Raw genomic sequence first — 112,342 nt, forward strand, 5'->3', positions numbered from 1 at the left:
TGGGCCGGCTGACGCAGACGGAGCAGGATCTGCGGCGGGTTCTGGAGGTCGAGCCGGACAATGCCCATGCCCTCAATGCCCTGGGTTACACCCTGGCCGACCGCACCGACCGTTATGGCGAGGCGCTGACTTATATTGAGAAGGCCCTGGCGCTGCGGCCCGAGGACCCGGCCATCCTCGACAGCATGGGCTGGGTGCAGTACCGGCTGGGCAACCTGGAGCAGGCCGAGGCCTATCTGCGCCGGGCGCTGGAGCAGGCCCAGGACGGGGAGATCGCCGCCCACCTGGGCGAGGTCCTGTGGCAGCAGGGCCGTCGTGACGAGGCCCGGGAGGTGTGGGAGGCTGCGCGGGAGGCAGGTGCCGACAACCCGGTGCTCGAGCGGACCATGCAGCGCTTCCTCCAGCCCTGATGCCGGTGTCCGCGCAAGCTGCCCTGCTCCGGTTCGCCGGCCTGGTGCTGGCGGTTGCGCTGACCGGCTGCAGCGGGCTCGCCACCCGCGAACCGGCCCGGGTCCCGGCTGCGGACACCTGGACCCTGGAGGGGCGCATCGCCCTGCGGCTGGAGGAAGAGGGCTGGCATGCCAGTGTCGTCTGGCGGCAGCGGCCCGGGAGTTACCGCCTGCGCCTGCAGGGGCCGCTCGGCCAGGGCGCGCTGGAACTCACCGGCAGTGCGGCGGGTGTGATCCTGGAGCGGGCCGACGGCCGTATCAGCCAGGCCCGCGATCCGGATATCCTGTTGTACCAGGAAACCGGCTGGCAGCTGCCGGTCAGCGGCCTGCGCTACTGGGTGCGCGGCCGGCCGGTGCCGGACATCAAGGCCCGCAGCCGCCATGACGACCAGGGACGGCTGGTCGAACTGCATCAGGCCGGCTGGGATATCCGCTATACCGATTTCTTCCAGACCGGCGCACTGCCGCGCCGGATCGAACTGGTCAATGGCGAGGTGCGGGTCAAGCTCATCATCGATCAGTGGCAGCGCCTGCCGGCCGCAGACGAGGCGGATGATGCGAGTTGAGTCCGGCTGGCCCGCGCCGGCCAAGCTCAACCTGTTCCTGCATATCACCGGCCGCCGGCCGGACGGCTACCATACCCTGCAGAGCCTGTTCCAGTTTCTGGATCACGGCGACCGGCTGGACTTCAGTGTCACCGAGGCTCCGGGCGTGCGGCTGCTCGCGCCGCTGCCAGGTGTGCCCCCGGATCGGGACCTGACCGTGCGCGCGGCCCGCCTGCTGCAGCAGCGGGCCGGCGTGAGCCGGGGGGTGGAGATCCGGCTGGACAAGCGGCTGCCGCTCGGCGGCGGCCTGGGCGGCGGCAGCTCTGATGCCGCCACCACCCTGGTCGTGCTGAACCGGCTGTGGGAAGCCGGGCTGGACGAGGACGAGCTGGCCGCCCTGGGGCTGGAGCTCGGCGCCGACGTGCCGGTGTTCGTGCGCGGCCGCGCCGCCTGGGCCGAAGGAGTAGGGGAGCGGCTCACCCCGGTCGAGGTGCCCGAGCCCTGGTACCTGGTGATCGTGCCCCCGGTCAGCGTCAGCACTGCCGCGGTGTTCCAGCATCCGGAATTGACACGGGATTCCCGCCCAATCACAATATCCGACTTTCTCGCGGGCCGGTCGCGCAATGACTGCGAGGCCATCGTGCGTCAGCTCTATCCCGAGATCGCCGCTGCGCTGGACTGGCTGAACGGCCGGACGCGGGCGCGTCTGACCGGGACCGGCGCCTGCGTGTTCGGTGCCTTCCGCGATCACGCAGCGGCACTGGCGGCGCAGCAGGCCCTGCCCGCCGGCTGGGAAGGCTTCATCGCCCGGGGCTGCAACCGCTCGCCGCTGCATGCCGCGCTGGCAGCGGACCGGATGTGAACCGTCGCTTTGCCATTGAACATTGGGGCGTCGCCAAGCGGTAAGGCACTGGTTTTTGGTATCAGCATGCGCAGGTTCGAATCCTGCCGCCCCAGCCAAACACATCACCGGTCAGCGGCCGAGCCGCTGGCCGTTTTTTAACCGGCCGCATCAATGAACCGGATGGTCACTGCAGACAACAGACGAGGTGGGATGGTGCCTGATGTCGACGGCCGCATGATGGTCTTCGCCGGCAATGCCAATCCGCAGCTGGCGCAGAACATCGTCAACCATCTGCGTATTCCGCTGGGCAAGGCGGTGGTGGGCCGGTTCAGCGACGGCGAGGTGATGGTCGAGATCATGGAGAACGTCCGCGGCAAGGACGTCTTCATCGTGCAGCCGACCTGCGAGCCGACCAACGACAACCTGATGGAACTGCTGGTCATGGTCGATGCGCTGCGCCGCTCCTCGGCCGCGCGCATCACCACCGTGATGCCCTATTTCGGCTACGCCCGCCAGGACCGGCGGCCGCGCTCGGCGCGGGTGCCGATCACCGCCAAGGTGGTGGCCGACATGATCTGCAAGGTCGGCGCCGACCGGGTGGTGACGGTGGACCTGCACGCCGACCAGATTCAGGGATTCTTCGATATCCCGGTGGACAATGTGTATGCCTCGCCGATCCTGCTCGGCGACATCTGGCGCAACAAGCACCCCGATCTGATGGTGGTGTCGCCGGACGTGGGCGGCGTGGTGCGCGCCCGGGCCCTGGCCAAGCGCCTGGACGACGCGGACCTGGCCATCATCGACAAGCGCCGTCCGCGCGCCAACGTCTCGCAGGTGATGCACATCATCGGTGACGTCGAGGGCCGCGACTGCGTGCTGGTTGATGACCTCGTCGACACCGCAGGCACCCTGTGCAAGGCGGCCGGCGCGCTCAAGGAGCACGGCGCCTCGCGGGTGGCCGCCTACTGCACCCACCCGGTGCTGTCGGGGCCGGCGATCAAGAACATCGAGGGCTCGCAGCTCGACGAGTTGGTGGTGACCGACACCATCCCGCTGCGCCCGGACGCGCAGAAGTGCTCGCGCATCCGCCAGCTCAGCATCGCCGAGATGCTGGGCGAGACGCTGCGGCGCATCAGCGAGGAAGAATCCGTCAGTTCGCTGTTCATGGACTGACGCCGGACAGGCCCGGCCTGTCCGTTACGGCCTCCCCTGGTCGCGGGGGAGCAAATGAACGCCGCCATGCGCGGCAACGGGAGTGCAACAACATGAGTATCTCATTCGAACTGGACGCCGAGCTGCGTTCCGACAAGGGGAAAGGTGCGAGCCGCCGCCTGCGTCGGGCCGGCAGACTGCCGGCGATTCTCTACGGTGGCAGCGAGTCGCCCATGCCGCTGACCCTGGACCACGACAAGGTGCTGCACAGCCTGGACTACGAGGCCTTCTACTCGCACATCCTCAAGGTCAAGGTCGACGGCAAGACCCACAGCTGTGTGCTGCGTGACCTGCAGCGCCACCCCTACAAGCCCACCCTGGTGCACGTGGACCTGCAGCGTGTCAGCGGCGATGACACCATCCACATGCTGATCCCGCTGCACATCGTCGGCCAGGAGGTCTCGCCGGGGCTGAAGGCCAGCGGTCTGCTGTCGCACGAGCTGACCGAGGTGGACATCACCTGCAAGGCGAAGGACCTGCCCGAGTACATCGAGGTGGACATCTCCGGGTTGAACCTGAACGAGACCATCCACCTCTCCGACCTGAAGCTGCCGGCCGGCGCCCAGGCCACCGAGCTGTTCAAGGGCGAGGAGCACGACCTGCCGGTGGTGACCATCCATCCGCGCAAGGGCGGCGGTGACGAGGAAGAGGTCGAAGGCGAGGCCGCTGAGGGTGAGGGCGAGGCCTGAGGCCGACCCCGCGGAGCCATACGCGTGTCCGCTGTCGCCCTCATCGTCGGGCTCGGGAATCCCGGTGCCAAGTACGACCAGACCCGGCATAACGCCGGGTTCTGGTTTCTGGACGGGCTGGCCCGGCGCTTTCACTGCACGCTGAATCCGGAGAATCGCTTCCAGGGCGAGGCCGGACGCTGCGACATCGACGGTGCCGACTGCCGGTTGCTCAAGCCGACCACCTTCATGAACCGCAGCGGCCAGTCGGTCGCCGCCCTGGCCGGTTTCTTCAAAATCCCGCCTGAGGCCATTCTGGTGGTGCACGACGAGCTGGACCTGGAACCGGGCACGGTGCGGCTCAAGCGTGGCGGCGGCCATGGCGGTCACAACGGCCTGCGTGATCTCATCGGTGCGCTTGGCAGCAGGGAGTTCCTGCGCCTGCGCGTGGGTATCGGCCATCCCGGGCATCGCGACGACGTGGTCAACTATGTGCTGAATAAACCCAGCAGTGATGACCGCATCGCCATCGATGCCGCCATCGAAAGCGCTCTGCTCGAGGTGCCGCGGATCGTCAACGGCGATCTCGAGGCGGCCATGAACGCGCTGCATCGTCGTCCTTCAGGCGGCGACGGCACTGCCATCAACGTGTGAAGTCACTCATATGGGAATCCAATGCGGTATCGTGGGCCTGCCCAATGTCGGCAAGTCCACCCTGTTCAATGCCCTGACCCAGGCCGGCATCCAGGCCGAGAACTATCCCTTCTGCACCATCGATCCCAACGTGGGCGTGGTGCCGGTGCCCGATCCGCGCCTGGATAAACTGGCCGAAATCGTCAAGCCGCAGCAGGTGCTGCCGGCGACGGTGGAGTTCGTCGACATCGCCGGCCTGGTGGCCGGCGCCTCGAAGGGCGAGGGCCTGGGCAACAAGTTCCTGGCCAACATCCGCGAGACCGACGCCATCGCCCATGTGGTGCGCTGTTTCGAGGACGAGAACGTCATCCATGTGGCCGGCCGCATCCACCCGCTGGAGGACATCGACACCATCAACACCGAACTGGCGTTGGCCGACATGGAAAGCGTGGACAAGGCGCTCACCCGCACCGCCAAGGTGGCCAAGAGCGGCGACAAGGAGGCGCGGGCGAAGCTGGAAGTGCTGGAGAAGGTCAAGGCGCATCTGGATGCAGGCCACCCGGTGCGCTCGCTGGAACTGACCGAGGACGAGCGTAAACAGCTGCGCGACCTGCACCTGCTCACCATCAAGCCCACCCTCTACATCGCCAACGTGGCCGAGGACGGGTTCGACAACAACCCGCACCTGGAAGCCGTGCGCGAACTGGCTGCAAAGGAAGGCGCCGAGGTGGTACCGGTGTGCGCCGCCATCGAGGCCGAACTGGTGGCCCTGGACGCCGAGGACCGGGCCGCCTTCCTGGACGAGCTGGGCCAGGACGAGCCGGGCCTGAACCGGGTCATCCGCGCCGCCTATAAGCTGCTGGGCCTGCAGACCTATTTCACCGCCGGGGTGAAGGAGGTCCGCGCCTGGACCATCCGCGTGGGCGACACCGCCCCACGGGCCGCCGCCGCCATCCACACCGACTTCGAGAAGGGCTTCATCCGCGCCGAGGTCACCGCCTACGACGACTTCATCGCCTGCAACGGCGAGCAGGGTGCCAAGGAGGCCGGCAAGCTGCGCCTGGAGGGCAAGGAGTATGTGGTAAAGGACGGCGACGTGATGCACTTCCGCTTCAACGTCTGAGACGGGCCCGGGAGTGGACATCCGCCCCGCAAACCCCTAGAATTCCGCCTCTTCCCGAATATGGCTACGTAGCTCAGCTGGTTAGAGCACATCACTCATAATGATGGGGTCCCCTGTTCGAATCAGGGCGTAGCCACCATATAATCATATAGTTACATCAAGCTAGGCAGTATCGGGATCCGCAAAATAAGCATAAAATAAGCGCGCTGGTCTGGGTTGCGCTACATGGTGAAGCATTGTGAAAATGCCCGTCTGTAGACCTGTCGCCATTCAAAAATCATGATCATCGCCGATAATCAACGATAACAAGTCTTGTTTTAGATGGGTCGAAAAGGGAAAAAGCAACCCCAGCCAAAAGTAACTTGGGCTCAAGCGTTTCGCGATATTGTGATAGCTGCAATGAATCGCGGCCAGTTGCTCCTTCTAATGGTGGTTGCGGTTGTCATTATTCCAGTGTGGAAAATGACGCCAGAGGAATCATCGAGGCTTGTGTTTGATGTCCTAGAGAATTTGAAAAACGGTAGTATCTTAGGATATATATTGTTCGTGAGTACGGTTTTAGGATGGTTTTTTCATGCTCGGGCGATGCGTCGAATTTATAGCAACGAATATAGGCGCATAGGCAAGGAAAAATCTGCTATTCAGAGCAAGGCGGCTGGTGCAAAGTTTAAATCGAGCGATAGATAAATTATGAGTTACTTCATACTTGTCCTAGCATTTCTTGCGATCCTCCATTTTATCTATGACGGTATTGTATTGCCGTCGATCAGGATGCATTTGAGAAATAAGTTGTTTGCATTGCGGGATGAGTTGCGCCAGATAAAAATATGCGATGAGGAATGCGATCCGCAAGTCTTTAATCTTCTTCATGATGGTATTAATAGGTTCTTAAACCGGCTGCATCGACTGACCATTGATAGGCAGGTTCAGTTTATGCGCGAATATGAGAATGATGACGAGCTTAGGTATGAGATAGATCAGCGTTGGAAGCTTGTCGAATCATGTGAGAATGAGGATGTAACAAGGATATTTGAAGAGGCAAACGACGTATTGAGGGTTGCTTATTTAGCAAATATGGGCGGATGGTTCTTTTACCTGATACCGATTGCGCTAATTGCGTTCTCTCTGAAGAAGCTCTCAAATGAAGCTAGAGAGATGTTTGTTATGCCAAATAGAGAGGTGGATCGACTGTGGCCTGATAGTAAGACCGCATAGCTTCGCGTCTATAGTCCCATGATTGGATTGTCATGTGATGTCTGATCTAGAAATATGTCCCTGCCCCGCAATGCGGGGCTTTTTTATGCCTTTTGTTTAGACCGTTGTTCAGAGGAGGGGGTATGGCGGATCCACATTGGACGAGTTATGTAGGAATGGCCGCTGGTGCCATTGGCGCGATAAGCGGCGTCATTGGTGGAATTTTGGGAATCGTTAGCTATCGCCGGATCAACAAGCTTAAGTCGCTCGACTTGCGCCTTGAGCTTCGTAAGGCTGTAAAGGACCTTTACCGCAAACACCGGGAGATATCAGAGCTTGTAGATTATGCGGATAGGTCGAGGGCGGCGGTAATGGCGGCGACCGGAAGAAGGAGTTCTGGATCAATGCAGATCTGGCAGGAAAACATAGAAAAAGATCTGCAGTATTTGGAAGGCGTGAAAGATGATTATCCCGCTGAGGAAGCAGATTTCACAGAGTTGTTGCCTGAAGAGCTAGAATCACAACTGATCGAAGTGCACGACAAAGAACAAAAGCTTGATGAATTGGCCAGTAACTATAAATCTGAAATTGCATTGGACGATGAAACTCGGAGAGATATTCGGAGGCGACACGGGGGTTGACGGGGTGCTGTCAGTAGCACTGATATCTATCTCGAATATGGTCGTTATAATACGCTCCTTTTGAAATGGCGTTCATCAAGCCTTGATAGACAGGCTCGGGGACTCCACAAAAATCATAAGTGTCGCCCTGTTCGAACGTGATTTTCATCCGACCTGATGCGTGATCATATCCAACGGCGCGGATCGCTGATGAGCTGACGGGTATCATATCCACTCTTTAACTCTCCCCGTGTTGTTCAAGACTAAATAAAGTGTACACAATCCTGCCCGCTAAAATCAGCCCCTGGCGGCGCTTCGCTTGATTCTGAATTACCGCCTTCATCTTACGCCAGAGCTGGTATGGGCCCAGGGGTGCCAGCTGCACGCCGCATGAGCGAATGCGCACGACCAGGCAGGCATGGCCTGCATCGTTGGGCTATCCGGCTGAATTCTGTATATTTCGGGCACTGCCCACGGATCGGAGGCCCTGCGATGTGCGGCCGCTTCGCCCGAACCACCCCGCCGGATCGCTTCGCCGAACTGGCCCAGGCCCGCTGCGAGCTGGAAGACCTGGCGCCGCGCTACAACATCCTGCCGGGACAGCCGGTGCTGGCCTGCCGGCTGGATCCCGCTGGGGCGCGGGAACTGGCACAGCTGCACTGGCCCTATATCCCGCCCTTCGAGCAACAGCCCAAGACCCGATATTCCACGATCAATGCCAAGGCGGAGACCCTGAGCACCAGCCGCCTGTGGCGCTTCCCGTTCCGCCACTTCCGCTGCCTGATCGCGGCGGATGGCTTCTATGAGCCCAGAGACACCGGAGAGAAGCGCAAGCCGCAGTATTACTTCCGCCGCCAGGATGGGCAGCCGTTCCTCATGGCGGGCCTGTGGGGCCACTGGGAGCCGCCAGAGGGCCAGGAAGGGCAAGGCTTCGATTCCTGCGCTATCGTCACCACAGAGCCCAACAGGCTGGTTGGGAAGATTCACCCGCGGATGCCGGCCATCCTGCCGGCAGAGGCATGGGGGCAATGGCTGGACACGGACGCAAAGCCTGAGCAGCTGCAGGGGCTGCTGCAGCCGGCCTCAGGAGAGGGATGGGAAGGCTACCCGGTGGGCTATTACACCCGGGAGGATTCGCCGAAAGTGATGCAACCTGTAGGCGTTTCTTCGACAGAGTGATATATCGCCGGAGTGGCCAGGCAAGCGCACTCGGGGTAATATTCCCTTCATAAGAACCAATAAGAAAAGAAGGAAATCCGCGAATGTCGACTGCCAAAGACAGGTTCGCTGCTGCCATTCAGATCCTTTCGGATGGTAAAGGGCCGCTCAGGTTGAAGCTGCATGACGCGTTTGTCTACCACCTTATGCATATCCACCGCACGGAACTTCCAGAGGGCTGCCATGAGCTCTTCGATCACGTCCACTCCCAAATGACATGCACCACCAGTGACAGGCATTCCCGTGATCTGGTGGCGGACTCCCTGATGGAGATGTCAGATCAGGAGACGGAAGAGGTAGCCGAGAAGATCAGAACTCTGCATTCAATCCTCCTTGGGCTGTAGCCCAGCGGAAGCAGGTCAGGCGTCTGACGATAGGATCCCGGCCATCGTCAGCTGCCCATGCAGCCAATACTGGCCGTTATTCAGCTGGCGGTAGTATTTCTCCACGGAGACATGCAGATCCTTGGCCTTCTGCTTCACGGTGCCGTGCCCGAGATAGTGCTTTACCACGACCTCCCGCACTTCTTCCGGGCATCGGCTGACGCTGCGCTCTATGGTTTCCTCCAGCGGGGCATCGTGGCTGTAGCTGTGATACTGGTTCCGGATCGCCGCGCCGGTAATGCCTTCATCCATGACCCGGCCCAGGGTGCTGCGGGCCGCATAGCCCAGGCCGCCATCGTCTCGGGCCGCGGCCCAGATGGCCCAGCGCTGCATGACCTGCTCAAGGTCGTGAAGGGGGTTGTCTGCCATAAGAATGCCCTAGCCGTTGCCCGGCTCAACCATAGCGGGGCGGGGTGGGATATGACAGCCCCGCCGCAGGGGCGGGGCAGGTGCAGGATGGAAACGCAGACTCAGGAGGCAGCGGGCGGCTGGCCTGTCGGCTTCACCAGCGACGCATGCACCTGATTACGGACCTGCCGGAACGCCTCGTCCCAAATCTCCTGGGTGTCCTCGCCCTCCCTCGGTCCGATGTCGATGCCGCGCAGGCTGTCCATGGCCTCAACCCCGATACCCAGCTTCTCCCGGAGTTGGTTAACGACCAGTCCGATCTGCATCATGTCCTCGAAGTCCGGGAGCTGGTCCTCATAGGTCTGTTCAACAATGCGGTGAATGATGCCGCAGGCGGTCGAGGTGTCCCATAAGACTTTCAGGACCGCCCGCAGGGCCTCTATATCTTCGTTTTCGATGCTCATGCTGCGCCCTCCTGATCCTCAACCTTGATGGCAGGACCTGAGTCGTTCATCCATGCCAGCCAATCCTTGTAGCATCCCTTATACGTCAGGTCCGGATCACGGTCAGGGCCGAGGATATTTAAGCCCGATAAGATCTCCAGCGCCACAGTTGCCGCATTGTTGCCCGCTTCTACAACCATGTCGCGGACCTCGAATTGCTCACCGATGGCGTCATCTGGTTCCTGTGCGGCCTGATACAGTGCCGCGTTCATCCGTGATACGGCCTCATGCAACGCCATCATGGCATGGTCACGGGATACGGTCTTGGTTTCTATTTCTGCGGTCATGCTGCATCCCTCCCTTCTATCATCCGATCAACGATCTTGCGCTCAATGGCGTCCATGTCCTGCACCAGCTCAGTAAGCAGGGACATGGGCTCTTTGGCCCATAGGATGGCGTCGCTTTCTCCGCCGTAGGCTTCATGTAGAAGCCAATTCATCCCGCTCATGGCCTCCATAGCCCGTTGCTTGATGCTCCTGACGTTGCCCAGGGCCTCACGCATTAGCTGCGGGTCGCCATCATCGAAGTTGTTGAATGCTGCGGATTGGCTGAGTAGCGCCTGGAAGGGGTTGCTCAGATCGCGCGGCGCGAGCGGTAGTCCTCGCAGCACGCGGTCAATTTCGTCTTTGTCGCTCATGGTGGTCTCCTTGTGTAACGATTGCTAGTCGAAGATAGCCCAGAATCGCAGCCAAGTGTGGCTATGATTAAGGGTGCCGGGCGCTAGCAACCGCACAAGGACGGCCCGCTCTTTCCCCCGAAGGGTCTTGTATAGAGGCCCACGAATGGGCTGGCCATTGTCTCCAATGGACACGGACGCCCGACATAACAGGGATTGCCCGGATTTCGGGCAAAAAGAAACCGCAAGTCTGTCGGGTGCGGCTTCCGCCTTGTGAAGGGTTGCTAGCCCCGTAAGGCTTAACCTACTCCCATTATCAGCGAAGTGTCAAGAATCAAGCCGGCCCGGGTCGGTCGCCTCCCGCTGCGCCAGCGCCAGCTGGCCCTGCCAGGACTGTAACAGCTCCTGCAGGGTGCTGATTGTCGTTTCGATTTTCCTGAACCGCTGAAATAGCCGCTCCATTTTCTCGGGCTGGTTGGCCGCCATGTCGAGCAGCTGCTGATGATCCATTTTGCCGATGGTGGAGACGGTTGTCAGATCATCCCCCAGGCTGTCTATCCCATCGGCCAGCTGCAGCAGCTTGTGCGAATCATGTGGCGTCATCCGTTTCTCCGCATGGCGCGCTGGATACTTCGTCCGACATCATTCCCGATCTGGGTTGCGCTGCGTCGATCCTTCTCAGAGGGGCTGCCGTAGATGGTAACGGGAACCGTGATCGAGGTGCCGCCGGAGAGCATGCGGTCAGTCTTGTCAGCCGGGATGATCTGAGAGCCCGTCGGCAGCTTGACCAGCTCGCCGCCGGCCTCATTGATGCGGGCGAAGCCGCCGGGGAAGTAGCTAGTGCCGCTGGCAAAGCCGGGGATGAAGTCGCTGAAGAAGCTACCGATGGCACTCCCGCCGCCACTGTCAAAGAACTCGCCCGCGGCATCGAAGATCTGCGCAGCGGCAGCCTCCGCGGCCATTCGCTGCATGGCATCGGCAAAGCCGCTGATCATGCCTTCCAGGCCATCATCAAAGGGCTTATACAGGAACTGTGCGAAGGAATCCTGCATATTCCGGGCGGCTTGCTCGGCAAACACTGAGAGCTGATCCAGCGCCTCCTTGCTTTCCCCTGTCTTGCCCTCAATGCCTTCCATCGCTTCAAAGGCCGCCTCGCTGTAGGTGTCCCAACTGATGAAGCCACCCTGCAGCAGGGTGTCCAGTTCGTTGAGCCTGACCTCAACCGACTCCATCGGGTTGACCATCTCGCGGGTGCGCTGGGCCGCCGCTTCCATGGTCGTTATCCACTGCTGATATTCCGCGTTCTGGGATTTGACAGCGGCCTCGGACGTGCGCAGCGCCTCCTGGAATTCCTTGTCTGCGGCCAGTACGGAGTCAGGTACAGCCGGAACACTCGGGCCGGAAGGGGTGTCACTGCCGCCGCCCGTGTCGCCACCTGTGCCGCCTCCAACGCCGCCGCTGCCGGTCGGCTTGCTTTCCTCCTCGTTGATGTCCCTGAGCACCGCCAGCCGCTCCATCAGCGCCTCACGCTGCTCCCGGTACAGATCCAGCTGCGCCTTGATCGGCGCCAGGGAAGCCTCCGGCGCATCCGCCTCCAGCAGGGCGAAGTAATCGCCCGCGAATTTGTTGATCTGGCGGTTAACGTCGTTCAGGTCTTCTTCCAGCCCGCTGATGTTGGTTCGATCGGCCAGGGGCTTGAGGGAGTCGAAGAATTCGCCGATGTTCTTCGCGGCCAGGCCGACGCCGGTCGCAAAGTCGGTCAGCAGCGGGGACAGGTTCACGATGGCATCGGCAAACTGCACGCTCAGGATCCGGGAGACCTTCGAGAATTCATCGCCGGTCTTGACTGCGTTCTGAATGACATCCTCGGACAGGACGACGCCGACATCCTTTGCCTCCTGGCGCAGCCGGTTGATGCCATCGATTCCCTGTTCCAAGAGCGGGACCAGCTTCGGGCCGAAGTCGTCGCCAAAGAGCTGCGCCGCCAGGGCCGCCCGCTGGGCGGTGGATTCCACCCCTTCGAGCCCGCGCACCACATCGTTAAAGATCACTTCCGTGCTGCGCAGGTTGCCCTCTGCGTCCCGTAGCTCGATGTTGAGCGACTCCAGCGCCTTGGCCGCGGGCCCGCCGCCCGAGTTGGCGAATTCACCGATGCGCCGGCCAAACCGCCGCAGGGAGTCATCCGCGCCCTGGAGTGACACGCCGGATTGTTCAGCCGCGAATCGGAATTCCTGCAGGAACTCCGCTCCGACCCCGGCGGCCTTGCTCGCCTTGTCGATCCCGTCTGCATAGGCCAGGGCATTGCGTGTAGCCGCTGCAACCGCGCCCACGGTGAACACTCCCAGAGCCGACTTCGCAGCCCGGGAGAAGTTGTCCAGGGATTTCTTCGCGCCACGCTCGAAGCCGGAAAGCTTCTGGTTGGCCTTGTCCAGCTCTTTGCGCAGCTGCGCGCTCTCAGCTTCCAGCTGTACGGAGATTTTTGAAAAATCGACTGCCATTCCTACCCCTCCACGTTAATCAGGCAGGCCAGCCCAGAACAGGACCGCGCCCACAACCAGAAAGGCCAGCGGCTCATGGACCAGCCAAAGACCATATCCGACTGTCCCCAGCCCGCAAGACATCGTGAGGGCGTTGATGTGTCGCAGCACCGCATTCATGACACGGCCTCCGCAAGCCGCAACCGGTTGCGGCGGTACTGATCGCCAGCGGGCGATACGCGCCGGGCCTTGCGCTGCCGCTTGCGTTCAGCCTCCTGGCGCTCGGCTTTTTGCTGTGCCTCGATGCGGTCCCGGACCCACTGCGGAGCAGAGCGCAGGGCTACGTTCGCGCCATCGGCTGTTGCCCGCTGCCGGGCGGTGATCGGATCGTGATGCATGGTGATGTGTCTCCTGTCGGTTGAGGGTTCCAGGGTGACGCGGCTGGTGGTGTAGGCCGGCTGCTTCGTGAGCATCAGGGTTATTTCCCGCAGCTCGGCTTCCAGAATTGTCCGGACATCCTCTCCCAGCCCGTGGTGCTTGCGTTCTTCGTAGTCCAGCGCCAGGAACCGGAAGGATGCGCCCGCAATGTCACCCCGGCGGATGGCCGTGATGATGGTGGGGTGCCGGGCCGTGGTCTTCTCATCCAGCCTGAACTGCAGACCCTCGGGGGATTCCCAGATCATCAGCCCACTGCGGGTGTTGCCCAGCTCGCGGTCATCGCAATGGTCAACGGTCAGCGGGATCGGGCGGCTGCCCAGGTGCTTTGCAAAACAGCCACGGCCCAGCACCTCACGCAGGGAGCGGCCCCGGAACGGCTGAGGGCTCTCCGTGAGCGTATGGAACGGGATCAGGCCCGTGATCTGCATCGGCTCAGCCCCAGCCGTCCGCGGCGGCCTTTTGGTCCTCAGGCTGATGGATGACCTTCTCATTGACCACCTTGCCGCCTTGGGCAATCTTGACCTCTCGCAGTCCGTTGGGGCCTGCAGCCAAGGCGGTGACGGTCGCCCCTTTGGGCATGTTGTCGTATTCACCAGCCCGCTTCGGACGGTCCGGGTAATCGCTCGGCTTGATGAAGCCTTCGCGCTCGGCATCCTGCAACAGGGCATGGATATGGGCGTCCGGGTCATCCCAGCGACCATACCGGCCCAGCATGGCCAGCTGCTGCTGGTGGAAGTAGAAACCGGCCTCCTGGATGCCTTCGATCATGTCGCGGACCTCGGCAAATGACTGGGACTGCTTCACGGCGGCATCGAGCGCCTTCCGCACTGCTGCGCGATAGGGTTTTTCCAGATCCGTATTCGCGGCTTCGGAGCTGGTGGTCTTGATCTGCTCCACGCGGTTCTGCTGCAGCCTGATAGACGCTTCAAGCACCTTGCGCCGCTCAATGGATTCATCCAGCTCGCGCCGAAGCCGCGTGACGGATACCGGGCCATCCTCGCCATCGAGCAGGGCCTCTGCCTTTGCCGTGATGGAATCCCCAGGCTTCTGGTTGTGGCCGATCTGCGCGGTGAGGTCGGTGATGGTCTGATTCACGGCTGCGAGCTGATGCTGCAGCCCGGCCAGTTTGTCCAGTGCTGCCTGGTATTCCGGATAATCTGAAATGCTCTTCATGTCTTCACCTCGGGTTGTGTCATGGTCCATTTGTACCGGCTTCCATGCCCGATGTGCGGAACAGGTTTCCGGGAGACTTTTTCCATTCCCGGTAATACCGCATCAGTGTTGTCTCGCTGTAGCCACGCCGACCGCCCACCTCGGCGGCTGCCATTTCAGGGCTTGCCCCGCACTCAATCTTTTGCGCCATATCTTGCAGGGCAGCTTCCCGCCGGCATTGGGTCCGATACTGCGTGAATGCGGATGGCCCGACATTGCCGGCCAGCTGCAGGGCCTCAAGGACGGCGCCGGCCAGGCGCCCGGGTTCCGGTTCGATCTCGAGCAGGGAACTGGCCGTCTCCGCCAGGTACTCCGCCAGCCAATCCGGCAGGACCGCGGGCCTGTCCTGCAGCACGATGCGCAGCGCCTCCCAGGCAGCGGCTGCATGGCCGGCCTCGAAACGGTGCTGCAGCTGTTCCAGTCGTGTCTGGCGGTCAGTCAATCCGGCTCCTGTTCACGCCTGCAATACCCTCTATACAAAACTCCCGCTGGCAAAAATCGAGATGCGCGGATGGTCGTGGGGCAAAAGGCTGTGAAGTTTGATGCCCCCTATGGGGAGTATTTGATTTTTGTGCCATTTTTGGTTGCTGTTCTCCGAAATTAGGCGGATTTAGCGTAAAAAGATTTCAGCGACGGTCGTAGTACAGAAGGCTGTATAGTTCTTGCCTCCCCTATCCCCCATCAGCATCACCCCATCCCTACCCCCTACGTTCCTTGTCAGTTCGCCCCGTGCGAACCCACACCCGGAACTCGGGACACTCCCGGCCTGAGGTGGCACATGCCTGATGCTGGGGACACCGGTCACAAGGGCAGCCCGCGGTGTAACGAAGCAGCCCCTGCTCAAGGTTCCTCGGCTCGTATGCGCCCTTGCCGTCGCTCATGCCGCCCGGCCTCCCGCCTGCCGCGTCGGGGCCTCCTGTGGCGGCTCAGGCTCAGACACTGCAACCGGCTGCACCGGCACCAGCCGGATCCCGGCCACCTCGTAAATGCGGGAGCGGGTCACGGGGTCCAGCCCCGCCACCAGGCGCAGTCCGCGCTGGCCGTCCGGCAATGCGTCCAGGCTGATGACCTCACCGGCTACCCCGCCAGCCTCGAGCAGTTCCCGGACTTGCTCGACTGGCAATCCTGTAGATTTCTCCCTGAACTCCCGACAGGCCCGCAGGCGTGCGCCGACCTTGGCCTGTCGGGTCTTGCACCAGCCGCGGACGCGTTGAGTGCATTGGCCGCAGGTGTTGTCATTCGCCATCTCGAGCTCTCCTGTAGTTGGTTTGCGCGCGCGCGCTCCCCCTATAACCCCCTGCCGAATACGACGCATTCGGCGCAGGGGCGCCTTGCGTCGGATTATTCGGGGCTGCGTCATATTCAATTGACGCATCTGACGCACTGCCAGCGCCCTTGTCCTGTGCGGGTTTCAGCTCAAGGGTTGCGGCGGTGTGCCGGTTTGCGCGTCGAATACTGCCCTCGCGTATCTCGCCAATTCGGCGCAGGGATTCGATATGACGCCAGAATCGGCGCCTGGCGGCCTTCCCGCGCAAGGTTTCAGGCAGGCTTTCAGTGGCGGATAGGACGTGGTGAGCGGTGCGCGGGCCTTGTGCCGCAGCGGGCACATAGTCGCCGGCTGCGGTGATCTCTCGAATGGCCGTCAGGATGCCCTGTTGTTCCTCCTGCTCCTGTTGCCGCCGGTCGAATTCGCTGCTGCTCTCGAGGTGGCCGGTGAACAGCTGGGCATTATCATCCCAGCCCAGGACGATGGATTGATCTGAGCGGCCCAGGTTGGCCTTCTGCAGGTCCAGGCGCAGCCGTCCAGTGCTTGCTGTGCCTTCGTCGGTGCGTTCGGTTTCGGGGTAGAGATACCAGCGAGCCCGCACTGAGTTGTGCCAGCCGGTCGAGCCCGAGTAGCCTTCCGAGTTGCCGCCGGCCTGTGCCGTGGGCTTGTTCACATGGGCAATCAGCAGGACCGCGCCCGTTGCCTCGGGGATCAGCGCCAGCAGGGCATTTACGAACTTCTTGACCTCGGACCGGCTGTTCTCATTGCCCCCGAAGGCATCAGCCACCCCATCCACGATAAGCAACTCTGCGCCAGTGGTGCGGATGCGTTCTCGCAATACGGCGTAGGCGTGAGTCGTGCAGAGCCCGGTAGATGGATTCGGCGCCATCAGCAGAGTGTCATGGCCGACCAGATCCAGGATGTCGAGTCGTTCGGATAATGCGGCCATGTCCCAGCCGTGATAGTCACAGATTCGCCGCAGCCGCCAGTGCAGGACGTTCTCGCGGTCCTCGCAGGACAGGTACAGCACCCGCCGCTGCTTCACCTCCAGCCCGCAGAATGGCTCTCCCAGCGCGCTGCAGGCGGCCAGGTGAAGGGCATTCGATGATTTGCTGACGCCGCCATGCCCCGCCAGGAGGGTGGCGTATCCGCAGGGCAGCCAATCCGGGATGATCATTGACGGCGGCGCCGGCTCTCGCGTTGCCATCTCGGACAGATCGAGGGCGGGTGGCCAGCTCGGGGCTTCGTCTGCGCCTTCTGGGGCGCCGGGTTCGATGTACTCCATGCCGGCCTGCATGGCATCGGCCAGAGGGCTACTCATGCGGCCTCCCTGGCGACATCGTTCCAGTCGCCCGACCTCGGGGGCAGCGCCACGGCCGCTTCTCGCCCTGCAGCTGCCCAGCGCCTCGCGCACGCTCGGGCGGCCTGTTCGCCTTTGCCATGCGGATCCCGGTCGGCGTACAGGGTCAGGGCTTCGATGCCCTCCAGGACAGGGAAGGCGGCCAGATGGCCGGCGTCGATGGCAGCCCAGATGGGCCGGTGAACACTCGCCACGCTGAGGGCGGTTTCGATCCCCTCGGCCAGGGCCAGGCCGTGCGTCACGGCTTCATCCGGCCACAGGCGAATGGCCCCGCCGGCTGTCTTGTGGCCGCGGGCCAGCAGACGGGGTGGGTCGAATATCTTGTTGCCGGCCGGACTGATCCAGGTCCGGTGCAGGGACAGGGGCTTGCCGTTCAGGGTGTCGGTGACCAGGGCCACCAGCGCCGGGGCGGCTTTCTTCTCCGCGGGGTGCCACAGATCGGGATGCCAGCGCAGATCCGCATCCATAGGTGGCAGCTCGCAGCAGCGGGCTTGCAGGTACCGGCCGGCGGTGCTGTTCCCGGTAATAGGCTGGGTTTCGCTCCAGATCCGGGCGGCCCATTCGTCCAGGCCCTCGCGGGGTGGTTCGATGTTCCGGGGCGGTGGGGGTGCTTGATGGCGTTCCTGGCCACGTGAGCTGCCGGTGGAGCCGCACCGATGGCAGAACCAGACGGCGCCGCCTTCCGGTTCCACGGTGACGGCTGCAGCGGTGTCACGGGGGCCTCGGTCACAGACCGGGCAGGCGGTGCGGTAGGTACCCGGGCGGCGGTTAAGGTATGGGGTCAGGTCCATCATGATCCACCTCGCAGTTGCTGGGGCGGATTGATTTTGCAGGGCAGGGGTGTAGTATTGATCGCGTCGCTCGATGAATTATTGTAAGCCCCCTGGCCCGCTGTCCTCACGACAGTGGGTCTTTTCATTCCTGATCTCCTTTCTGCTCCGGCTTCGTATAGCAGGTGCCCTGGATAGGGTCATGCCCCAGCGTGTTGCGCAGCGCCTCCCGGACCTTGGGGGCTGTATTCCTCGGATGCCTGGCAGTGTTAATGGCCGCCTGGCGCAGTTGTTCAGCAGTGGGCGCCTTCATGTGGCACCTATGCGGCGGTCGAAGAAGAGCGGGGCGGGGAGAGCTTTTCCTCAACCCATTCGTTGAGGTCTTCAACCGTGTAGACAGCGCGATTGCCGAAGCGCCGATAACGGGGGCCGCCGCCGGTTGTCGCCCATTTCTGAAGGGTGTTTCGGGATACAGGAAGGCCACGGTCAGTCAGGTATTGTGCTGACTGCTCGCGGGTCAAAAATCTGGATTCATTCATCGCTTAACCCTCAAATACTAGAGGGTCGCGGTAATCCGCTTACCCTCTACTCGTGTATGTCGAGGGTAATGGTAGGAAGGGCTTTTCTTGTCAGATAGGAAAAAACGAACGCTAATCAGCTTTGGATTTTTCCCTCCCTTGAATTTGCTCTTTGAGGGAGTTCCAGGAGTCCGGGTGTTGCTTTGCTTGCCTCAGCCAATATGAAACAGATTTCGGCTGTTTGCCCATGACCCTCATGCAATATGAGTATGCATTTCCAGCAAGTCCGGTTTCTGTTGTAGAAAACATATTTCGACGGCCCAGGTAATCTTCTAGCCATTTTGCGACCTGGAATTCCTGAGAGTATGCATTCTTGTCCAATTCAGGTAGCGACTTCGCAGCCTTTCTCACGCCGAGAGCAAATCGAGCCAATGCGTCTGCGTGATTTGTCTGAATGTCGTAGGCTTCTCGGATTGCAGGCATGCCCTCTAAGTCGCGTATTTTCTCCCCGATAACCTCATGCGCGCCTTTCCAGAGCGCGTAGCCTAGTGCAGGGTCGTCAATTAGCTTTATTTGCTCAACTAGAACATCCAGGCTGTTGGCTATGGCTTCAACACGTTCACGCCGTCGCTGGTGTTTCTCCCTGCTCAGGTTGCTGAATTCAGATAATCCCTCCAATGACCTGATGAATATATTAGCCTCATCCTCTGTCGCTGAGTTTGAGAATCCTGATTTAATGCAATGCTCGCTGAATTTGTTGATCAGCTGTTCGCGCTCCTGATCTGGGTCAGTCATCGTTATGCTTCCTCAGCGGAAGGATTTCGGCATGTTTCTTATCCTCCAATGCGCCGCTGATATGTGCTGCCGCCTTCTCCGCCAGTGCTGCGCGTCCATCTTGTGCCCAATGGATGTATTTCTGTGCTGTGGTGATTTGCCGGTGACCCAGCACGGTCATGATCTCGGCCGCCTGAGCCCCGTTCATTGCCATATAGGAAGCGAAGGAGTGCCGCAGCCCATGCAGGCCGATACCCTCCGGCAGTCCCGCTTCCTCGCGGATTTGCCGCCAGGGCTTGGATAAATTCAGCGGGCCTTTGCCGCTTCTGGGCGGGAACACATAGTCATCCGGCTCGCCTTCATCCTGCTTCGCGATGACGGCCTGAGCGGCCGCAGGCAGGCCGATGATGCGGGGCTTGTTGGTTTTCTTGCCGGTCTTATGTGCGCTCGGAGGCAGTGTCAGGATGCCGGTCTCCAGAGAGACGTGCTTCCACCTGAGCCCGGCAATCTCGCTGCGCCTGGCGCCCGTGAGGGCGATGACACGGATCGCATCGGCGACCTGTGGCCGTAGCCGTTTCTCGTTTTCCATCTGCTCGAGTGTCTTGAACAGAGCGGTGTACTGCTTGGGGTCTTTCAGAATGATGTCCCTATTGCCGTCGTGGCCGATCTCCACTGAGCTGGCCGGGTTGTCTGTGGCCTTGCCCTCCTTGATGGCCCAATTCAAGGCAGAGCGCAGTACCCGGATCGCCATACGGGCCGCACCTTCTCCGCCCTTGACGATGGCGCGACCACGAAAGCCTGTCTTTTCATCAATCGCGGTCTTGCCGTCCCTGATCGCTCCGAAAGCGCGCCGCACATCATCGGGGCGCAGCTGGTGGACGTACTTCTTGCCCAGGGTCGGCTTCAAGTGCCGCTTGATTCGGCTCTTGTCGAGGTCCTGCGTAGACTGTGCTTTGTCTGCGAATGCGGGGGAGTCGGTGTAGGCATCCAGCAGCTGGGCCAGGGTCATGGCTTTCCGTTCCGCCTGCTTGTCGGCCAGGGGATCTCCGCCATCCTCCACGGTGCGCCGATACTTCTTGGCCTTGTCCCGGGCCGCGGCTGCGGTGAATGTCTCGCTGCTGCGCCCGAGAGTAGCGCGCCGGGTCCGGCCTTGCGGGGTCCTGTACTGGTAGACGTAGGATTTTCTTCCGCTGGGATAGACCTGCAGGCCAAAGCCGGCGATTTCGCTATCCCATATGAATACCGACTTAGTGTTAGGCTCAGCTGCATCTACAACGCGCTTCGTGATCTTGGGCATGCACGGCTCTCTGGTGCTTGCTTACTTTTGCCGAAATAAGCGCAAAGTAAGCAGATTGAAGTAAAAACGAGTAAAAATCGGCTTGTCCGCTGTCCATGATGGTAAGCATAAGTAACTGTAGATACAAGGGGAAAGTAAGAACCGGAAGGATCGAGTAAGCAGGGGTAAAATGATGTGACCTGCACTCATAATGATGGGGTCCCCTGTTCGAATCAGGGCGTAGCCACCATTTTCGTTCACATTCTCTGCGCATTGGCGGCATAATCGCCGCCCATGTCCGTTCCGATCTATCTCGACTACAACGCCACCACCCCGGTTGCCCCCGAAGTGGCCGAGGCCATGCTGGCGTATCTGCGCGAGCATTTCGGAAATCCGTCCTCCGATCATGTCTATGGCCGGCGCGCGGCGGAGGCGGTCGATGAGGCCCGCGCAGCGGTCGCCGGTCTGATCGGCGCCCCGCCTGCTGCCCTGTTCTTCACCGGCTGTGCCACCGAGGCCAACAACCTGGCCCTGCGTGGCGTGGCGCGGGCACTGCGGGAACAGGGCCGGCACCTGATCATCTCGGCAGTGGAGCATCCCTCTGTGACCGGGCCGGCCGAGCGGCTGCGGGCCGACGGCTGGACGGTCACGGTGCTGCCGGTGGATGAATACGGGCGGGTCGATCCGGCGGCGCTCGAGGCGGCCTTGCGTTCGGATACCGTGCTGGTGTCGGTGATGCTGGCCAACAACGAGGTCGGCACCCTGCAGCCCGTCGCTGAACTGGCTGCGCTCACCCGGCCGCGCGGCATCCTGCTGCATACCGATGCCGCCCAGGCGGTGGGCAGGATCCCGGTGAACGTGGACGATCTGGGCGTGGACCTGCTGACCCTGGCCGGGCACAAGTTCTACGCCCCCAAAGGTGTGGGAGCGCTGTATGTGCGGCCCGGCACATCCATTGAGCCGCTGCTGGTCGGCGGCGGTCAGGAGCGGGGCCTGCGGCCCGGCACCGAGAATGTCCCCCACATCGTCGCCCTGGGCGCGGCGGCGCGGCTGGCCGCCGCGGGACTGGTTGCCGAGGCCGAACGGCTGCAGGGCCTGCGCGACCGGCTGCACGCCCGGCTGCAGGCAGCCATTGCGGGGCTGCGACTCAACGGCCATCCCGATCAGCGCCTGCCCAATACCCTCAATCTGTCCTTCCCGGACGTCACCGGCCGCGCCCTGCTGGATGCGGTCGCGGACAGTATTGCGGCCTCGGTGGGCTCGGCCTGCCATGAGGACAGCGATGCAGTGAGCGGTGTGCTGGCCGCGATGGGGCTGTCCCCGGCGCGGGCGCGGGGGGCGGTGCGCCTGTCCCTGGGGCGGTTCACGAGCGACGGCGATATCGACCGGGCGGCGAACGTGTTGCGGCAGGCGCATGCCAGGCTTTCCGCACGGGACTGATTTACCGGGCTGAGGCGTCTACCCTTTAATGAGGACCGCGATGCCCGTTTCTGAAGCGTTTCACGCATAGAGTTTCGTAGGATGGGTGAAGGCGCTTGCGCCGTAACCCATCACGTACCGGCCACGATGGGTTGCGCTTCGCTCCACCCATCCTGCGCATAACCTGAACTTATATATCCGGAAGACCGAACAAGGAGATGATGATGAGAATTCGCACCCTCTGGCGTACCGTCATCCTGGGCCTGATCGCGCTGGCATTCAGCCCGGCGCAGGCCGAGGAGGTCAAGCTGGAACACGACGGCCTGACGCTAAACGCCGAGCTGGAACTGGCGCCGGGAAGTGAGTTGGCCGACGGCGTGATCCTGATGACCCACGGCACCCTGGCCCATGCGCGCATGGGCATCATGCGCGGCCTGCAGAACGTGTTCAGGGAATACGGCTACAACACCCTGGCCATCAATCTGGGGCTGGGGATCGACGACCGTCACGGCATGTACGACTGCGCGCAGACCCACACCCACAGGCACACCGATGCCCTGGACGAGATCGGGCTCTGGCTGGACTGGCTGCGCGAGCAGGGCGCGGGCCGGGTCACCCTGCTGGGTCATTCGCGCGGCGGCAACCAGACGGCCTGGTACGCGGCCGAGCGCGACATGAGCGATGTGAATGCCGTGGTGCTGATCGCGCCGATGCTGTGGGACGAGGAATATGACCGCAAGGAATACAAGGACCGCTATGAAGTCGAGCTGCAGCCGCTGCTCGACCGGGCCCGGGGACTGGTCGAGGACGGCAAAAGCGGCACCCTGATGGAAAGCGTGGACTTCCTGTATTGCGAGAACACCACGGTCAGCGCCGGGGCCTTTCTCAGTTACTACGCCCCCGATCCGCGTCGCGACACGGCCCACCTGGTGCCGGAGATCGAGGCGCCGGTGCTGGTCATCGCCGGCACGGCGGATACGGTCGTTCCGGGCGTGGAAGAGGCCATGGCGCCGCTGGCCGAGGCGGACGGAATCAGCCTGACGGTGATCGAGGGCGCCGATCACATGTTCCGCGACCTCTACTGGTATGACGTGGCCGAGGCCGTCGAGGGTTTTCTGTCAGCGCAGGAGTAAAGCGTGCAGATCGGGCCGGCGCAGCCTGAGCCGGTGCTGTGCAAACACCGTCGTCCCCGCCTTCGCCGGGATGGCGGAGGAACGGAGGTCTGGTTCAGGAATGGCATCCGTTCTTCTGGAATGAATGTTCGGGTACCCATCGTGCCATGTGACTCCGTGGACAACCGACCTTCGGCATGACACTCGATCCAGCTGACTATGAAGCCTGGTATCACAGCCCGCGCGGACGCTGGATCGCCGGGCGCGAGGCCGCACTTCTGCTGCGGCTGCTGCGACCGCAATCCGGCGCCAGTCTGCTGGATGCGGGTTGCGGTACCGGGCACTTCAGCCGCCGCTTCGCCGCCGCCGGCCTGGCGGTCACCGGGGTGGATCCGGATCCGGCCATGCTCACCCAAGCACACGCACTTTCCACCGGCCTTGATCTGGATTATGTCCGGGCCGATGCCCGCGCCTTACCCTTCCCCGATGCCAGCTTCGATTACGCCGCTGCAGTGACCAGCCTGTGCTTCGTGCCGGAGCCGGTGCGGGTGCTGCGGGAACTGTGGCGGGTGAGTCGCCGCGGCCTGGTGCTGGGACTGCTCAACCGCCGCAGTCTGCTGTACCGTGGCAAACACGGCCGTGGGAGTTATCGCGGCGCCCGCTGGGATGACTGGCGACAGGTGCGACAGTGGCTGGCTGTGCTCGAGCCGGCCCCGGTGTGTGAGCGTCAGCGCACGGCAATCTTTTTCCCCGACGGGGGATTGCCGGCGCGGCTGGCCGAGGCGATGCTGCCCGGTATGCTGCCCTGGGGCGGATTCCTGGCCGTGCATATTGCCGGGCGGAAGGTGTAGGCTCAGGCGGGACGCAGCGCCCGCATGATGTGTCATCACGTCTGCGCCCTCTTGTCCGCCGTGGTTCATTTTTCCCTGACGGGGAGGAACTACATGGCTGAACCGCCGGCACCAGCCGGCGCATGATGTCCCTCAGCTGCGCCGACCTCACCTGTGGAAACGAACGGATCATGCGCATCATGACTGATACTCACAACTTCGATCCGCGTCCTCATCCGCGGGGGCTGCGCGCGCGCTTGCTTGTCCCGGTTGCCGCTTCCGTCAACTTGCACGGACAGCCCGGGCCGGTGTTGGTCGCATGAGCCGTTCAGTCCGGCTGAAAAGGGTCCTGCCGGCAGCCGGTGCGCTGGTCATTGGCGTCGCCTTCATCATCCTGATGGTGAACCTGAAACCGCCGCCGGCGCAGCAACCCGGTGACGATGCACTGCGCACAGTGCGGGTGATCGAGGCCGAGGCATTGCCCTACCGGGTCGAGGCGCGCGGCTTCGGCAGCGTCACACCGGCGCGCAGCTGGCGCGCCGTGGCCGCTGTCGGCGGACGGGTCATCTACCGTCACCCGGAACTGGAAAGCGGCAACCTCATCCAGGCCGGCACCCGGCTGCTGGAGATCGATCCCACCCGCTTCGAGCTGGCCGTCGCCGCGGCCGAGGCGGAGCTGGCCGGGATCGAAACCGAGATCCGCCAGCTGGAGCAGGAAAAGAAAAACACCGCGGACCTGCTGGCGCTGGAACGCCAGCGGCTGGAACTGGCCGAACAGGAACTGGACCGGGTCGAGCGGCTGGCCCGGACCGGCGCCCTGTCGCAGACCCGGCGTGACGAACAGGCCCGGGCCACGCTGGCGCAGCGCCAGGCCGTGCAGTCGCTGGACAACCGGCTGCGGCTGATCCCGAGTCAGCTCGATCACTTGCGCGCCCGTCGGGACGGCGCGCAAACCGCGCTTGCGCGGGCGCGGGAGGACCTGGCCGACACCCGCTTCACCGCCCCCTATGACATCCGCGTGCACCAGGTCGAGGTCGAGTTGCATCAGCAGGTGCGGGCAGGCGAGTTGCTGTTCGCCGCCGACGGCATCGAGACGGCCGAGGTGGTGGTGCAGGTGCCCATTCCTCAGCTGCGCCAGCTGCTGGGTGCCGCCCAGCTGCCGGCGGACCCGGTCGGGGTGGAACTGGCCGGTCGCCTGAACCTGGAGTCCATCGAGGCGCAGCTGCACCTCAGTGCCAATCCGCAGGTACGCTGGCCGGCCCGGGTCAGCCGTATCGCCAGTGGCATCGATCCCCGCACCCGCACCGTGCAGCTGGTGCTGAGCGTGGCCGATCCCTGGCGCAGCGCCCGCCCGCCGCAACAGCCGCCGCTGGTGCGCGGCATGTACGTGGAAGCGCTCATGTCGGCGCCGGCCGCCGAACCCCGCATCCTGGTACCGCTGGCGGCGGTGCACCAGGGTGAGGTCCATGTCGCCGATGCCGACGACCGGCTGCGCCGCCGCCCGGTCGAGCTGCTGCTCAGCCAGCGTGACCTGGCGGTCATCGCGACCGGCCTGGAGGCGGGCGAACGGGTCATTCTGGATGACCTGGCGCCGGCCATCGACGGCATGCGCCTGCGGGTCGAACCCGATCCCGGGGCGCAGCGGGCGCTGGCCGAACGGGCCGCCGGGGCGGCGCCGTGATCCGCTGGTTCGCCGGCCACCCCACGGCGGCCAATCTGCTGCTGATCCTGATCCTGGCCGTCGGGGTGCTGGCCGCCCCCACCCTGACCCGCGAGACCTTCCCCGATTACCTGCCGCCCGAGGTCAGTGTCACCATGGAGTACCGCGGCGCGGCCGCCGCCGATGTGGAGGAGGCCATCTGTCAGCGCCTGGGCGAGGCGCTGGCACGGGTGGAGTTCATGGACGAGTTCCGCTGCACCGCCCGCGACAACCTGGCCGAGGCCCTGGCGGCCATGGACCCGCGCGGGAATATGGGCCGCTTCCTCGATGACATCCGCACCGAGATCGAGGCCCTGACCGACCTGCCCGAACAGGCCGAGGCGCCGATCATCCGCGAGCTCTACCGCACCGACCTGGTCGCCGCCCTGGCCGTGGCCGGCGACATGCGCCTGCCGGACCTGGAGACCTACGCCGGGCAACTGGAGGGCCGGCTGCTGGCGCTGCCGGACGTGGTGGATGTGGTCACCCGCGGCCTGTCCCAGCGCCAGTGGCAGATCGAGGTCCCGCGCGACCGGCTGCGTCAGTACGGGCTGGGGGTGGAGGACATCGCCCGCGTCGTGCGCCGGCAGAATGTGGATCTGCCGCTGGGCACGCTGGAAACCGACGCGCGCGATATCCAGCTGCGCTTCGTCGACCAGCGCCGGCGGCCGCGCGAGCTGGCCGAACTGGTGGTGATCGCCGGGCCGGGAGGCGGCGAGCTGCGTCTGGGCGAGATCGCCACCATCACCGAGACCTATGAGCGGGCCGAGGAGCAGGTCCGCTTCAACGGTGAACGCGCCCTGGTGCTGGAGGTGCACAAGGCCCGGCACGCCGATGCCCTGGATGTCATGGACCGGCTGCGCGCCTTCGTCGCCGACGAACGTGCCCGGCGGGGCGAAGGCGTGCGCCTGACCCTGACCCAGGACATGACCTCCATCGTGCGTGACCGGCTGCAGATGCTGGTGGAGAACGGCATCCTCGGCCTGGTGCTGGTGGGGCTGGTGCTGAGCCTGTTCTTCCGCCCGCGGCTGGCGCTGTGGGCCCTGTTCGGGCTGCCGGCCGCCTTCGCCGGCGCCTTCGCGGTGATGGCGCTGACCGGCCTGTCGCTGAACATGATCACCCTGGTCGGGCTGCTGATGGCCATCGGCATCGTCATGGACGACGCCGTGGTCATCACCGACAACATCGCCCGCCACGCCGGCGAAGGGCGCACGCCGCTGGCGGCCGTGGTCGACGGCACGCGGGAGGTGCTGCCGGGGGTGCTGTCCTCCTTTCTCACCACCGCCGCGGTGTTCGTGCCGCTGTCCTTTCTCGCCGGCGAGCTCGGTTCGGTGCTGGAGGTGCTGCCGGTGGTGCTGATCGCCGCCCTGCTGGCCAGCCTGGTCGAGGCCTTCTGGATCCTGCCGCACCATCTCAAGGACGGGGTGGCGGCGCTGGCCGCGGGGCATGACTCGCGCCTGCGGGCGCGTTTCACCGCCGCCTTCGAGCGTTTCCGCGAGCGGGTCGGCCGGCTGGCCGACGGCGGTGTAAAGTACCGTTATGCCGTGCTGGCCGCCATGCTGGCCGTGCTGCTGGGCTCGGTCGGCTTCATCGCCGGCGGGCATGTGAAGATGGAGGCCATGCCGGAGATCGACGGCGATGTGCTGGAGGCCCGCATCCTCATGCCCCAGGGCACGCCGCTGGCGCGCACCGAGGCGGTGGTCGCGCGGGTGACGGCCGCGGCGGAATCGCTCAACGCGGAACTGTCACCGCAGCAGCCGGACGGCGCCGCGCTGGTCCGGGCGGTGCAGACCCGCTTCAGCCACAATCCCAGCGCCGGCGAGACCGGGCCGCATGTCGCCACCGTCATGCTGGACCTGCTGAGCGCCGAGAACCGCAGTACCGATCTGGATACCCTGAGCCGGCGCTGGCGCGAGGCCATCGGTGACATCCCCGGCCAGATCAGCCTGGTGATCCAGGAGCCGGGCTTCGGGCCGGCCGGCATCCCCATCGAGCTGCGGCTCTATGGCGAGGACCTCGACCGGCTCAAGCAGGCCGCCGACGAACTGGCGATCAAGCTGGCCGGTTACAGCGGCGTGTCCAACGTGCTCGATGACCTGCGTCCCGGCAAGCCGCAGCGCCGGCTGGTGCTGGCCGAGGGCGCGCTGCCGCTGGGGCTGACCGCGGCCGACGTGGCCGGGCAGCTGCGCACCGGCATCCTGGGCGAGATCGTCGACACGGTCCAGATCGGCGATCAGCACATCGAGATCCTGGTGCGCCAGAGCGGCGCGGAGCGCACCACGCTGGATTTCCTGCGTGACGCGGTGATCCTGGACGGGCAGGGCAACGCCGTGCCCCTGGGAGAGGTGGTCGAGATCCGGGAGACCCGCGACTGGGCCCAGATCACCCGCATCGACGGCCGGCGCGCGGTGACGGTCAGCGCCGATGTGGATGGTCGTCGGGCCAATGCCGATGCCATCGTCACCGACCTGAGCGAGCACTGGCTGCCGGAGCTGCTGGCCCGCCATCCCGGCGTGGAAGTCGGCATCGAGGGTCAGACCGCGCGTTCGCGTGAAACCGGCCAGTCCATCGCCCGCGGCCTGCTGCTCGGCCTGCTCGGGATCTTCCTGATCCTGTCGTTCCAGTTCCGCAGCTACCTCGAGCCGCTCATTGTCATGTTATCCATCCCGCTGGCCTTCATGGGCGCGATCTGGGGCCATGTGCTGATGGGCTACAACCTGTCCATGCCCTCGCTGGTCGGCGCCGCCTCGCTGGCCGGGATCGTGGTCAACAACGCCATCCTGATGGTCATGTTCATCAAGCAGTACCGCGCCGAGGGCATGGAGGTGCGCGCCGCCGCCGGTCAGGCCAGCCGCGAGCGCACCCGCGCCATCTTCATCACCTCCTCGACCACCATTGCCGGCCTGCTGCCGCTGCTGAGCGAGACCAGCACCCAGGCCACCGCCATCATCCCGCTGGTCATCGCGGTGGTGTTCGGACTGTTGGTCTCCACCGTGCTGATCCTGATCGCGCTGCCGGCACTCTATGTCATCCTCGACGATCTCGGCATCGCCCGCCCGCCCGCCGGGTAGGATGGGTGGAGCGCAGCGCAACCCATCGCCTCCTGACGACAATCAGGGCTCTTGCATGATCCGTGGATTCCGGACAAGGTAGCCGCCATGTACAACGTCGCCACCCGCGGTCCGTTCAAGGGCTTGAACCCCCGCGTCGCCCCTGTCGCCGTGGCCGGCGTGCTCTCGATCACCGGGCTCGCCGTCTATCGTCCGGCCGTGATCGAGCGCCTGGTGGTCGGCAGCCGCGATCAGCTGACCCCGCTGCTGGAATGGTACTACGTAGCCTTGATGGCCTATTTCCTGGCCATGGTCATCTGGCTCGGCACCGGCCGCTACAAGAACATCCGTCTGGGCCGAGACGATGAGGTGCCGGAGTTCACCACCCTGTCCTGGCTGGCCATGCTGTTCGCCGCCGGCATGGGTGTGGGTCTGCTGTTCTGGGCGGTGGCGGAACCGCTCAGCCACTACCGCGGCAACCCCTTTCTGAGCGGTGCCGACTCTTCCGCGGCCGCCGATCTGTCCATGGTGCTGACCTATTTCCACTGGGGCCTGAGCGCCTGGGGGGTGTTTGCCCTGCTGGCGCTGATCCTGGCCTACTTCGGCTACCGCAAGGGCCAGCCGCTGGCCCTGCGCTCGGCCCTGCATCCGCTGCTGGGCAAGCACACCCATGGCTGGGCGGGCGACCTGGTGGACCTGCTGGCCATACTCGCCACCGTGTTCGGCATCGTCACCACCCTGGGCCTGGGTATCAAGCAGCTCGAAACCGGGCTGGGGCTCATGCTCGGCTTCGATTACGGCGGGGCAGGGATGGAACTGTTCCTGACCGGCCTGCTGACGCTGGTGGCCATTATCTCGGTGATCACCGGCGTGCATGTCGGCATCCAGCGGGTCAGCCAGGCCAACCTGTGGCTCAGCCTCGCGCTGCTGCTGTTGCTGTTGATCTGGGGGCCGACCCACTATCTGCTGGCCCTGGTGGTGCAATCCACCGGCGGGTATCTGCAGAATCTGATGTCGTTGTCCTTCTACACCCATGCCAATCAGCCGGGCGACTGGCATCAGGTCTGGACCGTGTTCTACTGGGGCTGGTGGCTGGCCTGGGCGCCCTTCGTCGGCCTGTTCATCGCCCGCATTTCGCGTGGCCGCACCCTGCGCGAGTTCGTGATGGGCGTGCTGCTGGTGCCGACCCTGATCACCTTCGTCTGGCTCGGTCTGCTCGGCGGCACCGCCCTGCATGCCGAGACCAGCGGCCTGGCCGCGATCGCCGATATCGTGGCCGAGGACATCACCCGGGCCACCTTCGCCACCCTGGCGACGCTGGAACCGGCCGGCATCGCCCGGGCCGGCGGCATCCTGATCACCATCCTCATCGCGACCTACCTGGTCACTTCCGCCAACGCGGGCATCGTGGTCATCAATACGCTGCTGGCCCATGGCGCCATCGAGCACCGTCGGGGGCACCTGATCCTCTGGGGTCTGGCCATCGGCCTGGTTACCGCAGTGCTGCTGCTGGCGGGCGGGCTCGAGGTCCTGCAGGGCGCGGTGATCATGGCGGCGCTGCCCTTCTCGCTGGTGATGCTGGTGATGGTGGCCGGCCTGCTGCGCGGCCTGAAGGATGACCGCTATGCACCCCGCCCCGGCGAATACAGGATCCTGCCCGTCGAACCCTGGCAGGTGCCTGACCGCCTGCCGGAGGACTACGAGGTCGACGACGATGCCCCCCTGGCCGAGGAGAGCGATGCCATGGAGGCGGCAGGGCAGGGCAATCCTCACAAACCCTGAAAGGTTGTTGAAAAACTCACCGACGGATAATAACAGTCCCCTCTCCCCGCTTGCGGGGAGAGGGCCAGGGTGAGGGGGTATACAGCGCTTATCCCCTCTTGGCCCTCACCCCTTTCCCTCAAGGGAGGGGGGAAAGGGATGTTCAACAGCCGGCTAAGGCGCCGGCCTCCCGGCCCACCAGTCCGGCAGATCGGCAATGGAATCCAACACCGCCTCGGGCTGCACACCCAGTTCCAGATCCGCCGGCCGGAACTTGCCGGTGCGGACCTGGATGGCGGTCAGGCCGGCCTGCTGCGCGCCCTCGATGTCGCCGCGGATGTCGTCGCCGATCATGACGCAGTCCGCCGGCTGTATGCCGAGCATCGCACAGGCGGTCTGGAAGAAAGGCGCGGCCGGCTTGCCCAGCACCACCGGTTCCACACCCGCGGCATGACTGAGCGCGGCGACGAAGGCGCCGGCGTCCAACCGCAGGCCGTCGGCCGCCTGCCAGTAACGGGTCATCCCCAACGCGACCAGCGCCGGCTGCGGCGGCTGCATCAGCAGCCGGAAGGCGCGGTTGAGGGTGGCATAGTTCCACCCTTCGCCCAGATCGCCGACCACCACCGCCGCCGCCACCGGCGCATCCTCCGTAACGAGATCCAGTGACTCGAATTCCGACCGGGTGGCGTCAGGCACAAACAGCGCGACCGGTCCCTGAACATGCGCCTCCAGCCAGCGTACCGCCGCCACCGGCGGGGTGAGCAGCCTGTCGGCACCGATGTCGATGCCCATGCGCCCCAGCTTGTCCACCAGTGCCGAACGCGGGCGCGAGGTGGTGTTGGTGAGAAACAGGTGCGGGATGCCCTGCTCGCATACCCAGGCAAGGGTTTCGACGGCGCCCGTGACGGGCGTCTCGCCCTGATAGAGTACACCGTCGAGATCGAACAGCAGGCCCTGCCGTGCCTTGGTGTGCATCAGTTCCGGCCTTTCATTAACAAACGCGATAGGAAGAACATAGCCCCGGCTGTGCGTGGAATCCAGTGGGATTGTAGGTTGGGTGCAGCGCAGCGAAACCCAACACTTATCGACCGCAAATGCGAACCAGAATGGTGCATATAGCTGTCGGCTCATCCCAAGTCATGCTATGGTTGAGCCGTAGTGAAAATAATAAGCTGTGACAGGTGGATAAATTCGACCGCATCTACGAGCTGGACCGGATCCTCAAATCCCGACGATACCCAGTGTCGTTGAAGACACTGGTGGCCGAGTTGGAATGCTCGGAACCTACCGTCAAGCGCATCATCCGACACTTCCGTGAGCGCCTGGGCGCCCCCATCGACTATGACCCCGAACACCAGGGCTATTGCTACGCCCGCGACGAGACGCCCCGGTATGAGCTGCCCGGGCTCTGGTTCAACGCAGAAGAACTGCATGCGCTGCTGACCACCTATCATCTCCTGGGCGGCATCCAGGAAGGGCTGCTGGATGAATATATCCAGCCGCTGCGCGAGCGCTTGGAGCGGCTGCTGCGCGATGAACGCATCGGCGCAGACGAGATCGAGAAACGGGTGCGCATCCTGCCCCTGGCGACCCGCCAGACCGACCTGAAATCCTTCCGCCGGATCGCCGGTGCCCTGATGCAGCGCCGGCGCCTGCGCATGCTCTACCATGGCCGGGCGCGTGATGCGATCACCGAGCGCGTCGTCTCGCCCCAGCGGCTGGTCTACTACCGCGACAACTGGTACCTGGATGCCTGGTGCCATCTCCGTGAAGGCCCGCGCAGCTTCGCCGTCGACCGCATCCAGCCCGTCGAGGTGCTGGAGGAGGCGGCGCTGGAGCGGGACGAGGATGAACTGGACCGCCATTACGCCGCCGCCTATGGCATCTTCGCCGGTCCGGCGGACAAGCTCGCCCACCTTATGTTCAGCCAGACCGCCGCCAGATGGGTGGCCGATGAACACTGGCATCCCCGCCAGCAGGGCGAGGTGCTGTGGGACGGCCGGTATGAACTGAAGATCCCCTACAGCGAGCCCACCGAACTGATCATGGACATCCTCAAGTACGGCCCCGAGGTCGAGGTGCTGGGCCCGGAGGAACTGCGACACCAGGTGCAGGCGCAGCTGGAGGCGGCGCTGGCGAGGTATCAATAGAGGGGGCAGGCTCTGATCCTGGTACCTGGTACAAGATGGATAGGCAAAAATGGACCTTGCGGTCAGGCAACATCCTCGGTGTGGACGACCAGGCGCTTACCCAATGCATCCAAGGCGGCCTCAATCCGGGGAAGACGGGTGGCATGGCGGGGATCGAGCATGCGTCGCACCTCTTTTTCATCGCAACCCAGACGACGGGCCAGGCCCGATTTGGTCAGACCGGAATCCTGCAATGCGGCATACAGCGCTGCCTTGGCGGCCGTCTGTGCGGGGAGCGTGATCCGGTGGACCCGGCCTTTCACGGTCTGCGCAGGTTGTGGCAGCGGCATGCCTTCGGCAATGCGGGCCGCCACGGCTTCATCCAGGCAGTCGGTCGCCTCCTCCAGAAGGGTTTCGAGGTCCGGCGCATCCGTGAGGGCCTCCGGAAAGTCAGGGAAGCGTGCGAGCAGACGGCCGGCATCGTCTTCCGTCACCTGCATGGGATATGCGAATTGGAGTTGAGATCTGGCCATGGTTGATACGCTCAGTCGATGTTGTGCTTGTCGATGCCCAACTGCCGCAGTATCGCGTTCAGAAGACCGGGTCCGATTTCCTGCTTTCGGTCTTTCAATATCGTTCGCCGTGCTCCAGGGTAGAGTGTGACATGACTGCCTTTGCCGCGATGCGAAACCAGGCGCAGCCTTATTCCGCGTTCCTTCGCGTACCGCCTGAGTTTTCTGAGCAACTCGTTTCCGGTCATGATCCCGATCCTTGGGAATGGAAAGAGTATCGGACAATAATGTCCGAGCGTCAAGCCGAATGTCCGCACAGGACAGAGGGTTCGGTAGGGACTGAATTCAACGCAACGACACCGACATGCCGGAAATCCTGGGCCGTAAGTGGTTACAGGTAAGTATATTGATAGGGGTGGATCAGGTTTTGATCCTGTCTGGTGCTAGCCTGTAGCTGAGCTGGGTATTCAGGGGGGGTAGAATGCCCTATGAATTCGAACAAACAACTTCAACCAGGGAGTGACTGACGGCAGAGCAGCTTTCTTTTGAAGAAATTCAGCAAGCCGTTGCCGGCGATGCGGCAGCTTCCGGTGCCGCTGAAACGGATTCAATACCCTTTGTCGATGAGGGCAACACGCAATGATGGATTACCAAACGTGGTTCCGAACCGCCACCGCAGCGCAGGAACCATACTCTTACCAGCAGCGGCTGGCGCTGCAGCCATGGCCGGATCTGCTCGACGTGCCTACCGGCATGGGCAAGACGGCGGCAGTTGCGCTGGCATGGGTGTGGAAGCGCGGCTGGCGCGATGGCGGCCGCGCGCATGAGCCTGATCCGAACACCCCGCGCCGCCTGGTCTGGTGCCTGCCCATGCGTGTGCTGGTCGAACAGACGGCCGAAAATATCCGCGCGTGGCTGCGGCAACTCGGCATCCATGGCGAGGAAGCAGGGCAGGGCAGGGTCTCCGTGCATGTGCTGATGGGCGGCGAGAGCGATCTGAAGACCTGGGCCGAGTATCCGGAAGAGGACATGATCCTGATCGGCACGCAGGACATGCTGCTCTCGCGCGCGCTGATGCGCGGCTATGGAATGAGCCGCTACCAATGGCCAGTTCATTTCGCGTTGCTGCACAATGATTGCCTGTGGGTGTTCGACGAAGTGCAGTTGATGGGCGCCGGGCTGGCCACCTCGGCACAACTCGAAGCCTTTCGCCGTCGTTATCCGCTTGCGAAGGGCAGCCGAACCCTCTGGGTTTCCGCCACCGTCGATCGCGACTGGCTGGCGACCGTTGACATGCAGGCGCACATGGATTCGCTCGTCCGGCATACGATCGACGAGCAGGATCGCGAACAGGCGGGGGAGCGCATCCATGCCGTCAAACGTGTTGATCGGGCTGATGTCACCTTAACCAAGGAAGCGAACAACAAGGCAGGTTTACAAACCTATCTGGAAAATCTGTGCGATCAAGTGCTGTGGGCGCACGATCCGGCATCGCAGACGCTGGTCATTGTCAACCGCGTGGACCGTGCGCAGCAACTGTTCCGCCTGTTGCGTGAGAAACGCGGCGACAAAACAGATCTGCTGGTCCATGCGCGTTTCCGCGCTGCAGAGCGCGCCGAACAGGCCAATCAATTGCGCGGCAAGCGCGTGACCGACCGTATCGTCATCGCCACCCAGGCCATCGAGGCCGGCGTGGATATTTCCTCGAAAACCCTGGTGACTGAACTCGCCCCCTGGCCGTCACTGGTGCAGCGCTTCGGTCGCTGCAACCGCTACGGCGAGCATAATGCCGATGGCGCGCAGATTTTCTGGGTAGATGCTTCCGACGACGCCGATGCATCGCCTTACACGGCAGGGACTTTGGCGCAGGCACGCAGCAAGCTGGCCGAGCTCACCAGCGCCAGCCCGCAGGACCTTCCGCGAACTGATGAGACACGTCCACTCAGCGCCGTGCTGCGTCGCAAGGATCTGCTGGACCTGTTCAACACAGACCCGGACCTGTCCGGTTTCGACGTGGACGTGTCCGACTACATCCGCGACAGCGGTACGCCGGGCGTGCAGGTGTTCTGGCGCGATTTCAAGGACGATCCCAATCAATCCGGCCCGAACGGCAACCCCGAGGGTAGGCCAGCGCGCGCCGAAATCTGCCCGATTTCCATGGGCCAGGCCAAGGACATTCACAAACGTGGCGCCTGGTACTGGGACACCCTGGGCGACAAGACGCACAACGGCCAGTGGGTCCGTCTCGACCGTAATCCTCGCCCCGGCATGACATTGCTGTTGCGCGCTGCTGACGGCGGCTATGACGAAGCCATCGGTTTTGACGCCGCGCTCAAAAAGTCGCCGGTCCGGGTCGTAACGCCTGAGGTCCATTTGCTTGAGAACGCCTACGGCGAGGACTGGCGTTCGCAACAAGTCAAACCCGTGGCGCTATCCGAACACCTGGGCCATGTCGCCCGGCACGCTGCGGACTTGTGCGAAAAGGTGGGCGAGACAACGTACAGAATGCCGGTAGTCCGCGCCGGCCGCTGGCACGATCTTGGCAAGGCGCATACCGTTTTCGATGCCACCATGCATGCCTGCGACCAGGCCCCTGCGGGGTTTCTGGCCAAGTCGCCTTGCACCGCCAGACACAGCCGTAAATTCTTCCGTCATGAACTTGCCTCCATGCTCGGCTGGCTGGCCCAGCACGACGACGAGCCCGATGGCGATCTGATCGCCTATCTGATCGCCGCCCATCACGGCAAGGTCCGCATGAGCCTGCGCGCCATGCCCACCGAAGAGGCTGACGAAGGCGTCAAGCGTTTCGCTCGCGGCGTCTGGGAAGGCGACACCCTGCCGCCGCTGGATTTCGACGGCGAGTGCAGCGCCGAGACCACGCTGAAACTCGCCCTGATGGAAATCGGCGCGGGCGAACAAGGCCTCTCCTGGACTGAACGCACCTTGAAGCTGCTAGACGAGCACGGTCCCTTCCGGCTGGCCTGGCTGGAAACCCTGGTGCGCCTGGCCGACTGGCGCGCCTCGGCCGAGGAGCAGCAGCCATGAAGCTGGCCGCTTTCGAGGCCGTCGTCAGGGCGTTGAATGCGGCACAAGTGCGCTTCCTGGTGGCGGGTGGCCTTGCTGTCAATGCCCATGGTTATTTGCGTCTCACCATGGACATTGACCTGGTGATTGCCCTCGATGCTGACAGCATCGAACGGGCTTTTTCGGCTTTGGCCGAGATTGGCTATTGCCCCGCTGTGCCGATTGATGCCAAATCCTTTGCGCAGCCTGAAAACCGCAAGCGCTGGCAGGAAGAAAAAGGCATGAAAGTGCTCAACTTCTTCAGCGACAAGTTTCCAGCCACCTCGGTTGATGTTTTCATCCGCGAACCCTTCGACTTTGCCGAGGAATATGAAAGCGCATTGAAAGATCAGTTGCTGCCTGGCTTGGAAGTCCGCTTCGTTTCCATCCCCACCTTGATTCGCATGAAAGAAGCGGCAAACAGGCCGAAAGACATCGACGACATTCAGCATCTGCGCTGGATTCAACAAGACGAGGGCCGCGATGAGTGATGACGAAAGCATCGACTGGAGCAAGACCACCTGGGAAGGCAGTCGCCGTGAGCAACTGCGCCGCTGGCGCGCGCTCAGCCTGCACGAGCGCCTGCTCGCCGTCGAAGAAATGGCGGAACTTTCGCAGCGCTTGGCCGCGTTGCGTGAGCAGCGGCAATCCAGATTTGCCGATGAATTGCGCGAATCGCAGGCCGGCTACAAGGTGAAGTCCATGAACAACGAGATTGTATTGCACGGCTGCACGTCTACACCGCTGGCCAACTACCTCAAGGCCCTGGGCGTGCTGCGTCTGCTTTCAGCCAAATACCCGGACACGCGCGGTTTCTGGCGCGGCGAAGCGTTTGTGTTGCACACCGCCTTGGATCGCGCGGGGATTGAGCAATTCTTTCTGCATGATTATGAGCCGACGCCGATTATCTCGCCCTGGAGCGGCCGGGCCGGCTTTCTTGAGGGGGATGACGGGCAGGGCTCAAAGCGTAAGGGCGCCATCATCCTTGAGCGCATTGAGCATGCAGCCGGAAAGCGCTTCAAATTCTATCAACAGTTGGTTTCCACGATCCGCAACGTATCGGTGATTCAACAACTGGATCAGGCTCGCGCTGAGCGCAAACGCTTGGAGGTACTCAAAAAGGCAAAGAAGCTTGATCAGGCAGGCGCCGACCAACTGTCAGCGATTAAACGCCAGGAAGTCGAATTGAAAAGCGCGTTGTTGCGTGCGCTGCGCAATGAGCTCGACGATAGCGTTCTCCCATGGATCGACGCGTGCTTTGCACTGGCGGGAGACGATCGTACGCCCGGCCCGTTGCTGGGCTCTGGCGGCAACGAAGGAAGCATGGATTTTTCCATCAATCATGTCGGCTATCTGCTCGAACTGATCGACGAGAACACGGACGAGCCAACGCTTCTGGCGACACGGTTACTTGGCGACAGTTTGTTTGCTGAAATCTGCCCACGCGAATCCTCATCGAATATTGGATTTCTCGACACGCTCGCCACGGGCGGCGCAAACATGAGTACGGGCTTCGAAGGTGGTTCCAGTGGAAACATTTGGGACAGCGTGCTGGCCATGGAAGGCGCAATTCTGTTTGCTTCCCTTACGACCAAACGGCTCGAATCCACAGCATCTGGTCGTCCGAGCTTTCCGTTTGCCGTGTCGCCAAGCTTCGCAGGTGGCGGCAGCCTGGCCCCGAAAGAGAGCGCAAGGCCGGAGCTCTGGCTGCCGACGTGGGAGGGTGCGGCGACGCTCACAGAAGTTGCCGCCCTGCTTGCGGAAGGGCGCGTAACAAAAGGTAAAAGCACGGCACGCAGCGGCATCGATATGTTGCAAGCCATATCGGCTCTGGGTGCCGCGCGGGGCATCACTGCGTTCAACCGGTTTGGTTTTTATGAACGCCGCGGGCAGGGTTACTACGTGGTGACACACCTCGGTACGTTCGCTACGCCTAAAGTCGCCCATGACAATTGGATTATGACCGACCTGAATCGTCATGGTTGGCTCGATGCGTTTCGTAAATTTGCGCAGGACGACAAGACCGCCGGCCGCTATGGAATGCTGCGCAAACGCCTCGAAGATGCGTTGTTTGCCTTGGCAGGGAAAGCCCCGAATCGAATGCAGATGCAGTTCCTACTGATGCTACTCGGCGAGATCCAGTCCGTCTTGTCGAACAGCAGCAAGGCCAAGGAGTCGGTGCGTCCAATCCCGCGTCTTTCCAATCAATGGGTGCTGGCCGCCGACGATGACACACCCGCTTTCCGTATCGCCAAGGCGCTGGCGGGTCTGCGCGGCATCGGCGACAAACCTTTGCCGCTGCGCGCGCAACTCTTTCCGATGCAGCGTAAATACGATAAGTGGATGGCGCCGGAGGCCGGCGAGAAGGCGCGTGTGTACACCGGCCAGATGGGACGGTTGATCGATACGCTGCGTACGCTGCTCGAACGCCGGTTGTGGTTGGCGGAAAAACTGGATATGCCGGACAAGCCGCTGAGCAGTCCTGCCGGCGCCTCCTTGGATGACGTGGCTGCCTTCCTGCGTGACGACAGCATGGATGCGCGCATCGCCGCGCTGCTGCCCGGATTTTGTCTATGCGACATTCCGCAGGATACCGACCGATCGGCCGGTGATGGCTTGATCCACGCCGGCTTCGCATTACTCAAGCTCGCGCTGGCGCCGGATCGCACCCTGCGCAGTCTGGACTGGATGGGCGAAAATGATCATCTGCCGATCCCCACCGGCATGCTGGCGCAGCTTGCCGCCGGCAATCACGAAAACCGGGCTGTCAGGATGGCCTGTCAGCGACTGCGTTCGTCTGGACTGGCACCGATTTTCAGCCCTCATGCCATGCCCGAACTGCCGGGTATCGATCCTGCCCGGGCTGCCGCAGCCCTTTTGATTCCGTTGCGTTACGGCGCCATCGGGGCGCTTGCACGCAGCGTGTTGATAACCCCCGAAACCGAAACACAATCCGAATCCGCTTGATTGTAAAAATCCAAGGAGACCCTTATGAGCCTCGATCTTTCCGCCCTCGCCCATGCCCCGCGCCTGTTACTGCGCGCCAAACTCAAGCCGCTGCAGGGAACACGCTTTCAGCCCACCGGCTTTCCCGAAATCGGCGCCGCTCAATACGAAGGCCCTGACGGCACGCCCATGCTGCTGGTGGAATCGGCGCAGAGCATGGCCAATCGCATGGAAGCCGTTTGCTGGGACAAGGTGACCGATGACTGGATCGAGCCCCTTAAGGGACTTCCCGTCATCAAGGTCAAAGACAAGGACGGTAAGCCGCTGACCAACTCGGTGCTGGAGGCCCATCGCATCAACTCGCCATACATTCTGGTAGGGCAGGATAAGACCGTCTTTGACCGGCTCAAGAGCGAATTGGCCGATATGGAAGAGGGCATCGTCGACTTGCGTAAGCTGGCCAATGTGCTCTTGCGCCTGGATGTGAATGCTTTGTTGCATGGCGTCTTTTTGGCCAAAAAGGAGCTTGCAGGCGGTCGTCTGCGTCTGCCGCGCGCGCTATCGGCCTTCATCGAGGCGCGTGACAGCAAGGTCGCGGCCAGCGGCGGTGTAAAGAACGATTCCGTCAATCCGTCCGGCGACACCTCCAAGGGGTTCGGCAACGTTCCATTCGCCCGCGACGAATTCGTCTCGCCCGACATCAACGCCTTCTTCAACCTGGATCTCGCGCAGCTTCGGGGCTATGGCCTGCCGGAAACGGTATACCAACTGCTGGTTGCATTGGCGCTGTACAAGATTCGCGCCTGCCTTGAATACGGCCTGCGTCTGCGCACCGCCTGCGATCTGGAATGCGAGGGTGTTGAAATTCAGCGCCCGCAGGGCTTCGAATTGCCCGCTTTATCCGACCTGGAACAGGCGCTGCCCGGTCTCATTCAAGCCGCAAGCGGTGATGCTCAGTTCGAACAGACCACTGTCACCTACAGGAAATGACCCATGCTTGCGCTGTCCTTCACCTTTCCCGCCGGGCGCTACCACGCCACGCCGTGGGACCGGCATGTCAACGAAGGCGCCGTGGCCTGGCCACCGGAGCCCTGGCGCCTGCTGCGCGGCCTGATTGCCACCTGGCATCACAAGGTCAAGTGTTCGAGCAAACACAGCGACGCCACGCTAATGGCGCTGATCGAATCGCTGGCACAGGAGCTGCCGGAATATGCTCTCCCTGCGGCCAGCCACAGTCACACGCGTCATTACATGCCGCAGTTCGCCACCGGCAAGACCTCACTGATCTTTGATGCCTTTACCGCGGTCGGTTGCGACGACCCACTGATCATGGTCTGGCCTACGCTGGAATTACCGGATGATCAACGCGGTCTGCTGGACGAGTTGTTGGCGGTCATGGGCTACTTGGGCCGCGCCGAATCCTGGGTCGAAGCCCGGCGGGTGACCGAGATGCCCGAAACCAACTGCACACCCGGCACCCAGGCGCTCGACACGACAACGGGCGAGCTGCGCGGTGAAATCGTTACGCTTTATGCACCGCTCCCGCCGGAAGAATACAAAGCGCTTCGGCAAGGCTTTCTGCCCGATAAGAAAGCCGAAAAGAAACTCGGTAAAACCCTCCCCGACAACCTGCTCGATGCCTTGTCCATGGATACCGCCGACCTGCGCAAGCAAGGTTGGAATCAGCCGCCCGCCGCGCGCAAGGTCAGTTACCTGCGTCCTGTGGACGCGCTCAAGCCCCGGCCTGTCATTCACAAAGCCACCGCACTCTGCGCCACCACCGCCCGTTTCATCCTTATCGGAAAACCTCTGCCGCGCGTCGAAGACAGCCTGCGCATCGGTGAACTGATGCGCATGGCCGTGATGCATGCCTTCGGCAAGGACGCCGATGGCGGGCGTCGGGCGCCGCCCATATTCTCCGGGCATGATTTACCCAAAGACAACCGTCACCGTCATGCCTTTTACCTGCCCTGGGACAGCCATGGCGATGGCCGTCTGGATCGGCTGATCCTGCACGTGCCCGACGGGATGGATGCCGAGCAGCAGCGCGTTCTGGCGAAGCTGAACCGGCTGTGGAGCCGCGATGGGGGCCAATGGCGCCTGGTGCCGGAGGCGGTCGGCGGCATTGATGTGGGCGGTGTCCTGACGCAAAAAAGCACCGTCTGGCAATCGGTCACGCCCTATCTACACCCCTGGCATGTCAAAAAGCGATTTGGCATCGAGGATCAGCTTCGTCGCGAATGCCGTGAACGAGGGTTGCCTGAGCCCATCGGACTGGAACGGCTGGAACAGGTTAGGGTCGGTCCGCGACACAGTGGGCCCATGCGTTTTCATCGTTTCCGTTCCAAGCGTGGGCTGGAACAACCGGATCGTCAGGGCAGCTTCTGGCGCCTGACCTTCCCCGAACCCGTCGACGGGCCGCTGGCCTTGGGGTTTGCCTGCCATTTTGGTCTGGGGCTGTTCAAGCGCATTGATTGACAGTCCACAAGCTCTTTAACAATTCGGAACCCCACATCCGCCGCGCCCCGCCCAAGGCGCGGCGGCCTCATTGCGTATGGTCTCAGCCCATCCCCAGCATGGCCTGCAGGCTCGTTTCGAGGGCGGTCATTTCCTTTGCGGATAGCGCGGTCAACGGACCGCTCCCGAAGCGGCTCCGGTCCAGGGCGCGGGGCTGCTCCACCATGGCGTAGGCGTCCTTGAGCAGACGGTCGCGCGCGGCGATGCGGATGCGCAGGGGCTCGAACGCGGGGCGGAACTGCGTGGTCAGGGGAATGACGATCACGGTCGACAGGTCGCTGGCGAGCATGGCGTCGTTTGCATGACGATCACCGGGCGCAATTTCCCGGCCTCGGCGCCCTGATTGGGATTGAGCCTGGCGACCCAGACCTCGGCCCGGCGCATCAGCGCCACCAGGCTTCTCCGGTCTCCTCCGGCCAGGGGCCGCCCGCCGCGCGGCCTTCGGCTCTGTGGACGGCGTCATTGCCCGGGCCGACCGCCTGCTTGGCCATCTCCCGAGGCTACCCAGTCCGCGTGTGCAGCATCGAACCCACTAAAGCCCACATATCTGGTGCCGATTAATTACAGCTACCAGGAAAAGGGTTAGTGAGGTGCAGCAATGGACGATCAGCGCCAGGGAGAACTGCCCATGCCGTTCCCGGATCTGTCCGGGGACATGCCGCTGCTGCCGGCGCGCATGGTCAACGAATACAGCTACTGCCCGCGGCTGGCCTATCTGGAATGGGTGCAGGGCGAGTGGGCGGAGTCCGGCGACACCGTCGAGGGGCGCCATGTCCACCGGCGTGTGGACAAGCCGGGCGGCAAACTTCCGGAGCCGGGAGCGGGCAGCGAGGACGATCGTCTGCATGCCCGTTCCATCACCCTTTCCTCCAATCGCCTCGGGCTGATCGCGAAAATGGATCTGGTCGAGTCCGAGGGCGACAAGGTCACCCCGGTCGACTACAAGCGCGGCAAACGCCCCCACGTCAGCAAGGGGGCCTATGAGCCCGAGCGTGTCCAACTTTGCATACAGGCCATGATCCTCGAAGAGCACGGATATCGGTGCGATGAGGGGGTGTTGTACTTCGCCGGCTCGAAGGAGCGGGTGCGGGTGGTCTTCGACGAGGAACTGCGTGAGGCCACCATGGCGGCGGTGAATGGCCTGCGCTTCATCGCAGCAGGCGGGCAGATGCCTCCGCCGCTTGAAGACAGCCCGAAATGCCCGCGCTGCTCCCTGGTGGGCATCTGCCTGCCCGATGAAGTGAATTTTCTGCAGGCGGGCCGGATCGAGCCCCGTCCCATGGCCGTGGGACGAGATGAGGCGTTGCCGTTGTACGTGCAGTCCCACCGCGCCAAGGTCGCGAAGAAGGGCGAGACCCTGGAGGTCACGGTGGATGACACAAAGGCCGCGACGGCGCGCCTGCTCGATGTCTCCCAGCTGGTCCTGATGGGCAATGTCTATGTCACCACGCCCACGCTGCACGAACTGATGCGCCGGGAGATCCCCATCACCTGGCATTCCTACGGCGGCTGGTTTCTCGGGCATACGGTCGGCACGGGCCACAAGAATGTCGAGCTGCGTACCGCCCAGTACCAGGCCAGTTTCGACGAACGGGCCTGCCTGATGCTGGCGAAGGGCCTTGTGCGGGCAAAGATCCTGAACTGCAGGACACTGTTGAGGCGGAACTGGAGGGGGGATGGGCCGCCCGACGAGATTGTCTCCCTGCTCAAGCGCGACGCCGAGGCGGCCCAGAGGGCGAAGAGCCTGGATACACTGTTGGGCATCGAAGGCTCGGCCGCAGCCCGGTACTTCGGCGCCTTCTCGAATCTGATCAAGAAGAATGCCGATACGGAAAGCTTCAGCTTCGATTTCAATCGCAGGAACAGACGCCCCCCGACCGATCCGGTCAATGCCCTGTTGTCCTACGCCTACTCCCTTCTGACCCGGAGCTGGACGGTTGCATTGACGGCGGTCGGATTTGACCCCTACCGGGGGTTTTATCATCAACCCCGCTATGGCAGGCCCGCCCTGGCGCTGGACATGATGGAACCCTTCCGGCCGTTGCTGGCGGATTCGAGTGTGCTGACCGCCATCAACAACGCCGAGGTCAGGCCCAGTGATTTCATCTCGGCTGCCGGCAGCGTGGCGCTCACGAACGATGGACGAAAGCGATTCATTGCAGCATTCGAGCGCAGGCTGAGCCAGGAGATCACACACCCGTTGTTCGGCTACCGGGTGAGTTATCGTCGCCTGCTGGAAGTGCAGGCTCGGTTGCTCGGTCGACATCTTCTGGGCGAGCTTGCGGAATACCCGAATTTCCTGACGAGGTAGGCATGGACGAACGTCTGTACATCGTGACCTATGATATATCCGAACCCAAACGCTGGCGTGCCGTGTTCAAGCTCATGCACGGGTATGGGGAATGGCTGCAGCTGTCCGTGTTCCAGTGTCGGCTGAGCCGCCGCCGACATGCCGATCTGGTGTCCACACTTGACCAGATCATTCATCACGAGCAGGATCATGTATTGCTCATGGACCTCGGGCAGGTTGAATCTGTCTCGCCCCGGGTCATCAGCCTGGGCAAGGAGTTCAATCCCGTGGAACGGGAACCCATTATTGTCTGATCTTTTTGCCCGGCCAGCGCGAGCGCTGCTGTGGTGGCGAAATTCCCGGGGAGCGCTCGAAAGCCGTAATGTATTGATTGAAAAGGGTGATTTTGTGTTGCGGTTGTTTCCGCGTGTTGAGAAGGATCTGTTATGCTGTCTCAAGGCTTGAGCTCTCGAACATACCCATTACAGTCCGCATTATTGCTGGGCTGCAGCGGGGGCTGTTATCCACGGCATTTCGCCGTGGCCTCATTGAAGCAGCCAGGCGTGGCGCAGGATGTAGGTCCGGCCTGTGGTTATCCACGGCATTTCGCCGTGGCCTCATTGAAGCGATCCAGGAGATTTCACGTGGCCAAACAGACACTGACAGTTATCCACGGCATTTCGCCGTGGCCTCATTGAAGCACGAATGTTTCCGCGTCGCTAGTGGCGAAAAACAATGTAGTTATCCACGGCATTTCGCCGTGGCCTCATTGAAGCACCAAACAGGTGACGGGTATCACCTCGACCAGCGGCAGGTTATCCACGGCATTTCGCCGTGGCCTCATTGAAGCACAGCAGAATCAATCGCCCTCTCAAGATCGCCGTGCGTTATCCACGGCATTTCGCCGTGGCCTCATTGAAGCCAGTCCTTGGGCGTAATGCGCCGAGGTTGAGGTATTGTTATCCACGGCATTTCGCCGTGGCCTCATTGAAGCGACTCATGTCACTTTTTGCGACATTACATTTTTTGGTTATCCACGGCATTTCGCCGTGGCCTCATTGAAGCAACGGTCATTGCCATGATGTATTACTCCTTCTGCTTTGTTATCCACGGCATTTCGCCGTGGCCTCATTGAAGCTTAAGTTGCAGACTGAGTTCCATATTCAGATGAAGTAGTTATCCACGGCATTTCGCCGTGGCCTCATTGAAGCTAATTCGATTCCCGGCGCGCAATCGCGGACAGTAGACCGTTATCCACGGCATTTCGCCGTGGCCTCATTGAAGCATCGAGTCTCCGCGTTTCCCCGGCGGTATCCGCTATGTTATCCACGGCATTTCGCCGTGGCCTCATTGAAGCCCTCCAGGTGGTACTCGTTGGCGTAGTAGTCCACCAGTGTTATCCACGGCATTTCGCCGTGGCCTCATTGAAGCAACACGACGCAGAGATTATTGCCCACGACACGGGAAGTTATCCACGGCATTTCGCCGTGGCCTCATTGAAGCACATATGGCAGCACCGAAGGGAAACAAATTCTGGGAGTTATCCACGGCATTTCGCCGTGGCCTCATTGAAGCGGGTATCTGGAACGGACGCTGGGCATTGAGATCATCGTTATCCACGGCATTTCGCCGTGGCCTCATTGAAGCGACCTGCCACACGCGGCGGTAACGGATGGTGCGGTGGTTATCCACGGCATTTCGCCGTGGCCTCATTGAAGCTTCGTGGATGATGGTCATTCACACAACCCGTAGCTGGGTTATCCACGGCATTTCGCCGTGGCCTCATTGAAGCGAGCCGGACGCCCGCGAGACCTACGCCCTGATCACGTTATCCACGGCATTTCGCCGTGGCCTCATTGAAGCGATGTCCTGCGCGGTGCCCACGAACACCGGCTGGAGTTATCCACGGCATTTCGCCGTGGCCTCATTGAAGCGCGACTGGTGCGGCGAACATAAACCAAAGGGGCATGTTATCCACGGCATTTCGCCGTGGCCTCATTGAAGCTCGTCCACTTCCAGCTTCTGGCGCAGAGCGGCCAGAGTTATCCACGGCATTTCGCCGTGGCCTCATTGAAGCTGGTTGTCGCGGGCGTACTCATGCAGGCCGTAGAGCAGTTATCCACGGCATTTCGCCGTGGCCTCATTGAAGCGGGCCGTTCGGGTTGTGGGGGGTGATCCGGCGCGCCATGTTATCCACGGCATTTCGCCGTGGCCTCATTGAAGCGAAGTAAAGCGGGGTGCCGATGGCCCATTCAGGGACGTTATCCACGGCATTTCGCCGTGGCCTCATTGAAGCCAGGACACAGCGGGGACCACGCCTGTCACAGCGGACGTTATCCACGGCATTTCGCCGTGGCCTCATTGAAGCCGATGAGATGGTCAAGCGTTCCGGCGAGGCCGTCGCCGCGTTATCCACGGCATTTCGCCGTGGCCTCATTGAAGCGACTATGACCCGCGGGAGATTATCGGCACTGTCGTGTTATCCACGGCATTTCGCCGTGGCCTCATTGAAGCCAGTGCATTGCCATCGGCTGGTCGATCGTCACCGCTCGTTATCCACGGCATTTCGCCGTGGCCTCATTGAAGCACGGAGAGGTTCGCAAGCAAGAGCCGGGCTGCGCCGTGTTATCCACGGCATTTCGCCGTGGCCTCATTGAAGCTGATCGACTGACTGAATCGGCACCGTCGCGACGACGGTTATCCACGGCATTTCGCCGTGGCCTCATTGAAGCGGACTCGGACTGAGTCGGTGACGCGCAATCTGCGCATGTTATCCACGGCATTTCGCCGTGGCCTCATTGAAGCCCCGGTATTAAATATTCGTCCGCTGGCAAATGATACGTTATCCACGGCATTTCGCCGTGGCCTCATTGAAGCGATTACAAAGAGGCCCGCGAGCTGTGGGGCTGGAATGGTTATCCACGGCATTTCGCCGTGGCCTCATTGAAGCATCGTTGCCTACTTCGGCAACACGGCAGCCGAGACCGTTATCCACGGCATTTCGCCGTGGCCTCATTGAAGCGGGCAGATCGCTGATCTCAAAATCGCCGGTCGCGCTGTTATCCACGGCATTTCGCCGTGGCCTCATTGAAGCTCTCAATAGTGCTGTAACCGTTGGCGCAGCCCACTCGTTATCCACGGCATTTCGCCGTGGCCTCATTGAAGCATGCGGGTGTAGATGTCCTCCACGGCGGCGCGGTGGACGTTATCCACGGCATTTCGCCGTGGCCTCATTGAAGCCTGCAGGGCCTCGGTGGCGTCCTGGCTGAGCTCGATGGCCGTTATCCACGGCATTTCGCCGTGGCCTCATTGAAGCTATCGCGATGCGTTGTTGACTTTGCGCAATGGCTTGTTATCCACGGCATTTCGCCGTGGCCTCATTGAAGCTTATCATCGCCACGAAAAGGGAATGCGCCGTTACTGTTATCCACGGCATTTCGCCGTGGCCTCATTGAAGCAAGACGGCGGCACGTCAGGCCGGCATGGATCGCTCAAGTTATCCACGGCATTTCGCCGTGGCCTCATTGAAGCTTCGCCGGCTGCCACTCCTCCCCGCCCAGGGCCACACCGTTATCCACGGCATTTCGCCGTGGCCTCATTGAAGCCCGGTGCGGTGGATCAGGCGACAGCGGCGGTTGGCGGGTTATCCACGGCATTTCGCCGTGGCCTCATTGAAGCCCGCATCCAGGGACATTAGCGAATGTCTCTGACACCTGTTATCCACGGCATTTCGCCGTGGCCTCATTGAAGCGCCGGAAACAGCCACCTGGCCGGTGGTCAGGGCCTGGTTATCCACGGCATTTCGCCGTGGCCTCATTGAAGCTAGACGCACGCGCCTGGTGCCGGTGGGTTGCACTGCGTTATCCACGGCATTTCGCCGTGGCCTCATTGAAGCACCGGCAGGTTGGCCTGTGCGGTGTTCACGCCGTCGAGTTATCCACGGCATTTCGCCGTGGCCTCATTGAAGCTAGATGTCGGCATCGAACGACAGGATCAGCTCCGCGCGTTATCCACGGCATTTCGCCGTGGCCTCATTGAAGCGGTATGAATATACGGGTGACACTGGTTCAGTCCTTCGATGGTTGCTGGTTCGAAGCATTCTGCCGCAGCCGCTTCCACAGGGTGGTGCGCGACATGCCCAGGCGGCGGGCGGCCTCGGCCTTGTTGCCGCCGGTCTCGTGCAGGGTCTGCCGGATCAGTGTCCATTCGTCCTCGCCGTTCGCCGGGGTGCGGTAATAGCGGGTCAGCGGCGCTGCCCCGGGCGTGGGTGGCGGGGCGGTATCTTGATGCGCCGGGCCGGTGATGTCCGGCGGCAGGTGACGGGGCAGGATGCGCTCGCCGTCGCAGTGGACCAGGGCGTATTCGAGGGCGTTGGCCAGTTGGCGTACATTGCCCGGCCAGTCGCCGGCCTCCAGCTGCAGTATGGTGTCATGCGCCAGTTCCGGGGGAAGGCGGTTGTAGTTGCGCGCCACGTCCTCCAGCAGCCGGGTGGCGAGCATGGCGATGTCCTCGCGCCGCTCCCGCAGGGCCGGCACCTCCAGCGGCAGCACGCACAGCCGGTAATAGAGATCCTCGCGGAACTCACCGCGCCGCACCATGGCGGCGAGATCGCGGTGGGTGGCGGCGATCACGCGCACGTCGATCGGGCGGGCGTGGTTCTCGCCCAGGCGCACGATCTCGCGTTCCTGCAACACCCGCAGCAGCTTGACCTGAATGCTGGGGGGGATCTCGCCGATCTCGTCCAGCAGCAGGGTGCCGCCGTGGGCCGCCTCGAAGCGGCCGGCGCGCGCCGTGGCCGCACCGGTGAAGGCGCCGCGGGTGTGGCCGAACAGTTCCGCCTCAAGCAGGTTCTCCGGCAGGGCGGCGCAGTGCACGGCGATGTAGGGGCCGCTGCTGCGGGGCGAATTGTCGTGCAGGGCGCGGGCCACCAGTTCCTTGCCGGTGCCGGACTCACCCATGACCAGCACGGTGGCGTCGCTGGTGGCGGCGCGCAGGATCTTCTCGTACAGGGTCTGCATGGCCGGGCTGTGGCCGACGATGCCGCCCAGGCGCAGCCGTTCGCGTACCTCGCCTTCCAGTTCCACTTCACGCGAGCGGTCGCGCAGGATGATGGCGCTGTACAGGTCGGCCTGATTGGGCGGCAGCAGCAGCGACCACATGCGCAGATGCACCGCCAGGCCGTCCGGACGGCTCAGGCTGATGTCCTGCAGCTGGCGGGCGCTGGTCTGAGCCTGGCTCAGGGTGCAGTGGCCGCGTGCCTCGCAGGCGCGGGCGCAGGCGGTATCGGCGAAGATGCTAGGACAGGGCCGGCGCAGTACCTCGTCCCGATCCCGGCCGAGCAGCGCGCTGGCGGCCTCGTTGATGGCGACCACGCGGCGCTCGCGATCCAGGAACAGGACCCCTTCCTCCAGGCTGTCCAGGAACCGGCTCAGGGTATTCAGCGTGAACATGGGCGGAGATCCGGATGTTCAGAGTGAACGTCAAGCGTGGCGGGAGTGTGAACACATATTAACATTTATATAGAATACATGTTTTAAATTATCCTGTAAAGTCAATTGGTTGTTATCTGGCATGGTTCTGGCAAACAGGAGGCGCGCCGGGCATCCGCCTGGCGTGACTGTGTTCAACCGAATGACGGGGACTTCTATGTATCAGACGCTTGCCTGGCAGCTCAGCCTCATCCTCATGGGGGCGCTGCTCGTCGCCTTCCTGTTCGTGGCGCGGCGGGCGCGCGACCGCGCGGACGCGGACGCCCCCGTGGTCAGCCGCGCCTACCGCATCCGCGGGATCCTGTTCTGGGCCCTGCTGGTCGTGGTCACGCCGGTGATGCTCTACACCCTGCTCGACCTGCCCTATGCCAGCGCCGGGATCGACCGCCGGGAGTCCCAGGTCATCGAGGTGGTCGGCAAACAGTGGGCCTGGGATCTCAGTACGGATCGGGCCAGTGTCGGCACCCCGGTGGAATTCCGGGTCACCAGCGCCGACGTCAACCACGGCCTGGGCATCTATGACGCGGACATGCGCCTGGTCGCCCAGGTGATGGCCATGCCCGACTATACCAACACCCTGCGCCACACCTTCACCGAGCCCGGCACCTACAAGCTGCTGTGCCTGGAGTACTGCGGTCTGATCCATCACGACATGATCGCCGAGTTGAAGGTCATTGCCAGCGTTGCTGAAGAGGAGAACTCAGATGACTGATGTCGAAACCAGGGTTGCGCCGGATCCTGCGCGGCGTGCCTCTGTACCGGTACTGGCCTACCTGGTCACGGCCGGGGCGGTGGTGCTGCTGATGATGGCCTTCGGGCTGCTGATGCGCCTGGCGCAGGGCGGGCTGCTGCAGTTCGGGCCGGATACCTTCTACGAACTGCTCACCCTGCACGGCGCCGGCATGGTGGGCATCGCCGCGCTCGCCAGCGTGGCGGTGATGTGGCACTTCCTGGGCCAGTATGTGCGCCTGTCGCGCGGCATGTTCATCGCCAACCTGGCGCTGTTCCTGGTCGGGGTGGTGATGATCCTGGTCAGCGTGCTGGCCGGCGGCTTCGCCGGTGCCTGGACCTTCCTCTATCCGTTGCCGGCCCGGCCCATGGGGGTGTGGGAGACCCAGGCCGCGGCCCTGTTCGTGGGCGGGCTGCTGGTGATCGGCACCGGCTTCCTGCTGCTGTACCTGGAGGCGGCGCGCGCCATCCTCCGGCAATACGGCAACCTGGGCCGCGCGCTCGGCTGGCCGCAGCTGTTCGGCCGCGACGACGGCCGGGCGCCGCCGGTGGCGGTGGTGGCCAGCACCATGGTGCTGATCATCAACAGCATCGGCATCACCGTCGGCGCGGCCATCCTCGCCATGACCCTGATCAATCTCTATGTGCCGGGCTTCGACATCGATCCGTTGCTGGCCAAGAACATGACCTACTTCTTCGGCCATGTGTTCATCAACGCCACCATCTACATGGCGGTGATCGCCGTCTACGAGATTCTGCCGCGCCACACCGGGCGGCCGTGGAAGTCGAACAAGGTGGTGCTGGCGGCCTGGAATGCTTCGCTGATCATGGTGATGACCAATTATCCGCATCATCTGCTGATGGACTTCGCCATGCCGCAGTGGGCGCTGGTGGCCGGCCAGGTGATCTCCTATGCCAGCGGCCTGCCGGTGCTGGTGGTGACGGTGTTCGGCGCCCTCACCAATGTCTACCGCTCCGGCATCCGCTGGGATCTGACGTCCGGACTGCTGCTGCTGTCGATGTTCGGCTGGGGCGCGGGCGTGATCCCGGCGATTATCGACGCCACCGTGGTGATCAATCAAGTGATGCATAACACCATGTGGGTGCCGGGGCATTTCCATACCTATCTGCTGCTGGGCATGCTGCCCATGGTGTTGGGCTTCATGTATTTCCTGACCGGCGACAGGCAGACCGCCGCCGACCGCGGCCTGGACCGGATCGGTTTCTGGGTGTTTGCCGTGGCGGGGCTGGGTTTCGTGCTGGCCTTTCTGGCCGGCGGGCAGGCCGGTGCGCCGCGCCGCTATGCCGAACACCTGGCCCAGTGGCTGCCCTACGACCGCGCCGGTGCGTTGTTCGCCGCGCTGGTGCTGGCGGCCACCCTGGTGTTCGTCGGCCGGTTCCTGCTGCGCCTGGGCCAGGCCCGGACGGCATGAGGTGCAGCCTGCTCACGGCGCTGGCGGTGACGCTGCTCGGTGTCGCCGTCCTGGCCTGGGGCACGGACGGCTTCCGTGCCTTCACCGACGAGGGCGCGCGGCGCCTTGCCGTGCACACCAGCCCCCGGCCATTGCCTGCGGTGACGCTGCAGGATCAGACCGGCCGGCGCTTCAGTCTGGATGAGTTGCGCGGCCGGCTGCTGGCGGTGGAGTTCATCTATGTGAACTGTCCGAGCGTGTGCCGAGCCCTGGGGCAGGCCTTCCAGCGGGTGCGCGATGCCCTGCCGGCGTCCGTGCCGGGCCGGGAACTGATGCTGCTCAGCATCAGTTTCGATCCCGAGCGCGACCACCCGGCGCGGCTGGCCGATTATGCGGCACGCTACCATGCGGACGGCGAGGCCTGGCGGGTGGCGCGGGTCGAGGATCCGGACGAGTTGCAGGCACTGCTGCGCAGCTTCGGCATCGTGGTCATTCCCGACGGCTTCGGCGGCTTCGAGCACAATGCGGCCCTGCATCTGGTCGACCGCCGTGGACGACTGGTGCGGATCGAGGATCACGACCGGCCGCTGGCCTTCGTCGAGCGGGTGCGGGAATGGCTGTGAATCCGTTTTCGGGGCCGGGCCGCGGCTGGATGCTGGCGGCAGGGTACCTGCTGCTGGCCGCGCCGCCGCTGCGCGGCTGGCTGGAGGCGGGCATGGTCAGCCACATGCTGGTGCAGCTGCCCTTGCTGGTCGGCCTGGGTGCCGCGGCGGTCGCCTGGCTGCCGGCCGGCTGGCGGCGGCGTCTCGACGGCTGCAATGCTGCCGGCCTGCCGCTGACCCTGCTGGCGCTGTTCTCGGCGGCTTACTGGATGCTGCCGCGCTCGCTCGATGCCGCCCTCAATGCACCGCCGATGGAACTGGCCAAGTTCCTCAGTCTGCCGCTGCTGGTGGGGATGCCGTTGGCGCTGAGCTGGCGCCGGCTGCCGGCGATCGGCCGCGGCTTTCTGTGGAGCAACCTGATCAGCATGCTGGTGGTACTGGGCTGGCTCTACAGCGCCGCGCCGGTGCGGGTGTGCACCAATTACCTGGTGGATCAGCAGCAGCTGCTGGGGCGTAGTCTGCTGCTGCTGGCGCTGGGACTGGCGTCGTGGCTCGCCGGCCGGGTGCTGTTCGGCGCCGGCCCCGGTTGTGCGGTACAGCGGCCGCGGCCTGGCCGGCTCGGATGGTCGCGCTGAACCCTAAGCTTGCCGGGTGCGACGACGCAGGGTCGACAGCAGGGCCGGCAGGGCCAGCCCCAGCAGCCAGACGCTGCCGGGTTCCGGAATCTGGCTGGGCGGGATCGGGGCGGTGCCGATGCGGCCCTTGACGCGGGTGCTGGAGAAATCCTGCGCGAAGCTGCCGGTGAAGCTGGAGTTCTCCAGGGTCATGGCCACCCCGATGCCAAAACCGGCGAACTGGCCGGCAAGGCTGCCGCCGCTGACCTCGAACAGGAAGTCCATGACATCCACCGTGGCGGTCAGATTCTGAAAGCCGAACTCGCGGATCTCGCCGGCCAGCAACAGGCCGGAGTAATCGGGGCTGCCGTCGCCGTCGCTGTCGATCTCGCCGAACAGTTCGAAGTCGTTGCCGGCAATGCCGCCGGTGACGATGCCGCTGCTGTCCACGAAGAAGTCCATGCTCAGGGAGCGCGGTCCGCTGATACCGGTGAAGGGGCCCGGCAGCACGAATTGCACTGCCTGCGGATCGCCGGTGATGCCCAACCGGCCGCTGGCGACATCATAATCGAGTCCCTGGTTGAGCAGGCTGCCGAAGCGCAGCAGGGGGGCATCGGGATCGATGTCCAGCAGGGTGGCCTGAGCCGGTGCGAGCGTCAGTGCCAGCAGCAGGGCCGCGGCAGTGCGTCCGATACGAGTTTTCAGTTCCGTCACGGTTGTGCTCCTTGTCTTGTGTGCAGACTGAAAGTCCATTTTCAGTGCCGGCGTCGGGCGGCGGCGGCCAGGCCCAGCAGGCCGCTGCCGAACAGCCAGACGGCGGCCGGTACCGGCACGACGGCGGCGAAGGTGTCGTTGGACGTGCTGGCGGCAGTGAAATCGATGCCGAAGTCCCCGGTGAAGTCGCTGGTGTCAGTCACGATGATGATGCCGCCCAGCGCGCCGAAGTCGCCGGCCAGAGCGCCGCCGGTCACGTCGAACAGGAATTCGAATACGTCTTTGCTGCCTGCATCGGTGTAACCGAAGGCGGTGAGGCTGCCGCTGAGCTGGGTGACGCTGGACCCGTCCTGGATCTCCAGGCTGCCGGAGGTCAGGGTGCCGGTGCCGCTGTCCAGGCTGGCGGTCAATGAATAGGTCCAGTCATAGTACTGGGTCGAGGTGATGCCGTCGGAATAGGTGAACATGGCGAAGGTGGGCTGGTTCGCGCTAAGGCTGCCCGTGCCGGCGTCATAGCTGATGTTCAGATCCGAGGTCTGGATATCCGGGAACTGCTGCGTCAGGCCCAATGGGGCCGCGCTGACTGCGGAGGCATACAGCCAGGCCGTTCCCAGCGCGACGGCAACCCGTTTCATCCACCCTGATGTGGTTATAGTGTGCGGCATGGGCTCCCCCTCAAACTTTAATAATCGTTATCACGTCTGGCCTGTCGCCGGCCGGTGGGGGCGGGCAACAGCAGATCCGTCCCGGACGGGCCGGTAAACGGAGTAATCGCTGTTGAACAAGCAAGAGGTCTGCCAGGTGAAATTTTGTTCTGGATAAACAGAGATATATGATGTCGTCAGGCCGGCTCACGTGACATCGGCACGCTCGCGGGCAACAAAACGTAAGGTTTTCCATAAGCGGGTGAGATCCTGTCTCCTCCCCTTGTCTGAGTTTACGCTGTTTAAAATATGAAAAACAATAAATTGCGGTCTATGTGTCGGATCCTTCGGGTTCCGGCGGCAATGCCCCCGGTTCCCGGGCGCAGCCGCCGGCCATCCCGTATATTCGGTGTTACCGTCTGATTTAACGGCTGTTGTCACAAGATATGGAAGTTGATGTCGTGTAAAAATTGTTGACGTATGCGGCTCGACTCCGACGGCGGCGTCCCGGTGAACGCACTCACCCGGACCGGGTCCAAGAGGATATGGTTCCTATGCATGCCTGGTTGTGTTCCGTCATGGTTTCCCTGGCCGGCCTGTGCCTGGCCCCGGGCGCGGTCCAGGCGCAGGCGCCGGGGGAGGGGAATCGGCTGGCCGATGCGGCCAGCCCCTACCTGCAGCAGCACGCCGACAACCCGGTGGACTGGCATCCCTGGGGCGCGGCAGCGTTCGAGCGGGCCCGGCGCGAGGACAAATTCATCTTCCTGTCCGTGGGCTACTCGACCTGCCACTGGTGTCACGTGATGAATCGCGAGTCCTTCAGTGATCCGGCGATCGCGACGCTGCTCAATGACTATGCGGTCAGCGTTAAGGTCGACCGCGAAGAGCGCCCGGAGGTGGATGCCGTCTACATGACCGCCCTGCGCCAGATGACCGGACGCGGCGGCTGGCCCATGAACCTGCTGCTCACACCGGATCTCGACCCCTTCTTTGCTGCCGTATACCTGTCCCCGGTACAGCTGGCCGCCACCCTGAAGGAGGCGCGGAGCCGGTGGCGGGAGGACCGGCCCGCGATTGAGCGTCGCGCGGCCCGGATCATGGCGCGCGTCGCACAGGCCCATGCCCCTCCGGCTGAGGCGGCGGCACGGTTGCCGGACCAGGACGTGATCGCGCGCGCAGTGGCTGAACTGGAACAGGACTTCGATCCCTTCGACGGCGGCTTCGGTCCGCCGCCGCGTTTTCCGCTGCCGTCCAACCTGCAGTTGCTGCTGACCCATGCTGAGCGCAGCGGCGACGCCAGGGCCCGCGAGATGCTCCACGCCACTCTGGATGCCATGGCGCGCGGGGGGATTTTCGATCAGGTCGGCGGGGGCTTCCATCGCTATGCCGTCGATCCGCAGTGGCGCGTGCCGCACTTCGAGAAGATGCTCTACGACAATGCCCAGCTGCTGCAGGTCTATGCGCGTGCCTGGGCGCTGACCGGTGAGGCTGCCTACCGCCGGGTCGCCGAGGCCATCGTGGCCTGGGCGAGGCGGGAGATGACCGGCCCGGACGGGCTGTTCTATTCGGCGCAGGATGCCGAGGTGGCCGGGGAGGAGGGCGCGTCCTATGTCTGGTCCCGGGACCAGCTGCAGGCGATCCTGACCGAGGCGGAATATGCCCTGGCCGTTGCGGTCTGGGGGCTGGAGGGAGCGCCGGAACTCGATCATGGCCATGTGCTTCACTGGCCACGGGATTATGCGGCCACGGCCGAGGCCCTGGGATTGACGCCGACCCGGCTGCAGGCGCGGCTGGCGCCGGTCCGCGACAGGCTGCTCGCGGCCCGCCTGGAACGTCCGCAGCCGCATACCGATGACAAGGTCATCACGGCCTGGAACGGCCTGATGATCGAGGCGCTGGCGGATGCCGGCGCGGCGCTGGGGCGCAAGGACTATATCGACCAGGCGGCGGGTGCCGCCGATGCCCTGCTGCGGCAGCTGCGGGACGCCGACGGCCGTCTGCTGCATGTGGCCCGCGGCGGGGAAGCCCGGCTGCCGGCCTATCTCGATGACTATGCCGCCACCATTCTCGGACTGCTGGCGCTGGACCGGGTGCGCGACGAGGCGCGCTGGCGGCGTGCCGCCGGACAGTTGGGCGATGCGATGATCGCCGCGCTCTGGGATCCGGCCGGCGGCTTCCACTATGCCGATGCCGCCGTCGGGCACCTGGTCGTGCAGCCCAGGTCGCGTCGCGATGCCGCCCTGCCCGCACCCAACAGCCTGGCCGCGCGCGCCCTCGCCGGCCTGGCGCGACAGGTCGATGAGCGCTTCGGTGCCTATGCCGCCGCGACCCTGCGCGCCTTCACGCCCGTACTGGAGGAGGCGCCCACGGCCATGCCCCACATGCTCCGGGCGCTGGCCGAATACCGTGCGGCGGGGCTCGATGAGGGCGCAGCGCCGCCGGCGCAGGATTTCACGCCGCCGGACACGGCCGACCGGCTGCGGGTGGTGGCCCGGTCCGAGGCAGAGGATCCGCGCCGGCTGATCCTGACCCTGCAACTGGATCCCGGCTGGCACGTCAATGCCTCACCGGCCTCGCTGGAGTTCCTGATACCGACCCGGGTCAGCGCCCGCGCCGGCGGCCGCGAACTGGTACTGACGGCCGATTACCCCGCCGGCCGGCCGCTGGCGGCCGGCTTCGAACGGCCCATCCGGGTCTATGACGACGGCACGCGCATCCCACTGCGACTTGAGCGGGCCGCGCCGCCGGGGCTGGAGTTGAGCGTGCATGCCCAGGCCTGCAGCGACGCCGGACAGTGCCTGGCGCCGGCACGCATCCCGGTGCTGATCGAGACGGTCGGTGAGGCCCGCTGACGCTGCGACCTCGCAGTCGATTACAGCCGTCCGGGATGGCCCTGGCTGTCGGCGGCTTTGTCGTCATCCTGCTGGGCGCACACCCGCCGCCAGGCCGGATGCCGTGCCAGCCGTTGCAGTGCCTGCGCCAGCAGTTCCCGGCCCGGGTCGGTGCGGTGCCAGGTGGAGGCGCCGGAGGGATGCGGCAGCGGCAGCACGTCGGTGGGCCGTCCCTGCACCGAATGGTGGTGGATGGTGCCGATGACCTCGGTCAGTTTCCGGAACGGCATGAAGCGGCTGATGGCGAGCCGGCCGACCGGTATGATCAACTGCGGGCGCAGCAGGGTGAGTTCGGTTTCCAGCCAGGTACTGCAGTTGGCGATCTCCTCCGGGGCCGGCACCCGGTCGCCGCCCCGGGTCTTCTTGCCTGGAAAACAACGACACACCGCGGCCATGTAGACGCGCCGGCGGAAGGCTTCCTCTTCCAGGCCGATGCCGGCAAACCACTGGAACAGGGTCTTGCCTGCGGTCCAGGCGAAGGGACGGTGCAGATGGATCTCCTTGCCGCCGGGGGCCTGACCGATCAGCATGATGGGCGAGAGCACCGCGGTGCCGATGACCGGGGGTCCCTGCATGTCGGGGCAACGGCGGCAGCGGGCGAGCTGATGCTGGTGCTCGCGCAACTGGACGTGGCGGGTCTTCACAGCGACACGCCCGGAACAGGGGCCTGGTGCCGTAAGCTGCCGGGCTCGATGCAGAACAGGGGTGAAGACACCGCCATGCGCACTGGCATGTTGATAGCGCTCCTCGGGTTTCATCGGGGGAATGCCGGTCAGTATGCCCGATCCGGCGCGTGGGGCCAAAACCGATGATATCCGAACCGTCAACAGATATCCGGGCCGCAGCCGCCGCCGAGTTGCTGCAGCTGCGTCCGGCCCTGCGACGCGCCCGCCAGCGCCGGCTGTGGGTGTGCGCCGGTGCGCGGGACTGGTGTGTGGAGGCGGTTCGGCGCCTTGCCCATGCCTGGCGGCCCGAATCCATGTTATGGCTCGGTGAGGACGCGCCGGACGCTGGCGAGGCAGCGGCGCAGCGCGATTATCGCCGCTATCTGGGCGGCGAGTACGAACTGGTAGTGCTGGATGCCCATGCCGGCCTCGATGTGGACGCCCTGGCGGCGGTGGCCGGCACCCTGCACGGCGGTGGCCTGCTGGTGTTGCTCGCGCCGCCACTGGCCGATTGGCCGCGGCGGGCGGACGCGCAGTTCGCCCGCTTCGCCGCGCATGCAGCACAGCCGGAAGGGCATTTTCTCCTGCGTCTGACCGAGTGCCTGGACGATCCTGCCGTGGGGCTGCTGCAACAGGGCCATGGCTGGCGCCCGCCGCTGCCGCCAGCGCCGGCGGCGGCTGCAGCGGAATCCGCGGTTGCCCCTTCAGGACAGGCGGCGGCCGTCGCCGCAGTGCTGGCCCTGGCGCAGGCCCGGCATCGCCACCGGCCGCTGGTGCTGTCCGCCCCGCGCGGACGCGGCAAGTCGACCGCGCTCGGGCAGGCGGCCGCGCAGCTGCCGGCACAGCAGATCCTGGTCACGGCTCCGGGGCGGGCAAGCTGCGAGACCCTGCTGCGTCATGCCCGCGGCGCGGGCGGCCGGGTGCCGCCCTTTGTCCCGCCCGACGAACTGCTGCGCCGGCGTTCGGCCGCCGACCTGCTGCTGATCGACGAGGCCGCGGCCATTCCCCTGCCCTTGCTGGAGCAGCTGGTGCTGGGCTGGCCGCGGGTGGCACTGGCCACCACGGTGCAGGGATATGAAGGCACCGGGCGCGGGTTCGAGTTGAAGTTCTTCCCCCGGCTGGATCGCATCGCCCCGGGCTGGCAACTGCTGCGCCTGAGCGAGCCCATCCGCTGGGCCGCGGCCGACCCGCTGGAGCGGTGGCTGGCCCGTGCCCTGCTGCTGGAGGCCGAGCTGTTCCCGGAGGAGCGCCTTCCCGCACTGGTGCCGGAAGCCCTGGTATATGAATGTCTCGACCCCGGGCGGCTGGTCACCGACGAGGCGCTGCTCCGGCAGCTGTTCGGTCTGCTGGTCTCGGCCCACTATCGCACCCGGCCCTCGGACCTGCGCCAGTTGCTGGACATGCCGGCGTTGTCAGTCCATGTATTGCGCCAGGGTGAGGCGGTGCTTGCGGTTGCCCTGGCGATTCCCGAGGGGCCGCTGCCGATGGAATTGATACCCGCGATTCTCGCCGGCCGGCGGCGGGTGCGGGGCGAGTTGATCGCCCAGTCCCTGGTGGCGCATGCCGGCTGCGAAGCGGCGGGCCGACTGCGCGGTCTGCGCATCATGCGCATCGCCGTGCATCCCCGGCGCCAGGGCCGCGGCTTGGGCAGCCGGCTGTTGCGCGATCTGACGGCGCAGATGCAGGCACGGGGCGAGGCCGACTGGATCGGGGCGAGTTTCGGTCTGGACCGACCCTTGCTGGCTTTCTGGGAGGGCAACGGCTATGTGCCGGTGCGGGTAGGGCTGCGGCGTGAAGCCAGCAGCGGCCAGCATGCGCTCATCGTGCTGCAGGCACTGAACCGCAGCGCAGCAAGTCAGCTGAAACAGTTGCGGATTCGTTTTCATGCCCTGCTGCCCCTGCAGCTGGCCGATGGACTGCAGGCGCTGGAGCCGGAACTGGCCCGGGCGCTGCTGGCTGCAGCAGTGGGGCCGACCGATCCGGGGGCGGCATTGGAGCCGCAGGACTGGGCCGAACTGGCCGCCTTCGCCTGCGGCCGGCGTGGTTACGAGGTCAGCCTGGTGGCGATCCATCGGTTACTGCAGCAGTACGAGGCGGCCTGGAGGCATAGCGATGTCCTGGACCCCGGCGAACGCGCCTTCCTGATCGAAAAATGTCTCCAGCATCATCCCTGGTCGCAGCTGGCGCAGACACATCGGCTGGACGGGGCCGGGATGGCGCGCGCACGCATGCGCGAAATCCTCCATCGGCTGTTGCGTGCCGTTGCGCCGGATCGGCTCGAAGCCGAGTGTCGGCGTCAGTCTGCCTGAGCGACTGCATCCCTGATCCCGTCGCCCCACGGCACGCTGCGCATAATCTTTAGCCCACCTTCCCTGTTGTTTTCCCTGTTTGTGACTGATTCCTTCAGATCGTGCAGATCATGGCCGGTGCATCCGGAATAGTGTGAACTCATACCGTTTCATCGCTGCAGCATCCCGTTATGCTGCCGTCACTTGTTGTACTTGGCACCACTTTTTCTTTTTGATTTTTTTGAGTTGCAGATGATGATGAAACGGATTATTCCCGGCCCGTTTGCGGCCGCATGCCTTGTCGGCCTGACGGCCGCCCTGTCCACCCTCTCAGTCCATTCCCAGACCCCCCGCCAGGCGCAGTTCGCGCAGCTCGATTACGACGTCGTGTATGTGCGTTGTCCACGCGGCAAGGAGCCGGTGCGGATGCCGGACGGCAACGAATACGGCAACTGGAACGGGGTCAATGATATCTGGCTGTCGGCCTCCAACAACCTCTACCAGCAGCCGGGCTGCGATCTGGTGCTGCACCGTCATGACAAACCGCACGGCGATCCGGCGGCCGAACAGGTGCTGGTCGAGTGCGACGAGGATATCGCCAGCGGCCCCGTCTGCAGCGTGGCCGACCCGAACGTCTCCTTCGATGGCAGCCGCATCGTCTATACCAAGTTCGAGGACACCCGCAGCTTCATCACCGATCGCGGCTTCAACGGCAATGGCGGCTGGGGCGAGACCGACCATCTGCAGAGCGTGATGGAACTCTATCCCGACGGCGACGGCCCCATGGGCAAGTATGCCCATCGGCGCGGCATTCTGCTCGAGTCCTTCGACGCACCGGCCCATGTCTACATCTATGACCTGAAGACAGGCACCGAGCGCCGGGTCTCGCCGCCGGGCGGCAAGTTCGCCGGGCGCGCCCATCCCGGTCTGGACCCGGAGTGGGAGAGCCCCATCCCGGTCATGGACACCGGCCCCTTCTTCCTGCCCGATGGGCGTATCGGCTTCACCAGCAACCGCGCCAGCGGCTTCTACCAGTTCCAGCTGTTCGCCATGGATGTGAACGGCGACAACCTGGAATGGCTGGGCCATCGCGCCATGGGTCAGCAGCTGCACCCGGCCATGCTCAGCAACGGCAAGGTGGTCTATACCAGCCAGGACACCATGCTGCAGCGTTCCAACAACAACGACTATTCGCTGTTCACCATCAACCCCGACGGTTCGGATCCCTTCATCTTCGCCGGCAAGACCGATGCCACCCATTTCTCCTATCACTATGTCACCCAGCTGAGCGACGGCGACGCGGTGGTGACTCTGTACTACGACAACAACAACGGCGGCATGGGCTCGCTGCAGCGCTTCCCGGCCGATCCCGCGGGACCGGATTTCGAGCATCGCAACCATGATCCGGGTGTCTGGAAAAGCGGCAACCAGCTGCATCCCTTCGCCCGCCGCGGCGAATACCGACTCACCCCCGAGGCGCCGGCCGGCGACCAGGCCGCCGATCCCTATGTCGACAGCGGCGATTACTGGCGCCATCCGGGCGATGGCCGCACCGTGATGATGAACGGCAAGTTCACCCATCCCTCCGGCGCGCCGGACAACGGCCTGCTGACGACCTACACCATCGGCAGTTCCTCGACCATGGGCAAGTACTATGCCTCGCTGCAGGATACCCTGGCCCAGATCGGCAAGGATGCCGGCATCTGGCTGTTCCCGCTCGCGCCCAACGGCACCGATCCCATCGGGCATGTGACCGAGGACGGCCTGATCGTGGTGGATCACCCCGACTATCATGAAATCATGCCGCGCGCCGTGGTGCCCTACAGCCGCATTCACGGCAAGCCGCAACCCGACACCATCGCCCGCCATGACAACCTGGGCCTGGAGGATCCGCGGCTGCCCGCCGGCGTGCCCTGGGGCCTGACCGGCGCCTCGAGCCTGTATGACCGCGAGACCCGGGCGCTCAACGGCACCCCCTGGAACGCGAAGGACGGCGGCGGTTTCCATTCCGGTCGCACCTACCAGAACCTGCTGGTGCAGGGCGGAGAACTGGCGATCTTCGACAACGAAGAGATCGCCGGCATCCGGGTGAGCCTGCCGATTCCGCAGACCCCCAACGGCTTTTCCGGCAGTCGCGAGCAGTGGGCCGGCAAGGCGCAGAACCACCATCTGCGCATCCTGGGCGAGTTCCCGGTACGCAAGCCGGGGGTGACGGACGGCCAGGGCAATCCGGATACCAGCTTCATCGTCCGCATCCCGGCCGACACGCCGTTCCTGTTCCAGACCATCGACAAGCACGGCATGGCGCTGGACATCGAAACCGCCTCGCGCACGGTCGGTCGCGGCGAGCAGCAGCTGTGCGTCGGTTGTCATGTGCATACCCGCGACGGCCTGGACCCGGAACAGTCCTTCGCCAAACTGGATACCGGCGCGCCGTTCGGGGACTTCACCCGTCACAGCGCGCCGCTGTTCGCCGGCGTGGATGCGCAGGGCAGGGTCGAGGTGGCCGCCGCCGAGGCGGTCTATCCCGAACTGCCCGGCATCAGCGCGCGGCGCAGCCTGGGTGTGGACTGGGAGAACGGCATCGGCGAGATCATCCAGAGCCGCTGCGCCTCCTGTCACGCCGAGGGCAGAGCGGCACAGCAGTTGACAGGTCTGCGGCTGGACGGCGATATGCGCACCTACGATCTGCTCACCCGCAACGCCTATGTGCGCGAGGACGGCGTGAAGATCAATCACACCACCCGGCCCGGCGACGGCCTGACCGATCTGGATCAACCCGGCACCGACCGCATCACCCGGCATTACAGCTGCTGCACCGTGTCGCGCTGGCTGGCCATGAACAGCGCCCGCTCCAGCATGCTGATCTGGGCCCTGTACGGCGAGCGTCTGGACGGCCGCGATCCGGCCACCGGCCTGCCGCCGGTCAACAGCGGCGTGCCGGTCGATCCACAGGGGCGCGAGTTCCCCGAGATCTGGCCGAAGGTGAGCGAACATGCCGGCTATGTGGCCGACATGCCCGAGCGTGAGAAGCGACTGCTGGCACGCTGGGTGGACATGGGCGCGCCCCTGACCAATGTGCACGATGACCTGGTGCGGCCGGTACTCACCGTTACCCCGGTGCTGTCCGGCGGCTACATCAGCCAGGTGCTGGTGGGGGTCTGGGACGACTCGCCACTGGATTACGGTCGCTTCCGGGTGCTGGCCGATGGTATCGACATCACCCCGGCGGTCGACGGCCAGCCCGCCGTGATCCCGGTCAGTCTGCCAGTGGCGGTGAGCGAGGCCAACGCCGATGAGGTGCGGATCAGCTTCGAGATCTGGGATCGCCCCGATCGCAGCCTGAGCCTGGTACAGCCGGGCGTGCCGGCGGCCAACCGCACCCGCAAGAGCTACACCGGCCGCGGCCTGCTGCGTCTGGCCGGTGTGGATGTGAGCGCCACCGACCTGCCCGATGTGATTGACTCGGTCGATGACACCAATGCGGATGCCGGGCCCGAACCCATGCCTGAGCCGATCGATGATCCGGACCCGGACATCACTACGGATGACACTGATGCGGGCACGGTGGATACCACCCCCGATGATCCTGTCGTCGATGAACCGGTCGATGAGCCTGTGGACGAGCCGGTGCCGGAACCGGCCCCGGACGTGGATGTGGCCACCGTGGTCGAGACCGACAGCCCGGTGCTGGCCGCAGGCGGACGTACACAGCTGCGCTGGACCCTGATGAACCTGTCGCAGACGCCCGCCACCGGCATCGATGCCTACCTGCGCCTGGAGGGCGAACTGGCCGACGTCGCGCTCACCGAACCGGTTGCCGGCTGTGAGCGCCGGACCGACGGCCTGCGCTGTGCCCTGGACGGGCTGGCGGCGGGCGAGCGGCGCGGCATCACGCTCGAACTGACGGCCGCCGAGGCCGGCGAGATCGACGTACGCGCCGAACTGCTGGCCGCCGAACCGGACGGCATGCTGTCCAACAACCTGTTCGAGGATCGTCTGATGATCGAGCCCGCACAGGTGGATCTCCAGCTGCTCGCCCTGGACGCGCCGGCCGCCCTGGAACCGAACGAACCGGTCAGCTGGACGCTGGAGCTCGCCAACACCGGCAGCGATACCGCCCGCGGCGTGCAGCTCTCGGCCGTGACCGAGGCCCCGCTGAGTGTGGGCATGACCGCGGACGAAGTGGCCTGTACCCGCAGCGGCGATGAACTCGCGTGTCCGGTGCCCGACCTCGCGCCGGGCGAGCGTCTGACGGTGCGCGTCCTGACGGTCAGCGACAGCACGCCGACGGCCGCTGTCCGCATCGCGGTCAGCAGCGCGGGCAGGGAACCCACCCCCACCGACAACCAGTGGGAACGCAGCTACAGCGTCAATGACAAGGGCTTCGATCAGGCCAACCTGCCGGCCGCGGTCTGGACCGAAATCCCCGACAGCCGCCTGGCCGACGCCGTGGCCGGGGACGAATCCGAGGCCTATCTGCGCGCCCTGACCGAGGCCAGCAGCGGTGCGGCCTTCGATACCCGGCGCGGCCGGCTGCTGGTCTGGGGCGGCGGCGGCAACCGCTACGGCGGCAATGCCGTCTATGCCTTCGATACCCGCCGGCTGCAATGGCAGCAGGTGTCCGCGCGCAGCGAGTGGCAGGAGGGCGATCCGGAGACAGGCTACTACCGCGACGGCCTGCCCTGGGCGCGTTCGACCTATGACTCGCTGGAGTATGTTCCGGGCGAGGACGCGCTGTGCGCCTTCGGTGGCAAGGCCCTGTACCAGGCCACCCGCACCACCCTGCAGAACCTTGACTGTCTGCGGCTGGAGACCGGCGAGTGGTTCCGCCTCGAGGACGTGCCGGGCCGGATCAGCTACGGCGTGATGACGGCCTGGGATCCGGTCACAGAAAAGGTGTGGATGCACAGTGCCGGCGGCCGCGGCCACCTGCTGTCCTTCGATGCCGCCACTCGCCAGTGGGCCGGCCATGGCGACCGCAGCAGCGATCCCTGGGTCAGCCGCATGACCGGTGCCATCGATCCGAAGCGGCGCCTGTTCGTGGCCGTGGGGGGCGATGCCGGCGGCGCGCCCGGGGAAATCATGCTGTGGGACCTGGCCGCGGGCGAGACTGCCGCGCGCCGCGTGCAGACCACGGGTGATATCGCCGTCACCGCGGCCAAGAGCCCCGGCCTGGTCTACGATCCCGACCTGGACCGCCTGGTGGCCTGGATGGGCGGCACGGACCTGTACGCGCTGGATCTGGACAGCCGGGTCTGGCAGCGCATCGAGGCGGGGGTGGCGGCCGGCAGCAGCGGCCCGGGCGAGGCGCCCTCGGCCGGCACCTTCGGCCGCTTCCGCTACGTGCCGGACCAGCGGGCCTATGTGCTGGTCAATGCCGTGGACGAGAACGTCCATATCATCCGGCTGGCGGAATGACGGGCGGATTGCGGCTCAGAGTGTAGGATGGGTGGAGCGCAGCGCAACCCATCGCGACCCGGTCGTGTGATGGGTTACGGCGCAAGCGCCTCCACCCATCCTACGTGCCTGCGTTCACGCGCTGCTCGCCGCGCTCGATGTCCACCCTCGAGAGCAGCCAGACGCCGATGCCGAACAGCAGCAGCACGGAGACAATGCCCACACGCGGCGAGCCGGTGACCAGCACCACCGTCCCCATCAGCGTGTAGGATGGGTGGAGCGCAGCGCAACCCATCGCGACCCGGTCGTGTGATGGGTTACGGCGCAAGCGCCTCCACCCATCCTACGTGCCTGCGTTCACGCGCTGCTCGCCACGCTCGATGTCCACCCTCGAGAGCAGCCAGACGCCGATGCCGAACAGCAGCAGGACGGAGACAATGCCCACGCGCGGCGAGCCGGTAACCAGTACCACCGTCCCCATCAGCAGCGGCCCCAGTACGGCGGCGAACTTGCCCAGCATGTTGTAGAAACCGAACAGTTCCGCCGACTGCTGCAGCGGAATCAGGCGGGCGAACAGCGACCGGCTCAATGCCTGCACCCCGCCCTGGACCAGGCCCACGGCGGTGGCCAGCAGATAGAACTCCCACACCGCGCTCATGAAGGCGCCCCACAGGGTGATGAGCATGTACAGGCCCAGCGCCAGGTAGATGGCATTGCGGGTGCCCATCAGGCCGCCCAGGCGGCCGAACACCAGGGTGGCGGGAAAGCCGACGAACTGGGTGATCAGCAGGGCGGTGACCAGGCTGGTGTCGGGGAAGCCCAGCGACAGGCCGTAGTCCACCGCCATGCGGATGATGGTGCCCACGCCGTCTATGTAGAACCAGTAGGCGAGCAGGAAGATGAAGGCCTCCGGCAGGGCGCGGATCTCGCGCAGGGTGCGCACGAGTTGACGTCCGCCCCGGCTCAGGCTTGCGCCCCAGGTCGGCCGTGACGGCGGCTGCGGCTCATGCACCCACAGCAGCAGCGGCAGCGAGAATACCACCCACCAGACTGCCACCGAGAGGAAGGCGGCCCGCACGGCCGCATCGCGGTCGGCCAGGCCGAACCATTCCGGCTGCCAGGCCATGACCAGGTTGAGGCTGAACAGCAGGCCGCCGCCCAGGTAGCCCAGGGCGAAGCCCAGTGCCGAGACCCGGTCGCTGTCGCGCAGCGGGGCGATGTAGACCAGCAGGGCGTCATAGAAGAGGTTGCTGCCGGAGAAGCCGATCACCGCCAGGGCGTAGGTCAGCGCGGCCAGTTCCCAGTGTCCGGCCTGGATCCAGGCCAGCGCGCCGGTCATGAGAATACCCAGGGCGGCGAAGATCAGCAGCGCGCCCTTGCGGTACCCGAGCTGGTCGGCCATCGCGCCGATCAGGGGCGCGGCCAGCATCACCACCAGGCTGGCCAGCGAATTGGCCAGACCCAGGCGGAAGGTGCTCAGCGCGACCGGCTCGCCGGCGTTCCAGACCTGCTTGAAGAAGACCGGGAAGAAGCCGGCCATGACCGTGGTGGAGAAGGCGGAGTTGGCCCAGTCGTACAGGGCCCAGCCGTAGATGCCGCGCTGGTGGGAATGGGATGCCATCGGCCGCCGGTTCGAGGGGATGTGCCGCCGATCATACCCGCCGTCGGCGGTTGGTCAAAGGGATGTAGGTCGGGTTAGCCTGAAAGGCGTAACCCGACACATGCCGCGACATGTCGGGTTACGCTGCACTGACCCGACCTGCGGCCCTGCCTACCAGCTGATATAGCTGAAGCCCTGTTCCTGCAGCAGCATCAGGTCCGCCGCGCCGACCTCGACGTAGGTGGCGTAGCTTTCCATGTCGTCCATGGTCCATTCCAGGGACTTGAGGGTGTTGCCGCAGACATGAAACTCGACGTCATACATGGCCAGGCTTTCGGCCCGTTGGCGCAGTTCCTCCGGTACCGGCCGGCCGGGGTTCTTCGCCGCCAGATGCACGCCGGGACCGATCAGGGTGATCACGATCTTGATGTCATCGCCGAACTTGCGCAGCATGGCGCCGGCCGAGAACAGGATGTGATCCATGTAGTCCGGGTCGGCCTGGTTGAGTTGGTAGACCAGCTTGTGGCTGGGTTCGCCGAACAGGGAATCGGTCTGGGTCTCGCCCTCCTGAGCCAGGGCCGGGACGGTGGCTCCGAACAGGCACAGGGCGCAGAACGGCAGAACAAGAATACGGAACAGCTGTTTCATTGTGAATCTCCATCCGGGCGCTGGTCGGACTGGGGCGCCCTGTTGCCGGGTGTCGACCTGATCAATGCAGGATGCAGGCCAGCGGATCTGCAGGAAGTGGGATTCCCCGCCGCCCTGTTGGTTCCGCGGCGGGCAGGATATCATGTCCGATCCATATTGACCTGCGGCGCCCCTGAATCCCGCCGATACCTGCATGACGCATTACTGGCATGGCCGGTCTGCTGATACCTGTTTGCATGTCCGTTTCTGAGCTCAAACAACTCGAACAGCGCCTGGCCCGGTGCCTGCTGCGCGACAGACCGGCGTTGCACAAGCGGCTGGCCGGGCTGCGCCGGCGCCTGCGCAGCAACAAGCCCATCGATCGCGGCTTGAGCGCGGTGGCCGCCGAGATCTCGGCCTCCGAGCAGCGGCGTGAACAGCGCCGCCGCTCCCTGCCGCGGCCGGAGTATCCGCTGGAGCTGCCGGTGGTGGAGCATCGCGAGGCGATCGCTGCGGCCCTGACCGAACATCAGGTGGTGATCGTCTGCGGCGAGACCGGCTCCGGCAAGACCACCCAGCTGCCCAAGATCTGTCTGGAACTGGGCCGCGGCGTGGACGGCCTGATCGGTCACACCCAGCCGCGGCGCATCGCCGCGCGCAGCCTGGCCGCGCGCATCGCCGAGGAACTGCACACCGAGGTCGGCGCGCAGGTCGGCTTCAAGGTGCGGTTCAGCGACCGGGTCGGCGCGGATTCCCTGATCAAGGTGATGACCGACGGCATCCTGCTGGCCGAGACCCGGAGCGATCCGCAGCTGCTGGCCTACGATACCCTGATCATCGACGAGGCCCACGAGCGCTCGCTCAATGTCGATTTCCTGCTCGGCTACCTCAAGCGGCTGCTGCCGCAGCGGCCCGAACTGAAGGTGATCATCACCTCCGCCACCATCGACCCGGAACGCTTCAGCCGCCACTTCGACGACGCCCCCATCATCGAGGTCTCCGGCCGCACCTATCCGGTGGAGCTCCGCTACCGGCCGCTGCGGGGCGAGGACGAGGACAGCCGCGAACGCGATCGCGGAGAGGCCATCCTGGATGCCGTGGACGAGCTGGCGCGCGCCGGCCCCGGCGATATCCTGGTGTTCCTGCCGGGCGAGCGCGATATCCGCGACGCCGCCGAGCGGCTGCGTAAGCACCATCCGCCGCAGACCGAGATCCTGCCGCTGTACGGCCGGCTGTCGGTGCAGCAGCAGCAACAGGTGTTCCGGGCGCACAGCGGCCGGCGCATCGTGCTGGCCACCAACGTGGCCGAGACCTCGCTCACCGTGCCCGGCATCCGCTATGTGGTCGATACCGGGCTGGCGCGCATCAGCCGCTACAGCCATCGCACCAAGGTGCAGCGCCTGCCCATCGAGCCGGTCGCGCAGGCCTCGGCCGACCAGCGCGCCGGTCGCTGCGGCCGTGTCGCGCCCGGGATCTGCATCCGCCTCTACAGCGAGGAGGACTACGCCCAACGGCCCGTCTTCACCGATCCCGAGATCCGCCGCACCAGTCTCGCCAGCGTCATACTGCAGATGCTGCAGCTGGGGCTGGGGGATATCGAGGCCTTTCCCTTCATCGACCCCCCCGACCCGCGCTATGTCCGCGACGGCTTCCGGCTGCTGCATGAGCTGCAGGCCATCGATGACGACAGCCGCCTGACCGACATCGGACGCAAGCTGGCACGCCTGCCGCTGGACGTGCGCCTGGGCCGCATGCTGCTGGCCGGCCATGCAGAGGGCAGCCTGGAGGAGGTGCTGGTCATCGTCAGTGCGCTGACCGTGCCCGACCCCCGCCTGCGGCCGCTGGAGGCGCAGCAGGCCGCCGATGAGGCGCAGGCGGCGTTTCGCGACGAGCAGTCGGACTTCGTCGGTTTTCTCAAATTATGGCGCTTCTACCGCGAACAGGAACGGCACCTGACCCGACGCAAGCTGCAGCGCCTGTGCGAGCGCCACTACCTGTCCTGGGTGCGGCTGCGGGAATGGAAGGATATTCACGGTCAGTTGCTGGGGCTGGTCCGGGAGCTGGACCTGCAGTTCAATGCCGAGCCGGCCGAGCATGGCGCCATTCACCGGGCGCTGCTGAGCGGGCTGCTGGGCAACCTGGCCTTCAAGGGGGAAGGGCAGGAGTACACGGGCGCGCGCGGGATCAAGCTGCATATCTTTCCCGGCTCGGGCCTGTTCAGGAAGCCGCCCAAATGGATCATGGCGGCCGAACTGGTCGAGACCGGCCGCCAGTACGCCCGTACCGTGGCGCGCATCGAACCGCAGTGGGCCGAGCAGCTGGCGCCGCATCTGGTCAAGCGCAACTGGCGCGATGCCCACTGGGAGCAGAAGCGCGGCCGCGCCGTGGCCGACGAGCAGGTCAGTCTCTACGGCCTGGTGCTGGTGCCGGCGCGGCGGGTGGATTACAGCCGGGTCGACCCTCAGGCCGCGCGCGAGCTGTTCATCCGCGGCGCCCTGGTGCGCGGCGAGTACCGCACCCGGCTGGAATTTCATCAGCACAACCGGAGCCTGATCGAGGAGGTGGAGGAACTGGAGGCCAAATCGCGGCGCCAGGACATACTGATCGACGAGGCCGTGCTGTATGACTATTTCGATCGCCTGGTGCCGGCGGATGTCAGCAATGCCCCCGAGTTCGAGCGCTGGTACAAACGCGCCACGCCGGAACAGCAGCAGGCCTTCCATCTCAGCCGCGAAACCCTGATGCAGCACGCCGCCGGCCATATCACCGGCGAGGCCTTCCCGGCCCGGCTGGAACTGGGCGGGCTGAGTCTGGCGCTGCACTATCACTTCGAGCCCGGCCATGCCGAGGATGGGGTGACGCTGGAGATCCCGCTGGCGGCGTTGAACCAACTCAGCCCGGAACCCTTCGAGTGGCTGGTGCCCGGGCTGCTGGAGGAGAAGGCCACGGCCCTGATCCGTTCCCTGCCCAAGGCGCTGCGCAGGCACTTCGTGCCGGCGCCTGACTTCGCCCGCGCCTGTCTGCAGGCGCTATCCCCCGGAGAAGGATCGCTCACCGAACAGTTGGCCGCGCAGCTCAGGCGTATGACCGGCATCGAGGTCGGACCGGACGACTGGCGGCTGGAGCAGCTGCCGCTGCATCTGTTCATGAATTTCCGGGTGCTGGACGGCAAGGGCAAATGTCTGGCACAGGGCCGCGACCTGGCGGCGCTCAAGGCCGGGATCGGCGCCCGCGCTGAGCGCAGCTTCGCCGGTCTGCCTACGGCGGAATATGAACGTGCAGGGATCACGGAATGGGGCGTCGGCGATCTGCCCGAGTCCATCGAACTGGAGCGCGACGGCCTGCGCCTGCGCGGCTACCCGGCGCTGGTGGCGGAAGACGATGGCGTTGCGCTGCGACTGCTGGACAATCCGGAGCGGGCGCGCCGGGCGCACCGTGCCGGCACCCTGGCCCTGTTCTGCCGCCAGGCGGACAAGACCCGGCGCTATCTGGAGAAGAACCTGCCGCAGGCGAAGCAGCTGTGCCTGCACTATGCGCCGGTCGGTGACTGCGATTCGCTCAAGCGCGATATCATCCGCGCCGCGGCGGCCGAATGTCTGTTTGCAGAACAGGAGGAACTGCGCACGCAGCAGGATTACGCACGTGCGCGCCAGGCAGCCGAGGCGCGGCTGGTGGAGACCGCCAACCGGCTTGCCGGCGAGGTCGGTGCCGCCCTGGCGCGCCACCACGCCATCGCCCGCCGCCTCAAGGGCAATGTCGCTCCGCAGTGGCTGGCTGCGCTCAACGACATCCGTGACCAGTTGCAGTACCTTGTCTATCCGGGCTTTGTCGCCGCCACGCCGCGGGCGTGGCTGGGCGAACTGCCGCGCTATCTGCAGGCAGTCGAGCGCCGGCTGGACCGACTGGAGAGCAATCCCGGCCGGGACCGTCAGCTGGCCGCACAGGTCGCCCCGCATTGGGAGGCATGCAAGGCGCGGCTGCAGACACAGGGCCCGGCCAGCGATGCGCTGCAGCATTTCCGCTGGCTGGTTGAGGAGTTCCGGGTCTCGCTGTTCGCGCAGGAACTGGGCACGCGGGAGAGGGTTTCCGACCAGCGATTGCAGAAGGTGCGGCAGGCACTTTCATAGAACCCGGCAGTAAGTTTCATTGAAGCAATAACTTGTCGATTGGCTTGACAGTGTTGCCAGGCCTCCCCAAGCTCCTGATACACAGGAAGTGTGCGTCGTTTCGCAGCGACAGGACATGTCATCCCCTAGGCTGCGGGTCACCAATTCGAATAATGGAGGACGCACCATGAATCCCACCACTACGCATTTTCACCGAACCCTGTTGGCAGGCCTGGTCGCCGTCGGCCTGAGTGCCTGCGGCGGTGGCGGGGGCTCCGATTCCGGCGGGACCGGCAGCTTCAGCCTGTCCATCACCGATGCCCCGGTCGATGACGTCACTGAAGTGGTCGTCACCTTCACCGCCGTGACCCTGAAGCCGGCCGACGGTGATGCGATAACCATCACCCTGGATACGCCGCAGAGCATCAACCTGCTGGACTACCAGAACGGTGCGAGCGTGACCCTGGTTGATGATGAGGCCGTTACTGCCGGCGACTATGCCTGGATCCGGCTGGAACTGGATCAGGACAATACCTACATTGTGGATGGCACCGGCCAGCATGACCTGACCATCCCGAGCAGTGCCCAGACCGGGCTGAAACTGAACAACAGCTTCACGCTCTCCGCCGACCAGACCCTGGCCTACACCATCGATTTCAATCTGCGCCAGTCGGTGCATCTGACCGGCGCCGGCGATTACATCATGCGGCCGACGCTGCGGATGGTGAAGGATGATGAGGCCGGCACCCTGGCCGGCTCGGCGGATTCATCCCTGTTCCCCGCGCTCTGCGCTTCACCCGCAGCCGTTTATGTGTTCGAGGAAGGCGACAGTGTGGACGACATGGATGGCGATGACGGTGATCCGGTTGCCACGGTGAACCTGCCCATGGACGGCGTCAACGACTACACCGTGTCGCCCCTGGATCCCGGGGTCTACACCGTGGCCCTGGCCTGCGGTTCGGATCAGGATACCGCCGAGGACGGTGATCCCGGCACCGATGACGACAACTATGGCGAGACCGGGGATGCCGACGACATGTCGTTCTACGGTGAAACCAGCGTGACGATCATGGCCGGCGAGACGACGACGCACGACTTCAACTGAGTCCCTGTTCCCCTTATCCATGACGGGGACGAAAAAGGGGTGGCAATTGCCACCCCTTTTGCTTGTCGGCGCTGCCGCCGGACGGTTTCATCAGGCGGTGCCGGATCAGTAGCGATAACCGATATCCCGCCCGATCGAACCGCCGAGCAGCACGCCGGCCACGGTGGCCGCATCGCGGCCGCGGCCCTTGCCCATCTCGTTGCCGATCACGCCGCCGATGATGCCGCCGACGATCATCGGGGTGGCGGAGCGGTACTCGCCATAGCCGCTGTGACGCGGTGCCGGATAGTGGCGCGGCGGTGCGACCACCACCCGCGACGGGCGGTCGTGATGGTAGTGATGGTGGATCACCTGCTTCTGCCGGCGGTGTTTATACCGGTCTTTGTGATGGTAGTGGTTATGGACCTCCTTGCGGGGCTTGTAGTGCCCGTAGCCATGGCCGCGGCCGCGGTCATGACGGGCATAGTCACGGCCGTAGTCCCGCCCGTAGTCCCGGTCATAGTAATGGTTGTGCTCGACATAGCGCTCGGCATGCGCCAGGGGTGCGGCAGCCAGGGCGGCGGCACCCAGCGTCAGTGCGATGAAGCCCTGCTTGATTCGGTTCATGATCTCGCTCCTTCTGTAGAGGTTGGCGAACAGACGGGTCTGTTCTGAGATTGCGGGATCAGTGTAGGGCGGGGGAACTGAATGCAGGCTGAATGGGAAGGGTGCGTCAACTTGTTGATTTCAAGCCAGTGTCCGAAGCCGCTTGGCCCCGTCATTGCGGGGATGCCTTGACCCGGCCGGCGGGGCTTAATCAGCCCACTTGCGGAACACCAGGGTGGCGTTGGCGCCGCCGAAGCCGAAGCTGTTGGACATGACCGTGTTCAGTTCCGCACCTTCTTCGAGCTGGCGCACGATGGGCAGACCCTCGGCCTTCTCGTCCAGCTGCTCGATATTGGCGGTGGCGGAGATGAAGCCGTCCTGCTGCATCAGCAGACTGTAGATGGCCTCGTGCACGCCGGCCGCGCCCAGGGCGTGACCGGTCAGCGACTTGGTGGAACTGATCTTCGGCACCCGGTCGCCGAAGACCTCGCGCACGGCTTCCAGCTCCTTGGTGTCGCCCACCGGGGTACTGGTGCCGTGGGCGTTGATGTAGTCGATCGGGCCGTCCACGTCCTCCAGGGCCTGACGCATGCAGCGCGCTGCGCCCTCGCCGGAGGGGGCGACCATGTCGTAGCCGTCGGAGGTTGCGCCGTAGCCGATCAGTTCGGCATAGATCTTCGCCCCGCGAGCGCGGGCGTGTTCGAGTTCCTCCAGCACCACCAGGCCGCCGCCGCCGGAGATGACGAATCCGTCACGGGCCGCGTCGTAGGGACGTGAGGCCTGTTCGGGACGGTCGTTGTACTTGGAGGACAGCGCCCCCATGGCGTCGAACAGCATGGTCATCGACCAGTGCACCTCCTCGCCGCCGCCGGCGAAGACGATGTCCTGCTTGCCCATCTGGATCAGCTCGGCGCCGTGACCGATGCAGTGGGCGCTGGTCGAGCAGGCCGAACTGATGGAATAGCCCACGCCCTTGATCCTGTAGGCCGTGCCCAGGCAGGCGGAGTTGGTGCTGGACATGGTGCGGGTCACGCCGTAGGGGCCGATGCGCTTCACACCCTTCTCGCGCAGGGTGTCGGCGGCCAGCACCACGTTTTCGGTGGAGGCGCCGCCGGAACCCACGATGAGGCCGGTGCGCGGATCGGAGACCAGGTCTTCGCCGAGCCCCGAGTCCGTGATGGCTTCCTGCATGGCGATATAATTGAAGGCGGCGCTGTCGCCCATGAAGCGGCGCAGCTTGCGGTCGATCAGGGTCTCGGTGTCGATGTGCATCGGGGCATGCACCTGGCTGCGAAAGCCGAGCGCCTTGTATTCTTCCGAGAACTCGATGCCCGAGCGGCCTGTGCGCAGGCTCTCACGGACCTCCTGTGCATTGTTGCCGATGGAGGAAACGATGCCGATTCCGGTGACGACGACCCTGCGCATAACCTTCAAAACCCTTCCGTTGATGTGAACAAACCGACCCGCAGATCGTTGGCCTGATAGATCGCGCGGTCGTCGACGTACATGGTGGCATCGGCGATGCCCATGAACAAGCGCCGCTTGATGATGCGCTTGATGTCGATCTGGTATCTGACCAGGGAATTTTTCGGCGTGACCTGGCCGCTGAACTTGACCTCGCCGCTGCCCAGGGCGCGCCCGCGGCCCGGACCGCCGCTCCAGCCGAGGAAGAAGCCGATGAGCTGCCACATGGCATCCAGGCCCAGGCAGCCGGGCATGACCGGGTCGCCCTCGAAATGGCAGCCGAAGAACCACAGGTCCGGCCGGATATCGAGCTCGGCCCGGATCTCGCCCCGATCATGGGCGCCGCCGGTGTCGCTGATGCGGGTGATGCGGTCGAACATCAGCATGGGCGGCAGCGGCAGCTGGGCGTTGCCGGGACCGAACAGTTCGCCATGGCCGCAGCGGATCAGATCCTCGTAGCTGAAGCTGTCCTGGCGGGGGGGCTCGCTTGTACTCATCGGGGCGCTCGTGCGGGTTGTCCACAAAGCGCGCTATTGTACCCCAGCCGGCGGGCGGACTCACGCTGCCAGGGATCGGGGCTCGGGGGTCAGGGGTCCGAGGTGTCGAGGCTGGCGCGGATTCGCTCGAGTGCCTCGTCGAGACTGCCGTCCTGGCGGCGCTGCCAGGCCTCCAGCAGTGGCAGGAGTTCCCGGATCAGTCCCGGCAGGTGGGGGGCGACGGCGGCTTCGCCGCTGTGCCGGAGCCGTTGCAGCGCCTGCTCCAGGGTCGGGGCCGGTTCCGGCTCGGTTGCGGGTTCGGGTTGCGGTTCCGGCTCGGGTGCCGCCGTTGCCGGCGGGGTTTCCGATTGCGCAGCGGCCTCGTCCCCGGCGGTATCGTCCCCGGCTTCTGCGACCACGGCTTCGCGTTCGTCCGCCGCGGCGGTGCCCTGGTCGAACAGCACCCGGTTGCCGCCGCTGTGCTGGGCGCGGCCCAGCAGGCGCTGGGCCTGTTCCAGCAGTTCCTCGAAGCGGGTGTCGCGCCGGATAAGCGGCGTTATCACCCCGGCGCTGGCGGTGAGTCTGAGGGTGTCGTTGCCGATCTTGAAGGTACGCGAGGCGATCTGGGTGCAGATGCGCACGGCCAGCTTGCGCGCCCCCACCGCGTTGGCCGAAGGCAGCACCAGGCCGAAGCGGGCCAGGCCGACGCGGCCGGCGGTGTCCTCGGCGCGGATGCTGTCCTGGATGATCCGGGTGAAGATCTTGAGAATGGCCTCCCCGGCCGGTTTGCCGTACTTGATGAAGGCCTCGTCGAAGGCGTCCACGTCGATGAATACCAGCCCCAGTTCGCTGCGGTGGCGGATGGCGTAGGCCAGTTCCTGGTGGCCGCGATCGGTGAAGCTGCGCTGGTTGAGCAGGCCGGTGAGCAGGTCCACGGTGGGTTCGGTCTCGATGGCCGTGGCGGTCTGCTCCAATCGGGTCTCGGTCGTGGCCAGTTTGATGTGGGACCGGGTATGGGCCAGCAGCTGCACCGAGTCGAAGGGCTTGCTCAGGAAATCGCTGGCGCCGGCGGCGAAGGCGGAGGACTTGGCGTCCTCGTCGTCCTCGGCGCCGGTGACGATGATCACCGGCAGGTTGGCCAGGCGCTTGTCCTCGGCCTCGCGGATGCGCTTGAGCAGGCCCATGCCGTTGAGATAGGGCATGGACAGGTCGGAGATGACCAGGGCGATACCCGGGTTCTGCTGCAGCGCATCCCAGGCGGCCTCGCCGTCGCCGGCCTCGAGCACCTCGAACTCCTGTTTGAGAATCTTCCTGGCGGCGACGCGGATGACACGCGAGTCATCCACGACCAGTACCTGGGTTCCGGCCGCTGTGTTTTCCTCGGACATAGGTCTTCCCTGTGACGTTAAAACCGCGGTTTCATGGGAGAATCGGCCGCAAGCCGGAAAGGCTTTAGCCATTCCGGGCGCTACCCTACCTGATAATAATCCCGCCCCGGCCGCAGATCGTGCCCCTGCAACCAGGCGGCGATCTCCTCGCGGGCGCCGTGACTGGCGATATAGATCAGGACGACCGGCCTGACCGGCTGCGCCAGCAGCCACGGCGGCGCCACGACGGGTACGCCATCCAGGCACTGGCCCAGCTTGCGCGGATCGATGTCGATCCAGGCATCCGGACGGTGGCCCAGTTCCAGCAGCGGCCGGACCCGGCGCCGGGTCTTGCGCCCGGCACCCCAGATGGCCAGCGGCCGGCCCTGGTGCAGCAGCGGGTCGCGGCTCAGGTAACGGGCGCGGATCCGGTCGAAGGCCGCGCGCGAGCAGCGCGGGTCGCAGCGCGAGACCCGGTCCGGCCGCTCGCGCCAGTCCAGCAGTGACAGGTCCACCTTGCCGAAGCGCACGCCCTGTTGATGCAGACGCAGCCAGAGCTCATAGTCCTCCGGGAAGTCGCCGTTGCGGTAGCCGCCGTGTGCCAGCACGGCACGGCGGCGGAACATCACCGAGGGGTGGGCCAGGGGCGATTCCAGGTAGATGTCCTGGTGGATCTGGGTCGGAGTCAGGCAGCGGTTGAGCCAGTCGACATAATGGCGCATGCCGTTGCGCACCGCCTCGGCGGGAAACAGATCCACGCGGCAGCCCACCACGTCATGGCCGGGATGGGCCTGCAGCCAGTCACGCTGACACTGCAGCCGCTGCGGGTGCATGCGGTCGTCGGCGTCCATGCGCGCAATCAGTTCGCCGCGCGCCTGTTCCAGACCCAGGTTCAGGGCGTTGACCAGCCCGGGTTCGGGATTTTCGAGCAGGCGCAGACGCGTATCCTGCGCCCGGTACTGTTGCAGAATGTCGACTGTGGCATCATCCGAGGCGTCATTGACCGCGATCACCTCGTAATCGGTGCAACTCTGACCGGCGATCGAGTCCAGTGCCTCGGGCAGGGTGGCGGCGCCGTTGCGTACGGGCAGAAGGATGCTGATGCGGGGCATGAGGCGGTCAGGAACAGGTGCGGGTGCTGGCTCCGGTCGGGCAATGATACCGGAAGCGGTGCCGGCACGCCTTTCATCAGTCAACGGGGAGTCACATGCAGCAGCAGGAACGCCAACGTCTGTTCGATCTGTTAAGCATTCCGACGGCGCCGTTTCGGGAACAGGCCGTTCATGCCCATGCCGTTGAACGCCTGCAACAGGCCGGCGTGGCGCATTTCACCGATCCGCATGGCAATCTGGTCATCGGGGTGGATTCACCCATCGCCTATCGCCGTCTGCTGCGACAGCGCGCGGACGAGCCGGTGCGGCTGTACATCGCCCACATGGACCACCCCGGCTTTCACGGCCGTCGCTGGCACGATGACGGCAGCCTGGAGATCGTCTGGCATGGCGGGTCGCCGGTGAGGCACCTGCGCAATGCCCGGATGTGGCTCGCCGACGCGCAGGGCTATGTGGGGACGGGGCGGCTGCAGGCCGTGGAACTGCATGAGAAGGGCTACTGTATCACCCGCGCCCGGGTGCGTCTGGAAGGTAAGCTCAGTCGCAACGTGCCCGCCCGGAGGCTGTTCGGCGGCTTCGCCTTCCGCAAGCCGGTGTGGCGCAGCGGTGCACGCGTCTATACCAAGGCCGCCGACGACCTGGTGGGCGTGCACTGCATACTCGAGACGGCCGTGCGCCTGCAACGCGCCGGTGAACGGCCCTTTCTCGGCCTGCTCACACGGGCCGAAGAGGTCGGCTTCGTCGGCGCGGTGGCGCACTTCGAACTGGGCTGGCTGGAGGCGCGCCGGCGGCCGCTGGTCTGCGTCAGTCTGGAAGCCTCGCGCACCCTGCCGGGAGCGCGCATCGGCCGGGGACCGGTCGTGCGACTCGGTGACAGACGCACGGTATTCGAGGCCGATGCCATGCAGCTGCTGGACGAACTGGCGGCGCGCACGCTCAGGGACGGTTACCAACGCCGTATCATGGACGGCGGGGCCTGCGAGGCGACGGCGGCCACGGCCTTCGGTCTGCCCACCGTGGGCCTGACGGTGCCTCTGGGCAACTATCATAATGAAGGCTATGAGGGTGGTGCAGACTGTCCGCGGCCGCGCGGACCGGCGCCCGAGTTCGTCAATCTCCAGGATGTGACGGGCATGCGCCGTCTGTGTCAGGCGCTGATGCGCCGCAACCTGCCCTGGCAGGATCCCTGGCGCGGGGTGCGGCGGCGTCTGCAGCGCAACCGTAAGGGATATGATGTCCTGTTGAAGGAGTGGAACTGATGCCGCGACTCACACTGATGTTTGCCGTCTTTCTGCTGGCAGGCTGTGCCTACATGGATTCCTACACGGCGGTGCCGCTGCCGCTCGAGCCGGGCGAACGGCTGCGGATCGAACAGAGACTGGACCTGCCGGACGACGGCAGTCGACTCTACATCCAGCATGGCGAAGCGGGCGGCGCGCGCGATTACACCGTGTGGGAGCACCATTGTTCGCTGGTGGCGCGTATGCCGGGACAGACCCTGCCACCGATCGAGGCAGGTACCGAACTGGTTGTTGCAAATGTGCAACGTTCGACTGACTTCGGCGTATGGGAGCGGGGGGTGATCAACTATCACACCCTCATCCAGCTGGAAGCCGGTCAGCATCCGCTGCAGGCGCTGGAGTGCGAGATCTGGGCGCACGGCTATGATGAACGGAGCTATATCGGGAGGACTGAACTGCGCCGGCTCCTGGCGCCCGTCATCCTTCTGCAGGAGTCAGATTAACTTATTGTTTTTGTAATAGAAAAGGCCCGCTTGCGCGGGCCTTTTTTCAGCGTTGAAGCCGCCGGTGTTACCGCCGCCGCTTGGTGGTGCGGCGCTTGGCGACCTTCTTCTTGGTCGGCCGTTTCTTGGCGACTTTCTTCTTCGCCTTCTTCTTGGCGACCTTCTTCTTGGTCGGTCGCTTCTTGGCGACTTTCTTCTTCGCCTTCTTCTTGGCGACCTTCTTCTTGGTCGGCCGTTTCTTGGCGACTTTCTTCTTCGCCTTCTTCTTGGCGACCTTCTTCTTGGTCGGCCGCTTCTTGGCTACCTTCTTCTTCGCCTTCTTCTTGGCGACTTTCTTGCGAGCTGTGGTCTTGCGTGCCGTGGTCTTGCGAGCTGTTGTCTTGCGTGCCGTTGTCTTGCGCTTGACGGCTGCCTTCTTCCTGGCTGTCGTCTTACGTTTCGTGGTTTTCTTTCTCACTGCCATGAGGAAACCCTCCTGTTTAATGGTTCGCGCAACATAACGGCTATTGATTATAAAAACTTTAACGAAAAATAAAAGATTAGCGCCGGAAAATGATATTGAACTGCACTAGTGTGTGATAACTTCTGACTGGCCTGCATGGACGCTGCAGTTGCGGCTGCGGCGATGAAACCAAAGCCGCGCGAGTGTCTGTCCCGATGTGCGAAGATGCGATTGATATGCGCAAAACACTATATATACAGTCTGAAAGCGATCTGTTGTCGATTCGTGTGCAACAGGGTGCAGGAATGAGCTTTGCTATTGCCGGGGTTGAGGTGTGCCATGGCACGGGCTTGCGTATGGCCGTTTACAGCCCTGTGCGAGGGTGCAGGGAGAGCCGTTCGGTGTCGGCAAAAATTGCCGGGATTTTGGGGTGCTTGTTGCATCAGCGGCATGCGGCAAGCCTATCGCATGCATGTGCGCTAGACTTGCAGGCGAGGCATTGTCAGCGCGGTATCGATCAACCAATGAGGCTGTCATGTATCAGTTGAACGAAGTCATAACCCGGCTTAACGGACTCGTGTGGGAGGATGATCTGCGTTCGCTGTCACCGCTTCGACGGATCCTGATACGCAGTCTGCGCCTGCTCTATGTCATGGTGCGCGACTTCCTCTCCGGGGATCTGACACTGCGGGCGATGAGCCTGGTCTACACCACCCTGCTGTCACTGGTGCCGCTGCTCGCGGTCAGTTTCTCCGTGCTGAAGGGCTTCGGTGTCCACAAGCAGATCGAGCCCCTGCTGTACGGCTTTCTGGAACCGCTCGGGCCCAAGGGCAGCGAGGTTGCCGCCCAGATCATGACCTTCGTCGATAACGTCAAGGGCGGTGTGCTGGGCGGCATCGGCCTCCTGCTCCTGGTTTATACCGTATTGTCTTTGCTGAAAAAAATTGAGGGCTCGTTCAATTTTGTATGGCGGGTGGAGCAGCTGCGGCCGTTCGCCCAGCGGTTCAGCAATTACCTCAGCGTAATACTGATCGGCCCGTTGCTGATCATCAGTGCGTTGGGCATGACCGCCTCGGTCATGAACACCGGGCTGATGCAGCAGCTGATGGCGATCGAGCCCTTCGGTACCCTGATCGTCCTGGCCACCAAGCTGGTGCCCTATGTGCTGATCTGGGTCGCCTTCACCTTCATTTATATATTCATCCCCAATGTGCGGGTGCGCTTCGGCGCGGCGGCAATCGCCGCCCTGCTGGCAGGCTTTCTGTGGCAGACCACCGGCTGGGTCTTTGCCTCCTTCATCGCCTCATCGACCAAATACGCCGCCATTTACTCCAGCTTCGCCATCCTGGTGATGCTGCTGATCTGGCTCTACATCAACTGGCTGGTGCTGTTGCTGGGCGCGCAATTGGCGTTCTATATCCAGAATCCCCAGTACCTGACCCGGCACCGGGTGCGGTTGCTGCTGAGCAACCGGCTCAAGGAGCGGCTGGCGCTGACGGTGATGTACCTGGCCGGTGAGAATCACTTCCACAATCGCCCGCCCTGGACGCTGACACAGCTGTGCGATCACCTCAATCTGCCGGCCGAACCGCTCAACCAGCTGCTCGAGGTGCTGCTCGAGCGGGGCTTCCTGGTCGCGACCGCGAGTGAGATCGTTGGCTACGTACCCGCGCGGGATATCGAGACCATCCGCCTGGATGAACTGCTCAACCGGGTGCGGGAGGCGGGAGAGAGCCATTTCGTGCGCCCGGGGCAGGTGCCCGCGTTGCAGGCGGTGGACGGCCTGATGGAGGAACTGCAGGGTGCGCAGGCCGCGCATCTGGATGGCATGACCCTGCGTGATCTGGTGGTGCAGAGGCAGCCTGCGCGTTGATCGGTATGTCTGCCGGGCGGATCAGCGCCGGGCGGGCGAGGCTTCCGGGCTTAGCGTGCAGATTGCGCACATGCGCCCGGAAGCCTCGCCCGCCCGACGCTGACTTGCGTGCGGCGGGAAGCGGGTTGTTGTACGGGATCATGAGGGTTCTTCGAGTTCAGGCAGCTTCAACCCGCCGAACCAGTGCCTGTGGCCGGAGCCCCCGTGAGGGCGCATGTGCGGGGTGTGCACGCTAAGCCCTCACGGCGGCTCCGGCCGCGGGCACGGCGATGCTGGCGCCACAGTCCGGGGCGGGGCACGGTTCAGTCCTGCAACGCCACCATCATCGGGGCGTCACCCTGCCGGAAGATCGCCTCACCCTGATGATATACCGCCACCGGGGTGCCGCTCTGCACCAGCATCCATTCCGGCAGGTGGGCGCTCAGGGTCTGATAGTATTCCTGCGGGCGGACATTGCCGCAGTCGGGCAGGCCGGGATTCCAGGCGATGCGGTAATGCCAGGCGGCATAACGGCCGAGCGAGTCCGGCGCGGTTGCCGTGGCGGGCATGCCGGCCTCGTCCACTTCCCCGCTGAATACCCACTCGCCGCCGCACAGGGCGGCCTCGGTCCTGCGCTTGGCCTCGCCCAGGGCCACCAGCGTCCGGGCGCGGGCCACGGTGGGACTCTGGGCCGCGTCGCGGGGCAACCAGGCGATGACCTGATTATGGCCCTGACCGAGGACGGTTTCCTGAGCCTGCCGCGCAAGCGGGTCGGTGCCGCTGCCGGCACAGCCGACGAGCAGTACCAGCGCCCCGAGGGCACCGAGGCTGCGAAGACGGATTGTGCTGCGGCTTGCGGTCATTGGATGATTCCTGTTCACTTGAGTCTCACTCTAGTCATGGCAGGCTGAACCCTGCCTGAATCTGCGTCACAGCTTTGACGTTTATTGACCCTCTGCGGACGAAAATGTGATGGAGTTGGCGGCTGCAATGCGCCACAGTCGGCGATTCCCCAGACCTCATGACCCGGCATAGGCATCTCATACGCCTGGGACGGGCGGCCTGGCAGGTGGCGCTGGTGCTGCTGGTACTGGGCGCGGTGCACCTGTACCGGACCTGGGATACCGCCAGCGGTCAGGCCCCGGCATTCCAGGCCCGCGATATCCAGGGCCGGCCGGTTGCCCTGGCCGATCATGCGGGCCAGCCGATGCTGGTGCACTTCTGGGCCAGCTGGTGCCCGGTGTGCCGGCTGGAGGAGGGCAGCATCGATGCCATTGCCCATGACCACCCGGTCCTGACGGTGGCACTGGATTCGGGCAGTGACGGGGAGTTGAAACAGTACATGGCGGAACAGGGGCTGGGATTTACCGTGATCAACGACCGCGACGGGGCCATTGCTGCCCGCTACGGGGTGCAGGGAGTGCCGGCCTCCTTTGTCATCGGCCCGCAGGGCGATATCCGTTTCACCAGCGTCGGCTATACCACCGGTATCGGTCTGCGGCTGCGGCTGTGGCTGGCAGGGTGGGAGTGAGGCGATGGCGCTCACGGACAATCCCGAGGTCAATGCGCTGATCGATCGCCTGTGTGCGGAGGGCTGCACGGTGGTGCAGGAATACATCCTGGCCCTGGAGTCGGGCACCGAGCATCCGGCCTATGCCCATCTGGACACTGCCGGGCGCCGCCTGCTGCTGGCCGAGCTGCGGGCCATCATGGCGGTGTATGAGTCCCAGGGATGAGGATGCACCGTTGCGTCAGGCGTAGGATGGGTGAAGCGTCGCGTAACCCATCAGGCCCGGCGGGCCGCGATGGGTTGCGGCGCGTTGCGCCTTTACCCATCCTACCCCTCGGCCCCTGAATCCTGAGCTATGCCGAGCGTGCGGCCTTCTTGCGCTCGTGTTCCAACAGCAGCTTCTTGCGCAGGCGGATCGCCTTCGGCGTGACCTCCACCAGTTCGTCGTCGTCGATGAACTCCAGTGCCTGTTCCAGCGACAGCTTCACCGGCGGGGTGAGCAGTATGTTCTCGTCCGTGCCGGCGGCGCGGACATTGGTCAGCTGCTTGGCCTTGAGCGGATTGACCACCAGGTCGTTGTCGCGCGAGTGGATGCCGATGACCATGCCCTCGTAGACCTCCTGCCCCGGGCCGATGAACAGCCGCCCGCGTTCCTGCAGGTTGAACAGGGCATAGCCCAGCGCCTTGCCGGCGCCATTGGCGATCAGCACGCCATTGATGCGCTGGCCGAAGTTGCCGGGCTTGTAGGGCCCGTAGTGATCGAACACCGAGTACAGCAGGCCGGTGCCCTGGGTGGTGGTCAGGAACTCGGTGCGAAAACCGATCAGGCCGCGCGAGGGGATGATGTAGTCCAGCCGCACCCGGCCCTTGCCGTCGGGCATCATGTCCTTGAGTTCGCCGCCGCGGGTGCCGAGCTTCTCCATCACGCCGCCCTGGTGCTGTTCCTCGACGTCGACGGTGAGTTGTTCGTAGGGTTCCTGCCTGACGCCGTCGATCTCGCGCACGATGACCTCGGGGCGCGATACCCCCAACTCATAGCCCTCACGGCGCATGTTCTCGATCAGGGTCGAGAGGTGCAGCTCGCCGCGGCCGGAGACGCGGAACTTGTCCGGGTCCTCGGTATCCTCCACCCGCAGGGCGACGTTGTGCACCAACTCCTTGTCCAGGCGTTCGCGGATCTGGCGCGAGGTGATGTATTTGCCGTCTTTGCCGGCAAACGGCGAGTTGTTGACCTGGAAGGTCATGCTCACCGTCGGCTGGTCCACGGTCAGCGGCGGCAGCACCTCCGGGTGCGCCGGGTCGCACAGGGTGTCGGAGATGTTCAGGTTCTCGATGCCGGTGAAGGCGATGATGTCGCCGGCGGAGGCCTCATTGACCTCGACGCGCTCCAGGCCCATGAAGCCGAAGATCTGCAGGATGCGGCCGCTGCGCCGGTGGCCGTCACGGTCGAGGACCGCGACACTGGTGTTGGTCCTGACCTTGCCGCGGCTGATGCGGCCGATGCCGATCACGCCCACGTAGCTGTTGTAGTCCAGCGAACTGACCTGCATCTGGAACGGGCCGTCGGCGTCGACCTCGGGGCAGGCGACCTTCTCCACGATGGTCTCGAACAGCGGGGTCATGTCGCCCTCGCGCGCGCCCTGGTCCAGGCTGGCATAGCCGTTCAGGCCGGAGGCGTAGACCACCGGGAAGTCGAGCTGTTCATCGGTCGCGCCCAGGCGGTCGAACAGGTCGAAGGTCTGATCCAGTACCCAGTCGGGGCGCGCACCGGGGCGGTCGATCTTGTTGATGACGACAATGGGTTTGAGGCCCCGCTCCAGCGCCTTCTGGGTGACGAAACGGGTCTGCGGCATCGGACCCTCGACCGCGTCGACCAGCAGCAGCACCGAATCGACCATCGACAGCACCCGCTCCACCTCGCCGCCGAAGTCGGCATGGCCGGGGGTGTCGACGATGTTGATGCGGTAGTCATGCCACTGGATGGCGGTGTTCTTGGACAGGATGGTGATCCCGCGTTCCTTCTCCAGGTCGTTCGAATCCATCACCCGCTCCGGGGCCACACCCCGGTCACCGAAGGTCCCGGACTGACTAAGTAGTTGATCGACAAGGGTGGTTTTGCCATGGTCGACGTGGGCGATGATGGCGATGTTGCGCAGGTTCTGGATCACGGTGCGGGTACTCTGAATAAGGGAGGGCGGATTATACATGAATGCGGGGCGGCAGGCCTGTATACATTGATATAATAGGGATGCATACGAGCGCACCGATTTGGTGCATGGCGATGATGGCGATCTGAATCCATGGTCTTTCAACACACCCTCAGCCTGTCCACCCGCGGCCGGGGTACCCATGACCTGACCCGCGCGGTCCGGGAGGCGGTGCGCGACAGCGGCATCCGCACCGGTCTGTGTCATGTCTTCGTTCAGCACACCAGTGCCTCGCTGATGCTGTGCGAGAACGCCGACCCGGCGGTGCGGGCCGACCTGGAACGCTTCATGGCGCGGCTGGCGCCGGACGGCGATCCCCTGTTCCGGCACGACGACGAAGGGCCGGACGACATGCCGGCGCATGTGCGCACGGTTCTGACCGGCGCCGATCTGACTCTGCCGGTGGCCGGCGGTGACTGTGTGCTCGGCACCTGGCAGGGTGTCTATCTGTGGGAGCACCGCACCCAGGCCCAGCGCCGGGCGGTGACGGTCACGGTGTACGGGGAATGACCGGTCCGGATCAGCCGGGCTCCAGCCCGATGAGCTGCAGCAACAACGCCTCCTCCATATGGGCCGCAATGGTATCGGCCATGCGCTCGATGCCTGCTTCGCGCAGGGCGGGATAATCCAGCGGCTCGGGATCATCCAGTCCGCCCCAGTGCAGCAGGCTGCCGCAGGCCTCCGGCTGGTCGAACAGGCCGTGCAGATAGGTGCCGAGGATCTGGCCGTCGTCTGAAATGCAGCCCTCGTCCCGGTCGTCCAGCCGGAGGGCAGGGCGCTGCAGCGCTGCGCCGGTGCTCTCGCCCATGTGGATCTCATAGCCCGTGACCGGCGCTTCATCATGCAGCAGACGACCCCGGCAGCGCCGCAGCTGTTTGTCCGGCCGCAACCGGGTGTGCAGCTCGAGCAGGCCGAAGCCGGCGCTGCTCCCCGGGGTGCCTTCCACTGCGTCCGTGTCATCGATGCTCCGGCCCAGCATCTGGAAGCCGCCGCAGATGCCGATCAATTTGCCGCCATAGCGCAGATGCCGCTGCAGATACTGCTGCCAGCCACGCGCCTGCAGCCGCGCCAGATCGGCGCGCACCTGCTTGCTGCCGGGCAGGATCACCAGGTCCGCCGGCGGCGGGGTGGCGTCGATCTGCACCCAGATGACATTGACCTGCGGATGCAGCCGCAGGCTGTCGAAATCGGTGTGGTTACTGATGTGCGGCAGGATGGGGATGACCACGTCGAGGCGGTCGTGGTCTGAGCCGGTCTGTTGTTCCGCCCGGATGGCGTCCTCGGCCTCCAGATGCAGGCCATGCAGCCAGGGCAGCACACCGAGCACGGGTTTGCCGCTGCTGCGGGTCAGCCAGTCCAGTCCGCCCTGCAGCAGCGCCATGTCGCCGCGGAAACGGTTGATGACGAAGCCGCGGGTGCGGGCACGCTCGCTGTCGGACAGCAGCGCCAGGGTGCCGTGGATGTGGGCGAACACGCCGCCGCGGTCGATGTCGGCGATCAGCGCCACCGGACAGTCCACCGCCTCGGCGAAGCCCATGTTGGCGATGTCGTTGTCGCGCAGATTGATCTCGGCCGGACTGCCGGCGCCTTCCACCAGCACGGCGTCATACTGCTGCGCCAGGCGGGCATAGGATTCCAGTACGGCCGCCCGCGCGCTGGCCTTGCAGGCGTGATAATCGACCGCGTCCATATTGCCGTAGACCTGCCCCTGGAGAATGATCTGCGCGGTGGTGTCGCTGCCGGGCTTGATCAGCACCGGGTTCATGTCGCTGTGCGGCTCCACGCCGGCGGCCTGGGCCTGTACCGCCTGGGCACGGCCGATCTCGCCGCCATCGACGGTGACCGCACTGTTGAGTGCCATGTTCTGGGGCTTGAAGGGGGCGACCCGGATGCCGCGCCGGCGCAGCCAGCGGCACAGGCCGGCGGTGAGCACGCTCTTGCCGGCATCCGAGGTGGTGCCCTGGATCATGAGGGTCGGTGTGTTCATGTCATGCAATGTGTGCGGACGGTATACTGGTTCGGATGAAAGCGGTTCGTGTCATGTCTCTGTGGCTGGTTCTGGCATTCCCGGCCGCGTGCGTTGCTGCCGGGGTCCGGGTCGAGGACATGTCGGGACAGGCCCTTGTCCTGGACGCGCCGGCACAGCGCATTGTCAGCCTGGCGCCGTCCCTGACTGAACTGGCCTATGCGGCGGGCGCCGGTGAACGCCTGGTCGGCGCCGTCGCCTACAGCGATTACCCGGCACCGGCCCGGCGTCTGCCTGCTGTGGGCAATGCCAACAGGATTGACCTGGAGGCCGTCCTTGCCCTGCAGCCGGATGTTGTCCTGGCCTGGGGCAGCGGCAACCCGTCCGCCCAGCTGGCCCGGTTCCGGCAGCTGGGCATCCCGGTCTTCATCGCCGAGCCGCACAGCCTGGACGATATCGCGCTGTTGCTGGAACGCATCGGGGTGCTGGCGGGCACCCGAGCCCGCGCCGATCAGGCGGCACGGGAGTTCCGGGCCCGGCGGGATGCGCTGCAGGCGCAGTACAGTGACCGGCCGGTGGTTCGGGTGTTCTACGAGGTCTGGCACCGGCCGTTGATGACCGTCAATGGCGACCACACCATCAGTGCCGTGATCCGTCTGTGCGGTGGCCGCAACCTGTTCGCCGAACTGCCGCAGCTGTCCGGGCAGGTGACTCTGGAAGCGGTGCTGGCCGCCGATCCGGATGCCATTGTCGCCGGCGGCATGGACGCAACGCGTCCCGAGTGGCTGGATCACTGGCAGCGCTGGCCGCGGCTGCGCGCGGTGCGCAATGCGCATATCTTTCATATCCCGCCCGATCTGATTCACCGCCACAGCCCGCGCATCCTCGACGGCGCGGAGCGCATGTGCGAATTGCTGGAGCAGGTGCGGCAGTCTCAGTAGTGGGTGCTGTCGGCTTTCACTGCGCTCAGCTGCAACCTGCGGTGTGGGTTATCCGTTTCTTCCGCGCTGCCACAGTACGTCCGCCTCGCCCGCCAGGCGGTTCAGATGGCGGGCCAGCACGAACAGCAGATCGGACAGGCGGTTGAGGTACTGCAGGGCGGCCGGATTCACAGCGGTGCTGCGCGCCAGGCTGACCAGCCGGCGTTCGGCCCGGCGGCAGACGGTGCGGGCCAGGTGGCAGTGGGCGGCGGCCGGGACGCCGCCCGGCAGGATGAATTCCTCCAGGTATCCCAGCTCGGCGTTCATGGTGTCGAGCCAGGCCTCCAGGCGCCGGATATGCCCGTCGCCGATCGCTACCAACTCCGGTACGCAGAGCTCGCCGCCCAGGTCGAACAGGTCATGCTGAATGGCATTGATGCCCTCGCGGACTTCCGCTGGCAGTGACTGTGCCGCCAGTATTCCCAGCATACTGTTGAGTTCGTCGACCGTGCCGAAGGCCTCGACCCGGGCGTCGTCCTTGTCCACGCGTGAGCCGTCGCCCAGCCCGGTGCAGCCGTCGTCGCCGGTACGGGTGTAGATTTTGGACAGGCGGTGACCCATGATGTGTTCCCTCTTTCAGTGCAATCGATAGGCGACCGGCAGCTGCAGGTCCACCGGGTGGGCGGCATTGTAGGCCACCTGCCGGACCGAGCGCAGGGCGCTGAGCGCGGCCTGGTCGAGCACGGCGCGGCCGGAGCTTTCCAGGACTTCCACGTCATCGATGCGACCGTCGCTGCGGACCTGGAAACCGAGCAGGACATCGCCTTCCCAGTTGCGCAGCCGGGCCAGGCGCGGATAGAAGAAATGCTGCTGCAGGGCGTCACGGATCTCTTCGAGAACGGCGCTGCCCTGAACCTCGGCCCGCATTTGTGCCGGCGCTGCGGTGGCGGGCGCCGCTGCCGCGTGCGCGGGCGGCTGCGGTTCGGCGCCTGCCGGGCGCTCGCCGCGCGCTGGTGCCGGGCGTTCAACCGACGCCTGCCGTTCGGGTTCGGTCCTGGTGGTCCCGGCCGCGGCGACGGGGTCGGGGGCGGCCGGCTGCGTTGCGGTTGACGCGTCCGGGGGACTTGCCTGGTGCGGGTCGCCGGCGGTTGCAGCAGCCCCGGTGGATTCTGCATCCCCGGCTTTGCGTATTGCGGCAGGCGCCGGCGGCTGCCGAGCGGGTGACGGCGCAGCGGTCAGCTGGATAGCCAGCGCGCCGCTGCGACTGCTCAGGGCCGGCACCTCATGCTGCAACGGCGCCTGCCAGGTCAGCAGGCCCGCATGCAGCGCCAGCGATGCCATGACAAGCCAGGGCAGCGGCTGCTGGTGCCAGGCATTGTCGGATCGGTGTTTCATCACTCTCCGTTATAGCGCACCGAGACGAACAGGGTGCGATCCAGCGTGTTCCAGTCGCCGGCAAAGCTGGAAGCCAGTACATAGTCCTTGTCGAACAGGTTCTCCACCCGTGCTTCGACCTGCCACCGGGGGGCGGGGCGATACCGGTAGGTCAGGTTTACCAGGCCATAGCCGGCCAGGCGGGTGGTGGCGTTCTGGTCGTTGCGCTCGGAACGGGCCAGTGCCTCGATGCCGATGCCGTGCCGGCCGAAGTCGCGCTGCGCGGTCAGGTCCAGCGAATGCTCGGGCCGGCGGTCGAGTTGTTCGTCGTTGCTGTCGTTGGTCGCATCGAGGTAGGTGTAACCGGCGCCGAAGTTCCAGCCCGCCCAGTCGGCGGCGGCGATCAACTCCAGGCCGCGGATGGTGGCATCGCGCACATTGGCCGGACTGGAGGTGAAGGTGCTCGGACCGGTCTGGACGGTGCTCCACTCGATCAGGTTCTTCAGGTCGGTATGAAACAGATTCGCTTCGGTGCGGACCTTCCCGAAGGTATGGCGCAGACCGAATTCAGCGGTTTGCGATTCCTCCGGTTGCAGATCCGGATTGCCCTGGATGATGTAGGTGGTGCCGAAGAAGCTGTCCACACTGCGTGGCCAGAACAGGCCGTTGACCGTCGGGGCCTTGAACGCCGTGCCGTAGGAAGCGATCACGCGGGTGCCGGTCGGGAGGTCGTGTCCCCAGGCGATATTGCCGGTGGTCTCGTTGCCGAATTCGCTGTGGTGATCGTAGCGCAGGCCCAGGGTCCAGTCGCTCGCCAGGGCGCTGAACTGATGCTGGACGAAGCCGGCACTGTTGTAGATGTTCTCGTCGATGACGCCGTTGCGGTCCTTGCTTGCCTCGTCCACCCAGTAGTCGATACCGGCGGTGAACAGACCGTTGAATACCGTGAGATCGTTCTGCCAGCTCGCACTGCGGCGTTTGGTCTGAATCACGGCCGGCGAGGTCGGGCTGGCGGAATCCGTTTCATCCAGGGCATAGCCCAGGGTCAGGGACTGGCTCCATACCGCAGTCGTCATGTGTTCCAGCTTCAGGCTGGCGGCCTGGTTCCTGTAATCGATGTCGCCGGTGGCGGGGTCGAGTTCATTGGTGCCGTGGGCATGGGTCAGGTTGAAACGCATCGCCAGCCCCGGCATCAGCTCACCGTCCAGCCCAAGCGCAGCATGCAGGTTGTCATAGCCGTGCTTCTCGCTGGACTGGTCGAGCGTGCGAATCCCGTCCGTGTCCAGGGCGCCGGCCTGCAGGCTGTAGCGCCAGCGCTCGCCGCCGCCGATGCCGGCCTCGATCTCGCGGGTGTCGTCGCCGCCGTAGCCGATGCGCGCGGTCGGCCCCTCGTTGCGGCGGGTGAAGATCTGAATCACGCCGCCCACGGCGTCGGAGCCGTACAGACTGGCGCGCGGGCCGCGCACGACCTCGATGCGCTCGATCTGGTCCGGGCGCAGGTTGCCCCAGTTGAAGGTGCCGAGGGTGGCGGAGGCGGCGCGCACGCCGTCGATCAGCACCAGCACATGATCGGAATTGGTGCCGCGGATGAAGACGGAATCGGTCTTGCCTATGCCACCGCTGGTACTGATGTGAATGCCGGCCTTCGCGCGCAGCAGTTCCACCGTGGACCTGGCCTGGCTGCGCTCGATTTCGTCCCGGTCGATGACCGTGACCGAGGCCAGGCTCTGGTCGGCGGTCTGTGCCGTCCGCGTGGCGGTAACGATGACCTGGGGCATTTCTTCCGAGTCGGCCGCGGGCGCGGCAGGCGAGATGAATCCGGAAGCGGCCGTGATTGCGGCCGCGAGCGTGGTTCTGAACATCGATTTCTCCCAACGCACGCCCGTCCGCGTGCGCATGATTATTGTGTGTACATGACAAGGGAAGGGCGTTGCGTGGGAGAGGTGGATGCCACGCGGGCACCGCCCTCCGCAGTGCCACCTGGGATACCTCGGGCCGGTCTCCGGGCTCGCGAGCAGGAAGTATGCTTCCCTGACCTGTCGCCTTCCCACGCGTACGCAGTGGCACTGTGACAGGTCTTGACTCGCCTACCGTTGCGGGGGCAGCGCCGGAATTGAATCCAGGGGATTCGCGCCGGCTTCCCGTTTCACCGCGCTGTGAAGGCGCGGCACCCGAGGCATTTCAAGTGGCCGGAACTTTACGCGGCGGCCGATGGCCGGTCAAGTTGACACGGCCGGCTTGACCTGTTCGTCGGCCGGGGTAGACTGGCATACCAATCGGTATGTTAGGAGTTCGGGCATGAGCCGGAATGCACCCGCGGTTTCACAGGATCCCTTTCTTGCCGCCTTTCGGGGCAGCTTCTACGGCGTGCTGCGCTGGCCCCAGCTGGATGAGCTCTGGCAGCGGCTGCGCGACGATGCCGATGGCGGCTGGTACATCTATGCCGTCGGTGAGACGCCGCCCGGGACCTCAGCCACGGCAGAACAGTTGGCCCGTTTCATCGATGAAGTGGACGTACTGCTGCGCCGTGAGCATGAAGAGGACTACTGCGGCATTGTCTACACCGATTCCTTCGATCAGCCCACCTATGTGAAGATCTTCGATCCCAACAACCTGGGTGTGAGCTGCGGCTTCTCCGACAATCCCCCCAAGCCCGGCTGGATCCTGTCCAAGCTCAAGCCCGCGGATCTCGAAGCGGACATGCCCCTGCCCGGCAATCGCCGCCGCTGGTGGCAACGTTTGTTCGGATAGACGGGGATGAACATGGGCTGTGCGGAATTATGTCGTACTGGCTGCGATTGAACGCGAATACATCCGCCCCTCTCCTCGTCGCTGCCGACCGCCTGATCAGAGTTGCGGAAACCAGAACCGGCCACCATCCGCTGCGACCGACTGCATCGGCCAGGCGTAGAGCCGGCTGAGGTTTCCGGCATTGAGCAGCTCGTCGACCGGGCCCTGCAGGCAGGTGCCGTCCGGCATCAGCATCAGTACGTGATTGCAGAAACGGGCGGCCAGATTCACATCGTGCAGCACCAGCAGGGCGGCCTTGTCGCTGTGGTCCAGGCTCCGGCGCACGCGCTGCAGCACATCGAGCTGGCGGCGCAGATCGAGGTGGTTGGTCGGCTCGTCCAGCAGCAGCAGGGCCGGGTCCTGCACCAGCAGGGTGGCGAAGGCCAGGCGCCGGCGCTCGCCGCCGGACAGGGTCTGGATGTTGCGTTCGGCCAGCGCCAGCAACTCGAGCTCCCCCAGGATCTGATCGACCCGCGCCACTTCCTCGCGCCCCTCCCACTGCCAGCCGCCCAGATGCGGATAGCGTCCCAGCAGGGCGGCCTCGCGCAGCTGCAGGGGAAAGGGGTCGTGATTGTCCTGCGGCATCAGGCCCAGGCGCCGGGCCAGGGCCTTGCGGGGGTGGGATTCCAGTGGCTGCCCGTCGATGAGGATGCGGCCGGTCTCCGGCTGGCGCAGTCGGGCCAGGCAGTGCAGCAGGGTGGTTTTGCCCGAGCCGTTGGGGCCGAGAATGGCCCAGCACTGGCCCGGCTCCACCACCAGATCCAGACCCGCGACCAGACGCCGCTGACCGATATCGATGCCCAGCTGTTCGGTGCGCAGCAGGCTCATGCCGGCTCCGTGGCCCGTGCCTGGCGGGTCAGCAGATACAGGAACAGCGGCACGCCGAGAAAGGCGGTGACCACACCCACCGGCAGCTGCTGGGGCGCGAGCAGGGTACGGCCGAGGGTGTCGGCCAGCACCAGCAGACTGCCGCCGGCCAGCGCCGCGGCGGGAATGAGGAAGCGATGGTCGCGGATGCCCAGCAGCCGGATCAGGTGCGGGATCACCAGCCCGACGAAGCCGATGCTGCCCGCCTGACTCACGGCCAGGGCGGTGGCCAGGGCCGCCAGCACATACAGCAGCACCAGGGTACGGCCGATGGCCGCGCCCAGCGTGGCCGCCGTGCTCTGACCCAGCAGCAGCAGGTTGAGGGTGCGGCCCAGCCCGAGGGCAACGACCAGCAGGAGCAGCAGCCACAGCCCGCCCAGACGGATCGGGGCGGCAGTGGTGAGATCCCCCATCAGCCAGAACAGCAGGCCGTGCACCCGTTCGGCCGGCGCGATCGTGAGCAGGAAGGTGATGATGGCGCCCCAGCCGGCGGCGACCACGATGCCGGTCAGCAGCAGCCGGTGGCTGTGCCAGCGCTGCAGGCCGCCGCCGAGTTGGAATACCACGAGGGTGGAGAGCAGGGCGCCGGCAAAGGCCAGGGTCTGTACCGCCAGGCCGGACAGGCCCAGCAGCAGGGCGCCGAGCGCACCCACCGCCGCGCCGCCGGAGGTGCCCAGTACATAGGGGTCGGCCAGCGGATTGCGCAGCAGCACCTGCATCAGCACCCCGGCCAGGGCCAGCAGACCGCCGACCTGGAAGGCCAGCAGGGCGCGCGGCAGGCGCAGTTCCCAGACCAGGGTCCGGGGCCAGTCGGGGCCGCGATCCAGCAGGGCCTGGAGGATGGCCGCCGGCCCCAACTCCACACTGCCCAGGCCGGCGGCCAGCAGCAGAGTCAGTCCGCTGAGCAGCGCGAGCAGCAGCAGGAGCGACAGCGGGCGCGACGGCACACTCATTCCCGCAGACTGATCACCGGCCAGCCCCGGGCCAGTGCGGTATGGCGCAGGGTATCGTCGGGATCGACCGCCACCGGGTGGGTGACCCGCTCCAGCAGCGGCAGGTCATTGTGCGAATCGCTGTAGAACCAGCTGCGGTCCAGGTCCGCGCCGTTCGCCTGCAGCCACTGCTCCAGCCGCTTGACCTTGCCGGCCTGGAAACAGGGGATGTCGAAGCTGCGGCCGGTGTAGACCCCGTCGTGCTGTTCCACCTCGGTGGCCAGCAGGTGCTCGACCCCGAAGCGCTCGGCAATGGGCGCGGTGATGAAGCGGTTGGTGGCGGTGATGATGACCAGGGTGTCACCCGCGCTGCGGTGGCGTTCCAGCAGATCGCGGGCGGCCGGCAGCATGATGGGTTCGATCAGTTCCCTTACGAAGGCCTCGCGCCAGCGATGCAGCTGCGCCGGCGGATGCTCGGCCAGCGGGCGCAGGGAGAAGGCGAGAAAGGCCTGGATGTCCAGCGTGCCCGCCTGATACTGCTGGTAGAAGCGGTGGTTTTCCTGTTCGTAGAGATCGGCGTCGACGATGCCGTTCTCGACCAGGAACCGGCCCCACAGATAGTCGCTGTCCCCGCCCAGCAGGGTGTTGTCGAGATCGAACAGGGCCAGTGCCACCGGCGGCTCTCCTTGGTGTGGGTCGAAGATGTATGCGCTTGCCTTGCCAGCGGGCATTCTACTGGAAGCCTCCGTCGCGTCGCATCCGTGCCGCCCGCCACAGGCGCTTCCGGCTGCGGCGGCGAGGGGTAGGTCACATTCAAATTCAAGTGCTTAGCGGCGATCGTATGCATGGCGGGGTACGATTTGCCGCCCGACCGGGCTTTATGTGAAAATAGAAATGTCGGAAATCCTGCCTGAAGGGTGTGCAAGTGATTGATCCGGATGGATATCGTCCCAATGTCGGCATCATCCTGAGTAATCAGGAGGGGGAACTGCTGTGGGCGCGCCGTCTGGGTCAGAATGCCTGGCAATTCCCCCAGGGCGGTATCCGCACCGACGAGACCCCCGAGGAGGCGCTCTTTCGCGAGTTGCATGAGGAGGTCGGACTCTCACCCCTGCATGTCGAGATCATCGGCGCGACCCGCGGCTGGCTGCGTTACCGTCTGCCCGACCGCTACATCCGCCGTCATTCGCGGCCCCTGTGCATCGGCCAGAAGCAGGTCTGGTTCCTGCTCCGGCTGTTGGGCGAAGAGGCGGATGTGCGGCTCAACGCCACCGATCATCCCGAGTTCGACGACTGGCGCTGGGTCGATTACTGGCGGCCTCTGCACGAGGTGGTGCCGTTCAAGCGCGGTGTATACAAGCGTGCCCTGCGCGAACTGGCGCCGCTGCTGTTTCCCGGCGGTGCGCCGCCGCTGCCGCGCAACCGCCATCGCTTCGCGACCCGCGCCCGACGCTGACCCGCCCCAATCCCCACCTGCCCCGTGGACGTTAGCGCCGCGCCCCGGATCTGGGACATAATCCCCTCACTATTCTGATAAAGGCCTGAGGCATGCCCCCAGCCGATATGTTCGACAGCCTGCGCCGGATCATCCAGGCGGTGAATGCGGCGCCGGACCTGAACACCGCGCTCAATATCATCGTCCAGCGGGTCAAGCAGACCATCGGGGCCGATGTGGCCTCGGTGTACTTCCGCGATGCCGACGGCCAGCTGGTGCTGATGGCCACCGACGGCCTGAATCCGGCCGCGGTCGGCATGGTCCGGCTCGATGACGGCGAGGGCCTGGTGGGGCTGGTGGTGGAACGCGCCGAGCCGGTCAATCTCGAGGACGGACCCGCGCATCCGCGCTATCGCTATATCACCGAAACCGATGAGGAGCCCTTCCACGGCTTTCTCGGCGTGCCCATCATTCAGCATCGCCGGGTGCTGGGCGTGCTGGTGGTGCGCCAGCGCGCGGTGCGCCGTTTCGCCGAAACCGAAGAGACCTTCCTGGTCACCCTGGCGGCCCAGCTGGCCGGCGCCATCTCGCACGCCGATGCCTCGGGCGGGGTGTCGCGGCTGCTGCAGGAGGTCGGCGGTACCGCCTTCACCCTGAAGGGGCTGTCGGGCGCACCGGGCCTGGCGCTGGGTCAGGCGCTGGTGGTCTATCCGCCGGCCAATCTCGATGCCATTCCCGATCATGCCCTGCCGCCCGGAAAGGTCGAGGCCGAGCGGGCGCGCTTCCGGCAGGCGCTCGCCGAGGTCGAGGATGATATCCGCGCCCTGTCCCGGCGCATGAGCGGTTCGCTGCCGGCCGAGGACCTGGCGCTGTTCGATGCCCTGCTGCTGATGCTCTCCAGCGACACCCTGGTCGAGCCCACCCTGCGCCGCATCGGCGAGGGCAACTGGGCGCCGGGGGCGCTGCGCGAGACCATCCGCGACCATGTGAGGATCTTCGATGCCATGGAGGATGCCTACCTGCGCGAGCGTGCCGAGGACGTGCGCGACCTGGGCCGGCGCATCCTGATGCGGCTGCAGTCGGACCAGCCTCAGGTGCGGGAGGTGGCCGAGCCGACCATCCTGGTCGGCGAGGAGGTCACCGCCTCGCATCTCGCCGAGGTGCCGACGCAGCACCTGGCCGGCATCGTCTCGGCGAAGGGCTCGAGTTCCTCGCATGTGGCCATTCTGGCGCATGCCCTCGGCATTCCCGCAGTAATGGGCGTGGAGGACCTGCCGGTCAACCGGCTGGACGAGCAGAATCTGGTCATCGACGGCTATCGCGGCCAGGTCTATGTCAGGCCGACGGGCCACATGCTGGAGGAATTCGAACGGCTGGTCGGTGAGGAGGCCGAACTGGCCGCCGGGCTGGAGGAACTGGCCGCGCTGCCGGCGCTCACCCCCGACGACGTGCATGTGCCGCTGTACGTGAACACCGGCCTGCTGTCGGACATTTCGCCCTCGCTGCGCAGCGGTGCCGACGGCGTGGGCCTGTACCGCACCGAGATCCCCTTCCTGATCCGCGACGGCTTCCCCGGCGAGGAAGAACAGGTGCAGATCTACCGCCAGGTGCTGGAGGGCTTCGCGCCGCGGCCGGTGACCCTGCGCACCCTGGATATCGGCGGCGACAAGGCGCTGCCCTATTTTCCCATCCACGAGGACAATCCCTTCCTGGGCTGGCGCGGCATCCGCCTGATGCTGGATCACCCGGAGATCTTTCTCACCCAGCTGCGGGCCGTGCTCCGGGCCAGTCAGGGCCTGAACAATCTGCGCCTGATGCTGCCCATGATCAGTGACGTGGGCGAGGTCGACGAGACCCTGGAACTGATCCGGCGCGCCCACCGGGAGCTGGCCGAGGAGGGCGTGGCGGTCGAGTTGCCGCTGATCGGGGTGATGGTCGAGGTCCCCTCGGTCATCTACCAGATCCCGCAGCTGGCCAAAAGGGTGGATTTCTTCTCCGTCGGCACCAACGACCTGACCCAGTATCTGTTGGCGGTGGATCGCAACAACGCCAAGGTGGCCGAGCTCTACAACAGTCTGCACCCGGCCGTCCTGCAGGCGCTGGCCCAGATCGTCGACGAGGCCCATGCCAGCGAGCGCGAGGTCAGCGTGTGCGGCGAGATGGCCGGCGATCCGGCCGCCGCCCTGGTGCTGGTGGGCCTGGGCGTGGACAGCCTGAGCATGAGCGTGGGCTCGATCGCCCGGGTCAAGGCCGTGATCCGGGCCTTTTCGCTGGCCCGGGCGCGGGAACTGGTGTCGACCGCCCTGGGGATGGAGAAGGCTGTGGCCGTACGCGTCCTGCTCAATAATGCCCTGGAAGAGGCGGGTCTGGGCGGACTGGTACGTGCTGGCAAATAAATAACTACATGAAATAAAACATTTTACTTTTTCTGCAGCCGAAGCGAACAAGAAAAGTCCAATAAAGGTATTGCGAATCATTATCGTTCATACTAGGATTGAGCCCATGAACTGATTTCGACCGGTGAGGGCCCGATCCATGTACGTCTGCCTGTGCAAGAACATTACCTCCAGCCAGATCCGCGATGCTGTCGAGACCGGCCGTGCCGGCTGTGTTCGCAGCCTGGCTCGCGAGTTGGGCGTGGCGACCCAGTGCGGCAAGTGCGCCCGCTGTGCCCGTGAGCTGGTCGACAGTTGCGCCCGCAGCGCAGTCGAGGCCGCTCCGGCTGCCCAGCCGCAGGTCGCGGTCTAAGCACTCCCTCCATCAGCTGCCACATCCCTCCTGTCCCCGGGGTTGCATACCCCGGGCTTTGCGGTTATTTCTTTGGTCGTCACTCAAACACCAACAAGGATTTCCCATGAAAGGCGACGATCAGGTCATCAGCTATCTCAATAAGGCACTCAAGAACGAACTGACCGCCATCAATCAGTATTTTCTGCATGCGCGCATGTATGAGAACTGGGGCTTGAGTCAACTCAACGAACACGAATACGGCGAGTCCATCGACGAGATGAAGCACGCCGATGCGCTGATCAAGCGCATCCTGTTCCTGGACGGTCTGCCGAACCTGCAGGATCTGGGCAAGTTGCATATCGGCGAGAACACGCGTGAGATGCTGGAATGCGACCTCAAGCTCGAGCAGGAAGCCGTGCCGCTGCTGCGCGAGGCCATCGCTTATTGCGAGCAGAGCGGCGACTATGTCAGCCGTGAGTTGTTCGAATCCATCCTCGCAAGTGAGGAGGAGCACATCGACTGGCTGGAGACCCAGCTGGAGCTCATGGGCAAGGTGGGCGAGCAGAACTATCTGCAGTCGATGATGTAGAGATCTGCGCCGAAAGGGTGCAGTGAAGCTGCACTCTGCCAAAAAAAACGCGGGACAAGCCCGCGTTTTTTCACTCAGTATATTTCGCGTTATTCATAATCCTCATTCAGCGCTTTCAGGAAGGCGGTCAGGTCAGCAATATCATCTGCGTTCAGAGCGATGTCATCAAGCCGCGGGTCTGCATTGCGCAGGGTCGCGCCGCGCGCCATTTCCGAGGCATCCCGATAGAAACGCACTGCGGCTTCGATGGTCTCGAATGCTCCATTGTGCATGTAGGGACCGGAGTGCCCCAGATCGCGCAGGCCGGGCGTCTTGAAGCTGGCGATGGCACGGGTCAGCAGACTGTCGTCGTCGATACTGCCGCAATCGGTGCCGGGCGCCACATCGCACAGGAATGTCTTCAGACGCGTCTGCGGCCCAGGCAGATCCGGGGTGGCGTACACGTTCCATACCCCGAGGTCAGTGAGGCTGGCATCATCGGCATCGGCCACGGCACGGAAGCGTTCACTGGCCAGCGGGTGGTTGGGTGTGGCGGGCAGATAGGCGTTGTAGTCGGCATTGCGGGCCGCCAGGCTGGGAATGGCCAGCGCGGCGAAACTGCCGTCGCCGTGCAGGGCGTCGTACTCGAATTGGTTCACGCCGGTATTGTGCACCTTGAAGTCTGTGAAGTGAGGTGCTGCATGGCAGGCCGCGCAGTTACCCACACCGGAACTCAGGCGGGGGCCGCCGGGCTGGCGGGCCAGAAACACCCGTAACCCGCGCAACTCCTGCTCGCCGAAGTTGAAAGGCTGGCTATGGAACTCGAACGTCTGCGTCTCACCGTCATCAAGGATGAAAACCGGTGACGTAAGCTTATCCAGTGCTGTGCGCAGGCGCGTGGTGTAGGCCTGGTCGCTTTCGCCGCTGTTGGGCTGGCGCGGCAGACCGTTGGCGGCCAGGAAGGCATCGTAGGGGGAGAGATTGAAGGCGCCGTTTGCGTTCATCGCGAACGTCAGCCCTTCTACATAGGCGGCGATCAGCTGCACAACGGCGTCGAACAACTCCTGGTCCGTGGCGGTGGCCACGTCCACCCGGAATTCGGGGGGGAGGACGAGCGTGCCCGGCAGGTCGCCCGCGGTGCCGGTGAGCACCCTGGTGTAGCTGCCGCCGAATTCCTCGGCCAGTTCGCCGTGGCCGCTGTCGTAGCGGATCACGCTGGCGATGTGGGCAATGGCCTGGTCTCTCTCGTCGGGCAGCCAGCCGAAGTTGCGCCCGGTGAGCGTGTCACCGACCAGATCCTCCAGGCTGGCGAACTCGCCGTCGAAGTGAAGCAGCAGCCCGGCATTGCGCGGTACGGCGCTGCCTACCAGTGGCTGGGCATTGCGTATCGCCGTGGTGCGGGTATCGCCGCGGTCGCGGCGATCGGGGAAGGGCGAACGCGGGGCAAGATCACTGTAGGTGCGCATGCCGCCATCGGGCTGGTCCAGCTGCTGGTCGACCAGGTGGCAGGCCGCGCAGTTCATGGACTGGCCGGCAAAGGGGCCGGGCAGGGACCTGGTGGTGGTGTGGGTGAATTCCATCACCGGGTCGCCTGCGATCAGGGGCCGGTTCACATCGTTGTGGTTGGCGGCAAAGAACTGGGCGAAGCGGGTTTCCAGGAACAGGCGCTCGCCGATGGCGATTTCGGCGGGGTCCTCGGGTTCGATCGCGCTGGGGGGCTTTTTCATTCTTGCATCCGGCAACGCTCAGGCAGGCGAGCAGGGCGCCGATGGACAGGGCAAGAGCGGTTGGTTTCATTCGGAATAACTCCCTTAATTTTCATTTGTGTGAGTGGCTGATCAAATTGGGTACAAATTCTATAACTAAACTAATGGCGAATACTAATCGTTATTATTAAAAATAATATCCAGGGTGAAGACACAGTCTATTGATATTCAGGGATTTTTGTGACGAAAGGGCGGTTTGGCTGAGCCGGGACCGTCAGAACGGCCGGACCACTGCCAGCACCACCACCGCAATCAGGGCCAGGGCGGGGACTTCGTTGAACCAGCGGTAGTAGACGTGGGTGTGGGGATTGCGGTCCTCGCGGAAGGCGCGGACCTTCTGCCAGCACAGGAAGTGGTAGACGATCAGGCCGGCGACCAGCACCAGTTTGAGCGGCAGCCACAGGCTGGCGGTGAGGGTGGGGAGATGGTAGCCGAACAGCAGCCAGAGCCCGAACACGGCGGTGACGACGGCACCGATGGTCATGATGGCGAACAGCTTGCGCTCCATCACCTTGAAGCGCTCATTGCCGGCGGTATCGTCGACCGGCAGATCGGCGTGATAGACGAACAGCCGCGGCAGGTAGAACAGCCCGGCGAACCAGGTGACCATGAAGATGACGTGGAAGGCTTTTATCCAGAGCATTTGGTTTACCGTTCATGGAAAGTGAGGAGTAAGGAGTAAGGAGTAAGGAGTAAGGGGTAAGGAGTGAGAGGGGGAGGCGGAAAAATCGTTTCTACTCCACCTCACTCCTCACTTCTGACTTTTCACGTCCCCAGCATCCCCTCGATCTGCGCCCGCACCTTGCTCATATCCATCTCGCCCAGCTTGTGGCGCACGATGCGCCCCTGCGGGTTGATCAGGAAGGAGGTCGGCGTGACGTTGACATTGCCGAAGGCGCGCGCGGCTTCACCGTTGACGTCCAGTGCGATCCGATAGGGCAGGTCGCGGGCCTCGCGCATGGCCACGACGTGGTTGGGCGGATCGTAGGCCATGGCGATGGCCAGGATGGTCAGGCCGTCCGGACCGTAATCCTCGTGCAGTTCGATCAGGTGGGGGATCTCCTTGACGCAGCCGGGGCAGTCGGTGGCCCAGAAGGTCACCAGTACCGGCTGGCCGCGCAACCCGGTCAGCGACAGCTGCTCGCCGTCCAGTGTGGTCAGGCTCAGGGCCGGCGCCGGCTTGTGGCCGCCCGGGGCCAGCCAGATGAAGGCCAGCAGGCCGATCAGGGCAAAGGCCGTCAGGCCGATGAGAATGTCCTTGGTTTTCATGGGGTGTGTCTGTCCTCCTGCCCGGGCAGAGTGGGTCGGTTTAGCGGTTGCGGTGGCGAGGCCTGTGCCTCGCGCCGGCCGCTGATGCGATTGATCAGAAAACGGAAGACCCGGCGGATGCCGCGCCACAACTTCGGCAGCAACCAGATCATGGCAAGGATAAAGACAAGCAGCAGGCCCAGAAAGATCCAGGGATGATTCAATGCTGTCCACAGCCCGGCGATGACGACGACATCCTCCCCGAGCGAGGCGGCCCAGTTGCTCAGGGGCTCGGGCGAGGTGTTGACCAGCACCCGCGACCCGGCCTTGGTGGCATGCGCCCCGGCCGCCAGGCTGCCGCCGACCAGGCCGGCGGCGATCTGGGCCGCCTGGCTGACATCGCCCACTGCGCCGGCCGCCAGGATCGCCCCGGCCGGAATGCGGATGAAGGTGTGGATGCCGTCCCAGCCGGTGTCCACGCCGGGGGTCTTGTCGGCGAAGAACTCCACGCAGTACATGAAGCCGGCCGCGGCCAGCACCAGCGGGTCGGCCAGCACCTGCAGGTCCGGCGGCAGTTCCATGTGGCCGGTCATACCCATGTAGCCGAGCATGAAGACGGCGGCATACAGGTTGATGCCGCTGGCCCAGGCCACGCCCATGGTCAGTGCGATGGTTTGTACGACCGGATCCATGCCGTGCCCTCAGTTGCCCGGGAAAACCATTATAGGGATTTGTCCTTGGCGGGTCGCGCCGTGGCGAGAAACTGCTCGGCCAGGGCGCGGTACAGGGGCTGAGGACACAGCACGCGGGAGACGGCGTAGGCGATGAAGGCCGTGGCCATCAACGGCAGCAGCAGGTCGGTGTTGTCGGTCATTTCCATGATGATGACGAAGGCGGTGATGGGGGTCTGCACCACGCCGGTGAAATAGGCGGTCATGCCGAGGATGATGATCGCGGCGGCAGGGAAGGCCGGCAGCCAGTCCGCCAGGCCGGCGCCCACGCCGGCGCCGGCCGCCAGCGAGGGGGCGAAGATGCCGCCCGGGATGCCGCTGAGGTAGGAGACCCAGGTCGCCAGCATCTTGAGCAGGGCGAATCCGGTCCCGGACTCGCCGCTTTCGGTGATGATGGCCTGGGCCTGGGCGTAACCGGTGCCGTAGGTGGTGCCGCCGGCCAGGATTCCGATGCCGGCAATCAGCAGACCGCAGGTCAGGGCCAGGGCGTAGGGGTGGCGCCGACCCAGGCCGGCCAGACGCCGGGTGCTCCACAGCAACAGCTGGGAGAAGCCGCCGCCGAGGATGCCGCCGACCACGCCGCAGACCAGGATGGGAATCAGCATCTCGCCCGGGGCGAGCAGGGCCGCGCTGGTACCGAAATAGGTGTAATTGCCCTGGAGCGCCACGGCGGTGATGCCGGCCAGGAACACGGCCGTGAGCAGGGTGCCGCTGGTGCGTTCCTCGAACGAGCGCCCCATCTCCTCGATGGCGAACAGGATACCGGCCAGCGGCGTGTTGAAGGCCGCCGCAATGCCGGCCGCGCCGCCGGCCAGGATCAGTCCCCGGTCCATGTATTGGTGCGGGAAGCGGGCGAAACGGCCCAGCGAGAACATGATGGCCGCGCCGATATGCACCGTCGGCCCTTCGCGGCCGATGGAGGCGCCGCTGAGCATGCCCAGCCAGCACAGGCCGATCTTGCCCAGGGCGATGCGGAACGAGAGCAGCCGGCTGCGGTTGTTGTGGTCGGTCAGACTGAGCGCGGCGATGGCCTGCGGGATCCCGCTGCCGCGCGCCTCCGGCACGAAGCGGCGGGTCAGCCAGACGATCAGCAGCAGGCCCAGCGGCGTGATCAGCAGGGGCAGCCAGGCGCTGCGTGCGACGACCTCCCGGCTGAACAGGTGGTTGGCCCACTCGGTGCCCCAGGCGAACAGGGTGGCGAGCAGGCCGACCAGCACCGCACCGCTCCAGAACAGGATGCGGACCTTCCAGACGTCGGGCGAGAGCAGACGGCGACTGGAGCGGCGGATTCGTTGCAGCATGGGATGATCAGGTTTGATTGTGTCCGCGGCCACGAGGGCCCTGTCCGCCCCGCGGAGGACAATCGGGTGCAGCAGGCGGGTAAATTTCATACCATGCTAACCACGCCGGTCGGTGTCGGCAAGGTTATTGCTTGAATACCGCAGGCGTCAGTCGAACGGCGCCGGGATGTACCGACGCGTTCAGTTCGAGGATGGACACGTGAATCCGGGCCGCAGGCCCGATGGGAAACAGGCTCATGATCAAGGTCGGAGTAGTAGGTGGAACCGGGTACACCGGGGTGGAGTTGCTGCGGCTGCTGGCCGCGCATCCGCAGGTCGATCTGCGGGCGGTGACGTCGCGCGGCGAGGCGGGCCGGCATCTGGCCGATCTGTTTCCGAACCTGCGCGGTCATGTGGATCTGGTGTTCACCCACCCGGACGAATCCGATCTGCCGGGCTGCGACCTGGTCTTCTTCGCCACGCCCAACGGCACGGCCATGCAACTGGTCCCCGATCTGCTGGCCGCCGGCGTGAAGGTCATCGATCTGGCCGCCGATTTCCGCCTGCGCGACCCGGCCGCATGGGAGCACTGGTACGGGATGCCGCATGCCTGCCCGGAGTTGCTGGCCGAGGCCGTCTACGGCCTGCCCGAGGTCAACCGCGAGGCCGTGCGCGGTGCCCGGCTGGTGGCCAATCCGGGCTGCTATCCCACCGCGGTGCAGCTGGGTTTCCTGCCGTTGCTGGAACAGGGGCTCGTCGAGCCCGGCAATCTCATCGCCGATACCAAGTCGGGGGTGAGCGGGGCCGGGCGCAAGGCCGCCGTCGGTACCCTGCTGGCCGAGGCCAGCGAGAACATGAAGGCCTACGGCGTGGCCGGACACCGCCACCAGCCGGAGATCCGGCAGGGGCTGCGGGCCGCCACGCAGCAGCCGGTGGAGTTGACCTTCGTGCCGCACCTGACGCCGATGATCCGCGGCATCCATGCCACCCTCTATGCCCGGCTGACGGGCGCCGCGGCCGATCTGCAGTCGCTGTTCGAGCAGCGCTACGCCGACGAGCCCTTCGTGGATGTGATGCCGTTGGGCGCACATCCCGAGACGCGCAGCGTGCGCGGCGCCAACCACTGCCGCCTGGCTGTGCATCATCCGCGCGGCGGGCAGACCGTGGTGGTGCTGTCGGTGATCGACAACCTGGTCAAGGGTGCGGCCGGCCAGGCGGTGCAGAACATGAACCTGATGTTCGGCCTCGACGAGACCACCGGGCTGGGCGCGGCGGCGCTGCTGCCCTAGGACCGGCCTGAGGATGCTGGGTACAGGCAAGACCGAGGTTCTGATCCTCCGGCGCTGGACCGTGCGCCTGGCGGTTCTTGTGACCCTGTTCCTGGTGCTGGCCGGGGGCTGGCTGTTATACACCTGGGGAGGATCGCACTCCCGCGAGGCGCTGACCCGGCTGCGGCTGGAGCGCGACGACCTGCAGCAACGGGTGGCGGTGCTCGAGGAACGCAACAGCGAACTGCAGCGCCAGTTCGCCGCGGCCGAGCGGGCCCGACAGATCGATCAGCAGGCCTACGCCGACTATCGCCGCAGCCGTGCGCAACTGGAGCAGACCATCACCGCCCTGCGCGAGGAACTGGCCTTCTATCGCGGCATCATGGCGCCGGAGCGCGAGATCGAGGGCATCCATGCCCAGGATTTCAGCCTGACGCGGGGGTTGGGGCCGCGCAGCTTCCGGTTCCGCCTGGTCATGGTGCAGATCGGCAGCAACGACCAGCTCGCCCAGGGCGAGATCGAATTCAACGTCAGGGGGACCCGGGACGGCGCGGCGATCGCCTACGACCACGCCAGCCTGTCCCCCGACCCGGAAGCGGCCGCGGCCATCCGTTATCGCTACCGCTACTTTCAGGTCATCGAGGGCAACTGGACCCTGCCCGCCGGCTTCACGGCCCGCGAAGTGGAGGTCCGGGCACAGCCCCGGGGCGGCGGCGAGGCGCAGCACTGGACCTTCGCCTGGAAGACCGCGGCAGGCATACCCGCAACAGAGGAGAACGCCAATGTGGGGGAATAAACGCAAGCACCAGAGCGGCCGGATCGACACCCTGGTGGGCCAGGATACGGTCCTGACCGGCGATCTGAAGTTTTCCGGCGGACTGCATGTGGACGGGAGCATCGTCGGCAATGTCAGCAGCGACGGCGAGAACGAGGCCGTGCTGATGCTCAGCGAGCGCGGCCGGATCCAGGGCGAGGTCCGGGTGGCGAACGTGGTGCTCAACGGCCAGGTCGAGGGCGACGTGCATGTCAGTGGCCGCATCGAACTGGGTCAGCAGGCGCGGGTGACGGGCAATGTCTATTACCACCTGCTGGAGATGGCGATGGGGGCCGAGGTCAATGGCAATCTGGTCCACCAGGGCGCCAAGGCGCCGGCTGTCACCAAGAAACCCATTGAATCAAAAGGGAAAGACCTGTCGCCGCCGCAGCTGGTGGCACAGGACAATTCTTGACTGCTACGCTCAGGAACTGCATAATGCCCCGCAGTTCCGAAAAACGCTTCAACCGGAGTATGAACATGAGCGAAAACGCAGCAGTCGAAACCCCTGAAGAATCCCCGCTGATCTTCACCGAGGCAGCGGCGCTGAAGGTCAAGGGCCTGATCGAGGAAGAGGACAACCCGAACCTGAAGCTGCGCGTCTTCATTTCCGGCGGCGGCTGCTCGGGGTTCCAGTACGGTTTCACCTTCGACGAGGAGATCAAGGACGGTGACACCAGCGTCGAGCAGTGCGGTGTGACCCTGCTGATCGACCCGATGAGCTTCCAGTACCTAGTCGGCGCCGAGATCGACTACAAGGAAGACCTCAACGGGGCCCAGTTCGTGATCCGCAACCCCAACGCGACCACGACCTGCGGCTGCGGCTCCTCCTTCTCGCCGTCCTGATCCGTCGGCTTCTCCTGCCCGCGAAAGGGGCGCCCTCGGGCGCCCCTTTCGCATTTCCGGAGCCCCGTTTGTGTCATTGCGGTGCCCTGACCCGCAGGGTAGGGTACCCATGATGAAGCCCGAAGGGATTCTATGCGCGCAGCGTGGCAATCTCATACTGCACCTGCGTCGTTCGGAGATTGCCGCGGCGCAGATCCCATGGAATTGCCCTCGGGGAAGAACGTCGCAAATACGGCCTGAAGGCTGCAGCAGGGGATGAACCATGAGTGAATATCTGCCCGGCCTGGAAGGCGTTCCCGCCACCAAATCCAATATCTCGGACCTTGACGGCAGCCGGGGCATCCTGACCTACCGCGGCTACGAGATCGGTGAACTGGCGCGCTACAGCAACTTCGAAGAGACCGCCCTGCTGCTGCTCGATGGCCGCCTGCCTACCGCCGTCGAACTGGAGGAATTCGACCGCCGGCTGCGCAACAACCGCCCGGTCAGGTACAACATCCGCGAGATCATGAAATACCTGCCCGCCACCGGCCATCCCATGGAGATGCTGCAGTCCGCCGTGGCTGCGCTGGCCATGTTCTACTCCGGCGAGGAATGCCTGAGCGGGGCCGACATGTGCGAGGATACGGACTACATCCATAACATGTCAGTGAAGATACTGGCGCGCATGGCGACCCTGGTGGCGATGTGGGAGCACCTGCGCAACGGCTACGACCCCATCTCCCCGCGCAAGGACCTGGGTTATGCCGAGAACCTGCTGTACATGTTCACCGGCGAGGAGCCCGATCCGCTGCTGGCGCGGATCCTGGATGCCTCGCTGATCCTGCACGCCGAGCACACCATCAACGCCTCGACCTTCGCCGCCCTGGTGGCCGGCTCCACCCTGACCAACCCTTACCTGGTGGTGGCCGCGGCCATCGGTACCCTGGCCGGGCCGCTGCATGGCGGGGCCAACCAGCGGGTGCTGGAGATGCTGCAGGAGATCGGCCGGCCGGAGAACGCCAGACCCTGGCTGGAGGCGCAACTGGCAGAGAAGCGCAAGATCTGGGGCATGGGCCACCGGGAATACAAGGTCAAGGACCCGCGCGCCACCATCCTGCAGAACATGATGCTGGAGCTGATGAAGGAGCGCGGCGGCCAGATCAGTCCGCTGTTCGAGACCGCGGTGGCGCTGGAGGAGGCCGCGGCGGAGCGGCTCGGGCCCAAGGGGGTGTACCCGAACGTGGATTACTATTCCGGTATCCTCTACTCGGAAATGGGCATCCCCGGCGACCAGTTCACTTCCATCTTCGCTGTGGCCCGCTGCGCCGGCTGGCTGGCCCACTGGCGCGAACAACTCAAGGACAATCGCATCTTCCGCCCGACCCAGGTGTATACCGGGGAGGCAGTGCGGGCCTATGTGGCGATCGAGGCGCGGTAGCGTTACCTGCCTCCTGTATCCTGCAGCTTGTCGCTGCCCGGATAGATCCCCCCCAGTATCCGCTCCCCCCGGGCCCCGGTGACGCTCGGCACGTTCCCGGGTCTGCCGTACAGGGCTTCCCGTGCCAGCCAGGCAAAGGCCGCGCCCTCCACCCATTCCGCCGCCAGGCCATAGTCATCGGAAACGCTCAATTTCATGTCCGGCAGTCGTGCAGCGATGCGCCGCAGCAGGTCCGGGTTATAGGCCCCGCCGCCGCAGACGATCAGTTCCGCTGCATCCTGTGCCGCGCGCAGTACGGCCTCGGCCAGGCTGGCGGCGGTCAGTTCCGCCAGGGTGGCCTGCACGTCCTCGGGGGCGCGGTCTGACCCCAGCAGCCGCTGCTGCAGCCAGTTCAGATTGAAGTGCTCCCGGCCGGTGCTCTTGGGTGGCGGTTGGCGGAAATAGGGATCGTCCAGCAGTCCGGCGAGCAGGGCCTCGTCGACCCGGCCCGTGGCCGACCAGGCACCGTCGCGGTCGTAGGGCCGGCCCTGCTGCTGCTGGATCCAGCCGTCGAGCAGCACATTGCCGGGGCCGGTATCGAAGCCGGTGACCGGCGTCTCCTCGTTGCCCGGGAGCAGGGTGAGATTGGCCATGCCGCCGATGTTGGCCACCACGCGGGGGCTGCCCGCGCGGGTGAACAGCGCTGCGTGGAAGGCCGGAACCAGGGGAGCGCCCTGGCCGCCGGCGGCGATGTCGCGGCGGCGGAAGTCGGCCACGGTGGTGATACCGGTGCGCTCGGCGATCAGGTTGGGATCGCCGATCTGCAGGGTGAAGGGGTGCGGGCCGTCCGGGCGGTGCAGCACCGTCAGGCCGTGGCTGCCAATTGCCGCGACCTGGTCGGCGGCAAGCCCGGCCTGCTCGCAGACTGCGGAAACGGCCTCGGCGGAGAGCAGACCGAGGCGATGGTCGAGCTCGCCCAGCCGGTCCAGCAGGCCGGCGCCGGTGGACTGGATCAGCCCCAGCAGTTCGGTGCGCAAATGGGTATCAAAGGGAAAGGTGCGGGCGGCCAGCAGTTCGACCCGGCCCGGGGGGAAGCGTACCGCTACGGCGTCGATGCCATCGAGGCTGGTGCCCGACATCAGGCCGATGAAGGTGTCCATAGATCCCCCGTAGGGAAGATGCGGCGCGGCGGTCCTACTCCTGCCGGTTCATTGCCACCTGGCTGGCGGTGCCCGGCACGGCCAGTTCCAGTTCGGCCAGGAGTTGTGCAGCCGTGGACTCGAAATCCTCGCGGTAGCGGGCTTCGATCGGTTCGGCGGCGGGCAGGTCCACGGTCAGCGGATTGCGGTGCGCGCCGTCGATGCGGAATTCATAGTGCAGATGCGGGCCGGTGGCCAGGCCGGATTTGCCGATATAGCCGATGACCTGGCCCTGCTGCACCCGGCTGCCGGTCTTCAGGCCGCGGGCATGGCGTGACATGTGGGCATACAGGGTGCTGTAGCGGGTGCCATGCTGCAGGATGACGGTGCGTCCATAGCCGCCCTTGGTGCCCTGGAAGACGATCTTGCCGCTGCCGGTGGCCTTGATCGGGGTGCCGTAGGGCGCGGCGTAATCCACCCCCTTGTGGGCGCGGATGCGGTTGAGCACCGGGTGCTTGCGCTTGAGGTTGAAGCGCGAACTGATGCGCGAGAAGGCCACCGGGGTGCGCAGGAAGGCCTTGCGCATGCTGCGCCCGTCCGGGGCATAGTAATCGCTGCGGCCCTCGGCGGTGGTATAGCGCACGGCCCGGAAGGTGCGGCCCTGGCTGACGAACTCGGCGGCCAGGATCTCGCCGGTGCCGATCTTCTCGCCTTCCAGATAGAGTTCTTCGTAGAGCACGCTGAAGCGGTCGCCCTTGCGGATATCCAGGGCGAAGTCGATGTCCCAGCCGAAGATGCCGGCCAGTTCCATAATAAGGTTGTCGGTCAGCCCGGCGTCCTGACCGGCCAGAAACAGGGAACTGTCGATCTCAGCGGTGGCCGTGACCTGGCTGCGCTGCGGCTCGCGGATGACCTCGCGGGCCTCGAAGCCGCCGTCCTCGGTGCGGCTCACCAGCAGGGCGTGCATGCGGTCGTATTCGTAGCGCAGTGCCGCAATGCCCTGGGCGTCGTCGATGCGGACCTGCAGCTTCTCGCCCGGGTGGATGCGGGTCAGACGCCGGGTCTCATCGGACAGATGGATGATTTCGTGCAGGCTGCGCGGGCTGAGATCCAGCCGGGAGAAGATCCGGGCCAGGCTGTCGCCGGGATTGACCGTGACCTCGCGCCAGGGCAGTTCAGTCGGCGCCTGGATTCCGGCGCTGCGGGCCTCGGGAGCGGATTCGGCCGGGGCTGCGGTGACGGGGATGGCGCGGGGAGCAGTCCCGGACTCGGGCTGGTCGGGCGCGGCACGGGCGCTGCCGGGGGCGTCCTCCGGCTCGCCCGACGCAGATGCCGATGCCGAGGCGGGGGCCGGCGCAGCCTGTCCGGGAAGCGCGATAATATCTTGTTTATAAATGGAATCCAGTGCCTGTTCGGCCGCGGTGCCCGCCGTCTCCGGCTGCGCGGACTCCAGATTCGCCGAGGCCTGCTCCGGTGCGGAGGTATAAAGGAATATACCCGAAACCGCGACGGCACCCAGCACCAGCCAGTGCAGGGGATGGAGGCGTCGGCGGGCGCCGCGTTCCGGCTCCAGCACGGACTTGTAGTCCTTTTTGATGACGGATGAGTAGGTCACGGAATTTCCTTATAATTTGCCTCGTAGAAGTTAACCGGGATCGGCGGCGGCGTCAATGGGCCGTGCACTGCCTCCGGATATAGCAGGATTCATGCCCTTTGTGTTCTGCCCTGCTTCCCGGGTATCGGTCGGGAGCGACTGGAATTTGAGTCTAGCGCGTCCCTTTCGTTGCAGTATGTTAACTTGTGCGCCTTTTGGGCGCGCTCAGACGCCATCCAGAATGAAGCCGGAGATTCCATGCTGACACCGCAACAGGCACTAGAAGAGATTCGCCGTGGGGCGAACGAGATCCTGGTCGAGGCTGAGTTGCTCGAGCGGCTCGGCAGCGGCCGCACGCTGCGCATCAAGGCCGGCTTCGATCCCACCGCGCCGGATCTGCATCTGGGGCATACAGTGCTGCTGAACAAATTGCGCCAGTTTCAGGAGATGGGACACGAGGCCATCTTCCTGATCGGCGATTTCACCGGCATGATCGGTGATCCCACCGGCAAGAACGTCACCCGCAAGCCACTCACCCGCGACGAGGTGATCGACAACGCCCGCACCTACGAGGCGCAGATCTTCAAGATCCTGGATCCGGAAAAGACGCTGGTGATGTTCAACTCCAGCTGGATGAACGATATGGACGTTACCGATCTGATCCAGCTGGCCTCGAAGCACACGGTGGCCCGTATGCTGGAGCGCGATGATTTCCACAAGCGCTATACCAGCGGCCAGGCCATCGCCATTCACGAGTTTCTCTATCCGCTGATCCAGGGTTATGACTCGGTGGCGTTGAAGGCCGATGTTGAACTTGGCGGTACCGATCAGAAGTTCAATCTCCTGGTAGGGCGGCAATTACAGGAAGTGTACGGCCAGAAGCCGCAGGTGGTTCTGACCATGCCGATCCTCGAGGGGCTGGATGGTGTGCAGAAGATGTCCAAGTCGCTCAATAACTATATCGGCATCACCGAGGCGCCGGATGAGATGTTCGGCAAGCTGATGTCTATCTCCGATGATCTGATGTGGCGCTACTTCGAGCTGCTGAGCCTGCGCCCGCTAACCGAGATTGAAGCGCTGAAACGCGAGATCGGGGAGGGGCGCAATCCGCGCGATGTGAAGTTCGAGCTGGCAGAGGAGATCATCACCCGCTTCCACAGCCGGTCGGAGGCGGATACGGCCAGGGAGAACTTCGTTGCCCGTTTCCAGAAGGGCGCAATGCCCGACGAGATGCCGGAATACGCGCTGGCCGCC

The 112,342-nt window shown here is 64.7% G+C and carries 104 protein-coding genes, 2 tRNA genes, 1 pseudogene, 1 CRISPR repeat array and 1 riboswitch (2 of these 109 only partly in view); of the genes and pseudogenes, 54 read left to right on the plus strand and 53 right to left on the minus strand.

Annotated elements, in window-relative coordinates; genetic code table 11:
* The 12 genes and pseudogenes from COW1_RS14890 to COW1_RS14945 form a co-directional block, all read left to right on the plus strand.
* Positions 1–410 carry the final stretch of a tetratricopeptide repeat protein gene (locus COW1_RS14890; RefSeq protein WP_201344625.1) on the plus strand. Its footprint begins 1,348 nt before the window's first position, so only the last 410 of its 1,758 coding nucleotides appear in the window; the start codon falls outside the window, past its left edge; it ends in the stop codon at positions 408–410.
* 5 nt (positions 411–415) lie between these two features.
* Complete coding sequence (gene lolB, locus COW1_RS14895; RefSeq protein ID WP_201344626.1) at positions 416–1,015, plus strand: lipoprotein insertase outer membrane protein LolB; 600 nt, start codon at positions 416–418, stop codon at positions 1,013–1,015.
* Positions 1,005–1,875, plus strand: a pseudogene (ispE, locus tag COW1_RS14900) (4-(cytidine 5'-diphospho)-2-C-methyl-D-erythritol kinase). Before lolB ends, ispE begins: the two are co-directional and overlap by 11 nt.
* A gap of 4 nt (positions 1,876–1,879) precedes the next feature.
* Positions 1,880–1,954: transfer RNA gene (locus COW1_RS14905), tRNA-Gln, on the plus strand.
* A 118-nt stretch (positions 1,955–2,072) separates the two neighbouring features.
* The gene (locus COW1_RS14910; protein ID WP_096367632.1) at positions 2,073–3,011 is read left to right on the plus strand and encodes a ribose-phosphate diphosphokinase; all 939 of its coding nucleotides are present in this window, start codon (positions 2,073–2,075) and stop codon (positions 3,009–3,011) included.
* Positions 3,012–3,103: 92 nt separating this feature from the next.
* A complete protein-coding gene (locus COW1_RS14915; protein ID WP_201344628.1) occupies positions 3,104–3,739 on the plus strand; it encodes a 50S ribosomal protein L25/general stress protein Ctc in 636 nt (211 codons plus the stop codon).
* A gap of 24 nt (positions 3,740–3,763) precedes the next feature.
* Complete coding sequence (gene pth, locus COW1_RS14920) at positions 3,764–4,372, plus strand: aminoacyl-tRNA hydrolase (protein WP_242466447.1); 609 nt, start codon at positions 3,764–3,766, stop codon at positions 4,370–4,372.
* Positions 4,373–4,382: 10 nt separating this feature from the next.
* Complete coding sequence (ychF, locus tag COW1_RS14925) at positions 4,383–5,474, plus strand: redox-regulated ATPase YchF (RefSeq protein WP_201344629.1); 1,092 nt, start codon at positions 4,383–4,385, stop codon at positions 5,472–5,474.
* Between the two features lie 62 nt (positions 5,475–5,536).
* Positions 5,537–5,613 (plus strand) — tRNA-Met (locus tag COW1_RS14930).
* A gap of 182 nt (positions 5,614–5,795) precedes the next feature.
* Entirely contained in the window at positions 5,796–6,161 is a 366-nt protein-coding gene (locus COW1_RS14935) for a hypothetical protein (RefSeq protein WP_201344630.1), read from the plus strand.
* A gap of 3 nt (positions 6,162–6,164) precedes the next feature.
* The gene (locus COW1_RS14940) at positions 6,165–6,689 is read left to right on the plus strand and encodes a hypothetical protein (protein WP_201344631.1); all 525 of its coding nucleotides are present in this window, start codon (positions 6,165–6,167) and stop codon (positions 6,687–6,689) included.
* A gap of 122 nt (positions 6,690–6,811) precedes the next feature.
* Positions 6,812–7,309: a hypothetical protein gene (locus COW1_RS14945; RefSeq protein WP_201344632.1), complete on the plus strand. Its 498-nt coding sequence runs from the start codon at positions 6,812–6,814 to the stop codon at positions 7,307–7,309.
* A gap of 10 nt (positions 7,310–7,319) precedes the next feature.
* Here COW1_RS14945 and COW1_RS17285 read toward each other — a convergent pair whose 3' ends face one another.
* Positions 7,320–7,523 carry a KTSC domain-containing protein gene (locus COW1_RS17285; RefSeq protein WP_201344633.1) on the minus strand — a complete coding sequence of 68 codons (204 nt, stop codon included), beginning with the start codon at positions 7,521–7,523 and terminating at the stop codon, positions 7,320–7,322.
* A 257-nt stretch (positions 7,524–7,780) separates the two neighbouring features.
* On the opposite strand from COW1_RS17285, the gene COW1_RS14955 reads away from it, so the two are divergent.
* Complete coding sequence (locus COW1_RS14955; protein WP_201344634.1) at positions 7,781–8,467, plus strand: SOS response-associated peptidase; 687 nt, start codon at positions 7,781–7,783, stop codon at positions 8,465–8,467.
* A 47-nt stretch (positions 8,468–8,514) separates the two neighbouring features.
* Here COW1_RS14955 and COW1_RS14960 read toward each other — a convergent pair whose 3' ends face one another.
* The 18 genes from COW1_RS14960 to COW1_RS15045 form a co-directional block, all read right to left on the minus strand.
* Positions 8,515–8,706, minus strand: a complete 192-nt coding sequence (locus COW1_RS14960; protein ID WP_201344635.1) for a hypothetical protein — start codon at positions 8,704–8,706, stop codon at positions 8,515–8,517.
* Between the two features lie 159 nt (positions 8,707–8,865).
* The gene (locus COW1_RS14965) at positions 8,866–9,258 is read right to left on the minus strand and encodes a hypothetical protein (RefSeq protein ID WP_201344636.1); all 393 of its coding nucleotides are present in this window, start codon (positions 9,256–9,258) and stop codon (positions 8,866–8,868) included.
* A gap of 101 nt (positions 9,259–9,359) precedes the next feature.
* On the minus strand, positions 9,360–9,701 hold the full coding sequence (locus COW1_RS14970) for a hypothetical protein (RefSeq protein ID WP_201344637.1): 342 nt from the start codon (positions 9,699–9,701) through the stop codon (positions 9,360–9,362).
* Positions 9,698–10,027, minus strand: a complete 330-nt coding sequence (locus tag COW1_RS14975; RefSeq protein WP_201344638.1) for a hypothetical protein — start codon at positions 10,025–10,027, stop codon at positions 9,698–9,700. The genes COW1_RS14970 and COW1_RS14975 overlap by 4 nt, the downstream gene beginning before the upstream one ends.
* Positions 10,024–10,377 carry a hypothetical protein gene (locus COW1_RS14980; protein ID WP_201344639.1) on the minus strand — a complete coding sequence of 118 codons (354 nt, stop codon included), beginning with the start codon at positions 10,375–10,377 and terminating at the stop codon, positions 10,024–10,026. The genes COW1_RS14975 and COW1_RS14980 overlap by 4 nt, the downstream gene beginning before the upstream one ends.
* 306 nt (positions 10,378–10,683) lie before the next feature.
* Positions 10,684–10,959, minus strand: coding sequence for a hypothetical protein (locus COW1_RS14985; RefSeq protein WP_201344640.1), 276 nt, complete (start codon positions 10,957–10,959; stop codon positions 10,684–10,686).
* On the minus strand, positions 10,956–12,854 hold the full coding sequence (locus COW1_RS14990; protein WP_201344641.1) for a phage tail tape measure protein: 1,899 nt from the start codon (positions 12,852–12,854) through the stop codon (positions 10,956–10,958). Before COW1_RS14990 ends, COW1_RS14985 begins: the two co-directional genes overlap by 4 nt.
* 15 nt (positions 12,855–12,869) lie before the next feature.
* Positions 12,870–13,013, minus strand: coding sequence for a hypothetical protein (locus COW1_RS14995; protein WP_201344642.1), 144 nt, complete (start codon positions 13,011–13,013; stop codon positions 12,870–12,872).
* Positions 13,010–13,699: an HK97 family phage prohead protease gene (locus COW1_RS15000; protein ID WP_201344643.1), complete on the minus strand. Its 690-nt coding sequence runs from the start codon at positions 13,697–13,699 to the stop codon at positions 13,010–13,012. The genes COW1_RS14995 and COW1_RS15000 overlap by 4 nt, the downstream gene beginning before the upstream one ends.
* A gap of 4 nt (positions 13,700–13,703) precedes the next feature.
* Positions 13,704–14,474, minus strand: a complete 771-nt coding sequence (locus tag COW1_RS15005) for a hypothetical protein (protein WP_201344644.1) — start codon at positions 14,472–14,474, stop codon at positions 13,704–13,706.
* Complete coding sequence (locus COW1_RS15010) at positions 14,464–14,925, minus strand: hypothetical protein (RefSeq protein WP_201344645.1); 462 nt, start codon at positions 14,923–14,925, stop codon at positions 14,464–14,466. The genes COW1_RS15005 and COW1_RS15010 overlap by 11 nt, the downstream gene beginning before the upstream one ends.
* A 435-nt stretch (positions 14,926–15,360) precedes the next feature.
* Positions 15,361–15,729: a hypothetical protein gene (locus COW1_RS15015; RefSeq protein WP_201344646.1), complete on the minus strand. Its 369-nt coding sequence runs from the start codon at positions 15,727–15,729 to the stop codon at positions 15,361–15,363.
* Entirely contained in the window at positions 15,719–17,071 is a 1,353-nt protein-coding gene (locus tag COW1_RS15020; protein WP_201344647.1) for an AAA family ATPase, read from the minus strand. The genes COW1_RS15015 and COW1_RS15020 overlap by 11 nt, the downstream gene beginning before the upstream one ends.
* Entirely contained in the window at positions 17,068–17,577 is a 510-nt protein-coding gene (locus tag COW1_RS15025; protein WP_201344648.1) for a toprim domain-containing protein, read from the minus strand. Before COW1_RS15025 ends, COW1_RS15020 begins: the two co-directional genes overlap by 4 nt.
* A gap of 448 nt (positions 17,578–18,025) precedes the next feature.
* Entirely contained in the window at positions 18,026–18,193 is a 168-nt protein-coding gene (locus COW1_RS15030) for a hypothetical protein (RefSeq protein WP_201344649.1), read from the minus strand.
* 7 nt (positions 18,194–18,200) lie between these two features.
* A complete protein-coding gene (locus tag COW1_RS17290) occupies positions 18,201–18,419 on the minus strand; it encodes an AlpA family transcriptional regulator (RefSeq protein ID WP_201344650.1) in 219 nt (72 codons plus the stop codon).
* 111 nt (positions 18,420–18,530) lie between these two features.
* The gene (locus tag COW1_RS15040) at positions 18,531–19,193 is read right to left on the minus strand and encodes a hypothetical protein (RefSeq protein WP_201344651.1); all 663 of its coding nucleotides are present in this window, start codon (positions 19,191–19,193) and stop codon (positions 18,531–18,533) included.
* The gene (locus COW1_RS15045) at positions 19,186–20,469 is read right to left on the minus strand and encodes a site-specific integrase (protein WP_201344652.1); all 1,284 of its coding nucleotides are present in this window, start codon (positions 20,467–20,469) and stop codon (positions 19,186–19,188) included. The genes COW1_RS15040 and COW1_RS15045 overlap by 8 nt, the downstream gene beginning before the upstream one ends.
* A gap of 273 nt (positions 20,470–20,742) precedes the next feature.
* Here COW1_RS15045 and COW1_RS15050 point away from each other — a divergent pair, with 273 nt between their 5' ends.
* The 6 genes from COW1_RS15050 (at position 20,743) to COW1_RS15075 (ending at position 30,340) form a co-directional block, all read left to right on the plus strand.
* On the plus strand, positions 20,743–21,888 hold the full coding sequence (locus tag COW1_RS15050; RefSeq protein ID WP_201344653.1) for a cysteine desulfurase family protein: 1,146 nt from the start codon (positions 20,743–20,745) through the stop codon (positions 21,886–21,888).
* Positions 21,889–22,091: 203 nt separating this feature from the next.
* Complete coding sequence (locus COW1_RS15055) at positions 22,092–23,000, plus strand: alpha/beta hydrolase (RefSeq protein ID WP_201344654.1); 909 nt, start codon at positions 22,092–22,094, stop codon at positions 22,998–23,000.
* A 176-nt stretch (positions 23,001–23,176) separates the two neighbouring features.
* Positions 23,177–23,830 carry a class I SAM-dependent methyltransferase gene (locus COW1_RS15060; protein WP_201344655.1) on the plus strand — a complete coding sequence of 218 codons (654 nt, stop codon included), beginning with the start codon at positions 23,177–23,179 and terminating at the stop codon, positions 23,828–23,830.
* Between the two features lie 298 nt (positions 23,831–24,128).
* Positions 24,129–25,490 carry an efflux RND transporter periplasmic adaptor subunit gene (locus tag COW1_RS15065; RefSeq protein ID WP_201344656.1) on the plus strand — a complete coding sequence of 454 codons (1,362 nt, stop codon included), beginning with the start codon at positions 24,129–24,131 and terminating at the stop codon, positions 25,488–25,490.
* A complete protein-coding gene (locus tag COW1_RS15070) occupies positions 25,487–28,579 on the plus strand; it encodes an efflux RND transporter permease subunit (RefSeq protein ID WP_201344657.1) in 3,093 nt (1,030 codons plus the stop codon). The genes COW1_RS15065 and COW1_RS15070 overlap by 4 nt, the downstream gene beginning before the upstream one ends.
* Positions 28,580–28,666: 87 nt before the next feature.
* A complete protein-coding gene (locus COW1_RS15075; protein ID WP_201344658.1) occupies positions 28,667–30,340 on the plus strand; it encodes a BCCT family transporter in 1,674 nt (557 codons plus the stop codon).
* A 153-nt stretch (positions 30,341–30,493) separates the two neighbouring features.
* On the opposite strand, the gene COW1_RS15080 is transcribed toward COW1_RS15075, so the two are convergent.
* Complete coding sequence (locus tag COW1_RS15080) at positions 30,494–31,294, minus strand: TIGR01458 family HAD-type hydrolase (RefSeq protein WP_201344659.1); 801 nt, start codon at positions 31,292–31,294, stop codon at positions 30,494–30,496.
* 206 nt (positions 31,295–31,500) lie between these two features.
* On the opposite strand from COW1_RS15080, the gene COW1_RS15085 reads away from it, so the two are divergent.
* Positions 31,501–32,469 carry a YafY family protein gene (locus tag COW1_RS15085; RefSeq protein ID WP_201344660.1) on the plus strand — a complete coding sequence of 323 codons (969 nt, stop codon included), beginning with the start codon at positions 31,501–31,503 and terminating at the stop codon, positions 32,467–32,469.
* Positions 32,470–32,531: 62 nt separating this feature from the next.
* On the opposite strand, the gene COW1_RS15090 is transcribed toward COW1_RS15085, so the two are convergent.
* Both COW1_RS15090 and COW1_RS15095 read right to left on the minus strand, forming a co-directional pair.
* Positions 32,532–32,948: a type II toxin-antitoxin system HicB family antitoxin gene (locus COW1_RS15090; protein ID WP_201344661.1), complete on the minus strand. Its 417-nt coding sequence runs from the start codon at positions 32,946–32,948 to the stop codon at positions 32,532–32,534.
* 44 nt (positions 32,949–32,992) lie between these two features.
* The gene (locus COW1_RS15095) at positions 32,993–33,208 is read right to left on the minus strand and encodes a type II toxin-antitoxin system HicA family toxin (RefSeq protein ID WP_201344662.1); all 216 of its coding nucleotides are present in this window, start codon (positions 33,206–33,208) and stop codon (positions 32,993–32,995) included.
* Positions 33,209–33,599: 391 nt separating this feature from the next.
* Here COW1_RS15095 and cas3 point away from each other — a divergent pair, with 391 nt between their 5' ends.
* From cas3 to csb2, 5 genes are read left to right on the plus strand one after another with little or no spacing between them, the layout of a single operon-like run.
* Complete coding sequence (gene cas3, locus COW1_RS15100; RefSeq protein WP_242466448.1) at positions 33,600–36,005, plus strand: CRISPR-associated helicase Cas3'; 2,406 nt, start codon at positions 33,600–33,602, stop codon at positions 36,003–36,005.
* Positions 36,002–36,514, plus strand: coding sequence for a nucleotidyl transferase AbiEii/AbiGii toxin family protein (locus COW1_RS15105; RefSeq protein WP_201344663.1), 513 nt, complete (start codon positions 36,002–36,004; stop codon positions 36,512–36,514). The genes cas3 and COW1_RS15105 overlap by 4 nt, the downstream gene beginning before the upstream one ends.
* Positions 36,507–38,990 (plus strand): type I-U CRISPR-associated protein Csx17, encoded by a 2,484-nt coding sequence (gene csx17, locus COW1_RS15110; RefSeq protein ID WP_201344664.1) that lies wholly within the window; start codon positions 36,507–36,509, stop codon positions 38,988–38,990. Before COW1_RS15105 ends, csx17 begins: the two co-directional genes overlap by 8 nt.
* Before the next feature lie 24 nt (positions 38,991–39,014).
* Positions 39,015–39,959, plus strand: coding sequence for a type I-U CRISPR-associated RAMP protein Csb1/Cas7u (gene cas7u / locus COW1_RS15115; RefSeq protein WP_201344665.1), 945 nt, complete (start codon positions 39,015–39,017; stop codon positions 39,957–39,959).
* 3 nt (positions 39,960–39,962) lie between these two features.
* Positions 39,963–41,447 carry a type I-U CRISPR-associated protein Csb2 gene (csb2, locus tag COW1_RS15120; RefSeq protein WP_201344666.1) on the plus strand — a complete coding sequence of 495 codons (1,485 nt, stop codon included), beginning with the start codon at positions 39,963–39,965 and terminating at the stop codon, positions 41,445–41,447.
* A gap of 82 nt (positions 41,448–41,529) precedes the next feature.
* Here the strand turns inward: csb2 and COW1_RS15125 are convergent, their stop codons facing one another.
* Both COW1_RS15125 and COW1_RS17145 read right to left on the minus strand, forming a co-directional pair.
* A complete protein-coding gene (locus tag COW1_RS15125; RefSeq protein ID WP_255534229.1) occupies positions 41,530–41,775 on the minus strand; it encodes a type II toxin-antitoxin system PemK/MazF family toxin in 246 nt (81 codons plus the stop codon).
* Positions 41,748–41,870, minus strand: coding sequence for a type II toxin-antitoxin system PemK/MazF family toxin (locus tag COW1_RS17145; RefSeq protein ID WP_255534322.1), 123 nt, complete (start codon positions 41,868–41,870; stop codon positions 41,748–41,750). Before COW1_RS17145 ends, COW1_RS15125 begins: the two co-directional genes overlap by 28 nt.
* 214 nt (positions 41,871–42,084) lie before the next feature.
* On the opposite strand from COW1_RS17145, the gene cas1 reads away from it, so the two are divergent.
* Entirely contained in the window at positions 42,085–43,797 is a 1,713-nt protein-coding gene (gene cas1 / locus COW1_RS15130; RefSeq protein ID WP_201344667.1) for a CRISPR-associated endonuclease Cas1, read from the plus strand.
* Between the two features lie 2 nt (positions 43,798–43,799).
* Complete coding sequence (cas2, locus tag COW1_RS15135) at positions 43,800–44,090, plus strand: CRISPR-associated endonuclease Cas2 (protein WP_201344668.1); 291 nt, start codon at positions 43,800–43,802, stop codon at positions 44,088–44,090.
* A 205-nt stretch (positions 44,091–44,295) separates the two neighbouring features.
* Positions 44,296–47,817: direct repeats of the CRISPR family, unit length 36 nt; unit sequence GTTATCCACGGCATTTCGCCGTGGCCTCATTGAAGC.
* Positions 47,818–47,843: 26 nt separating this feature from the next.
* Here the strand turns inward: cas2 and COW1_RS15140 are convergent.
* Positions 47,844–49,226 (minus strand): sigma-54-dependent Fis family transcriptional regulator, encoded by a 1,383-nt coding sequence (locus tag COW1_RS15140; protein WP_201344669.1) that lies wholly within the window; start codon positions 49,224–49,226, stop codon positions 47,844–47,846.
* 196 nt (positions 49,227–49,422) lie between these two features.
* On the opposite strand from COW1_RS15140, the gene COW1_RS15145 reads away from it, so the two are divergent.
* Genes COW1_RS15145 through COW1_RS15160 form a run of 4 tightly spaced genes read left to right on the plus strand, consistent with a single transcriptional unit; the run spans position 49,423 to position 52,643 of the window.
* On the plus strand, positions 49,423–49,977 hold the full coding sequence (locus tag COW1_RS15145; protein ID WP_201344670.1) for a cytochrome C oxidase subunit II: 555 nt from the start codon (positions 49,423–49,425) through the stop codon (positions 49,975–49,977).
* Positions 49,970–51,427: a cbb3-type cytochrome c oxidase subunit I gene (locus tag COW1_RS15150; protein WP_201344671.1), complete on the plus strand. Its 1,458-nt coding sequence runs from the start codon at positions 49,970–49,972 to the stop codon at positions 51,425–51,427. The genes COW1_RS15145 and COW1_RS15150 overlap by 8 nt, the downstream gene beginning before the upstream one ends.
* The gene (locus COW1_RS15155; protein WP_201344672.1) at positions 51,424–52,029 is read left to right on the plus strand and encodes an SCO family protein; all 606 of its coding nucleotides are present in this window, start codon (positions 51,424–51,426) and stop codon (positions 52,027–52,029) included. Before COW1_RS15150 ends, COW1_RS15155 begins: the two co-directional genes overlap by 4 nt.
* On the plus strand, positions 52,026–52,643 hold the full coding sequence (locus tag COW1_RS15160; protein WP_201344673.1) for a hypothetical protein: 618 nt from the start codon (positions 52,026–52,028) through the stop codon (positions 52,641–52,643). Before COW1_RS15155 ends, COW1_RS15160 begins: the two co-directional genes overlap by 4 nt.
* Positions 52,644–52,646: 3 nt before the next feature.
* On the opposite strand, the gene COW1_RS15165 is transcribed toward COW1_RS15160, so the two are convergent.
* Entirely contained in the window at positions 52,647–53,336 is a 690-nt protein-coding gene (locus COW1_RS15165) for a PEP-CTERM sorting domain-containing protein (RefSeq protein WP_201344674.1), read from the minus strand.
* Between the two features lie 41 nt (positions 53,337–53,377).
* Entirely contained in the window at positions 53,378–53,971 is a 594-nt protein-coding gene (locus tag COW1_RS15170) for a VPLPA-CTERM sorting domain-containing protein (protein ID WP_197702960.1), read from the minus strand.
* Positions 53,972–54,534: 563 nt separating this feature from the next.
* Here COW1_RS15170 and COW1_RS15175 point away from each other — a divergent pair.
* A complete protein-coding gene (locus tag COW1_RS15175) occupies positions 54,535–56,832 on the plus strand; it encodes a DUF255 domain-containing protein (protein ID WP_201344675.1) in 2,298 nt (765 codons plus the stop codon).
* Positions 56,833–56,852: 20 nt separating this feature from the next.
* On the opposite strand, the gene COW1_RS15180 is transcribed toward COW1_RS15175, so the two are convergent.
* Positions 56,853–57,446 (minus strand): uracil-DNA glycosylase family protein, encoded by a 594-nt coding sequence (locus tag COW1_RS15180; RefSeq protein WP_096367173.1) that lies wholly within the window; start codon positions 57,444–57,446, stop codon positions 56,853–56,855.
* Between the two features lie 233 nt (positions 57,447–57,679).
* Between COW1_RS15180 and COW1_RS15185 the strand changes: the two genes are divergently transcribed.
* Both COW1_RS15185 and COW1_RS15190 read left to right on the plus strand, forming a co-directional pair.
* Entirely contained in the window at positions 57,680–59,845 is a 2,166-nt protein-coding gene (locus COW1_RS15185; RefSeq protein ID WP_201344676.1) for a tRNA(Met) cytidine acetyltransferase TmcA, read from the plus strand.
* Between the two features lie 231 nt (positions 59,846–60,076).
* Positions 60,077–65,245 (plus strand): DUF11 domain-containing protein, encoded by a 5,169-nt coding sequence (locus COW1_RS15190; RefSeq protein ID WP_157745698.1) that lies wholly within the window; start codon positions 60,077–60,079, stop codon positions 65,243–65,245.
* A gap of 100 nt (positions 65,246–65,345) precedes the next feature.
* On the opposite strand, the gene COW1_RS17150 is transcribed toward COW1_RS15190, so the two are convergent.
* From COW1_RS17150 to COW1_RS15200, 3 genes are all read right to left on the minus strand, one after another.
* The gene (locus COW1_RS17150) at positions 65,346–65,474 is read right to left on the minus strand and encodes a hypothetical protein (protein WP_255534231.1); all 129 of its coding nucleotides are present in this window, start codon (positions 65,472–65,474) and stop codon (positions 65,346–65,348) included.
* A 93-nt stretch (positions 65,475–65,567) separates the two neighbouring features.
* A complete protein-coding gene (locus COW1_RS15195; RefSeq protein ID WP_201344677.1) occupies positions 65,568–66,845 on the minus strand; it encodes an MFS transporter in 1,278 nt (425 codons plus the stop codon).
* Positions 66,846–66,995: 150 nt separating this feature from the next.
* Entirely contained in the window at positions 66,996–67,472 is a 477-nt protein-coding gene (locus COW1_RS15200; RefSeq protein ID WP_157745696.1) for a DsrE family protein, read from the minus strand.
* A 236-nt stretch (positions 67,473–67,708) separates the two neighbouring features.
* Between COW1_RS15200 and hrpA the strand changes: the two genes are divergently transcribed.
* Entirely contained in the window at positions 67,709–71,578 is a 3,870-nt protein-coding gene (gene hrpA, locus COW1_RS15205; RefSeq protein ID WP_201344678.1) for an ATP-dependent RNA helicase HrpA, read from the plus strand.
* A gap of 166 nt (positions 71,579–71,744) precedes the next feature.
* Complete coding sequence (locus COW1_RS15210) at positions 71,745–72,662, plus strand: DUF4382 domain-containing protein (RefSeq protein ID WP_201344679.1); 918 nt, start codon at positions 71,745–71,747, stop codon at positions 72,660–72,662.
* A 105-nt stretch (positions 72,663–72,767) separates the two neighbouring features.
* Here the strand turns inward: COW1_RS15210 and COW1_RS17095 are convergent, their stop codons facing one another.
* The 5 genes from COW1_RS17095 to COW1_RS15235 form a co-directional block, all read right to left on the minus strand.
* On the minus strand, positions 72,768–73,268 hold the full coding sequence (locus COW1_RS17095; RefSeq protein ID WP_231971521.1) for a glycine zipper 2TM domain-containing protein: 501 nt from the start codon (positions 73,266–73,268) through the stop codon (positions 72,768–72,770).
* A 186-nt stretch (positions 73,269–73,454) separates the two neighbouring features.
* Positions 73,455–74,672, minus strand: coding sequence for a beta-ketoacyl-ACP synthase I (gene fabB, locus COW1_RS15220; RefSeq protein WP_096367166.1), 1,218 nt, complete (start codon positions 74,670–74,672; stop codon positions 73,455–73,457).
* Positions 74,673–74,677: 5 nt separating this feature from the next.
* The gene (gene fabA, locus COW1_RS15225; protein ID WP_201344680.1) at positions 74,678–75,208 is read right to left on the minus strand and encodes a 3-hydroxyacyl-[acyl-carrier-protein] dehydratase FabA; all 531 of its coding nucleotides are present in this window, start codon (positions 75,206–75,208) and stop codon (positions 74,678–74,680) included.
* 89 nt (positions 75,209–75,297) lie between these two features.
* The gene (locus COW1_RS15230; protein WP_201344681.1) at positions 75,298–76,575 is read right to left on the minus strand and encodes a diguanylate cyclase; all 1,278 of its coding nucleotides are present in this window, start codon (positions 76,573–76,575) and stop codon (positions 75,298–75,300) included.
* Between the two features lie 80 nt (positions 76,576–76,655).
* Positions 76,656–77,666: a glycosyltransferase gene (locus tag COW1_RS15235; protein ID WP_096367163.1), complete on the minus strand. Its 1,011-nt coding sequence runs from the start codon at positions 77,664–77,666 to the stop codon at positions 76,656–76,658.
* Between the two features lie 95 nt (positions 77,667–77,761).
* Between COW1_RS15235 and COW1_RS15240 the strand changes: the two genes are divergently transcribed.
* Both COW1_RS15240 and COW1_RS15245 read left to right on the plus strand, forming a co-directional pair.
* On the plus strand, positions 77,762–78,925 hold the full coding sequence (locus COW1_RS15240) for a hypothetical protein (RefSeq protein WP_096367162.1): 1,164 nt from the start codon (positions 77,762–77,764) through the stop codon (positions 78,923–78,925).
* Entirely contained in the window at positions 78,925–79,410 is a 486-nt protein-coding gene (locus COW1_RS15245; protein ID WP_096367161.1) for a hypothetical protein, read from the plus strand. Before COW1_RS15240 ends, COW1_RS15245 begins: the two co-directional genes overlap by 1 nt.
* A 67-nt stretch (positions 79,411–79,477) precedes the next feature.
* Here the strand turns inward: COW1_RS15245 and COW1_RS15250 are convergent, their stop codons facing one another.
* Entirely contained in the window at positions 79,478–79,867 is a 390-nt protein-coding gene (locus COW1_RS15250; protein ID WP_201346137.1) for a hypothetical protein, read from the minus strand.
* Positions 79,868–80,387: 520 nt separating this feature from the next.
* Between COW1_RS15250 and COW1_RS15255 the strand changes: the two genes are divergently transcribed.
* The gene (locus COW1_RS15255) at positions 80,388–81,725 is read left to right on the plus strand and encodes a YihY/virulence factor BrkB family protein (protein ID WP_096367160.1); all 1,338 of its coding nucleotides are present in this window, start codon (positions 80,388–80,390) and stop codon (positions 81,723–81,725) included.
* A 302-nt stretch (positions 81,726–82,027) separates the two neighbouring features.
* On the opposite strand, the gene COW1_RS15260 is transcribed toward COW1_RS15255, so the two are convergent.
* Positions 82,028–82,567 carry a hypothetical protein gene (locus COW1_RS15260; RefSeq protein ID WP_201344682.1) on the minus strand — a complete coding sequence of 180 codons (540 nt, stop codon included), beginning with the start codon at positions 82,565–82,567 and terminating at the stop codon, positions 82,028–82,030.
* A 158-nt stretch (positions 82,568–82,725) separates the two neighbouring features.
* Here COW1_RS15260 and COW1_RS15265 point away from each other — a divergent pair, with 158 nt between their 5' ends.
* Both COW1_RS15265 and COW1_RS15270 read left to right on the plus strand, forming a co-directional pair.
* Entirely contained in the window at positions 82,726–83,235 is a 510-nt protein-coding gene (locus COW1_RS15265; protein WP_096367158.1) for a protein disulfide oxidoreductase, read from the plus strand.
* 4 nt (positions 83,236–83,239) lie between these two features.
* Positions 83,240–83,440, plus strand: coding sequence for a hypothetical protein (locus COW1_RS15270; RefSeq protein ID WP_096367157.1), 201 nt, complete (start codon positions 83,240–83,242; stop codon positions 83,438–83,440).
* Positions 83,441–83,567: 127 nt separating this feature from the next.
* Here the strand turns inward: COW1_RS15270 and typA are convergent, their stop codons facing one another.
* Positions 83,568–85,382, minus strand: a complete 1,815-nt coding sequence (gene typA, locus COW1_RS15275; RefSeq protein ID WP_201344683.1) for a translational GTPase TypA — start codon at positions 85,380–85,382, stop codon at positions 83,568–83,570.
* A gap of 132 nt (positions 85,383–85,514) precedes the next feature.
* Between typA and COW1_RS15280 the strand changes: the two genes are divergently transcribed.
* Positions 85,515–85,931, plus strand: a complete 417-nt coding sequence (locus tag COW1_RS15280; protein ID WP_201344684.1) for a secondary thiamine-phosphate synthase enzyme YjbQ — start codon at positions 85,515–85,517, stop codon at positions 85,929–85,931.
* 10 nt (positions 85,932–85,941) lie between these two features.
* Here the strand turns inward: COW1_RS15280 and COW1_RS15285 are convergent, their stop codons facing one another.
* Positions 85,942–87,408, minus strand: coding sequence for a cobyric acid synthase (locus COW1_RS15285; RefSeq protein ID WP_201344685.1), 1,467 nt, complete (start codon positions 87,406–87,408; stop codon positions 85,942–85,944).
* A 53-nt stretch (positions 87,409–87,461) separates the two neighbouring features.
* On the opposite strand from COW1_RS15285, the gene COW1_RS15290 reads away from it, so the two are divergent.
* A complete protein-coding gene (locus tag COW1_RS15290; RefSeq protein WP_242466449.1) occupies positions 87,462–88,328 on the plus strand; it encodes a cobalamin-binding protein in 867 nt (288 codons plus the stop codon).
* Positions 88,329–88,376: 48 nt separating this feature from the next.
* Here the strand turns inward: COW1_RS15290 and COW1_RS15295 are convergent, their stop codons facing one another.
* Genes COW1_RS15295 through COW1_RS15305 form a run of 3 tightly spaced genes read right to left on the minus strand, consistent with a single transcriptional unit; the run spans position 88,377 to position 91,543 of the window.
* On the minus strand, positions 88,377–88,928 hold the full coding sequence (locus tag COW1_RS15295; RefSeq protein ID WP_096367153.1) for a cob(I)yrinic acid a,c-diamide adenosyltransferase: 552 nt from the start codon (positions 88,926–88,928) through the stop codon (positions 88,377–88,379).
* 15 nt (positions 88,929–88,943) lie between these two features.
* Complete coding sequence (locus COW1_RS15300) at positions 88,944–89,702, minus strand: energy transducer TonB (protein WP_201344687.1); 759 nt, start codon at positions 89,700–89,702, stop codon at positions 88,944–88,946.
* Complete coding sequence (locus tag COW1_RS15305; RefSeq protein ID WP_201344688.1) at positions 89,702–91,543, minus strand: TonB-dependent receptor domain-containing protein; 1,842 nt, start codon at positions 91,541–91,543, stop codon at positions 89,702–89,704. Before COW1_RS15305 ends, COW1_RS15300 begins: the two co-directional genes overlap by 1 nt.
* A gap of 113 nt (positions 91,544–91,656) precedes the next feature.
* Positions 91,657–91,871: riboswitch (cobalamin riboswitch) on the minus strand.
* A 108-nt stretch (positions 91,872–91,979) separates the two neighbouring features.
* Between COW1_RS15305 and COW1_RS15310 the strand changes: the two genes are divergently transcribed.
* On the plus strand, positions 91,980–92,432 hold the full coding sequence (locus COW1_RS15310) for a hypothetical protein (RefSeq protein WP_242466450.1): 453 nt from the start codon (positions 91,980–91,982) through the stop codon (positions 92,430–92,432).
* Positions 92,433–92,528: 96 nt separating this feature from the next.
* Here the strand turns inward: COW1_RS15310 and COW1_RS15315 are convergent, their stop codons facing one another.
* From COW1_RS15315 to COW1_RS15325, 3 genes are read right to left on the minus strand one after another with little or no spacing between them, the layout of a single operon-like run.
* A complete protein-coding gene (locus COW1_RS15315) occupies positions 92,529–93,299 on the minus strand; it encodes an ABC transporter ATP-binding protein (RefSeq protein ID WP_201344689.1) in 771 nt (256 codons plus the stop codon).
* Positions 93,296–94,291: an iron ABC transporter permease gene (locus COW1_RS15320; RefSeq protein WP_201344690.1), complete on the minus strand. Its 996-nt coding sequence runs from the start codon at positions 94,289–94,291 to the stop codon at positions 93,296–93,298. Before COW1_RS15320 ends, COW1_RS15315 begins: the two co-directional genes overlap by 4 nt.
* Positions 94,288–94,944 carry an HAD family phosphatase gene (locus COW1_RS15325; RefSeq protein WP_096367148.1) on the minus strand — a complete coding sequence of 219 codons (657 nt, stop codon included), beginning with the start codon at positions 94,942–94,944 and terminating at the stop codon, positions 94,288–94,290. Before COW1_RS15325 ends, COW1_RS15320 begins: the two co-directional genes overlap by 4 nt.
* Positions 94,945–95,195: 251 nt before the next feature.
* Between COW1_RS15325 and COW1_RS15330 the strand changes: the two genes are divergently transcribed.
* The 4 genes from COW1_RS15330 to bfr all read left to right on the plus strand — a co-directional run bounded on the left by COW1_RS15330 (position 95,196) and on the right by bfr (position 99,024).
* On the plus strand, positions 95,196–95,726 hold the full coding sequence (locus tag COW1_RS15330; RefSeq protein ID WP_172844306.1) for an RNA pyrophosphohydrolase: 531 nt from the start codon (positions 95,196–95,198) through the stop codon (positions 95,724–95,726).
* A gap of 107 nt (positions 95,727–95,833) precedes the next feature.
* Positions 95,834–98,101, plus strand: a complete 2,268-nt coding sequence (ptsP, locus tag COW1_RS15335; protein WP_096367146.1) for a phosphoenolpyruvate--protein phosphotransferase — start codon at positions 95,834–95,836, stop codon at positions 98,099–98,101.
* Between the two features lie 139 nt (positions 98,102–98,240).
* On the plus strand, positions 98,241–98,453 hold the full coding sequence (locus COW1_RS15340) for a (2Fe-2S)-binding protein (protein WP_096367145.1): 213 nt from the start codon (positions 98,241–98,243) through the stop codon (positions 98,451–98,453).
* Between the two features lie 106 nt (positions 98,454–98,559).
* Positions 98,560–99,024 (plus strand): bacterioferritin, encoded by a 465-nt coding sequence (gene bfr / locus COW1_RS15345; protein WP_096367144.1) that lies wholly within the window; start codon positions 98,560–98,562, stop codon positions 99,022–99,024.
* Between the two features lie 89 nt (positions 99,025–99,113).
* On the opposite strand, the gene COW1_RS15350 is transcribed toward bfr, so the two are convergent.
* The 5 genes from COW1_RS15350 to COW1_RS15370 form a co-directional block, all read right to left on the minus strand.
* Positions 99,114–100,730: a cytochrome-c peroxidase gene (locus tag COW1_RS15350; RefSeq protein WP_201344691.1), complete on the minus strand. Its 1,617-nt coding sequence runs from the start codon at positions 100,728–100,730 to the stop codon at positions 99,114–99,116.
* 253 nt (positions 100,731–100,983) lie between these two features.
* Positions 100,984–101,412 (minus strand): CopD family protein, encoded by a 429-nt coding sequence (locus tag COW1_RS15355; RefSeq protein WP_096367141.1) that lies wholly within the window; start codon positions 101,410–101,412, stop codon positions 100,984–100,986.
* Positions 101,413–101,534: 122 nt separating this feature from the next.
* Positions 101,535–102,038: a peroxiredoxin gene (locus tag COW1_RS15360; protein WP_096367140.1), complete on the minus strand. Its 504-nt coding sequence runs from the start codon at positions 102,036–102,038 to the stop codon at positions 101,535–101,537.
* On the minus strand, positions 102,035–102,709 hold the full coding sequence (locus COW1_RS15365; RefSeq protein ID WP_201344692.1) for a DUF4126 domain-containing protein: 675 nt from the start codon (positions 102,707–102,709) through the stop codon (positions 102,035–102,037). Before COW1_RS15365 ends, COW1_RS15360 begins: the two co-directional genes overlap by 4 nt.
* Positions 102,710–102,738: 29 nt before the next feature.
* Positions 102,739–104,049 carry a chloride channel protein gene (locus COW1_RS15370; RefSeq protein ID WP_201344693.1) on the minus strand — a complete coding sequence of 437 codons (1,311 nt, stop codon included), beginning with the start codon at positions 104,047–104,049 and terminating at the stop codon, positions 102,739–102,741.
* A 236-nt stretch (positions 104,050–104,285) separates the two neighbouring features.
* Here COW1_RS15370 and argC point away from each other — a divergent pair, with 236 nt between their 5' ends.
* The 5 genes from argC (at position 104,286) to COW1_RS15395 (ending at position 108,376) form a co-directional block, all read left to right on the plus strand.
* Complete coding sequence (gene argC / locus COW1_RS15375) at positions 104,286–105,317, plus strand: N-acetyl-gamma-glutamyl-phosphate reductase (protein ID WP_096367138.1); 1,032 nt, start codon at positions 104,286–104,288, stop codon at positions 105,315–105,317.
* Between the two features lie 13 nt (positions 105,318–105,330).
* A complete protein-coding gene (locus COW1_RS15380) occupies positions 105,331–106,092 on the plus strand; it encodes a DUF6776 family protein (protein ID WP_096367137.1) in 762 nt (253 codons plus the stop codon).
* Positions 106,079–106,525, plus strand: a complete 447-nt coding sequence (locus COW1_RS15385; RefSeq protein ID WP_096367136.1) for a polymer-forming cytoskeletal protein — start codon at positions 106,079–106,081, stop codon at positions 106,523–106,525. The genes COW1_RS15380 and COW1_RS15385 overlap by 14 nt, the downstream gene beginning before the upstream one ends.
* A gap of 59 nt (positions 106,526–106,584) precedes the next feature.
* A complete protein-coding gene (gene erpA, locus COW1_RS15390; RefSeq protein WP_172844336.1) occupies positions 106,585–106,956 on the plus strand; it encodes an iron-sulfur cluster insertion protein ErpA in 372 nt (123 codons plus the stop codon).
* A gap of 262 nt (positions 106,957–107,218) precedes the next feature.
* Entirely contained in the window at positions 107,219–108,376 is a 1,158-nt protein-coding gene (locus COW1_RS15395) for a citrate synthase (RefSeq protein WP_201344694.1), read from the plus strand.
* A gap of 2 nt (positions 108,377–108,378) precedes the next feature.
* Here the strand turns inward: COW1_RS15395 and COW1_RS15400 are convergent, their stop codons facing one another.
* Both COW1_RS15400 and COW1_RS15405 read right to left on the minus strand, forming a co-directional pair.
* Positions 108,379–109,515, minus strand: coding sequence for an anhydro-N-acetylmuramic acid kinase (locus tag COW1_RS15400; protein ID WP_201344695.1), 1,137 nt, complete (start codon positions 109,513–109,515; stop codon positions 108,379–108,381).
* 34 nt (positions 109,516–109,549) lie between these two features.
* Positions 109,550–111,109, minus strand: a complete 1,560-nt coding sequence (locus COW1_RS15405; protein ID WP_096367133.1) for an OapA family protein — start codon at positions 111,107–111,109, stop codon at positions 109,550–109,552.
* 237 nt (positions 111,110–111,346) lie between these two features.
* Between COW1_RS15405 and tyrS the strand changes: the two genes are divergently transcribed.
* A protein-coding gene (gene tyrS / locus COW1_RS15410) for a tyrosine--tRNA ligase (protein ID WP_096367132.1) crosses the window boundary here: on the plus strand, positions 111,347–112,342 show its 5' portion. The gene runs 210 nt beyond the window's last position; the window shows 996 of its 1,206 coding nt (coding positions 1–996); the start codon lies at positions 111,347–111,349; the stop codon falls past the right edge of the window.

Source organism: Thiohalobacter sp. COW1 (assembly GCF_016629505.1).
Taxonomy (GTDB): domain Bacteria; phylum Pseudomonadota; class Gammaproteobacteria; order Thiohalobacterales; family Thiohalobacteraceae; genus Thiohalobacter; species Thiohalobacter thiocyanaticus_A.

Coding starts and splice junctions, on each gene's coding strand:
- COW1_RS14910 (WP_096367632.1), top strand. CDS start 2,073: ATGATGGTCTTCGCCGGCAATGCCAATCCGCAGCTGGCGCAGAACATC.
- COW1_RS14915 (WP_201344628.1), top strand. CDS start 3,104: ATGAGTATCTCATTCGAACTGGACGCCGAGCTGCGTTCCGACAAGGGG.
- ychF (WP_201344629.1), top strand. CDS start 4,383: ATGGGAATCCAATGCGGTATCGTGGGCCTGCCCAATGTCGGCAAGTCC.
- COW1_RS14935 (WP_201344630.1), top strand. CDS start 5,796: ATGGGTCGAAAAGGGAAAAAGCAACCCCAGCCAAAAGTAACTTGGGCT.
- COW1_RS14940 (WP_201344631.1), top strand. CDS start 6,165: ATGAGTTACTTCATACTTGTCCTAGCATTTCTTGCGATCCTCCATTTT.
- COW1_RS14945 (WP_201344632.1), top strand. CDS start 6,812: ATGGCGGATCCACATTGGACGAGTTATGTAGGAATGGCCGCTGGTGCC.
- COW1_RS14955 (WP_201344634.1), top strand. CDS start 7,781: ATGTGCGGCCGCTTCGCCCGAACCACCCCGCCGGATCGCTTCGCCGAA.
- COW1_RS14965 (WP_201344636.1), bottom strand. CDS start 9,258: ATGGCAGACAACCCCCTTCACGACCTTGAGCAGGTCATGCAGCGCTGG.
- COW1_RS14970 (WP_201344637.1), bottom strand. CDS start 9,701: ATGAGCATCGAAAACGAAGATATAGAGGCCCTGCGGGCGGTCCTGAAA.
- COW1_RS14975 (WP_201344638.1), bottom strand. CDS start 10,027: ATGACCGCAGAAATAGAAACCAAGACCGTATCCCGTGACCATGCCATG.
- COW1_RS14980 (WP_201344639.1), bottom strand. CDS start 10,377: ATGAGCGACAAAGACGAAATTGACCGCGTGCTGCGAGGACTACCGCTC.
- COW1_RS14985 (WP_201344640.1), bottom strand. CDS start 10,959: ATGACGCCACATGATTCGCACAAGCTGCTGCAGCTGGCCGATGGGATA.
- COW1_RS14990 (WP_201344641.1), bottom strand. CDS start 12,854: ATGGCAGTCGATTTTTCAAAAATCTCCGTACAGCTGGAAGCTGAGAGC.
- COW1_RS14995 (WP_201344642.1), bottom strand. CDS start 13,013: ATGAATGCGGTGCTGCGACACATCAACGCCCTCACGATGTCTTGCGGG.
- COW1_RS15000 (WP_201344643.1), bottom strand. CDS start 13,699: ATGCAGATCACGGGCCTGATCCCGTTCCATACGCTCACGGAGAGCCCT.
- COW1_RS15005 (WP_201344644.1), bottom strand. CDS start 14,474: ATGGACCATGACACAACCCGAGGTGAAGACATGAAGAGCATTTCAGAT.
- COW1_RS15015 (WP_201344646.1), bottom strand. CDS start 15,729: ATGGCGAATGACAACACCTGCGGCCAATGCACTCAACGCGTCCGCGGC.
- COW1_RS15020 (WP_201344647.1), bottom strand. CDS start 17,071: ATGAGTAGCCCTCTGGCCGATGCCATGCAGGCCGGCATGGAGTACATC.
- COW1_RS15025 (WP_201344648.1), bottom strand. CDS start 17,577: ATGGATGCGGATCTGCGCTGGCATCCCGATCTGTGGCACCCCGCGGAG.
- COW1_RS15030 (WP_201344649.1), bottom strand. CDS start 18,193: ATGAAGGCGCCCACTGCTGAACAACTGCGCCAGGCGGCCATTAACACT.
- COW1_RS17290 (WP_201344650.1), bottom strand. CDS start 18,419: ATGAATGAATCCAGATTTTTGACCCGCGAGCAGTCAGCACAATACCTG.
- COW1_RS15040 (WP_201344651.1), bottom strand. CDS start 19,193: ATGACTGACCCAGATCAGGAGCGCGAACAGCTGATCAACAAATTCAGC.
- COW1_RS15045 (WP_201344652.1), bottom strand. CDS start 20,469: ATGCCCAAGATCACGAAGCGCGTTGTAGATGCAGCTGAGCCTAACACT.
- COW1_RS15050 (WP_201344653.1), top strand. CDS start 20,743: ATGTCCGTTCCGATCTATCTCGACTACAACGCCACCACCCCGGTTGCC.
- COW1_RS15055 (WP_201344654.1), top strand. CDS start 22,092: ATGAGAATTCGCACCCTCTGGCGTACCGTCATCCTGGGCCTGATCGCG.
- COW1_RS15060 (WP_201344655.1), top strand. CDS start 23,177: ATGACACTCGATCCAGCTGACTATGAAGCCTGGTATCACAGCCCGCGC.
- COW1_RS15065 (WP_201344656.1), top strand. CDS start 24,129: ATGAGCCGTTCAGTCCGGCTGAAAAGGGTCCTGCCGGCAGCCGGTGCG.
- COW1_RS15075 (WP_201344658.1), top strand. CDS start 28,667: ATGTACAACGTCGCCACCCGCGGTCCGTTCAAGGGCTTGAACCCCCGC.
- COW1_RS15080 (WP_201344659.1), bottom strand. CDS start 31,294: ATGCACACCAAGGCACGGCAGGGCCTGCTGTTCGATCTCGACGGTGTA.
- COW1_RS15090 (WP_201344661.1), bottom strand. CDS start 32,948: ATGCAGGTGACGGAAGACGATGCCGGCCGTCTGCTCGCACGCTTCCCT.
- COW1_RS15095 (WP_201344662.1), bottom strand. CDS start 33,208: ATGACCGGAAACGAGTTGCTCAGAAAACTCAGGCGGTACGCGAAGGAA.
- cas3 (WP_242466448.1), top strand. CDS start 33,600: ATGATGGATTACCAAACGTGGTTCCGAACCGCCACCGCAGCGCAGGAA.
- COW1_RS15105 (WP_201344663.1), top strand. CDS start 36,002: ATGAAGCTGGCCGCTTTCGAGGCCGTCGTCAGGGCGTTGAATGCGGCA.
- csx17 (WP_201344664.1), top strand. CDS start 36,507: ATGAGTGATGACGAAAGCATCGACTGGAGCAAGACCACCTGGGAAGGC.
- cas7u (WP_201344665.1), top strand. CDS start 39,015: ATGAGCCTCGATCTTTCCGCCCTCGCCCATGCCCCGCGCCTGTTACTG.
- csb2 (WP_201344666.1), top strand. CDS start 39,963: ATGCTTGCGCTGTCCTTCACCTTTCCCGCCGGGCGCTACCACGCCACG.
- COW1_RS15125 (WP_255534229.1), bottom strand. CDS start 41,775: ATGCTCGCCAGCGACCTGTCGACCGTGATCGTCATTCCCCTGACCACG.
- COW1_RS17145 (WP_255534322.1), bottom strand. CDS start 41,870: ATGCGCCGGGCCGAGGTCTGGGTCGCCAGGCTCAATCCCAATCAGGGC.
- cas1 (WP_201344667.1), top strand. CDS start 42,085: ATGGACGATCAGCGCCAGGGAGAACTGCCCATGCCGTTCCCGGATCTG.
- cas2 (WP_201344668.1), top strand. CDS start 43,800: ATGGACGAACGTCTGTACATCGTGACCTATGATATATCCGAACCCAAA.
- COW1_RS15140 (WP_201344669.1), bottom strand. CDS start 49,226: ATGTTCACGCTGAATACCCTGAGCCGGTTCCTGGACAGCCTGGAGGAA.
- COW1_RS15145 (WP_201344670.1), top strand. CDS start 49,423: ATGTATCAGACGCTTGCCTGGCAGCTCAGCCTCATCCTCATGGGGGCG.
- COW1_RS15150 (WP_201344671.1), top strand. CDS start 49,970: ATGACTGATGTCGAAACCAGGGTTGCGCCGGATCCTGCGCGGCGTGCC.
- COW1_RS15155 (WP_201344672.1), top strand. CDS start 51,424: ATGAGGTGCAGCCTGCTCACGGCGCTGGCGGTGACGCTGCTCGGTGTC.
- COW1_RS15170 (WP_197702960.1), bottom strand. CDS start 53,971: ATGAAACGGGTTGCCGTCGCGCTGGGAACGGCCTGGCTGTATGCCTCC.
- COW1_RS15175 (WP_201344675.1), top strand. CDS start 54,535: ATGCATGCCTGGTTGTGTTCCGTCATGGTTTCCCTGGCCGGCCTGTGC.
- COW1_RS15180 (WP_096367173.1), bottom strand. CDS start 57,446: ATGCAGGGACCCCCGGTCATCGGCACCGCGGTGCTCTCGCCCATCATG.
- COW1_RS15185 (WP_201344676.1), top strand. CDS start 57,680: ATGATATCCGAACCGTCAACAGATATCCGGGCCGCAGCCGCCGCCGAG.
- COW1_RS15190 (WP_157745698.1), top strand. CDS start 60,077: ATGATGATGAAACGGATTATTCCCGGCCCGTTTGCGGCCGCATGCCTT.
- COW1_RS15195 (WP_201344677.1), bottom strand. CDS start 66,845: ATGGCATCCCATTCCCACCAGCGCGGCATCTACGGCTGGGCCCTGTAC.
- COW1_RS15200 (WP_157745696.1), bottom strand. CDS start 67,472: ATGAAACAGCTGTTCCGTATTCTTGTTCTGCCGTTCTGCGCCCTGTGC.
- hrpA (WP_201344678.1), top strand. CDS start 67,709: ATGTCCGTTTCTGAGCTCAAACAACTCGAACAGCGCCTGGCCCGGTGC.
- COW1_RS15210 (WP_201344679.1), top strand. CDS start 71,745: ATGAATCCCACCACTACGCATTTTCACCGAACCCTGTTGGCAGGCCTG.
- COW1_RS17095 (WP_231971521.1), bottom strand. CDS start 73,268: ATGAACCGAATCAAGCAGGGCTTCATCGCACTGACGCTGGGTGCCGCC.
- fabB (WP_096367166.1), bottom strand. CDS start 74,672: ATGCGCAGGGTCGTCGTCACCGGAATCGGCATCGTTTCCTCCATCGGC.
- fabA (WP_201344680.1), bottom strand. CDS start 75,208: ATGAGTACAAGCGAGCCCCCCCGCCAGGACAGCTTCAGCTACGAGGAT.
- COW1_RS15230 (WP_201344681.1), bottom strand. CDS start 76,575: ATGTCCGAGGAAAACACAGCGGCCGGAACCCAGGTACTGGTCGTGGAT.
- COW1_RS15235 (WP_096367163.1), bottom strand. CDS start 77,666: ATGCCCCGCATCAGCATCCTTCTGCCCGTACGCAACGGCGCCGCCACC.
- COW1_RS15240 (WP_096367162.1), top strand. CDS start 77,762: ATGCAGCAGCAGGAACGCCAACGTCTGTTCGATCTGTTAAGCATTCCG.
- COW1_RS15245 (WP_096367161.1), top strand. CDS start 78,925: ATGCCGCGACTCACACTGATGTTTGCCGTCTTTCTGCTGGCAGGCTGT.
- COW1_RS15255 (WP_096367160.1), top strand. CDS start 80,388: ATGTATCAGTTGAACGAAGTCATAACCCGGCTTAACGGACTCGTGTGG.
- COW1_RS15260 (WP_201344682.1), bottom strand. CDS start 82,567: ATGACCGCAAGCCGCAGCACAATCCGTCTTCGCAGCCTCGGTGCCCTC.
- COW1_RS15265 (WP_096367158.1), top strand. CDS start 82,726: ATGACCCGGCATAGGCATCTCATACGCCTGGGACGGGCGGCCTGGCAG.
- COW1_RS15270 (WP_096367157.1), top strand. CDS start 83,240: ATGGCGCTCACGGACAATCCCGAGGTCAATGCGCTGATCGATCGCCTG.
- COW1_RS15280 (WP_201344684.1), top strand. CDS start 85,515: ATGGTCTTTCAACACACCCTCAGCCTGTCCACCCGCGGCCGGGGTACC.
- COW1_RS15285 (WP_201344685.1), bottom strand. CDS start 87,408: ATGAACACACCGACCCTCATGATCCAGGGCACCACCTCGGATGCCGGC.
- COW1_RS15290 (WP_242466449.1), top strand. CDS start 87,462: ATGTCTCTGTGGCTGGTTCTGGCATTCCCGGCCGCGTGCGTTGCTGCC.
- COW1_RS15295 (WP_096367153.1), bottom strand. CDS start 88,928: ATGGGTCACCGCCTGTCCAAAATCTACACCCGTACCGGCGACGACGGC.
- COW1_RS15300 (WP_201344687.1), bottom strand. CDS start 89,702: ATGAAACACCGATCCGACAATGCCTGGCACCAGCAGCCGCTGCCCTGG.
- COW1_RS15305 (WP_201344688.1), bottom strand. CDS start 91,543: ATGTTCAGAACCACGCTCGCGGCCGCAATCACGGCCGCTTCCGGATTC.
- COW1_RS15310 (WP_242466450.1), top strand. CDS start 91,980: ATGAGCCGGAATGCACCCGCGGTTTCACAGGATCCCTTTCTTGCCGCC.
- COW1_RS15315 (WP_201344689.1), bottom strand. CDS start 93,299: ATGAGCCTGCTGCGCACCGAACAGCTGGGCATCGATATCGGTCAGCGG.
- COW1_RS15320 (WP_201344690.1), bottom strand. CDS start 94,291: ATGAGTGTGCCGTCGCGCCCGCTGTCGCTCCTGCTGCTGCTCGCGCTG.
- ptsP (WP_096367146.1), top strand. CDS start 95,834: ATGTTCGACAGCCTGCGCCGGATCATCCAGGCGGTGAATGCGGCGCCG.
- COW1_RS15340 (WP_096367145.1), top strand. CDS start 98,241: ATGTACGTCTGCCTGTGCAAGAACATTACCTCCAGCCAGATCCGCGAT.
- bfr (WP_096367144.1), top strand. CDS start 98,560: ATGAAAGGCGACGATCAGGTCATCAGCTATCTCAATAAGGCACTCAAG.
- COW1_RS15350 (WP_201344691.1), bottom strand. CDS start 100,730: ATGAAAAAGCCCCCCAGCGCGATCGAACCCGAGGACCCCGCCGAAATC.
- COW1_RS15355 (WP_096367141.1), bottom strand. CDS start 101,412: ATGCTCTGGATAAAAGCCTTCCACGTCATCTTCATGGTCACCTGGTTC.
- COW1_RS15360 (WP_096367140.1), bottom strand. CDS start 102,038: ATGAAAACCAAGGACATTCTCATCGGCCTGACGGCCTTTGCCCTGATC.
- COW1_RS15365 (WP_201344692.1), bottom strand. CDS start 102,709: ATGGATCCGGTCGTACAAACCATCGCACTGACCATGGGCGTGGCCTGG.
- COW1_RS15370 (WP_201344693.1), bottom strand. CDS start 104,049: ATGCTGCAACGAATCCGCCGCTCCAGTCGCCGTCTGCTCTCGCCCGAC.
- argC (WP_096367138.1), top strand. CDS start 104,286: ATGATCAAGGTCGGAGTAGTAGGTGGAACCGGGTACACCGGGGTGGAG.
- COW1_RS15380 (WP_096367137.1), top strand. CDS start 105,331: ATGCTGGGTACAGGCAAGACCGAGGTTCTGATCCTCCGGCGCTGGACC.
- COW1_RS15385 (WP_096367136.1), top strand. CDS start 106,079: ATGTGGGGGAATAAACGCAAGCACCAGAGCGGCCGGATCGACACCCTG.
- erpA (WP_172844336.1), top strand. CDS start 106,585: ATGAACATGAGCGAAAACGCAGCAGTCGAAACCCCTGAAGAATCCCCG.
- COW1_RS15395 (WP_201344694.1), top strand. CDS start 107,219: ATGAGTGAATATCTGCCCGGCCTGGAAGGCGTTCCCGCCACCAAATCC.
- COW1_RS15400 (WP_201344695.1), bottom strand. CDS start 109,515: ATGGACACCTTCATCGGCCTGATGTCGGGCACCAGCCTCGATGGCATC.